Origin of the sequence: Paraglaciecola sp. MB-3u-78 (assembly GCF_002835935.1) — a bacterium.
Classification (GTDB): domain Bacteria; phylum Pseudomonadota; class Gammaproteobacteria; order Enterobacterales; family Alteromonadaceae; genus Paraglaciecola.
Map to the genome: position 1 here is coordinate 1 of NZ_PJCF01000011.1, position 103,142 is coordinate 103,142.

Genomic DNA, 103,142 nt, shown 5'->3' on the forward strand with positions numbered 1-103,142 from the left:
ACATAATTACGCTTATGTGGTGCACCACATAAGCGTAAACAATTTGATGGATTGGCTGCTCTGGCACAGTCACAGTTGCAGGAAAAAGCGGCCAGCGGAGATTGGTTTGTCTTTATAAACCGCAAGCGCACCCAGATGAAAGTGCTGTATTATCATCAGGGTGGGTATTGTTTGTGGAGTAAACGGTTAGAGCGAGGCACGTATCAGCAGGTGCCGGGCGGCTTAAAACTGCCCCTCAATGGCGCACAATTACAGTGTTTAATTGACGGTATTTATTGGCAAAAAGACAAACAAAATAAGCGACATAACTAACTGAATTTGTTATACTTAGAGTCATGAAAACGCCCCTGAAACCCACGCCTGACATGACTTCTCTGCACATTAAAAATGTGCAGTTAGCAGAGCGCGTGATAGTACTTGAGCAACAACTTGACTGGTTCAAACGTCAATTATTTGGACGTAAGTCTGAGAAACAACTAATTGATAACCCAGCGCAAAGCAACCTGTTTGTCAGCGAGCAAGCACCGGCTCAAACCCCGGAGTCTGGCACCGAAGTGGCTGCCCATCGCCGCAGCTCAAAGAAACAAACTCAGGAGCAGGATGTCAACGACACGGGCTTGCGTTTTGATGACAGCGTGCCACAACAGATCATTGAGGTGCCTGCACCCGAGCTCAGTGGTGAAGATGCTGAGCAGTATGACATCATTGACTACAACGATACCTGCCGTTTAGCCCAACAACCGGGCAGCTATACCGTATTGATTTATCGTCGCCCGGTCTTGCGTCATAAAAGCCAACAAACATTAGTCACCGTCCCTGCACCGGTGAATGTGCTCGAAGGCTGTTTTGCCGATGTCTCATTACTGGCCGGTCTAATGGTGGATAAAGCAGTCTACCACTTACCGTTATACCGCCAGCATCAGCGCATGCTTGATAGCGGTATAACGGTCAGTCGTGCCACCCTTATCAACTGGATCCAAAAAGGCATTGAGTTACTCAGGCCCATTTATCAAGCCATGCTCAGGCAAATGTTGCAATCCAGTGTGCTGGCCATGGACGAGGTGCCGATAAAAGCGGGCCGTAAACACAAAGGGAAAATGCAGCAAACCTACTTCTGGCCGATTTACGGCGAGCAGGATGAGGTCGCTTTTACCTGGTCAACCTCCCGAGGGACACAACATGCTATTAGCCAGTTGTCTGGTTTTAGCGGTACCTTGCTCACTGATGGGTATATCGCCTATGAAAAAGCGGTGGCACAGCTCAATAAACATGAGCACACAGTCACCCACGCGACCTGCTGGGCGCACAGTCGTCGTACCTTTGAAAAAGCGCTGCAGATGGAGCCCGATACTGCCCAGCATGCCATCAACAAGATAGCCAAGCTGTATAAAATCGAAAAACATATACGGGATAGCAAGCTGGATAAAGGACAAACGCTGGCCTATCGGCAACAGCATAGCGAGCCCATTGTGCATGCTTTTTTTATCTGGGTGTATGAGCAACGACAACGCCCCGAGTTATTGCCCAGTAATCCCCTGACAAAAGCCCTGGCTTATGTGTTTGAACGGCAAAGTCAATTGAGGGTGTTTCTGAGTAATCCGGATGTGCCTATTGATACCAATCATTTAGAAAGGGCACTGCGGGTTATTCCCATGGGTCGCAAAAATTATTTATTCTGCTGGAGTGAATTGGGCGCCGAGCAGCTTGGCATATTGCAAAGTCTGATGGTCACGTGCCGAATACAAGGTATCAACCCTTACACCTATCTGGTTGATGTACTGCAGCGCGTGGGTATGCATCCGGCTAAAAATGTTCTCGACCTGGTCCCCAGAGTCTGGAAAACAAAATTTGCCGACAACCCGCTGAAAAGTGATCTAAGCATACCCGCCTCTCGCTAGTGCCTATTTAGGCTAACCGCCACGACATTTTACCGTCTGGTCACCCATTTAGAAATACGCCTTATAATGATCGCTTACTTTATAGCGATAATTTGATTCGTTTTAGCGGCTTTTCGCTGGTAATAGCTTTTGACTATTTTGTTGTGGCGAATAGCAAAATTAGCCGCTTCGACAAAAGCCCATGCCAGATATTTATTGCCATTTTTGCTATTGCTTCCCCCTTTCTTTTTACCGTTGCTATAGCGCGCTCCACCGATACAACGGCAATAGGAGGCATAATTCCCTGGCTTGTTAAAGCGTTTAATATCACCTGTTTCTAGCATAATAGTCAGGGCCAGAATATTGCCAATACCATCAATGCTACTCAGTGATTTAAATTCAGCTCTTAGTTTTACTTGTACTAATAAAGCACTTTCAATCTGCTTAATTTCATTTTTAAGACAATTCATAACATTGAGGGTGGCTGTCACCGCTTGTGCTGTGTTTGCAGTATGATCTTGTGCTATTTGCTCGCAGGTAAGCTGTTTTATTTTGTTATTACTGAGCCTGTAGCTTAGATGACGCATGTATATGCCCTGAATAGACAACAAGTTTGCTGTTGATTGTTGTACCAGATTCATGCGTTTGCGCATCAGATCTCGCACTGCTCGTTCCTCTTTAGGGTAAATATACCCTTCAGGTAAAATATTAAGTCTAAGCATTTCAGCCAACCATTGTGCATCACTATTATCATCAGCATACTTTAACCCCGAGTACTGTTGGATAGCCGCCGTGTTGGCCAAGTGAACACAGAACTTGGCGCCTATTAAAGCATCCACAAGCCAATACCAGTTATAGGTCGACTCGATGACTAATCCTATTAACATCTCTTTGTATGGTTCAAGGAATCGCTGTATCAGCTCCCAATCATTAGGCAATTTTTTACAAACGAGTACTTTGCCGTTGTCATCTTTAATCGCAATAACACTATTATTTGAATGTAAGTCAATCCCGCCATATAGTTTCATCTCAATCTCCTCGTGTTTGTGTTTAAAAAGTGTTTTGGTCAACACATAATTTAAGCTCGACACGTAGGAGATTGCTATATGATTATCAGGTCTTGAATTTTGCATGTCGCCCTTTTTAAACGATGGTACTAAACACTACCATCTTTTAGTTGAGACACCGGATGCCAACCTTAGTCAGGGGATGCACCAGTTAAATGGTGTTTTTACGCAATCGATGGATCGTAATCATTGAGTGGGTCAATTGTTCAAAGTCGGTACAAAGCTATCGTGGTTAATAATGTTGCTTACTTACTTAGCGATGGCGTACCAATTTCGGAGCTAAGATAAGCCTAGTAGCTCGGATACTGGGATTAGGTGAATTTTACCTGTTACTTTTAATAATTTTGTACCTGAATAAACAACAACACCATGAGATAAGACCCCCTGATCGATTAGGGTTTGTAGTGGCTTGAACCACTTTTGGCTAAGCGTCATACCCGCCTTAACCTCAACCCCTACCGACACACCACATTCTGACGTAAGGATCAGATCTACCTCTAAGCCATCACGGCTTCTGTAGTGGTGCATTTCATAATCTATTGCTGATTGGCTCACAAGCTTCATTAGCTCCGATGCAATGAACGTTTCCAATACACTACCTAGCACCGTTCGATCCTCAAGGAGTTTCGCCTCTGTAATATTCCTCAAACTGCACAGTAACCCGGTATCGATGAATTGGATTTTTTCAGATGTCAAAAGCCGTTTGGTTTCATTGCTATGCCAAGCCGGAATTAGTTTAATTAGATAGGTGTATTCTAGCGTTGCTATATATTTATCTGTGGTCTTTGCGGTTGTCCCCGTAACCCTCCCCAAAGAAGACTTGTTTAATAGCTCAGATGTATTGATTGCAAGCGCGTGAAGTAACCTTGCCACCTCTTTTGGTTTGGTTACATTGTATACTTCTGTTATGTCTCTTTTTAAGATTGAGTCAATATACGACTTAAACCAAGCCTTCCTTCTGTGAGGCTGCCTTGATAAAACTTCAGGATAACCACCGGTAACAATCATTCTTGCTAAATCAACTTGCGAAAGTTCGCTTTCTTTGTACTTAAAGTTATTATCAAACAAATTGTCAAGAAACCCATTGTCTAACTCTGCAATTTCGTGAGCTTGCGGCAGCATAGCGCAACTTCGTAAATTTGATCTGGTTTAATGTTTGCAACTTATTCATTGAAGATGAAAATATGGCAATCGCTAAAAAAATAAATCAGATCGTTGAAGCATTTGAGCTGTGGCGAAAAAACCGGGTTAGTCGCCGTTCTGCAACCCCACAAGCACTGCGCCAACAAGCAGTTGATCTACTCGAACACTGCTCGTCCAGTAAAGTCACCGCGATGCTGCGGATCAGTGGCACACAATTGAAACAATGGCGTGAAGCCGTTGAACCAAGCCCAACATCCTCTGATTTTATTCGCTTACCTGGGCAAGGCGCGAGGGAGCCTGTTGCTAACGAGCATCTCAGTGTCGAGCTTCGGTTGTGTAATGGTGCAGCATTAACCCTTTCGGGTGATATTTCCCAAGCCTTCCTCGTCGCCATGATCCAGGAAGTTAGATCGTGATCCATTTAACGGCCCAAACGCCTATCCTGATCGCCACTGAGCCTGCTGACTTTCGCATGGGGATTGATGGTTTAGCGGCGCTTTGCCGTAGCAGGCTGACGCACGAGCCTCGTTGCGGGATCTTATTTGTGTTTATTAATCGCAATAAAACCATGATCCGCACGCTCGCCTATGATGGCACAGGATTTTGGTTGATGACCAAGCGTTTATCTAAGGGTAAATTTCAATGCTGGCCCACCGTTAATTCACCTGTTCATCCGTTTGAGGCCAGGCAGTTGCGTCAACTTCTAAGCCCCGTCAAGCCTGATCTTAAGCGATCATTTACGGCAACATAAATGAGCGTCATGAGCGGGTTGTATTTTCAATTAATGAGATCATACTGCCTGCCAATCTCCTATCCACACACAACAAACGGCTAAGCGAAACAGTGAGTAAACCTTTTACAGATATTGATGGTCAGGCGCTGGAAGCGCTGATAGCCCGCGTGACTGAGGCCAAGGAAAACACCCTGGCGTTAAGTGAGCAAGACAGCCAGTTGTTATTGGATGCGTTGCTGACGTTGGCGAGTATGCAGGACCGTTTAACGCATCATAACGTTACTATTCATAAGTTACGAAAATTGCTGGGAATAGAGAAATCATCTGAGAAACAATCGGATGTCACGCCAAAAAAGCAAAAGCCCGCCAAGCCTCAAAAGCCTGGTAACAAGCGCCAGACCAGCGCCTCTTCAGATAAGGGATTTACGCCGGTCAAACCCACCGTGGTTATTCACCCGTTAACCACCATCAGTAAAGGGGATAATTGCCCAGAATGCCTCACCGGTAAGGTATATAAAACCGAGCCAGGCAGTTTCTTGCGGATCACCGGCCACAGTCCGTTTACGCCCGAGCAGCATGTGATGGAGCGAGTTCGCTGCAATACATGTGGGGCTTATTTCACGGCGGAGCTGCCACCGGACGTACTGCAAGAGGGCCCGGGGACCCGAAAATACGGTTATTCCGCGTGCGCCTTGATGGCGATCTACAAGTACTTCGCGGGGTTACCTTTTTACCGCCAGAGCAGTATTCAAAAGCTGTTGGGCGTGAAGATCAGCGCATCAACGGTGTTTGACCAGATTGAGCTGGTGTGCAATGCCATTTATCCGGTCTTTCACCACCTTTTAAATCTGTCTGCGGATGCCGTGCATTACGCCATTGATGACACCACACACCGAATTCTGGATGCTAAGCCCATTGAGAAAAAAATACGTAACAGTGATAAAACGCAGCTACGCAGTGGTGTGTATACCTCGGGTGTTATCGCTACCACGAAGAACAATCAACACATCGTGTTATTCGAAACCAATATCGGCCATGCCGGTGAATTTATTGACAGCATCTTACAAAACCGCAGTCAATCCAGTGCACAGCCCATTATTATGAGTGACGCACTTGCCAGCAACCGCCCGACGGTGAGGGAAACCATGGGATCGTTATGTAACAGCCATGCAAGGCGGCAGTTTGTTGATGTGATCAACCATTTCCCGGAAGAAGTTGAACATATTTTAACGCGCTATGGCGAGATCTGGTCACACGAACATCACGTAGAAGAGCAACAACTGAGCGTAGCCAAACGGCTTGAATATCACCAAACGCATTCGTTGCCCGTCATGGCAGAAATTAAATTGTGGGGTGAAACCCATTTGGCAAACGAGACAGTAGAAGAAAACAGTGGCTTAGGCAAAGCGATAAAATACTTTATCAAACACTATGCAGGACTGAGCCTGTTTTGCAGCGTGCCCGGTGCAAAAATCGACAATAACGGCATCGAAGCGATGCTGAAAATTGTAGTGAGAGACAGAAAAAACGCGATGTTCCATAAAACATTACTGGGCGCGACAATCGGAGATGTCATCACCTCGATGATAGCAACCGGTATGGAAGCGGGCGTCAACGTTATGGATTACTTTACGCTACTGCAACGGGAGCAAGCACAAGCTAAGGCCCATCCCGAAAAATACTTACCCTGGAATTATCAGGAAAATAGCTAAGCACGATCCCAATAAACATCGGCTGACGTAGGCTTTTTGCCTAGGTCAAGCTATGCTCCCGTAAGCTCACCAAAAATCAAAGAAGTTTTACGATGCCATACTAGGTGCTCTGGGATATGACGAAGGGACAATTGATCCTAAAGGTCGTTGTTTCTATTTCACTAAAACAGGTATTTTAGGTCTAAGTGTCCCCATTGATGGTGAACCTGCGTGTCACGGTAATGGCAGTACTTTGGGGTTTGCAGTTGAAACCACAGAACTTGGTGATGCATGGCATGCAGCTGGTCTAGCAAACGGTGGTGTAGCTTGTGAAGATCCTCCTGGTGTGCGTGATGGCGGTGCGATGAAGTTATATTTAGCTTATCTTCGAGATCCTGCAGGCAACAAAATCTGTGCTATGAAGCGCATGACCTAGGTAGTTAATAAATATATTGTTGTGGCTGGTACTTCCCGCCACAACATTTCAAACACTCTTGGCAATGCTTTTAGTTGGAAAGCGCCTAGCTCCAAATATCAATAATCCCGCACCCAGATACATCGCTAGACCATATACGCCTGCTGCAATGGCATAATCGGGTCTGTCTAAAAAAGTGATGGCGATCAGCATGGCCATTGCGCTATTTTGAACGCCGACTTCAATGCCCAATGTCACAGTATCTCGTTTAACCAGTTTAAACATTAACCCTAGCAACAATCCAGTACCTATAGCCAATAGATTTAATGAGATAACAGCCTCTGACAGTAATACAAAGGACGTTAAAAACGCTGTTCGTTCTTGGTAGGTGATGGCCACTATCATAAATATTAAAAAACCAGTAGAAAGCCGCCTAAAAAACACCTCGCTGCGTATCGCAAAATTAGTAAAGTTGTGCCTAATTAAGATGCCGATAAGTACCGGTATTAAGGTAATAAAAATAAGACCTAAGGTGGTACTCAATAATGAAAATGACTCAACTGGGGTGTCGTTAAATTCCTCTATAGCAAAACGGATAATAAGTGGGGTGGTGACAACACAGATCAAGGTGGTGACTGCGGTTAGACTGACCGACAGTGCTAAGTTTGCTCTGGCTAACTGACTAAGAATATTCGAGCTAGTACCACCAGAGCAGGCAGCCAGTATCATTATGCCTACCGCTAAGTGTTCAGATAAATTAAAAAATATTGCGATGCCGTATGCCAGTAAGGGCAAGATTAATAGTTGCCCAAATAAACCTATCGCGACCGGCTTAGGCTCTTTACCAAGCTCTAAAAAGTCTCGTTTGGTTAAGCTTAAACCCATACCAAACATGATAAGCGCCAACACTAAAGGCAGAATAACTTGGGTTAAAATCGAATCGCTCATTGGGGAACTGTTCCTAATTAAAATTTAACGTTTTAAACTGCAGAGGTCACTTGGCGTCGCGCATCGTATTCACAGAGAAATAGAAAAGCAAAATCCCTCAGGCCTCACTGTATATTTTTTGCAGTAGATATACCTTTTAATTAACTCATTTTAGCTAACAGACTTAATGGCGCGATTCGGGCTATATATCTAAACAAAGCCCAAGGCCATTTGGGTACAAAACTGCTGGCCACTTCTTTTTCGATGTCTTTGACTATGGCTTTACAGCCTGTTTCTAAGTCCACAATAAAAGGTACCGTTTTTACCTTTGCATTGATTTCGGTACGAATAAAGCCCGGATGAATAGTAGTGACTTTAATCGGGGTGTTGAGTACATCGATTCGTATACCTTCGCTAAGGGAAGTTAACGCGGCTTTGGTGGCAGCATACACCGTCATGGCTCTGCGTGCCCCACGTACTGCACTGACCGAGGATATAGTGACTAAATGGCCTGCGTTTTGGGCGCGGAATATTTCCATGGCTGCTTCACACTGGGCCAAAGCTGAAACAAAATTGGTTACTGCAGTTTGTTTATTGGCTTGAAAATATCCAGTGCCAAGTGAGGCCCCTTTGCCCATTCCTGCATTGACTATAACGCGATCTAGACTGCCTAAATCTGCAGCAAAGGCTTTGACTACTTCAAATACCTGGTCGTGGTCGTTGACATCTAAGGAGCGAATAAACACTTTAATATCGGGGTTAATGATCAATAACTCTTGTTTAAGTGATTCTAGGTTTTCCATTCTGCGCGCGCACAAAGCTAAGTTACGCCCCATTTTGGCAAACTCAATAGCCATGCCTTTACCCAAACCCGAGCTAGCACCCGTAATTAAAATATTTTGTCGGATCATCTTGTTTATTCTCTTATTATTGTTTTTTAGCTGTTATTTGTAAGTCAGAAGGTGTTTACGATCGCCTTCGAATGCGCTGTGTTCGTTTAGTGACGATAAAATAGCACCTTTTCTGGTGCTGATTAATTTGGTGATACCGCAGTTTACTAGGGTCCAGATAAGTGCCATAAGGTTTTCTGCGGGTACTCCTAGTATGGCTTGAGATAATAACGCTATCGGTCCACCTGAACTGAATACTGCTACACGTTTTTCACCATCAAGCTCACTTATTAAGTGAGTCAACGCAGTTTGGATCCTGGCCTGATAATCGGGCCAGGACTCAATATAATCAGCATTGTGTTGGCTGCCAATCCAGCGGTTAAAGGCTTGGCCAATGACTTGCTCTAGTGCTTTATGAGGATTGTCTTGTTTCCTCATATAGGTTCTTACTCCTTGAGGAGTGGCAAGCTCAGGGTTGAATTGGGCGAGGATATCCTGATGGTCGTACTCGTTCCATCCTGCGTTTACTTGCAGTTCAATATCCTTTTGACCCATTGCAGATAAACAGCCATCTGCAGTTTGCTGGTGTCGCTGCATACTGCCCCGTAGGACTTTATCAAAACCGCCTACTCTAGCTCTAAAGCTCTCGCCTATGTGTCTAGCTTGTTGTTCGCCAAGCTCAGATAAACAATCATATTCAGCTTTGCCAAAGGATGCTTGGCCATGTCTAATTAAATAAATTGCGGTCATGTTAGCGCTCCTTTAGCGTTTGCCTTTGATGGCTTTACGGCATTGCCAAAGCAAATAATGCACAAAAAACCAAATGTGTTTATCAGTATTGCTCAAGGTATTAGGCTAGGTTTAAAGTTTTTCAATTGTTTTTTCATCATAGCCAAATAACGCATAGCCGGTAACCAACGTTTGATGCGAAAGGCGGTTCGTCCGTCTTTGTGGGTGATGGTCATAAACTTGAGGTTTTCACTGTCTTGGTAAATTGCTTCGGCTACTTGAGCCGCGGTGATATCGGAATAGGTATGCAGCATTTTACTCACGAGTTTTGCCACACCGGGTTGTTTACTGCGCAGTGATTCATCTAAGTTAGTAGAAAAGAAACCCGGACAAGCCACACTCACATGAATATTATCGTCAGTAAGCTCAAGGTGCATGGTTTCTGAAAAGCTAACCACTGCAGCTTTACTGGCGTTATAACTACCCATTAGTGGGGCAGGGGTGATCCCTGCTTGTGAAGCAATATTCACTATTTTGCCAGCACCTTGCTGTTTCATCAGAGGCACAAAAGCACGGCACATACGCACCATGCCAAATACATTAATATTGATGACCCATTGCCACTGCTCAATATCTTCAAATTCCAAAGCGCCGCCTGTGGCGACACCGGCATTGTTGACTAATACATCCACTTTCTGCCAACGAGATTGAAGTTGTTGTTTCAGTGTTTCAATGTCAGCTTCGTTGGTGATATCACAAGGCAAAAAGAAGGCTGCACCACCTGACTTAGTGATGCTATCAACCACTTTATGGCCGCGATCTGAGTTGAGATCGACAATACACACTTCAAAATTTTGTTTGGCATAATGTAATGCCAGCGCTTCACCTAAACCTGACGCGCCACCTGTTATTAATACTGTCTTCATTTATTGGTACTTCTTAAGTTCTAATCGGGCAACCATACCTTTATGTACTTCATCAGGTCCGTCGGCCAAACGTAATGCTCTAGCACCAGCAGCAAAACGGGCCAGTGGGAAGTCATCACACATACCTGCGCCACCATGAATTTGGGTAGCCATATCTACCACTTCTTCAAGCATTTTTGGCACCGCAACTTTAATCGCAGAAATATCCACCATGGCATTTTTAACGCCCACGTTATCAATTTTCCAAGCGGCTTGTAGGGTTAATAAACGGGCTTGTTCAATAGCAATACGTGCTTCGGCGACGCGTTCTCTGTTGCCACCTAACATCATTAAAGGTTTACCAAAAGCAGTACGTGACATGCCACGCTGCATCGCCAGTTCTAAGGCTTTTTCAGCGCAGCCAATAGCACGCATACAATGATGAATTCGACCTGGACCAAGACGACCTTGGGCAATGGCAAAACCTTTACCTAGGCCAACCAGTAGGTTTTCTTTAGGTACTCGTACATTAGTAAAGTGCATTTCGCCATGACCAGAAGGCGCGTCATAATCGCCGAATGCTTGCAACATACGTTTAATTTCAATGCCCGGTGTATCTAGCGGCACAACTACCATACTGTGCTGGCTGTGTTTGTCGTTTTCGGGATTGGATAAGGCCATAAAAATAGCAATTTTGGCATTGGGGTGACCTAAACCTGTAGACCACCATTTTTTGCCGTTAAGTACTAATTCATCGCCGTCTAATTCAACGGTTGCTTGCATATTGGTGGCATCAGATGAAGCCACATCGGGTTCGGTCATCCCAAATACTGAGCGTATTTCACCGGCTAATAGCGGTTTAAGCCACTTCTGTTGTTGGAATTCGTTACCGAAGTGATAAAGCACTTCCATATTGCCGGTATCAGGGGCGCTGCAGTTAAATATTTCCGAAGCAAATAATACTCGACCCATTTGTTCTGCTAGTGGTGCATATTCTAATGTGGTTAAGCCTTGGCCTAATTTTGCGTCGGGTAAAAATAGATTCCATAACCCCGCTTCTTGGGCTTTCTTTTTAAGAGGTTCAATTAACGGATGGGCTTGCCAATTTTTCCAATCACCACCGGGATTTAACGCGAGGGTTTCTGCATAAATTTGTTCTTCAACTGGATAAATGTGTTCATCCATAAAGGCTTTCACACGTTCGATATAACCTTGTGTTTTTTCGCTGTGGTTAAAATCCATAATAGTGACTCCAAAAGTAGGGGAAGTAGAACTTAGACTTAGGATAGTCCCTTTATTCAATTGAATGAAATGAAAAATACTATATGGTTACTATGAATAGTATTCACATAGTGGTGTGTGATGACAGACGTTTCAAAAGTCCAGCAACTTGATCTTAATTTACTCAAAGTGTTTGAAAGTATTTATCAAGAACAGAATATGTCCCGGGCAGCAGAGGTGCTGCATATTACGCCATCGGCGGTAAGCCATGCATTAAAAAGACTGCGAGAATATTTGGGCGATCCACTCTTTCAGCGCAGTAATAATCGCATGTTACCTACACCCGCCTGTCAGCGTATGGCTCCGCAGATAATTGATAATCTGACGCGTTTAAGACAAATACTGCAACATTGGGGGGAATTTCAACCCCTTAACAGTCAACATCATTTTCGTTTGGGTATTCACTACGCACTCGAACCTTCTATTTTGCCAAGGTTGGCTAAAAAGTTGGCTGAGTGCGCACCCAATGCTACCTTTGCCAGTGTCAAAGTAGACCGAGAAAACTTAACCCGAGAGTTAGGGGTAGGGCATATTGATATGGCGTTTGATGTAGCTCTACCCCTTAAACCACCGGTATTACACACAAAACTGATTGATGGAGAATTTTGTGTCTTAATGCGTAAAGGACATCCCCTTGAGCACAACTTAACTCAAAAAACCTACTTTGCAGCTAAACATATAGGTGTATCTCACCGCCCAAGTGGTGCGGCTGCCGAGGATATTTTGTTTCAACAACAAGGTTTATCCCGGCGTATCAGTATTCGCTGCCAAAACTACTATGCAGCAAAAGCGATGCTTATTGAGTCTGACTTTTTGTTAACTGTGCCCTATATATTGGGTAATGAGTTGATGGGAGGTATAGAGCAAGCCGATTGTTTATCTCAAGTTCCTATGCCTGTCCGTTTGACTAATATTGAGACACATCTGTACTGGCACAAAAACACTGAGCATGACGAGGCACTAAGTTGGTTTAGGCAAATTCTGATATCACTGATTTAGATTATTATGGGCTCTAGTCCCGTTAGCGTTATCATGACATTATATCTTTTTGTATGAAAATTAATTTGTTCAGGTTTGATGCTGTTCAATTTAAAGTGAAAGGAGGTTAGGTTGAGGTACGGTAAGTGTATTGCGCTAATAGTCAGTTGTCTTATTTGTACTTTTAGTACTTCATTATTGAGTGCTCCACTCTTATTTGACCAATCAGTTCCGACAGTGGACATCCAAAAAGAATTTAAAAATGGTAAGGCGAGTCTTGCCGGAGAGTGGGCATTAAGCTGGGGAGAATGGACACCGTTAGCCGATATAGCCTCGTCCAAAGCGAATTTCAAAATTGTGCAATTACCTAATTTTGTGAGTTCTTTGGTGGACAGTAAAACCTTAAATGAAAATAGATTTGGTACCTATATACTTAAACTGAATAATTTGAAGCGTACTTTCAATGAGCCAGCAATACGTATGCGTAACGTTAATGATGCTTGGCAGGCATGGTGGATTGATGACTCTGGGCAGACGCAATTTTTAGGTGAATCCGGAAAAATTTCAAAAAACTATGCAGCGCAACAAATGCGCTTTAAAACACAAATATTACAACTCCCTCAGAATGTTAATTCAGGCACCTTAGTGGTGTATCTTTCGGCGCAATTATATAAACGGGCAGGCATGTATGGCGCGTTCGATGTGCGGGAACTCGAATCGGCTAATAAAGCCCTGCTCTCTGACTTGGCCAGTCGCGTTGCGTTAATTGGGATTGGTTTACTTGTTGTATTTCAAAATATACTGTTTTATTTATTTCGCCCCAAAGAGCGTGTTTTATTATTATTGGCAGTGTTTGCGTTTTCTGTTTTGTTAAGAGCTGGGGTGTCGACCGATTATGTCTATTACCTTTTAGGGGATCCTGCCAATTTTGATATTTTGTTGAGACTGGAATATATCACCATAGTATGGCCGGCCGTGGCGGCTACTCACTTTTTTTCGTGTTTATACCCAGCTAAATTTTCTGCTCAAGTCATTAAGTTAGGTTACCTCATTTTGGGCATTGTTGTCTTGGTCACACTGCTCGTGCCCCTTAAACAAGTTGTTGATAATTTATTTTATTATCAGGGCTTTTTAGGCGTATTCAGTTTTTATGCTATGTGGTTGGTCATACATTCGATGATAGTGAAATCTTATCGCTCCACATTAATGATTGTCAGTGGTTTTGTTCTATTTGGAGGGGTGTTAAATGACGTAGTAGCCGCGTTGTCTAGCTCTTATAATCTTTATGTTACTGAATATACGCTGTTTTTATTTTTGTTGACACAAACCCAATACCATTCCTTAAGGTTTGTATCTGCACTAGATATGGCCGAACATTTAACCAATAACTTACAACAAGAAGTGACACAAAAGACCAATGAATTGTCTATTCGCAATCGTGAACTGGAAGATAAGGCTGATTATCTGAAAATTCAGCATGATCGGATAAAAGAGTTATCAGAAACTGACCACCTCACTGGTTTGTTCAATCGCCAAACCTTTGATGGCTATTTTGAGTTGCAATTTGCTCAAGCTATTCAGCAAACAGAAAATTTAGCTTTAATGATGTTAGATATAGATAACTTGTAACTACTCAGCACATAATCTAGTTTATTTTTAACGATCAAAAATTAAAAAATGATCGACTTGCTTGATCATTTCTAAGCGTTATTATACTGTTTTATTTCGATAATTACGTGGCTAAATGAAAGTAAGCGGCATTGATATTGAGTCGAATATCAATAACATTAAAGCACAAATTGAAGCGGACAATACATTGTCACCTTCAATGCGTACTGCTATGGATTTATTGCTTCTTATTGTCACGTTACTCTGTCAACGGCTTGGGCTTAACAGTAATAACAGCAGTATACCGCCCTCGTCCGATCAAAATAGAAAGAAAAATTCAAAAGGCAACAGTACTAAAAAATCAGGTGGACAAAAGGGGCATAAAGGCACAACGCTACCACTTGATGACAACCCTGACATCACACATAAATTAATCGTTGATAGCACACTTTTACCGCCCGGTAACTATACTGATATGGGTGAAGAGGTGCGGCAAGTGGTCGATATTGAGTTTAAGCGTGTCGTCACTGAATATCGCGCACAAATACTTGAGAATGAGTTAGGTCAACGCTTCGTTGCCCCATTTCCCCAAGACGTTAATAGCCGTATTCAATATGGTATTGGGTTAAAAGCTCATGCGGTTTACCTGTCCCAATATCAATTACTGCCTTATGAGCGCATTCGTGAGTATTTCACTGACCAGCTTAATATACCTTTGAGCAGCGGCAGTCTTTTCAACTTTATCAATACCGCTTTTACCAAACTGGAAGAGACGCAAGCATTAGATATTATCAAAGCGAACTTGAGAAAAGAAAAGACATTACATACCGATGAAACTGGCATCAATATCAACGGAAAAAGACAATGGCTACATAACGCTTCGTCTCTGGATTGGACGTATTTATCAGCCCATGAAAAACGAGGCCATGATGCCATGGATGAGATTGACATATTACCCCAGTTCAACGGTGTGATGTGCCATGACCATTGGAAACCTTATTATCGTTATGAGTGCCTACATTCATTATGCAATGCGCATCACCTGCGAGAATTAACTCGAGCGTATGAGCAAGATAATCAAGCTTGGGCTGAGGAAATACGGGTGTTTTTAGTTAAGCTCAATCAAGAGGTAGATAAGGCTGGCGGGTTACTCAGTGTTGAAAGACAAGACACCTTGCGACGTCACTATCAAGCGATTTTAAAGGCAGGAGAAAAAGAAAGTCCTGCGCCGATACCAGTGAAAGGTAAGCGAGGACGGCCTAAAAGAACTCAATCACGTAACCTACTTGAGCGATTACAAAACTATGAAAGCGATGTACTTAGATTCATGACGGATGAGGCAGTGCCATTCACTAATAATCAGGGCGAAAATGATTTGAGGATGGCAAAGGTTCAACAAAAGATATCGGGATGTTTTAGAAGTGCTAACGGAGCCAAAATGTTTTTTGGATTACGTAGCTATCTGTCGAGCTGCAAAAAACAAGGGATCAGTGGGTCCACGGCATTAACGTTATTATTAAATGGCATGCTGCCTAATATCTTTATACCCGCTGAGTAGTTACGATAACTTTAAGAAAATTAATGACAGTTATGGACATCAAGTCGGGGATGAGTGTTTAAAAGCAGTGGCAGAATATTTACGGCAAACTACTTTGCGTAAAGGTGATTTTGTCGCAAGGTATGGTGGTGAGGAAGTGGTTATTGTTTTAACTAATACTGATATCAAAGGCGCTGAAGAAATTAGTCAAAGAATATGTGATGGATTGAGTCAGATAAAATTAAGTGTTGAGCAAGGTGCGATTGTACTTACTGCAAGTTTTGGCGTAGCTGAGTTAACTTACAATCATGCTAGGAATACAACCCAGTTATTAAAACTGGCAGATGACGCACTTTATCAGGCAAAAGCCCAAGGTAAAAACCAAGTGGTTACGGCTAAAATACCTACATAGAAGGGGTATTCCTTAAAATATAAACAAAGTTATTACACTCAATAAATTCTAACGTTTATTATACTAGCTGACGGCTAGTTTAAGTCAGCCTAGTTAAAATCCAAAAGAGCCCATTGTCTTGCTTAGTATTGTTGTCCCTACATTAAACGAATCCAAAACCGGTTATCTGTCTAAGATACTTAATGCCTATAATGGGGTAGGGGGTATAGAGGTCATTTGTGTGGATGGCGGTAGTCAAGACGATACTATTTCGATAATCAAGCAGTCTAATGCCAAGTTAATCATTACAGATATTGGCTCCCGAGCGGGTCGATTAAATACAGGTATCAAACAAGCTAAATTCGATATGGTGCTGCTGCATCACCCACGTAGTCTAGTGGATGTTGAGGGTATTAAAGCCTTAACTAACCGAACCTCAGATATACGCTGGGGAGCTTTTACTCATCAGTTTTCAATCTCTCATCCTTTACTTAATTTCACTTCTTGGTATTCAAATCATATAAGGGGGAGACGGGGCATATATTATTTAGATCACTGTTTGTTTGCACAAAAACAACTGTTACTGGATGTGGGACTATTACCCGAGATAGACATTTTTGAAGATACTGAAATATGTTTAAGGCTAAAAAAACAGGCAAACCCTATTAGGTTACCTTTTATCAGCCAGACCTCTGCGGTGCGGTTTCAGTCTCATGGGGTCTATCGCCAAGCGTTAAAAAATCAGTATTTAAAGTGGTTATACTACTTTAAACGTTCTGACAAAGAGATGAATCGATTGTATGAAAAAGGCATTGAATTAAACACTGAGTATGCCAAAAAGCATAACCATAAATGATAAGTGTTTTTTCAGCTACCCTGACTTTATTTATCCGAGGCTGAGGTTAACCGCCTAACATTTCACGCAATTTTTTTTCAGCCAGTTCAGCCGGTGATAAAGATTCATCATCTTGACTTTTTTCGGGTACTTCATCGCCAAACAAGGCGGCTAATTCAGCCTTCGCTTTAGCCGATTTCTGGTTGTTGGCTGTTTTGAATACCTTGTTGTTAGGTTTGAAATAATCACAAAAATTAGCCTTTTCAGTGTCGCTTATATGCTCAGCCCTTTCTTCTTCACAGCGGTCTTTGACAAAGTACAAGCACATATTACAAACATGCTGATCTGCTTTGCAGTTGTCACACTCTTCACGGCGTGACATTGGCAGGATGACATTTATGAGATCCTCTCCACATTTCCAACAGATAAATTCATTAGACATAAAAATAGTGGCCTCTAAAATTGGTCAAACATGATGGTGTTACCATCGGGATCTTTCAACACACAATGTGTAGGGCCTGAGTCACCTTGAGTTGGGGTAGTCATCTTAATGTTATTATCTGTTAGATGTTTTTCAATAGATCTCACATCGGTTGGGTTAAAGGTGAGAATATTAGCCTCGAACATGCCTTCAAATAAACCTATTACGGTGGTTCCCTTTTCTAAAACAAGCCATTTATCTGCGATAGAGCCACACTCAGGGCGAGTTTTAAAACCTAAGGTTTCATAAAAGGCTTTTGACTTAGTTATATCTTTAACAGTAAGACTGACTGAAAACTGACCTAACTCCATTGAATGTCTCCATTGTATTTTTATGGGAATTTGCGATGGGTACGCAGCGCTAAAGCACTGACCAGAGAAAACAGCAGTCCAATCACAAACACAGTAGCAAACATCACCATAGACTGTGTGAAATTGTTACTCACCAAGTCTGCGTAATCGGCTAATTCCGCAAGCTGTTGCTCTATTACCATTGGCTCTAGAGCGCTTGAGATAATTTTTTGCTCGGAATATCGTATGTAAGAGGCGGTAAATGTTGGGTTGATGAACACTAAATAAAACCAGTTATATAATGCAAAAATGTGCGCGGCAATAAGACTGATCCCTAAGCCAACACCTAATGCGCCCATAAAACCTAAAGGGGCAGGAAAACGCTTTTGTTTATAGTCTTTTATTCCCATGATGACGGCTAACGAACTTATGAACATCACGCTATAACCAACAATTTCGCCCAGCGTGAAGTTGTCAGGGGTTGTGCCTAAAGCTAAATGGGATGCATAAAATCCAATAACTAACGCCAATCCATAGAGTGAGCCAAAGCGAATAATCGAATACATGTTGCTGCCTGTCATGTTTTTAGATACCTAACTGTATGTTATTTAAACGAAAGGTAAAGCTTTTGTCGGTTGTAAATTGGGTGACATTATATTTGTGAGTCGCAATAAGTCGCAATGAGTGGCGACGAAACTTCATCCGTGAAGTCCCTTGAAAGAGTAACGTCTTTAGTCGTGATTAACTGAACCGATACTATGAATGCTCAAATCGGCCCCTATAAATTCTTCTTCCTGGGTGAGTTTGATGTTTGTCACTTTACTCAAAATTCCATAAATAATTAGGCCACCTACTAAGGCAACCACTATGCCTGCAACCGTGCCTATTACGTGTGCGCTAAACGATACACCGCCCAATCCACCTAATGATTCAAGACCAAATATGCCAGCGCAATTCCCCCCCAGGCTCCACATACGCCGTGCAATGGCCATACGCCTAATACATCATCGATGGTTTTCGTTTGTTGCATAACGGTAAACAATTTCACAAAAATCCAGCCGGCTATTAGCCCTACAAATAATGAACCAATAGGATGCATGACATCTGAACCTGCACATACTGCAACTAAACCTGCCAAAGGCCCGTTATGAATAAAGCCTGGGTCATTTTTACCAAACCACAAGGCCGCTAAAATGCCGCCAACCATAGCCATTAGTGAATTCATTGCGACCAAACCGCTGATACCGTCCATGCTTTGTGCCGACATGACGTTAAAACCAAACCAACCAATACATAATATCCATGTGCCTAAGGCTAAAAATGGGATATTCGAAGGAGCAAAGGCGATAAGCTTATTGTCTTTTTCACGACCTTTACGTAATCCCAGAAAGTATACGCCCACTAATGCTAACCATCCGCCCATAACATGCACCACAACCGAGCCAGCAAAGTCATGGAAACTAGCGCCTGTGGTTTGTTGTAACCAGGCCTGAAAACCGTAGTTACCGTTCCAAACTATTCCTTCAAAAAAGGGATATACCACGGCAACAATCATGGCAGAGCCTATCAAAAATGTATAAAACTTGGCTCTTTCAGCAATGCCTCCAGATATGATGGCAGGGATAGCCGCGGCGAAGATCATTAGGAAAAAGAATTTCACTAAGTCATAACCGTTGTTGTCGGTAAGCTCCTGGGCACTACTGAAAAATTTGACGTCGTAGGCTATCCAATACCCAACAAAGAAATAGGCTATACAGGAAACCGCAAAGTCAGTAATAATTTTGACTAGCGCATTGACTTGGTTTTTGTGCCTAACGGTGCCGACTTCTAAAAATGCAAATCCTGCGTGCATGGCAAACACCATGATTGCACCTATAAGTAAAAATTAAGTATTGGAGCTATGCACCAGTGTTTCAACGGCGCTGTTAATTTCTTGCATGTGGGCTCTCAGTTTATAATTAGAATAATATGCTCAGGGAGTCTGTGAGTAAAAAATTTTGAGCTGTATTTGTTATACAGCGTCATCACCTTCTTCAGAGGTGCGGATACGTATGGCGCGTTCGACATCAAAGACGAAAATTTTACCATCCCCAATTTTGCCGGTATTGGCTTTGGCGGTGATGACTTCGATGCAACGTTCAACTTGATCATCAGTGAGTACAATTTCAAGCTTGATTTTGGGTAAAAAGTCTACTTTGTATTCCGCACCACGATAGGTTTCGGTATGACCTTTTTGACGTCCATACCCTTTTACTTCAGTCACAGTTAATCCTGAAATACCGGCTTCAGTTAATGCTTCTCGCACATCTTCAAGTTTAAAAGGTTTAATGATGGCTTCTATTTTTTTCAATTTTTCATGCTCCAAACTGTAGTTTTTTTCTTGATTTTACAGAAGCTTGAGGAACAGACGAGGAGAGTCTTTAGAACTAATTATGATAATTAAGTATCTTTATTTAACGTTTGGTTAACATTTGTTTGGCATTTAGTTGATGTGTTGAGCGGTCTACAATTCTAATAGATTTAAGTCTTCGCTTTGGCAACTGCTTCGCTACGATTTTTCACCAAGAGTTTACGATAGACTGTCACTAAGGTACGTGAAATAATTAACGTGTATTGATAATAATGTCAAATTATAAAGGGTAAATAAAAAGAGATGAGCATATTAAAACGCATCCAAATGATATTGGTTATTTGTTTAATCAGTGTCGGAATTGACCAAGGTACCAAATGGTATGCTTCTGAGTACCTACCCAAGTTTGAAATGACCAGTTATTGGAGTGATATGTTGCGTATTGGCTATGCTGAAAATACCGGTGCATTTTTAGGTTTAGGCAGCGGTATGTCGGACTCAGCCAAGTTCTGGATATTCGTTTGTGCGGTGGGAGTGATTTTATCAAGCTTGCTGATATATATCTTAAGAACCAAAACACAAACTGCATACGGATTATCGTCGTTAATGCTTATTTTTTCAGGTGGCATCAGTAATTTTTTCGATAGGGCAGTCAATAATGGTGCAGTGATCGATTTTTTAAATGTCGGTATTGGCTCTTTAAGAACAGGTATATTTAACGTTGCCGATATGGCAATTATGCTGGGCGTATTTTTATTATTGTTTGCTAAAGACAAAAAGGCTGGCAGCAAGGGGGCATAAACCTATGGCAAATAGCCCTAAATCAGGAGCCTATCAGTCACCACTAGAGAAATTATTTGCTCGCCAGCAGCCTAAAGTAAAAGCTAAGCGAGCCATGGCTAACTTACTCTTAACTTACGCAGAAAATGACAATAAACGTATTGCCCACCTCATTAATAAATGGATGAACGAGACCCATCCTTCCTCATAATAACCCACTTCAAGATAGTTAAAGAGCCCTAAGAAAAGGTTAATTGAAATGACAGTGAAACTGTTTTGAATTTAATTCAGAATCGTTTTTTTTCAATCTTCAAGACCCGATACAGACCCGAATTGAGTTTATACATAACCCATCTCATGGGCTTAAAAAGGGTAGGCACTATATTATAAATTATATGAATATTGCGACTTTAGTATAATAGAATGTAGATCAAAGATAGCGCATAGTGTTTTATGGATTGAAGTATTTGAACTGGGGAACATCCGCTTAACGAAGCGTCCATGCACAGAATCAACTTACTAATGTATAACATTAATAAATGCTATTTAGAGGAACAAATAAGTGTCTAACAGATTTATAATAAAAAACTTAGTGATTGCCATGGGAATGACCTGTGTCGCGCTCCCAGTGATTGCTGCAGAAGAACAAAGCAAGAAAGATGACGCAGAAACGATAGTAGTGGTGGGTTCACGCGCCGCCCCTCGTTCTGTTGCTGACTCTCCCGTGCCTATAGATGTGATTAGTGGTAGTGAATTGATGGCTAACGGGCCTTCTGACATGGCGACGCTTTTGCGAACGGTAACACCTTCATACAACGTGAATGCCCAAGCCATTTCTGATGGAGCAACCATTGTCAGACCAGCCAATCTACGTGGTCTTTCTCCTGATTCGACCTTAGTATTAGTCAATGGCAAACGTCGCCATAAAGGGTCTATTATCGCATTTTCAGGCGGTGGTATTGCCGATGGTGCTCAAAGCCCTGATGTTTCCACTATACCAGCGATTGCCTTGAAGCAAATTGAAGTGTTACGGGATGGTGCTTCGGCCCAGTATGGCTCAGATGCGGTTGCCGGTGTGATTAACTTCGTTCTTAAAGATAACGACTCTGGCGGTGTGATCGAGGCCAAAATGGGTCAGTTTTCTGAAGGTGATGGAGACCAGCTCACGATATCTGGGAATATCGGCCTGCAATTAACCGACGACGGTTTTATTAACTTTAGTTTCGAGTCTAACCAACAAGACCCAACGAGTAGAAGTACCCAACGTAGTGATGCACAAGCATTGATTGACGCCGGTAATACTGACGTTGCAAACCCTGCACAGGTCTGGGGCTCACCTGAAATTTCAGATGATCTGAAATTATTTGTCAACGCCGGTATTGATTTAGATGGTGATAGTGAAGCCTACTTGTTTGGTAACTGGTCAGAAAAAACAGTTGAAGGCGGCTTCTTTTTTCGTAACCCTAATACCCGAGGCGGCATATTCGCTGGCCCAACACTTGAAGATGGTTCCGCTTCTATTCTTACCGTTGACTTGACACCAGGTGCAACTGATAACTCGGCTTGCCCAGTGGTTGCTATTGTCGATAACGCGCCTGATGCTGCGGCACTTGCCTCTTTATCCGGTGCCAATTGTTACGCACATAACCTAAGATTTCCCGGTGGTTTCACTCCTTTCTTTGGCGGTGATGTCGTTGACTTATCCTTGTTTGTGGGAACACGTGGCGAATTTAGTGACGGTACACTCTATGACTTTAGCGCTGGTGTAGGTGAGCACTCAACAGAATTTCGTATAGGCAATACCATCAACTCGTCTTTAGGGCCAGAGACACCTACAGAGTTTACGCCAGGTGCCTATGCACAATTGGAAAAATCAATGAATGCTGATTTTTCTAAAGAGCTCCTTGGGGCAATGGGATTTGAGTCCATAGTCGCATCATATGGAGTAGAGTTCAGACAAGAGACCTTTACCATTACCGCAGGTGATGTGGCGTCGTTTAAACTGGGGCCTTATGTAGACCAAGGTTTTAGTATTGGCTCTAACGGTTTCCCTGGGTTTAAACCAGCTGATGCTGGCTCGTCATCACGCACCAGTAAAGCCGCGTATTTTGATACAGAGGCTCAAATTACTGAGGAATTTTTACTTCAGGGTGCATTCAGATATGAAGATTATAGCGATTTTGGCTCTAACTTTAGCTGGAAACTAGCAAGTATTTATGAACTATCTGATTCATTCAAAATTCGAGGGTCTGTTGGTACTGGCTTCCGGGCACCGACCATTGGACAAAGTAATGTGCGTAATGTGCAAACACAGTCTGTAAATGGTGTGTTGATTGATATTGCTACATTGCCTCCAACCAATGCCGTTTCGGTTAAATTTGGCGGAGTAGAATTAACCCCAGAAGAAGCGACGAGTTTTGCTTTTGGTGGTGTCTATCAAAACGGTGATTTCTTTCTTACTGTCGATTATTTCAACATCGAAGTGACCGATAGAATTACCCAAACGTCAGAAATAGAATTATCTGATGCTGACCGATCAGAATTAGCGGCTCTGGGTGTAACCGATGCTATAGGTTTGAACAGTGTTAAGTTCTTCACCAATGACTTTGATACAACGACACAAGGTGTGGATATAGTCGCTAACTATTCGAATGAAGCTTTGGGTGGAGATATAGGTTATGCCCTTGCCTATAACTGGACAGAAACAACAGTGGATACATTCGGCCCCAATGTTAATGAAACTAAACTTAATCGTTTAGAGCGTGGATTACCTGAGCATAAAGGGTCATTTACGGTTGATTATTCTGCTAATGATTGGACCTTAATGGCAAGAGCAAATTATTATGGCGAATGGTTCCAATTCTCTCCAGATATTACTGGCGATGCTGCGGTTCTTTTAGATGCTGAATTTGCTTATAACTTTGATGGTGGAACCGCTGTTGCTGTCGGTGTTAATAATTTGACTGATGATAATGGTCCAGTTGCTGAGGGAGCCCCTAGTGGTCGTTCGTATGCTTCAACTTCACCATACGGATTTAATGGTCGCTTTATGTATGCAAGAGTTTCACATCGTTTCTAAACTGAGTTAATCTAAGCTAGTAATTGAAGTAAAAACCAGTACTTAGGTATTGGTTTTTACTTTTTGTGACATCCAATATTCAGGTGTTGGTGTTTTTTTGAAAATAACCAAAAAGTGCTAGCCCATGATAAATAAAATAACCATTATCGGGGCGGGAGTGATTGGCGCAGCGACTGCGTTGACATTGCAACAACGAGGTCATGATGTATTGCTACTCGATCGAGAGCGGCCATGCGCAGGCGCCTCATTTGGTAATGCGGGTGCAATAGTCAATGGTTCTTGTGTACCGACAGCCACACCAGGCATTTTATTCGATGCCATCAAAATGCTCAGTCAATCCCATTCTCCTTTATCCATACGCCCCTCTTATTTACCTAAAATTTTGCCTTGGCTGATGCGTTTTATTTGGCAAAGTCGTACTTCTGCAGTCAACAACAATGCGCTAAATTTGCACGCCATATCACAACATGCTGTGCCAAGCTGGCGTAAATTAACTCAGGATACGAGCCTTAGTAAATTCTTCAATGGCAAGGGCTGGCTCAAAGTATATCAATCAGATCAGGCATTTGAAGGGACCCTGAGTTCAAGACAACTCTTGGATCAGGTGGGAACTAAATACCAATGCTTAAATGCGGCCGAAATTCATGATCTTGAACCCCATTTGGCGCAATCGTTTAAGCATGGGTTTTTCCAAGACGATAGTTTAAATGTGAATGATCCGCAGCTACTGGTGCAAGGCATGGTTGACTTATTGGTCAAGCGTGGCGGTCAATATCAACAACTTGATGTTGATTCAATACAGGAGCGTAATGGTGTTGTGCAACTTAAAGGTAAAAGTGGTGAATTACTCAGTCACAAAGTGGTGATTGCAACAGGTGCCTGGTCCCGAGGTTTGGCGAAACAGTTGGGGGATGATATTCCCCTAGAGTCTGAACGTGGCTATCACTTGATGTTACCTGAATCAAGCCATTCACTGATTAGTAGGCCGATTGTCAATGGCGAAAATGATTTTGTATTATCACCTATGAACAAGGGGATACGCATGACAAGTCAGGTGGAACTTGCAGGTTTGCATGCACCACCGAACTACAACAGAATTCGTAAACTCTTACCTTTGGCGAAACAGATGTTACCTCAGCTTGAAACCCATGAAGAATCGGTCTGGTTAGGTCATCGTCCGTCACTGCCCGACTCTTTACCTGTGCTGGGATACTCAAGTAAGAGCAAGCATGTTGTCTATGCCTTTGGTCATCAACACTTAGGTATGACATTAGCGGCAATTAGCGGTGATATTATTGCCGACTTACTCAGCAATAAAACCCCAAAAGTACCCATTTTTCCTTATCGTGCCAATAGGTTTGGCTGGCATGTATGAATTTATTTATGTGTTGCCGCTGGCAATTTTTTTCTGTGTGTAGCCATGTATATTTTGATAAAAATACTTGGTAAACGTTTAGGAGAGCGCAACTATCCTTTATGAATGTCATATTTCATCAGTACACTCAAATGCCTGAAATTTCACTTGATCATAGGATGATTCGAGTTTTACTTGTTATCGTTCGGAGAACATAAGATGTTTAAAAAAATAACGAGAAGACAAGTAATAAAAATAGTCTCTGGTGTTGCCTTACTGCCCTTTACAGCTTGTAGTACTCAGCTTAAACCAAGCAAAAATGTTGTTTTTGCCCATGGCGTGGCAAGTGGTGACCCAGACCAAAGCAGTGTAGTGATCTGGACGCGAGTAAGTGGTTTAACCACACCCGTTAAGGTGGATTGGTATGTTGCTACTGATGCGACTTTTAAGCATGTTGTTTCCCGCGGGATCTTCAATACAGACAGTGATCGAGATCATACCGTTAAAGTCATCGCGGAAGATTTAGAGCCTGGAGAGACTTATTTTTATAAATTTGCAGTGGAAGATTCTATTTCTGCTAATGGGCAAACCCAAACCCTTCCTGTTGGACATGTTGAACAATTAGTCCTAGCAGTCACTACTTGTTCTAATTATCCCTTTGGGTATTTTAATGCTTACGATGCGATTGCAAAAGACGCGTCCGTCGATTTGGTTGTGCATCTTGGTGACTATATCTATGAATACGGTGTTGATGGATTTGGTGGTGAAATGGGACAACGTATCGGACGAAATCACCAGCCGGCTCATGAAACCTTGTCTCTTGATGATTATAGAAAACGTCATGCCCAGTACAAAACCGATCAGGGATCACTCGCCATGCATGCTAGGCATCCATTGATTGTCATCTGGGATGATCACGAGACTGCTAATAATCCTTGGATGGGGGGCGCCAAAAACCATCAACTTAACGAGGGAAGCTGGGAAGCAAGGCGGCTTGCGTCTTTACAAGCCTACTACGAATGGTTGCCAGTGCGTGATCCTGTCAAAATTAGTGACCGGGCTAACTATTGGCGACATTATAAATTTGGCGATCTTGCCAGCCTAATTACACTTGAAAGTCGACATACAGGCCGCAGCAAACAAATTAGTTACAATGAAAGTTTGCCAGATATTCAAAGTAATAAACAAGCTCAAGAGTTTGCGAAAAATGTTATCAACGCAGCTGATCGCGAAATGTTATCCAAAGACATGCAGCACTTCTTAAAAGAGGAGCTGAATGAATCGGTAAGTGCGGGACGTCGCTGGCGCATTATCGGTAATCAATCTGTGATGGCTAAATCAATCGCACCGAATTTAGACGATCCCATACTCAATAATTTACGTAACAAACTCAATTTAGAAAAACAACAAAAGCTGGTTGAACGTACCCATCTTGGAAAATATTCACTACCCTCAGACCTCGATACTTGGTCAGGCTATCCAGCGGCCCGTGAACGATTTTATGACATTGCCAAAGACGCTAATGTGCAAGATTTACTGGTAATATCCGGTGACAGCCATAGTTACTGGCAGAATAAATTGTTCGATGAAAACGGACAATCGATGGGCGTCGAACTTGGCGCGACTGGCGTGACTTCACCTCGCTCGATTATGGAAAGCCTAGGAGGGGAAGTCATGCAGTGCTTCGACGAACTGAATACGGCTAATAACGAAGAGATTATTTGGAGTGATGGTAGACATCTTGGTTTTATTCGATTACAAGTCAATCACAAAGGTGCACGTGGGGAGTATGTGACTGTGTCAAATGTAGAATCACGTACTTATGAAACTCAGGTCCTGCGCACTGTCAATATCATTAATCAAGATGGTTTACTGAAATATGAATAATATAAAAACACCTAAAAATGACAACACTTGTGGCTGGAGTGAAATTATTGCCAGCAGAGTATCCTGCGCTCAAGTTGTCGGCGATATTAAAACTGACTGGCTAGTTGTTGGCGCTGGATATACAGGGTTATCTGCGGCTAGATCACTGGCTTTGTTGCATCCCAATAAACGTATTGTGCTCATTGATGGTCAAAAAGCAGGTGAAGGAGCCAGCGCCAGAAATTCTGGGTACTTGGTAGATTCCACCTTAAATGATGGCCATCTATCGGATACTGGATTATCCGCATACCAACAAAAATACCAATTGAATAAAGCAGGTTTAGAGGCAGCCAAGGCATTGGTGGAGCAACATAAAATACCATGTGATTGGAGCGAAGTAGGAAAAATACACGCTACGGCTACCGTTCAAAATGAACAAAAATTACAACAGTTTTCTGAAACACTTGGACAGTTAAACCTCGAGCATAACGTACTTTCTGGGGCCCAATTAAAGCAAAGGTTAGGAACCAGTTATTATCGACTAGCCATAGAAACAAAAGGCGCTGTGATGTTACAGCCTGCTAGTTTGGCAAGAGGGCTTATTGATATCCTGCCTGAAAATGTGACCTTATTTGAACACTCCCCAATGTTCGAATGGCAGGCAATCAACGTTAATGGCAACAAAGCATATAGAGTCAAATGCCCTAACGGCACTATCACTGCCAATGGATTAATATTTGCTGTAAACGGCTTTATGCCTGCAATAGGCTTACAAAAAAATCGAGTGTTCCCTTTAACATTAACCGCGAGTTTAACTCGGCCCTTAAGCGAGCAAGAATATCAATCTATTGGTAGTCCATCACAATGGGGCGTGTTGTCGGCCCAGGCCATGGGAGCGACGGTTCGCTTGACTCAAGATAAACGCCTTATGATTAGAAATACGGCGGAAGTATGGCGTCCTATGTCTATGTCGGCTGCGGATTTGGAGCAACGAAAGACCACACATATTGAAGGATTACGAAAAAGATTTCCGCAGCTTCCTGCCGATTTAATTGAAAATACCTGGTCGGGGATTACCTGTATCAGTAAAAATAACGCCAATGTGTTTAGCCAAGTTGATAAAAATGCATTTGCTGCAGGTTGTTACAATGGGGGCGGCATAGGGCTGAGTATCTTATATGGTCAACAAATTGCGTCTTATGCTTCAGGTGGTACTAACAACACCATCAATATGATTCAAAATCGTCCAAAGCCAGAAAGACTGCCACCCCAACCATTTTTAAACTGGGGGATTGCATTAAAGTTAAAAATGGACCGGTATTTCGCCATAGCAGAGCGATGAACAATAGTTTATACGGATTGGTATTAGTTCAAATTGTTGTATAACTTTGGAAACACTATTAAAAAAATTAATACAATTGACAATATTATGGACTTTTTGTTTGCAAGTTTTGTCTTGCAATCCGACTCACGCGACTTTTTTAGTGGCCTACCCAAACATTGATTTATTGATAACCAATGGAAAAGTATTGGATGGCTTAGGCAATACGGCAGTTGCCGTGGTCTGGGCCAACATATCATTGGGGTAATAACTACCAAATAGACTGAGCGTTTCTAGTTCTGTTAATTCATTTAGCTGTGCAAAATAAAAAAATTGCAGGAACTCTTATTACTACCCGCTTCATTTACTAGCACACGATTAGTAAAGTTAGTGGGTGTGTAATCATAAAACTGACTGATTATCTGCATTGTTTGTTCAAACTCAATGTAGGTTGGGACAGTGTGGAGTTGAAAAATCAAATCATTAACGGTCATAGTGTATCCAAAGATGTTTATGCACCGATTTCAAAAGAAAAGGTTAATTGGCAATCAATATGTTTGAGTATTTTATTGACGAACATCGGTGTGGCAACTGTCCTTGAGTGATTATCTGATGTGACAGCAATAAGAATGTCGCAGTCTTGTAAAGGTATTTGCTGGCGAACATAAAAGATATTCAAGTCGTCTAAATTATCTAAACCTTGGTTCAAACCAACAGAGCCAACAAAACAGTTTTTTTCGGGATGATGATCGTAAGTGACCCCATCGACTTCTCTGAGCAGTGTGATGGCTTGGAACTTATCTAGATTTAACAGGCGAAAAGTCACTTCGATTTTGATATTGATCACTCCTAAATACTGATGATACACAGCCGTAATGTGCAGAATAAACAGCCATTAATTATATTCTAACTGTTTAATAAATATCGAGTTAGATCCTGTTTTGTCCAAAGACAAATAAAACATAATTCAGATGTCTGGGGAAGATAGAATGTATTTCTGTGGATAATTGATGTGAAGTCATAATGAGGCTTTTAGTTTAAGCTAGTCAAGAGCCAGACCAAAGGAACCAATATGAGAATTGTGATTGGAAAATTCAGCAGTGAACCTTTTCATGCTTTATCAAAAAAAGAAGTCAGTTTGTTATTAAAAATAGTGCCTCAGGAATGGGCAGAACATGTATCCAGCGTGGTATTGAGTTCAAAGATATTTAAGAAAACTAAGCTCGTAAAACCAGTGGAATATACAGCCACAACTAAACAGCTAACGATCTATTCAAGGGGCTTAGTTCGAGACGATATCGCCACACAACTGCTATATGAATTAGCGTTGATTGGTGCACAGGCCAAGGAGACTCAATCTGAGCAAGCCTGCGACCTAAATACAGTGATTAAACCTTATATGGATAAATTCTTGAAGGCTAGGTTTTAGCTTCATCGAAGCTGGCCACGATGATATGTGAATAGTTATCGGGGATGCTACGCTAAACTGTCTGCAGACTTGAACTGGTTCAACCTAATTGATTCCCAGTATCCTCAGTCGCCTATTTATGACCCATCAATGATCAACCAAGTTAATTGATGGCTATCATGCTTGAATCCTAATTTTTGCAATTGAAGTGACTAAAATCCTCAAACCTAAAGGAGGGCGATATAGTTAATAAAGATTCGCGTACGAGGGATCGCACAACAAGCAAACTATAAAATCTAGCCTAGGTTCCATTATGGTCCTTAAAAAGGTTGAATTTTTTGGGGAATGGAAATAAATACAAAGACACCCTTAACCCTAGCCGTGGGAAATGTTTACAGGACTTGACTGAAAACGAGGGCGATGAGGTCAATGTCATTTATAACTTATTCCCCTAAAGTGCTAGAACTGCCTTTCAAAAGTGCGACATTACGCAATAGCAATGGCACCATTCCCAATACCGCGGTCATAATTCCGATGGCAGAATCGATAGCCTGACCGCTGCTAAATACAGTAACAACCAATAAAACTAATACCATGGTGAATATTGGAATTCTCAACAATGACCAAATACCGCTATTTGCATCAGACTGCCATTCGATGATTGATTCTTCCCGCTCAGCACTAAGGATAAAACGTTTGAAACTGTCATTGACTACGTGCCAGCCCGCATCTCTATATATATATCCACGACGCATCAAATGTTCCAGTACTTCGATATTAAGCGGATTGGCGTTGCCGCCCGAGGCTAGTTGATACAATAAGAAACGTTCGTTTTTGGTACACAATTCCCATTTCATTCTATAAAGTGCTCCAGCGTGCACTGCAAAAAAATCAATAATTTGATTGGGTTTCCAATGTTGATGTAAATTTGGTGCGCTAATTTTTGCATTGGGGTCTGTGAGTTTTATTTGTGCGTGATACTCGTTAAATGCTAATTCGATTTTGCGCAGTTCAGGCCAACCATTGGCTTCATTTTCAACCAGTTGCAATATGTCATCTACTTCTTTCGGCATAAATTTATTGGCCGGGGTCCAGTCATAAACCTTGGAGAATTTTGCAAACACTTTTGACCAACCCAGTTCTTCTGCAGCTAAAGCGACCGCGCTTTCTTCAAGGTGTGGATATTCGTCTTGTTTGATAAGCCGATAAATTGGCGCAGTATCAGAGACGATTACAATATTCAGGTGGGGTAAACCTAATATCGTTTTAGTGAACTCCAACGCAGATAATCGTCGTTCAGGCATAAATGCTAAGTCTTCATAACCTTCAATTACCAGAGTTTTAATATTGCCTTTATCTATTGATATTAACTTATCAACAAAAGAGACATTATCGGATTGTTTAACCAATAGATCTTCAATCGTAAAAATTTTGTTTTCGTAAATACTCACGCCTAGCTTGCACAGTTCTTTTGACACTTTACTTGCGGTGGAATGCAGTAATAATAAATGAATTGACTTAGATGCTTTTAACTCGCTACCAATATTAACCCATTTAGCATCTTGGCTAGCAATTTCAGTGGGGAAGGTTATCCTAAAGTCGTCACTTAGATGATCGCCAAAAAGACGTCTAACCAGTAATAATTCAATCAGTCTATGCATGATAATAAGCTGAATAATCAACATCAAAATGGTAAACAACGGATTACTTGCACTTGCGTTAAGCATAAACACATCGGGGAAATATTTTAGTGGTAGTGACTCATTTAATGAGGTTGAATTAATGGATGTGTTGTCTTTAGTCCTGGCAAGTTGACTCATTTCTGTTAACAACGAATCTGCAAAGGAAACATTGGAAAATAATGAATTAATCAATCCGTCCATGCCACTTCCTGACATTGAATGATTGTTTCTCACCCAGTTACCGTAGGCTGGATACAGCTTAGTCAACGATGCGTCGTTAACCCAGTTTTTGCGGACATATTTATCCACCTTATCAGGTGCCATTAAATGTAAATAGTCATCTAATTCATTTTGATATTGCTCATTTTTAGCTAACAAGTGTCGACTTTCCAACTGTGCCTGATGTTGCAAAAGGTAACCGTTAGCACTATTAACAATAAGACTTGCAGGGACTGCACCAGTAAAAAATATGATTGCCAATAAGTATCCAATATAGGGCTTTGTGTAACGTTCTTTGTATTTCATACTGTCATTTGGAGAGTCATTGGTCGGCTTGTATATTTGCCAAATGACACCCCCGATAAATGCGACCGCACCAATAGTGAAAAAGACCCAGTTAGATAGCTCATAGTTCCCGTTAATTAAGCCACTTGCAGTGCCAACCGCAACCAGTAATGACAACACAAAATAAACCGGTTTAAGGCTAGGAATGGCACCTCTTAAAACTGTTTTAGGGGGCGATTTATTTGATAAAGAATCTGGCGGCTCAGTTTTTAGAGCAAAGCCTGAATCCGAGGTATTCACGCTGGAGATTATCAATCTCAAAACAACACAACCAATTACCAACCAAATAGCAATTCTGATAGCTAAATCAGGCACAATCCCCATCATAAATAATGAAAACAAAATGGCGCCCGAAATTAATATTATCCAAGCTTTGTAATGCCGTGTGTGTTTCGGATTGAAATATAACAAGCTGGCCCAGAAAGGTTGACTGGTCACATATCGAAAATACATATATATAGGTGTAATTATCAATAAAAACAAAATGATCGCCAAGAAAACCAATAACATATTGTTGAGGGCCGCTTCGGTTTCATCAAAAAATATCGCAAGTGTTAGATTTGGATCACTGGTTTTTAAGTGACCAAATTTTGAATCAAGAACATCCGAATTTTTCAATAAACTACCTAACAAAAAGATATGTGATTTACCGCGATAAACGAGATCAAATTCCAAGACGTCTTTGACAACTTTTTGATTGGCTACAACATTGTGTAATTGTTTGTTGTTGTCGGTTTCTATATAAATATTTTCAATCAAGCTACGCTGTTCATCACTATGAAAAAGCACCGTTCCCTCATTATTGAAAATCAAATAACCAAAATTTCTTGGCATCACTCGATGAAAAAAAGTTCTTAGGCGAGTACCAAAACTCAATACCTTTTTATTTTCCTCGGTGATGTCAGAAAAAAGAGGGATCGCGAACTGGGTGTTTTTTCGACCATCTCTGACGTTATTGATCCTTTCAAATACAATACCTGTGTCACATCCCGCATCTTGATACTTCCACACATTACAGTCGATAGCATCCTGAAAATATTGTCGATAATTCAAATTCACATCTCGACCCACCAACAAACTTTCGTTTATCCAGGCTGTGGGATAATTTTCGGCAAAACGTCCTTTGTCATTGAGTACAAAGGTCCCTTCAATTAAATAGTCAAAGCGGTCGAGTTTATCGTCAATGATGTTGTTACTTGAGCTTTGTGAAAGCACTAGACCTGTTTCCACACAGCTATTAAATACTTTCTTCTCTCCTTCCGGCTCTCCCCGATCGAAAGGTATTGTTATGCATATTGGCGCTTTGCTATTGTCAGAAAAAATAGTAGCCAGGGATTCAGTGTCGACCTTATCTTCCAGTTTTTTTGAATAAAGTTTCATCTCTCGCGAGAGTGTGCTGATTTCACTAGCCAATTCTTGATTAATCTGTTTATGCAGCATTTTACCTTGGTGGACTTTTTCACTTATCAAAAAACCGTAAAAAAGGTGATGATTCAGCGCGATGCTGGAAATACCCACAACGACGATTAGGCCTAAACCGATTTGACTGACATCCCCACGACTAAATGCATATTTGGGCGAAACAAAACGTAATTTAATGACCGGCAATAAAGCGACTAACCCTAACAGTAGCAACACAAACCACAATGCAGTGTTGGGTGATACGCTTAGTTTGGCTAAACGCAATTCGTCAGCAGGAATCATTCCAATCAAAAATATTTGGTTGGAATTAGTAGCGTGAAAACTTAAATTTACGGGTTGAATAAATATTCGGTATGCAATGCCACCAATTGTAGTGTCAACGATTTCGCTCATTTCAGGAGGTTGCTTTGAACCCTCCTGTATTTCGTCTGAATGACTTTGCTGATTTTGCTGCGACACTAAATCAAAAAATTTACCCACATCTCGAATTTGTAGGTCTGCGGTTTCGACACCTTGTCTGTTTAACTGCTTTCGTGCAATGACATTACCATCTTGTTTGACAATTAATATCAGGGGAAATCGCTGGATATTGGCGGGTATAAAATCACTGGTTTGAATTTCAAGTCCGTTAGCTTGGACTTGATCGCATGTCTCTTTTATTTCCCCACTTTGATTTTTACAACCCGTAAATCCAAGGTAACTTTTACCACTCTCGTGAAAGTATAATTTTTTAGCGATACTTTTTACGTTTTCTGGTGAGTTAGGAAGGTCATTGAGAGCAGCCATCTTTTGCTTCGCATAGTCAGGTTGTTCTGCAACCTTTAAACTGCGCAAATTCAAGCTACGGTTGGCCAGCCCGACGCGTTCTTGCATTTTGTCAGCGGCCTTTTTTTTGTCTAGCGTATTTTCTGAGTCGCTGTTCGATGCCAATTTTACGCGATTATTACCCAGTTCGGCAATTTCAAAAATTTGGCCTATTGATATAGATATACTCCGACTGATTTCATTTAATTCGCGAAAATGGAGCCTGTTTTGATAATCTTCATTTTTTTGAATCTTGAAAAAATACATAGCGCTGGAGATGCCAATGGTCAGAAAAATAGTGACTGAAAATATAATTAGGCTGGATAAACGTCTTTTAACGGGTGACATTTCACACTCCATGTAATAACAATCTGTTTAATGGTATGACCTATCAGCGACAACATATAAACGTCTAATAAAGACATAACAGCTAGGCGCTAATTATAAAAAATGCACTGCAAGCGATTTCAATATTGGTAGAAGATAATACCTCAGCAACTTTCGATAGTTGGGGTACTCATTTGATTTGCGTTGATTGTTTTTTAACCATGTTAATATAGTCGCTATTTCTCGGAATATGCAAATTCAATTTGATTGCGGGCCCTGTTGTTGTTTAGATTTTACTTACAGGAGGAGCACCGCAAAATGAAATCAAAAAGTGTGGTTTAGTGACTTTTCTACAGACCCTATAAAAAGCATAGATGAAACTAGAGCCTTTAATACCATCCGCAATGGTATAAGCGTGGATCTAGGGGAGAGTCATTCAGATAAACCAGCAAACTTGATAAAGTGATTTAACCTTATTTGCATAAGTTTTTGAAGGTGAGTTTATAGATATTCTACAGCGGCTCTTATAGGATTTTTCAATGAGCCTGCCTCCACAGATATGGTGTAGCCAATACAAAACCGGCTTTCGCCGGTTTCAATTTAAAGCCTTTAAAGCGCGCAGCTAAATACCCCTATTTCTGTGCAAATGTAAGTCCCAAGGAACTTAAGGCATTAGTTCGTTGTTCAATTTTATGGGCCTCATCTTCCACCACTTCAGCTTGTTCAAGGTTTCGTCGTGAGGCGTCATTGATGTTAACAATATTTCGACTAATTTCCTGTGACACCATGCTTTGCTCTTCTGATGCAGCTGAAATTTGTATGGCTAGATCTGCTATAGATGACACGTCATTATAGACTTTAAGTATAATATCTCTGGATTGGGTGGTTTCAAGCACACATAAATCCGCCGACTCTTTTCCTTTTAACATCGTATTCGACCAGCTCAATAATGTTGATTGTATTTCGCTAACAGAACTTTGTATTTGTTGGGTTGCTGAATGAGTTCTAGTAGACAATGCCCTTACCTCGTCGGCTACTACAGAGAAACCTCTCCCTTGCTCTCCAGCACGGGCAGCTTCAATCGCGGCATTAAGGGCAAGTAGATTTGTTTGGTCAGCAATCCCTTGAATCTCTTGCATAACCACGCCAATTTGCTCTGCTTCTTTAGCTAATTCACCGGCAGCAGTAGCTGATTCAGAAACTTCGTCAGCTAACTTGGACACTTGTAACATTGTTTTAGACATTGCATCAGTCGCTAATTTGCAGTCTACATGTACCGATTCAACCTTAGTTGAGGTGTTAACCGTGTTGTTAGCAATCTCAGAAATAGTGGCTGTCATCTCTTCTATTGCAGCAGAGACTTGAAATAACTCATTCGCCTCCTGTTCTACCCCTTTCTTAGCAAGAACAGAGGATTTTTTTAACAAGGCAGCGCCCATAGAAAGTACGTTAGTGCTATCAATCACTCTTCCCAGTATGGTTTTAATTCGACCTTCACTCAATTTATTGGGGAAGTCTGCAATACTCACTAAACCTGAGCCACAAAACACATGGCGAGAAATACTGTCGTATTGTTTCTGCTGGTCAGCAAAGTAACGTGGTATTTGAATTAATTCAGAATTGAAAATTGCATAGGGCAGTGCCATAAACAATAACGAAAACCATGGGGAGTAAAAACACAAGATTACAGTAATAAGAGATGTCATGAGGAAAACTGAATTCTTTATTATAGGCTTAGCAAATACGCCATCACCTTTGAAGCTGCCGCTATTAATGTGTGTGTATATACGTTCAGCTTGTTTGCGATAATCGGCTGCCAAGACTGTGCGTACAGATTGATAACCAGTCAATGTGCCATCTTCATAAACAGGCGTTACAAAAGCATCTACCCAATAATACTTTCCGTCTTTACAACGATTTTTTACAGCACCTCGCCACGCTTGTTTATTCTTCAACTTTTCCCACATATCGGCGAACGCCTCTTTGGGCATATCAGGGTGTCTTACAACGTTGTGATTTTTACCTAACAATTCTTGTTGGGAATATCCTGCAACTCGGCAAAATACTTCATTAGCATAGGTAATAACACCACTTTTATCTGTAACAGAGACAAGCTCTTCATCAGATCCAAATAGGACTTCTTCATTTATTATGCTCTGGTTACCTCTCGTCATTATACTTTTCTCTTTATGTTCTCTGAATTAAGGTTTTTTTTGTTAAACGGTATTGTGCATTAAAAAGTAACGGCTTTAATTTTTAGCCTGACTCGCTTCTATTATTAATATTTGCAGTCACATGGTTAACATCAGTATCAAATTTTTTAACCTTTTAATGTCAACGACATACCCTTTACTTTTCAGCAAAAATCTAGTCCATAATCTCTAATAAGATATTAAACGTTGGGGGAATGTTGGCAATTAGTAAAAGTACGGAGTTTATCTATTAAATATGTAAAAAGGTCAGGGTGTTTTTAGGATTGAGTCATGTGAAAATACTGTGTAAAAGGGATACGGCTTAAAAATGAAGGTCGTTATTACACAAATAAGAAACCGACTTTCGCCGGTTTCTTATTTGTACTTTTAAAAGCTTGTAGCTAAAACTTAAGCCTTAGCCGGTCGCCCAGCTTGCTTTCGCAAGTTTTCAGTCAACAACTTCTTACGAATACGTGTACTTAAAGGTGTTACTTCAACCAATTCATCATTATCGATGAACTCAAGTGCCTGTTCCAACGACATAACAATGGGGGGAACTAAACTTTGTGCTTCGTCGGTTCCTGATGCACGTACGTTAGTTAGCTGCTTACCTTTAAGGGCGTTCACAGTCAGGTCATTTTCACGAGCATGAATACCAATTACCATGCCTTCGTAAACTTCAACACCATGGCCGATAAATAAACGTCCACGACTTTGTAGGTTAAACAATGCGTTAGTCAGTGCTTTACCCGTTGCGTTGGCAATCAATACGCCACTCTTACGCTTACCGATTACGCCGCCTTTATGGGGGCCATAATGATCAAAGGTGTGGTAAATCAAACCAGAGCCTGACGTCATAGTCATAAAGTCAGTTTGGAAACCAATCAAGCCACGGCTAGGGATCATAAAGTCCATACGAACTCGGCCTTTACCATCGGGTGACATATTGGTTAACTCACCTTTACGTGTGCCAATTTGTTCCATAATAGAACCTTGATGTTTTTCTTCCACATCTATGGTCACTGTTTCGAAAGGTTCGTGAGTCACACCATCCACTTGTTTTAAAATAACTTCAGGACGAGAAACGGCTAGTTCATAACCTTCACGACGCATGTTTTCAATCAATATACCCAAGTGAAGTTCACCACGACCTGATACACGGAACTTATCTGGATCTTGGGTTTCTTCCACTTTAAGTGCCACGTTGTGGATCAATTCGGTTTGCAAACGTTCATGGATATTACGTGATGTCACGTATTTACCTTCTTTACCACAGAATGGTGAATTATTGACCTGAAAAGTCATGGTCACCGTTGGCTCATCAACAGACAAAGGCGGTAATGCGTCAACTGCATTTGGATCGCATACAGTATCAGATATTTTAAGCTCACCTAAACCCGTAATAGCAACAATGTCACCCGCGTCACCAGAACTTACATCTAGGCGCTGTAACCCTAAATAGCCTTGAACTTGACCGATTCTACCGTTGCGGGTTTTGCCATCAGCACCAATAATAGTGACCTGTTGGTTAGGCTTAACCGAACCACGTGTAATACGACCTATCCCAATGACACCGACATAAGAGTTGTAATCAAGTTGAGACATTTGCATTTGTAATGGACCGTTAATATCGGCAACAGGTGGCTTAACATGTTTGATGATAGTTTCAAACAAAGGCGTCATGTTATCGCTAGGCACATCTAAATCGTTGGTAGCCCACCCATTTATGGCTGATGCGTATACCACTTGAAAATCTAATTGGTCGTCAGTGGCACCTAAGTTGTCGAACAAATCAAATACCTGATCTATTACCCAACTCGGACGAGCGCCAGGCTTATCAATTTTATTAATAACAACAATAGGCTTTAGACCTTGAGCGAAGGCTTTTTGTGTCACAAAACGAGTTTGTGGCATGGGGCCTTCTTGTGCATCAACCAATAACAATACTGAATCGGCCATAGACATCACACGCTCAACTTCACCACCGAAATCGGCGTGTCCTGGAGTGTCTACTATATTGATGCGGTATTCGTTCCATTTAATGGCGGTGTTTTTCGCAAGAATGGTAATACCACGCTCTTTTTCAATATCGTTTGAGTCCATCACACGTTCTTCGGCTACGCCGCGGCACTCTAGAGTGCCTGATTGTTGTAATAACTTATCAACTAGGGTGGTTTTGCCGTGATCAACGTGGGCTATAATAGCTATGTTCCTCAAATATTCGATTGAGGTGTTTGATGAACTCATTGTGTTTTCTCTGTTAGGGCCACATATTCGTCTTGAATGACTATTTACTTGTTAAAGTAATACGCAGCTAGATTGCTTAAATTTTGCGCGCGGATTATACAGTTTAAAAGAGTAAAGGGGACAAGTCTTTTGAACATTCATCGATATAAAATTTATACCGTCCACTCATAGTAACTTCACTGCAAGCTACGGGCTGCGAGCTAAGGGCTAGAAGCTAAAAGTTATCAAGGCTGTCCATATTAGTTGACTAGTGACTTGCCTCCTATTTTCAAAGCCAAAACGCATTTAATTACCACCGAGGAAAATGAGGCCACCGGGTGCCGCGCACAGAGGAAAAGAAACTCAATGCTTATTATCAGTTACTCTGTGTAGCGAAGCGCTCCTTGTTCTCTGAGGTTCAAAATCCTTAATGATTATATTTTAAATATTTGGACGTAAAACGGAAAAAACAGTTGATATACAACTGGACTAAAGACGTATTATTTTTGCAAAGCGCGAAGTTATCATGGCTGTTTATATTAGTTCATACATCAACTAATTAGCATATAAATCAAAGGCCATGAGCTTCTGATAACTTTAATGTAGCCAATAAAAAACCGGCTTTCGCCGGTTTCAATTTAATCTTTTAAAAGCTCGAAGCTCGAAGCTCGAAGCTCGAAAGTTTATCCTTTAGCAGGACGCCCAGCTTGCTTACGCAAGTTTTCAGTCAGTAGCTTCTTACGAATACGCGTACTGATAGGGGTTACTTCAACCAATTCATCGTTATCGATGAATTCAAGTGCTTGTTCCAACGACATAACAATCGGCGGAACTAAGCTTTGTGCTTCGTCGGTACCTGATGAACGTACGTTAGTTAACTGCTTACCTTTTAGGGCGTTAACCGTTAGGTCATTTTCACGAGCGTGAATACCAATAACCATGCCTTCGTATACTTCAAGACCGTGGCCGATAAATAAACGTCCGCGGCTTTGCAAGTTAAACAAGGCGTTAGTCAATGCTTTACCCGTTGCGTTGGCAATCAATACGCCACTCTTACGCTGACCGATTACGCCGCCTTTATGGGGTCCGTAATGATCAAATGTGTGGTACATCAAACCAGAACCTGACGTCATAGTCATAAAGTCAGTTTGGAAACCAATCAAGCCACGGCTAGGGATCATAAAGTCCATACGAATACGGCCTTTGCCATCTGGTGACATATTAGTTAATTCACCTTTACGTGTACCAATCTGTTCCATGATAGAACCTTGATGTTGTTCTTCAACATCTATGGTGACCGATTCGTAAGGTTCGTGAGTCACCCCATCTACTTGTTTCAAAATAACTTCTGGACGAGAAACGGCTAATTCATAACCTTCACGACGCATGTTTTCAATCAATATGCCTAAGTGAAGTTCACCACGACCAGATACGCGGAATTTATCCGGATCAGTCGGTATTTCTTCCACTTTAAGTGCCACGTTGTGGATCAACTCGTGCTGCAAACGTTCAAGGATATTTCGTGAAGTCACGAATTTACCTTCTTGACCAGCAAAAGGAGAATTATTGACCTGGAATGTCATGGTGACTGTAGGTTCATCAACAGAAAGAGGCGGTAAAGCTACCACTGCACTTGGGTCACAAACAGTATCGGAGATTTTAAGTTCGCCCAGACCTGTTATAGCAACAATATCACCTGCATCACCAGATTCCACTTCGAGGCGCTGTAGCCCTAAATAGCCTTGCACCTGACCAATTTTCGCGTTACGAGTTATGCCATCAGCACCAATAACAGTGACTGCTTGGTTAGTCTTAACCGAACCACTAGTAATACGCCCTATACCTATTACACCCACATAAGAGTTGTGATCCAATTGCGATATTTGCATTTGTAATGGGCCGTTAATGTCGGCAGCAGGTGGCTTAACGTGTTTGATGATAGTTTCAAACAAAGGTGTCATGGTATCGCTAGGGACATCTAAATCGTTGGTTGCCCAACCATTTATAGCTGATGCGTATACCACTTGAAAATCTAGTTGATCGTCAGTTGCGCCCAAGTTGTCGAACAAATCAAATACTTGATCTATAACCCAATCTGGACGAGCGCCTGCCTTATCAATTTTGTTGATAACAACGATTGGCTTTAAACCTTGAGCAAAGGCTTTTTGTGTCACAAAGCGGGTTTGTGGCATGGGGCCTTCTTGTGCATCTACCAATAATAATACTGAATCGGCCATAGACATCACACGCTCTACTTCACCACCGAAATCGGCGTGACCAGGAGTGTCTACTATATTGATGCGGTATTCTTTCCATTTAATGGCGGTGTTTTTCGCAAGAATAGTGATACCACGCTCTTTTTCGATGTCGTTTGAGTCCATCACACGTTCTTCGGCTTCGCCGCGGCTAGCTTCTAATGTGCCAGACTGTTGTAATAACTTATCTACTAAGGTGGTTTTACCGTGATCGACGTGGGCAATTATCGCTATGTTCCTCAAATTTTCAATCGAGGTGTTTGATGAACTCATTGTTTTGTCTCTGTTTAAGGGCCAGATATTGTGTCAAATATGATTATAAATTTTTAAAGTCATATTTTCTAAAGTAATACACGGCTAAATTTACTGAAATTTTATGGGCGCGGATTGTACAGTTTTATCCAACATTTAGCGAACTTCAAATGCATATTGCTATTAATAGAGAAAAACCCCTCAATTGAGTAACCTTGTATTAACATATTGCTAATAATTTGGATCATTAAAGTGCGATGGTGTCATGTTGGTGCGCTTCTGCTCTTTTTTGGTGCGTTTGGTGCTGTTTTTTTCGTTTACTGTATGCTAAAAAAACATAAACAAAAGGCATTCCAATTACTTAGGTATGTGGCATGATTATCGCTTTATATCGGCACGTCTTAGTATTTGGGTTATATGACACCCACTAATACATTTATACTTTTAATCTGGAGGACACCATGTCAGCACAAAAGGCCTTAGACCTAATTAAAGAAACCGAAGCTAAATTTGTTGATTTACGCTTTACCGATACTAAAGGTAAGGAACAGCACGTTTCTATCCCTACTCATCAAGTGAATGAAGACTTCTTCGAAGAAGGCAAAATGTTTGATGGTTCTTCTATTATAGGTTGGAAGGGTATTAACGAATCAGACATGATTTTGATGCCTGATGGCGAAACCGCTGTACTTGACCCATTTGCTGAAGAAACACAAATCAATATCCGTTGCGACATTTTAGAACCTATGACGATGCAAGGTTATGACCGTGATCCTCGTTCTGTTGCTCGTCGCGCAGAAGAGTATTTGAAGTCTACCGGTATCGGTGACACAGCGTTATTTGGCCCTGAGCCAGAATTCTTTTTGTTTGACGATGTACGTTTCCACACAGATATGGCTGGCTCTTTCTTTAAAATTGATTCTAGCGAAGCCAAGTGGAATTCAGGCTCTGAGTTTGAAGAAGGCAATATGGCTCACCGTCCTGGTGTTAAAGGCGGTTATTTTCCGGTTCCTCCAGTCGATTCAGCTCATGATACCCGTGCTGCTATGTGCATGGTTATGGAAGAAATGGGCTTAACAGTTGAAGCGCATCACCATGAGGTAGCGACTGCTGGTCAAAACGAAATTGCATGTCTTTTTAACACTTTAGTTAAAAAAGCGGATGAAGTGCAAATCTACAAGTATGTGGTACATAACGTTGCACATGCTTACGGACAAACGGCTACCTTTATGCCTAAGCCTATTGTTGGCGATAATGGTTCTGGTATGCATGTTCACCAATCAATTTCTAAAGATGGCAAAAACATCTTTGCTGGTGACAAGTATGCCGGTATGTCAGAAGAAGCCTTGTTCTACATTGGCGGCATCATTAAACATGCTCGTGCCATTAATGCGTTCACAAACGCATCTACTAACTCTTACAAACGTTTAGTACCTGGTTTTGAAGCGCCTGTTATGTTGGCATATTCTGCACGTAACCGCTCTGCTTCTATTCGTATTCCTTTTGTGACGACTGATAGAGCACGTCGTATTGAAGTGCGTTTTCCTGATCCTACTGGTAATCCTTACTTAGCATTTACTGCTATGTTGATGGCTGGCCTTGACGGGATCAAAAACAAAATTCACCCTGGTGATTCAATGGACAAAGACTTGTATGACTTGCCTCCTGAAGAAGCCGCCGCTATTCCACAAGTATGTAGTTCATTTGAGCAAGCTTTGGAAGCCCTTAACAATGACCGTGAGTTCTTAACAGTCGGTGGCGTTATGTCTGACGACTCGATAGATGCTTACATCGCCCTTAAGAGCGAAGAAGTACAATTATTGAACATGTCAACTCACCCAGTTGAGTTTGATATGTATTACAGCGTTTAACAACCGTGTTTTACAACCGTGTTTAAGTTAAATATCTAAGATAGTTATTAAAATAAATAACAAGCCCGCATTTGCGGGCTTTTTTTTACCTGTAATAAGGCTACACTGACTTAAAAGCTACGAGCTACGAGCTACGAGCTACGAGCTATGAGATAGGAGCTTCGGGTTTCTAGTTAGGATTTAATCTGGGAGGGGGTGATTGTGCGGATATTCTGTATTCTATGTTTATTATTATTGTGCATGAATGTCTCTGCACAGGTGGTCTATAAAACAGTAAAGGTTGATGGCAGTGTGGTGTACAGTGATGTTCCCAGCGATGGTGCTGAACCCATTAATTTATCATCTATTAATACTGTTGTTGTACCCGCTCTTAATAATGCTGCAAGCCAAACTACTCGTCGACTTAATCCAATAAAAAAACTTATTCCTGAAGTGCAGTATCTGGTGTTTATTCGTTCTCCCGCTGCTGAACAAACATTGCGTGATAATTCCGGTGCTGTAACCATTAACGCAGAAGTTGTACCCAAAAAAGCTGGAAAATTTCAATTAGTTTTTGATAATCAGATAGTTAAAACCCAATCAAAAAGTGAATTTTTATTAGAAAATGTAAACCGAGGCGCTCACACCATTCAAATTGATTTTCTCGACAACTCAGGCAAGATCCTTGCATCGTCTAAGCAGCAGACCTTTTATCTGCAAAAAGCTTCTGCTCTGATCAATGCTAACTAACGTAAATCGGTTTATTTTATAAAAAGTAGTATCTATATCAAAGCAGCTAAATAATACTTTGCACTATATAAGTGCATTAAATGTTGAATTTATGTCTGAATCTGTCACTACTGAAAATTTACTCGATAACTTATCGACTGCCGTGCTGGTGTTAGATAACCAATTGATTGTTCAATATGCCAATCATGCTGCACAAGATGTATTTGAACGTAGTTTGAATTTGTTAATTGGTTGTTCATTTAATCAGTTTATTGCATCTTCGAGTCTCGATTTTGAACGCTTTCAAAATTCCATGGAATTTGGTGACGTTTATTCTGACAGTGAAGTCACCTTCAAATTTACGGATGGTCGACACACCCAGGCTGATGTTTCTGTTACCAATATTTGGGAAAATCAAGACAAACGCTTATTAGTCGAAATCAGACTTGTGGAACAACAGAAAAAAATCAGTCAAGAAAATCGCCAATGGGCGCAACAGCAGGCTGCCCGAGAGTTGGTCCGTGGATTAGCCCATGAAATTAAAAATCCATTGGGCGGCATCAGAGGGGCAGCACAACTGCTAGCTAAGCAACTACCTAGTGATGAGTTAAAAGAATTTACTCAAGTTATTATCGAACAATCCGATAGGCTCACCAATTTAGTTGATCGTTTATTGGGACCCAACCTGCGGCCAAATTTTGATTGGCAGAATGTGCATCAAGTGCTCGAAAAAGTATCTACTTTGGTACAACTTGATCCCAGCCATAATATTGTTATAACAAGGGATTATGACCCGAGTATTCCCGATGTGTATTTGGATCAATATATGATGCAACAAGCTACATTAAATATAGTGCGCAATAGTGTACAAGTGTTGTCAGAACACCAAGAAATAGTAGGTGAAATAAAAATAGTGACTAGGATTGAACGCCAAGTGATCATTCATGGCGCTTGCTTCCCCCTATGCGTCAAAATTCAAATTATCGACAACGGCCCCGGCATACCTACCGAACTTAAAAACACCCTATTTTACCCCATGGTTACCAGTAAAAAAGAAGGGAGTGGGTTAGGTTTATCTATCTCCCAAACTCTGATCGGTCATCACCGTGGAAAGATTGAAGTGGATAGTTGGCCGGGCAGAACAGTATTTACTTTATATATACCCATTGATAAAAAGGATCCCCAGACATGAGTTCAGAACCCGTATGGATAGTCGATGACGACAGCTCGATTCGCTGGGTATTACAAAAAGCGTTACAGTCAGCGAATATTCCTTGTTTCAGTTTTGAAAACCCTCAAGACCTATTGTTGCAGTTAGAAACTGGGCAACCGCCTGAAGTGATAGTGTCGGATATTCGTATGCCACAAATGGATGGAATGGTGTTATTAAGAGAAGTGCATAAGCGTTTTGAAAATATCCCTGTGATCATCATGACCGCCCATTCTGATTTAGACAGTGCGGTGAATGCCTATCAAAGTGGGGCATTTGAATACCTACCCAAACCCTTTGACATCGATGAAGCTGTGAATTTAGTGCAGCGGGCGTTAACCCATGCGCGGGAGCAGTCTAGTAAACATCAACCTCCTGAAATAGTCAAAGCGACTGAAATCATTGGTGAAGCCCCTGCTATGCAAGAGGTGTTTAGAGCTGTGGGGCGTTTGTCTCGTTCGAGTATTAGTGTGTTGATTAATGGTCAATCAGGCACAGGTAAAGAGTTAGTGGCCCATGCATTACATCGTCATAGCCCTCGCTCAGATAATACTTTTATTGCCCTAAATATGGCGGCAATTCCGGCCGATCTGATTGAATCTGAATTGTTTGGTCACGAAAAAGGCGCATTTACTGGGGCCCAAGCAGCAAGGCAAGGGCGTTTCGAACAAGCTAATGGCGGCACCTTGTTTTTGGATGAAATAGGCGATATGCCCATAGACGTGCAAACTAGATTATTACGGGTGTTAGCAGACGGGCAATTTTACCGAGTGGGCGGTCATAATCCCGTCACAGTCGATGTGCGCATTATTGCTGCCACTCACCAAAATTTGGAACAACGTGTATCTGACGGTAAATTTCGGGAAGATTTGTATCATAGATTAAATGTCATACGTATTCATATCCCTACACTCAGTGAAAGGCGTGAAGATATTCCCATCTTGGCAGCGCACTTTTTGCAAAAAGCGGCGGCAGAACTAGCGGTTGAGGTTAAATCTCTTAGTAAAGAGACTAAAAAAGTACTATCCACCTTACCCTGGCCAGGCAATGTTCGTCAGCTTGAAAACATGTGTCGTTGGTTAACGGTGATGGCGAGCGGTCAAGAAGTGCTACCTCACGACTTACCGCCAGAAATTAACCAACAGCCGGTATCAACCGAAAAAACAGCTCAGGCTGGTGATTGGCAAACGCTTCTTGCTAGTTGGGCTGATACCCAGTTGCAATCTGGTCATAATAATATTTTAGATGATGCGATTATGAGTTTTGAACGTATTTTGTTAGAACGTGCTTTAAACTACACACATGGACACAAACAAGATGCAGCTAAGCGTTTGGGTTGGGGTAGGAATACACTGACTAGGAAATTGAAAGAGTTGGATATGTAAGTGTTATTAGGCTATGTGATTTCTGAGACTAATATATATACGCAATTCTAGAGGGGCAGGGCAATGTTTTAGTTTCTGCCTCTATTCAAACCATACAAGGTGATTCTCTCGACCTAATGGCGGGTATTTTTATGTGTGATCTCTCATCGGTTGAAATATCGACTTCCGTTTTCATCGTTTAATTTTACTCTATGAGAAAACTTCCTATACGCATAAATCTCTTATCCATTGAAATGGAAGTGAAGGAATCTCAGATTGGATGAAGTGGAAAGTAATAAGCCTTACGGGGAGCAATGAAAATACACAGTTGCTCTTTATGATTAGTTTTAACAACGCTGGCTTGATAGCTCAAAATTGCCAAATTAACCTACCCTAGCGGACGGCTTTGAGCCGACATTGGAAGTACCAATTACTTACGTCTGCTGATCCCGATAGCCCAAGAAATTTATTAGCCTTTAGTTTCTTCCATATATCTTTGAGTGTATTCAAATATCAGAAGATTTTTATAGTAATAGCTTGTATCTTTAATTTTAGAGATTTGAAGTTTAGAAGTTGCTAAGTCAAAATCATCAATAATCTTTTCAGCTAGTATTTCAAATCCTAAATATCTTAGCGAAACTAAAACATTCTCCAGCAAAGTTGATTTTTCAAAAACATGTGAAAAAGTTAATGTAGCTTCTTGAGATTTTAAGTCAGACATGTAGAGGTCGCTATATCGTTCAGAATAATCAATTCCATCCCTTGAGAAATAGAACAGCGCACCTAAACCTGCTGCGTATTCAATCGAAAGTGTTTCTTTTAACTCACACAACACAGAGAGCTTTCTTTTACTTTCACTGCTAATTTTTTCAAACTTATTTACTGTGGTGGAATCATTCCAACTTAAACTAACTTTCGACGATTCAAAAATTTGTCGATTCTGCATTACCCAATGTCGAAGCACCTCAATAAGTTGCTGCTCAGATATACCGAGTAAAGGTTTTTTCTCACCCACAATCGGTGCAAATTCATAATGTGACTTTATTCTTTCCAATGCAGAGTCTAACTTTCGTGGTGAAATATTAAATCTTTTCCTGGCTAGGATTTTTGTTTCTTTGAAATCGTCACTACTTTTAATATTGCTAAATTCAATGGCTATTAATTTTAGAGTGCTTCGGCTAATTGCATCATTCACACTACTCAGTTGGTATTCATCTAATATATCGTGAGTAAAATAAAATAATTTTTCTAAATTGTTATGCAACTCCTCAAATTCATTTCTTAAAACTTGGCAACTAATTAAACCACCTATGTCTACTAAATGTTTTTTCGACGCTTTGCTTATCGGATATCTAAATGTTTGCCCAGTCGGATCTATATTTGCGATGTCATTTATGTGTTTTTCAAAACTTGCTATTATATATTTATATCGTTCATCAAGTTCCAGAGCATTTTTTTTGAAGAAATCCCAAATTGCTTTAATATTATGAACATAAATAATATTAACTCTTCCTGATTGTGTGCATATTGAGTACTTATCATGTTCCAGCTTTTTATTAGCGATTTCTGCAACTTTAATTAACTCCTCAATTGCCCCTTTTAACCTTAGCTCAATGGAATGTCTCATGTTAAAACAAATAGGATAAATAATGTAATCAGGGCTGGTTTGAATTCCGTTATCTTCTATTACTTTATCTAACAAAGCTTTTGCAGCTAAAGAGAACCCTTCTGCATAATCAAAATAATTAACAAACCCATTGTTGCCGACACATGCATTTAACCTAGTAGGCTGACCACTCCGAAAAATTGTATTTAGCACTATGTCCCTCTAATTTTCACAAATAAATAGTTTAAAGCATTACTGAAATTTGCGTGTAACGTTATACTTACACCCAATAATAGTTTGGCTAAAACATTAACAGACAACTCATATTAAATAAAAGTTAATAAAAGGACAGGCTGGAAGCAATTCAGAAAACGAAACCTTACAAATAAGTAATTGAACGGCAGCTTTGGCACAAAGCACAAAGCGCAAATTCCTGATTCATAGGTATGTAATCGCTTTAGAAAATTTGCCCTACAAAAATTAGGGAAAGTGGATCTTGAATTACTCAAACTTTCAAGAAACGCTCTATAGATATTAGGGTTGAATTTTTGTGTGATACCTCCGAGTTTCATGCCCTGACGGGCACCTGCATCCATGCAGTTTTTGACTTGAAGGGATTCAAGTCAAAAACCATCAGGACGATGGCGCGAAGCGTGCTTTTGCTCTTTCTAACCCGCAAGCCAGACGATGTCAGAGCTGAAACAGTGGACGAAATCAGGACCAGTGAACGGCCGAAAAGGTGGCTCACACGACTATCAAAACCAGTTTTATCGAGTCACCGCTATGAATGCAAATGACACATTTGAGCTAGTCAGCTCTAGCTCATTAACCCAATAACAACACACTTGAGCTGCTCGCACCTTATAAAGAGCAGATAAAAGCAGTGGCCATTGAATCTACTTTTAACTGGTATTGGTTAGTTGATGGCCTTATGGATCATGACAAAAACAAGTATCTCAGAAAATGTCATAAGGTTGGGCCTTTTTATAGATTAATAAAGGATACTTCACTTGGCTCGTTCGTTTGTTAATAACGCCGCCATTCCACTGTTAAACGCTTGCATCCACTTTGTTGAAAACTGCCCTTTGGCGATACGGTTGATCTCGATGACCGCCTTTTTCTTAGGTCTTTGTAAATGACTCTCATGGGCTCGCGCATGGGTGATGGCGTCAAAGGTGTCTAGTATGGCCAATAACTTTGCTCCTTCGCAAATATCGTCTTCTTTGATCCCCAGAGGGTAACCGCTGCCGTCAATTCGTTCGTGGTGTTGCATCACGATTTTACGGGCTTCGTTCCATTGATTGAGATTTTCTAGTAAGCGAGCACTTTTATAAACATGAGTACGCATCAGGTTAAATTCGTAATCTTCGAGCTTTTCCTGCTTATGTAGGACTGCAGTTGGCATAAAGGCCATACCAAAATCATGCATATAACAAGCAACGGCAAGTTGCACTTCATCGATGGGTGAGCCTGCGATTTTATTGATGTAGCCGGCTAGCTTGGCAATCCTATCACCCCTGCCTTCCCAATACTTAGAGCGTTTTTCTATCGGTTTCATCAATTCACGAAAGAACATCAGATCTTCACGTTCATCGTTAGAAATAACTTTAGGAATGCCTGCTGTTGCTATGCTAAGGGGCGCAGTAACCGCGGGTATTTCGCCGATATTTTCTTCTTCATCACCTAGCTCAAGACTAGGATCTAATATGACGACTGCTTTGGCTAACAATTGTTCATGATCGGCGCTATTTTCAGGGGTAATATGTTTTATCGCCTCAACAAGTCGCTTAAACATCTCCTCATCATACTGAGCTTGCCCAGTTTGAATGCAGCTTTGCACGAATACTTTGACCTTATCCATGATCAATAACACCAAGTCACTCATATTACTGGTGTATTGAATTTGCCCTTTGCGCAAGTAATCAAGAAGGTCTTCGGCGTACTGCAAAAGAGGGATCAGTGGCGAAAAATTAACTAAACCCAAGTCCCCTTTAATGGTGTGAATTGAACGAAAAAGTGAACGTTGTAATTCGTTATCTTCTGGCTTTAACTCCAACTCAATTAAGGTTTGTTCACTGGCTTCATAAAGTTCGTTAATTTCTTCCAATAGGTCGGTGAGAATATCTTCATCGAGATCTTCATGTGTAAACATTTGCATAGAATGAATAGCCTTAATGATTGAAAGTATTGATAGCTTTATTAAGTATCGGCTAATTAATAATTTAATTCATATATTTGTGCGGCAACAAAAAACGCTAAAATTTACCTACTTGTAAATCAAGTAGTATAAGTGTTTTAGCTAGTGGCTAAAAATGCGTATACTCTGCAGCCACTTAATCGACGAGGATAGGTCTTGATAGCGCTTTTACGCATAGTTGCGATATTCTTTTATTTTTTGCTGATCAACCTAGTACTCATCTTGATTTGTTTGGTACGGCCTTTTCATCGGGATAACGTGCACGTTGCGGGTGCTTTGTATAGTTCTGTTTCTGCTTTATTGGGATTGAAAATTGAAATCCGGGTACCAGATAGCGTCAAGCAAGGTGGCCCGTACGTCTATATTGCTAATCACCAAAATAGTTATGATTTATTGACTATTTGCGGTGCGACCCAAAAAGGGACTGTCACTGTCGGTAAAAAAAGCCTTAAATGGATACCTGTGGTTGGTCAGATTTATTGGTTGACAGGTAACATTATGATCGACCGAAAAAACTCTGGTCGCGCCCATGATACTTTACAAGGGACAGTGCAAAAAATTCAAAAAAAGCGCCTATCTGTGTGGTTTTTCCCTGAGGGAACGCGCAGTTATGGTCGCGGATTGTTGCCCTTTAAAACAGGTGCGTTTCGCATTGCCAAAGCCACCAATGAACCCATAGTGACGATTACTGCCAGCCGATTATATGATAAAATAAAATTAAACAGATGGGACAATGGCACGTTATTAATCGAACTGTCAGAGCCGGAGTTTATGGATGAAAATAAATCTTTAAAACAAAATGCTGAATATTTCCATCAAAAAATGCAACAACAGATTAAAAAAGTAGACGCAGAAGTAGACAATAAAATCGGGTAACCCGGTTAGCTCAGAGGCAAATTTTATGAATTCAGAAGATACATCCGAACTAGCCGAATGGCATGAATTTAACCAAGAAACTATCGAAGCATTGATCGAAGACGGCAGTGATGCCAGTCAAGCACATACCATTGAGTATCACTTTGCTAGCGCTGACTTTGACGTATTAGAAAAAGCGGCCGTTGATGCCTTTAAAGCCGGTTTTGAAGTGGGTGATGCCGAAGAGTTAGAGTTGGAAGATGGTGAAGAAGTCTTTTGCTTTGATGCCGTGGTCGAACGTATGTTGGATGCAAATTTAATCAACCAAGATACTGACAAGCTGTTTGCAATTGCCATTAAACATAACGTAGATTACGACGGCTGGGGCACATTCTTTATTGAAAAGTAGTCATCATCCATCAGTTCAAAAAATAGACCAATGACACAAAAGTGTCATTGGTTTGCAAAAAAAACGCAGTAAAACCATCATCTAAGCGTCATTAAAAGTACATCTCAGATTCACATTACTCATTCATATTACTGCCCATAATAAATATTACATGGGAAAACACACTAATGAGTATCAAAACACTTTCCAAATTAGCTTTATCTGTATCCGTTGCACTGGGTACCTGCGCCTTGATGGCTCCTGCCCTAGCGGCAGAAGAGTCAGAAGAAAACATGGAGTCGATCACAGTTGTTGGCAGAAGTGTATCTTATGCCAACAACCAAACATCAGACGAAATGATGAAGCAGCAAACATCCATGACCAGCGTATTGGCTGCCATTGATAACTTGCCAGGGGTATTAATTAACGAAGGTGATACTTTTGGTGCTGACGATTGGTCCACCAGTATTTCTATTCGTGGTTTTCAAGTTGATTTATCTCAACAGCAAATTGGTATGACTGTAGATGGCATTGCCAATGGTAATTCCAATTATGGCGGCGGCGCTAAAGCCAATCGTTATATTGATACCGAAAACTTAGCTAGAGTCGACGTATCCCAAGGTACCGCAGATATTGCTTCTCGCTCACATGAAGCATTAGGTGGCACACTTGATTTTATTACCTTGATGCCTGGTGTAAACGAGCGTTTGGTTGTTAGCACTACGTTTGCCGAGTTTGATGGCAGAAAGTTTTTTGCACGTTATGAAACCGGCGAAATCGCTAAAGATACTTTTGCATGGTTCAGTATGTCTAACCAAGAAAGTAGTGACTGGATGGATCAAACTGCAGAAAATGTGCGTGACCACTTTGCTGCAAAAGTGATTAGCACTATCGGTAACGTTAATTTGACTGCTTATGCCTCTTACGATGATACCCATGAAGACAATTACCAACGTATATATGGCTTGTCGCAATTTGAGCAAAACTCTAGCTGGGATCAACTCACTAGCGAATGGACAGGTATCCCTTACCAAGATCAAGCTTATCGCCGTGGTTGGTCTACGTTAAGAGAAAACTTTTGTAACTATTCAGCCTCATGAAAATATATTTTGACGATCCCAGCGATCGTATTGACTGATCCCGCTAGGATGTCAGACTTGCCTTAATATCACTTTAGTTATTAACCAATGAAGATTGACGGCATTGAAATCGACAGTGTGATCGATTCAACAAAAAAGTTGCTTACAGAGGATAAATCAATTTCGCCGGCCTTAAGAGCGGCAATTGAATTGATCATGCTGGTTGTGTCTTTGCTTGCTAATCGATTAGGACTAAATAGCCAAAACAGCAGTAAACCACCCTCCACAGATTTTGATAGAAAGAAGAATTCAAGGACTAAATCTGACAATCCGGCCGGCGGCCAGAAAGGGCGGGAGGGTAAAACGCTGAGCCCGTTCGAAGAGCCCGATGTAGTCAAGGATATTCCCGTAAACAGGGCGCTATTGCCTCCTGGGAAGTATCGTGATGCTGGCGTCCAGTGTCGTCAAGTGGTTGACATAGAAATATCACGCATGGTCACCGAATACAGAGCGCAAATACTGCTCAACGAAACAGGCAAGAAATTCACAGCTGAGTTTCCACAAGGTGTTAACAGTGCTATCCAATATGGCGATGGCATTAAAGCGCACGCGGTTTACCTGTCACAATATCAATTGCTGCCTTATAAACGTATTGAAGAGTATTTTTCCGATCAACTCAATATTCCGATCAGTGCGGGAACCTTGTTTAACTTCAATCAAAAAGCGTCAGATTTAATTGAGCAAACAGGTGCCGCGGATCGGATCAAAGCCGCACTACGAGCATCACCCGTGCTGCATGTTGATGAAACAGGCGTCAACATTAACGGCAAGCGGCGTTGGTTACATTGTGCCTCATCACTTACCTGGACGTATTTCCATGCCCACGATAAACGTGGGAAAGAGGCCATGGATGCGGCCGAGATACTGCCATGCTTTACGGGCATTCTGTGCCATGACCACTGGAAACCTTACTACAAATATATCCTATGTGAACATTCTCTGTGCAATGCCCATCATTTGAGAGAATTGGAAAGAGCGTGGGAGCAAGACAAGCAGAAATGGGCCAATGAAATGCGTGCACTGCTGACCAAGCTTTGTCAGGACGTGAAGGATAATGACGGTAAGTTAACGCCAGAGTCTGCCCGCGTCGCCAGAGAACAGTACCGTGAAATACTCTTTGAGGGTGATAAGGAGTGTCCGCCACCAAATGAGGAGGACCGACCAGCAGGACAACGGGGTCGTTTAAAACGAACCAAAGCGCGCGCCTTGCTTGAACGGCTCAGAGAATTTGAAAATGATGCGCTTAGATTTATCGAAATAAAAGATGTCCCCTTTACTAACAATCAAGGGGAAAACGATATTCGAATGACAAAAGTACATCAAAAAATATCGGGATGTTTCAGAAGTCAAAACGGTGCGGATATGTTTTGTTTGCTTCGCAGTTACATATCCAGTTGTCGCAAGCAAGATGTTTCAGCAAGTGAGGCGTTGCGACTATTGTTCAAGGGCAGGCTTCCTGACATCTTTTCATCTGCGCGACCTGAATAGTTACAAACTTTTTTACTTATTTAAAGGCTGACTTTACTGTGGGTGAAGTAGCTTTTAGTACCAATGTTTATTATCACAATAACGAAGGTCGTGGAGATTGGGTGCCACAATATGTAGTTGATCTAGTTGATGATGGTGAAGGCAACGGTCATTCAGAATTGGTATCAGGAAATACTGTTTATGGTGGCGGTGTTTTAGGCCAAATTACCTTTGTAGATAGGGGAGGTGTATCGTTGCCTATTGGTGACAAAACTAGTTGTGCATCATTGACATTCCCCTATGGCGGAAGTCGCAACGATGATCCTAGTACCCCAGATGTCGATGAGTCTAGTAATCTAACTTATGATCCAAACTGTTTTGCAGATGGCGCTATTCCAGTCGGTTCATATCGCCATACTAATTATAAAAAATCACGTATTGGTATTAACGGTGATTTTATCTGGGATACGCGTATAGCCGATATGGATAATACGCTACGTGGTGGTTTCTGGTACGAAGATTACACGCGTGATGAAAATCGTAGTTGGCATAAAATCATTGATTCGGCGACTAGTTACCGTTTTGATGAAACCCCTTATTGGGTTCAGTACGATCGCGAATTCCCAGTAGAAACTACGATGTTTTACCTTGAAGACCAACTTGATTTAGGTTTTGCTAAAGCGCATTTTGGTATCAAGCAGTTTTTTGTTGATGTGTCGAAAAACGACAGATTTAATGCAACCAATGATCAGGGTGTATCTTCGGATTCAGACTTACTTTTCTCAGCAGGTTTTGTGGCACCTTTACCTGTAACTGGACTTGAGATGTTCGCTGGTTTTGCACAAAACTACGCTTCCATTAAAGATGCTGTATTAGAGCGTGATGATTCTGATTTAAGTTCGGTTAAGCCCGAAACTGCTGACAACTTTGACTTGGGCCTAAGGTATTCGTCTAAAGACTTGAGCGCTAGCTTGACTTATTACGTCACTAAATTTGAAGACAGGATCAACTTTGTGAGTAATGAAACTGTGACAGGTATCGACTTCTTAGAGTCGACTGCTGGTGGTTATATTAATGACGGCGGTATAGAATCGAAAGGTTTTGAAGCATCATTAAGTTACCAGTTGTCTGATAACTTTAGTGTGTATGGATCTTATACAAGTAATGATTCCGAATATACTGAATCAGAGTATACGGAAGTGGACATTATAGGTAATGGTGTCATTGGTGCGGCTGAACAAATGGGTGTGGTGAGTATCGATTGGGTACGTGGTAACCATTATGCAGGCCTGAGCACTAAATATGTTGGCGAACGTTGGATGAATCAAGCGAATACCGCAGCTGTAGAAGCTTATACAGTCAGTGATTTTTACTTGGGTACTACCATTGACGACTTAGGCAGCAGTGTTGAGTCGATTGAGATTAACTTCACTATCAACAACCTGTTTGATGAAAGTTACCTTGGTACTGTTGCCACCAATGCAGCATGGATTGGTGCTCCTCGTACGATGGCCCTAAATCTAAAAGCCGCGTTTTAAATAAAGTTTCCCTGTGTGTCACTTTAGGGCGAGCTTAGGCTCGTCTTTTTTTTTGCCTAGTTAGAGTGAGTTGAAATGAAATTATTCTTGTTTTTTGGTTTATGCTGTTTTGTTTTAACGAGCAAGGCTGCCGATAATTTAATCTTGGTCAGTATTGACGGATTGCGTTGGCAAGAAGTATTTCAGGGCTATCAGGATGATGTGCTTGATTTAGATACATTTAAGGAACAAAAAGCAGGCTTAGTCAAACAGTTTTCAGGAATAAGTGCTGAGAATAAACGTCAGAAGCTGATGCCTTTTTTATGGAATGTATTGGCTAAAAACGGGGTGTTAATCGGTAACCGTGACTCAGGCTCGAACATGGGGGTCACAAACGAATATTGGTTTTCGTATCCAGGTTACAATGAGTTGTTAACAGGTAAAGCTGATCCGAATATTGATTCAAATAAAGCCATCGAAAACCCCAATACCACTATATTGGAATGGCTAAATAAACAATCAGAATACCAAGGAAAAGTGGCTGCTTTTGGTAGTTGGGATGTGTTTCCCGCCATTATTAATCGGACACGCAGTGGTGTGCCTATTAATGCGGGTTTTGAATCTGCCGATTGGGCTGGTTTATCAGATAAAGCTAACTGGTTAAATGGGTTGCAAACACAAATTCCCAGTCCTTGGCATAATGTGCGTTTAGATGCCTTTACCTTGGGATTTACCAAAGAATATATCTTGGCACATCAGCCAAAAGTGATGTATGTGGCACTAGGTGAAACAGATGATTTTGCTCATCAAGGAAATTACCCTGAATACTTACGGGGTGCTAACCGAGCCGATAAATTTATTGCTCAGTTGTGGACATTGTTGCAATCTATAGAGCAGTACCAAGATAATACCAATCTGATTATTACGGTGGATCATGGTCGTGGTAATTCTGCAGAATCTTGGCAACACCATGCTAGCCCAAAGGCTGTGAAAGGTTATTTAAACGGATTAAAACAATATCAGGATGGCATACCGGGTGCAGATCAGATTTGGCTAGCCGCCATGGGGCCAGATGTGAAAGAATCAGTTGGAAGCCAGCAGACCCGAAGCTTCAACTTAGATCAAGTTGCGGCAACTGCCGTGCAATTGCTTGGGTTCGATTATCAGCAATTTGCAACGGACATTGGCCAACCCTTACCGATAGTCAAACAAAGGTAAATCATCATGAAATATATCGCGATCAGTATTTTCTTTTTGTTGATAACAATAAGCACAACAGTGGTGGCTAAGCAGGTATCTGCAGTGCCGATTAAAATTCTATTTGGCTCATGTTTACACCAAGATAAGCCGCAACCTATCTGGGCAGCGATGAACCAAGAGCAAGGTGATTTGTTTGTCTTGCTTGGTGATAATGTTTACGGCGATACCGAAGATATGGCTCAGTTGAAAGCCAAATACGCTAAGCAATGGTCAAACTCGGGTATGCAAACTATGTTGGCGAATACCCCTACTATTGGTATATGGGATGACCATGACTTTGGTGAAAACGACGCAGGCGCAGAATACCCGCAGAAAGTGGCCTCTCGGCAGATCATGCTTGATTATTTTAATGTGCCTAAAGATAGCCCAAGACGCATCAGAGCCGATGGTATTTATACCAGTCATATTTTAAATCAAGGCAATACAAAAGTGCAGATTATTTTGCCTGACTTGCGCTGGAATCGAAGCCCTCTTGAATCAGTGGGTAGGCTTAAATATATGCTCAGCAAAGCACCTAATGATTTAGGGCCTTATATACCAAGCCAAGATAAATCCACCACTATGCTGGGCGAAACCCAATGGCAGTGGTTAGAACAACAATTACAACAACCTGCAGACGTACGTGTTTTAGCGACAAGTATACAATTTTTATCTGAATTTACCGGGTGGGAATCATGGGCCAATTTACCCCATGAAAGACAACGATTTTTAGATCTGCTCGATAAATATCAAATAGACAACCTAGTGATCGTGAGCGGCGATACTCACTGGAGTGAACTCAGTCAAATAACCCGAAACAATGGTCAGTCGTTGTGGGAAATGACTACGTCGGGTCTAACCGAAGAATGGAAAAACGTCAGCCCCAATCAACATAGGGTAGGGGAGAGTTATGCCAAGGCAAACTATGGTGTGATTGAACTATCCGCTAAACAATTAACCATGAGCGTTAAAGATGTGTCTGGCAGCACCGTTATGTCACACAAAATTGAACTCTAAAATCTACCTGACAAACCCTTGCACACAAAGGTAGACTTAAAAGTCACTGCCCTTGTTTGGAATCGAATATGAGAACGTTTTGTCTAGGTTTTATCTTAATGTTATTGAATGTCGTCACTGCACAGGCCAAAGAGAACAATGCAGAAATGACTATTGCGGGTTCACAAGTGCGGCTTTTACAATCTAAAATTGTCAAACAAGAATACCAACTGCTGATTAAAACGCCCGCCGGTTATGGGCAATCAGATAAAACCTATCCCGTATATTGGCAGCGAGTATCGTACCAATAACAATAGAGTGTTAATGGGTAGTTCATATGGTGGTTTATTTACCTTGTACGCGCTGTTTAACGAACCTAATTTGTTTCGTGGTTATATCCCTACATCGTCAGCATCTGCCTGGGATACCAATCATCTTTATTCTTATGCTAAGTCTTTCACCCAGAAGAAACTGACACATCCCATCAGGCTGTACTCAGCCATAGGTGAATTCGATGACTTAATGCCTGCCTTTGATGATTTGTCGGCATTTTTTGTAAAGCAGAATTTCAAAGGGTTATCTTTTAAGTTTGAACGTATAGCAGGCTTAGGGCATGCCAGTTTCGACTCTGCTGTTAGGCCAGAAAAAATGATAATTGAAAAATTTTTTGGTGTTGAGAGCTTCTCACTAATTGAGAAATAGCAGGGTGAACGTGACTAGTCTTTAAAATAGACAAAAGCCCAGTGTTTTAGAGAAGCTAAATTATCTGGGCTTAAAACTACCTCCCAATAAATGAAAACCTCTGGTGTAATAGATCTAAGCCTGACGGGTAAAAATGTGCCATTTGGAACCAGTCGATGAAACGTTGTTCATAACTCACAATTGATACAGTCAGTGCCTATCAGTTAACACCTTCCTTGGCACTTAGATGATTTCTTAGGTTTGCTCAGTGCTTCTTTCAGCGGCTCTAGGTGTGATTCATAATTGCGCCATTGTTCAAGACCACTTTGATAAATGGGTTGGCGAACTTGCTCAGAGCTTGGAGTTCGAACCGCGCGTTTGTTGCTGTGAAAATCAAGACAAGCTTGCTCAAAAGGAAGGCAGCAATAGTCCAAAATGCGCCGAACCTGAGTCTCCAGATCTGCCACCACATCCTCGTACTGTACCCTCAAAATCTTACCGGGCAATGCTTTGTCCCAATGATCCATAATCTCAACATAACTGCGATAATAGTGTCCAATATCAGCAAGATCATAAGAAAACTGCTGGCCCTCGCCGAATAGCTGTTTAAAACCACTAAAACAACAGGACATAGGATCCCGTCTCGCATCAATGATTTTGGCGTTAGGCAGAATCAAATGGATAAGGGCAATATGTCGGAAATTGTTCGGCATCTTGTCGATAAAAAACATGGCTCCCTGGCGGTGATGTTGGGTTTCTTCAACATAAAGCTCGCCCATTTTAGTCAGGTCATCAGTCGATATCTTATTTAGGATGCCAGGGTAACGAGGGGTATCCTGCACCACTTTCCGTCCATTCAAGTGGTGCGCTAGACCAATGATATTGGCCAATTCCATGGTCCCGTCGACCTGTGAGTGTGAAGAGAGAATTTGTTCTAAAAGTGTTGAGCCCGCTCTCGGTAGCCCTACAATAAATATGGGGTCTTGGGCAGGACAACCTGCCTTTTCATTACGTTTGAAAAACGCCGCATCAAAGTTGTTTTTCTGGATATTAAACGACATATCCAGAGGTTTACTATCATACCGGTCCTGCTCGTTTTTTAACGTGTTGCCACTATGGTAAAAAGAGAATGCTTCGTCAAAAAGTTCGCTGTCTTCTAGGTCTTTACCGAGGGCAAAGCAAAAGTGAATTTTATCGTTTATCGCTGTTGTAGAACTTGCTTCTTGATCGCGCATTTGCTGACGTTCTGCGGATGAAAATCGATAAGTTTTGAGATTTGCCAGACTCCAGAACGCATCTCCAAAATCGGGTTTGATTTGATAACTCTTACGATACGCTTGAATAGCGTCATCAACACGGCCCATTGTTTTTAACGCATGGCCGAGTGTCAGATGGATTGAATAATTGTCTGGATTGTTAAGCAGAACACTCTCAAAGGTCTTGATAGCCGCTGCGAAATCCCCTGTAGCTTGTTGGGCATTGCCAAGGCCAATTTTTAAATTTGAATTGTTGGGCTCAGAATCTAGCAGGATTTTTGCTTGCGTCAGCGCCTTGTTATATTTTTGCCGCTTATGTAAAACATGCACATAATCCAGACGGGCCCTTTTATAGTTGGGTTCAAATTCAAGGCAGCTAGCTAATAAAAATTCAGCGTCGTCAAGAATTTGAAACTTGTTACCTAACTCAGCCAGCAAACGCATAGCTTCTGGGTGATGGGGATTATCTTTGAGAAAGTGACGACAAAGCCGTTCTGCACGGTGCAATTGTTTTTGATATATGAGGCTCGAAACCGAGACCAACGCCGGGGGCAAACTAGAGAGCCAATCAACATGCTTCTTAGCTTCCTGACGGTTCGAATAGTCAGGTTCATCAGCCAACACACGCCAACTTCCAAATAATGCCGGGTTCAAGGCGACGGCTTTTTCAAATGCCGTTATGGCTTTGGAGGTTTCTCCTAACGCTTTGTGTATAAAACCTTGCTCTTGATGAGCCCTGCCGTGATCGGGTACTTTTACCAAGACTTGGTTAAGATTATCCATGGCTTGGGTATGTTTTTGCTGTTTACGCTGGCAGACCGCAAGACAATAGATACCTTCAATATGCCCTGGATTTTGGGTAAGCATATTTTCAAGATTTTCAGATGCTTGGCTTAAGTGGCCTTTATTAATCAATAATTGACACTGTTTAATAACGTGTTCAGGTTGGGTGTTTTTTACTTGATCTGGCAAAATAATATCTCGGTAAATATCAGGATACAGTTGATATTGTATATAGAGCACCAAAAATAAAAAAGGGTCGACGTTATTAAACGCCGACCCTTTCATGCTTTAAAATGATTGAATATCACTTAATGCTAATAAGCAAAGTTCACTCTAACACCGACAGTGCGAGGTCGTGTTGGAGAAACTCTGAAAACATTATCGGCGGAACCCGCTGCGACCTGCCCGAGAGAATCGGTAGCATTGTCAATAAACAACGTTGCTCTCCAGTCATCTTTTGAAAAACTGGCTGACAGGTTGAGCTGATTATAAGACGGCAACTCGACACGACCAGCAGCGGCTAGGCTATTAAACCGTGAATCCACCCACTTGTATACGCCTTGGTAAACAGCAGAAAAAGTGCCAATCTTTTGGTAGAAACGTGCCCCAATCACTGCTTCGAGCTCTGGTGCGTAGGGAAGACTTGAGCCTACAGGTGCAATATTCACAAGTGTCTCTGGAATATCGGTCAATTCTGAGTCGATATAGCTAAATGAGCCGAACAGATCTAAGTTGTCTGCCGCAGTCCAATCAAGTTCAAATTCAACACCATTGATTTCGGCCGTTCCAACATTGTCAAAAAATGAGGTGTTGGCGATAGAGAAATCTAGGATACCTTGCTGAAGGTCGCTGAAGTCGACATTATATATCGCACCGTTAAAGCGCAAAGAATTATCGAGCAACGTTGATTTCCAGCCAAATTCAAGACTGACCACATCATCAGTATCAAAGGTGGCAGGAATGCCACCAATGCCAGCTGCACGGTTGAATCCGCCGCCTCGGAAACCTTCAGAGTAGGTTCCATAAAACATCACGTCGGCATTCATTTTCCAGCGAATATTTCCTTTGAAAATAGTGCCTGACAATGTAGCGGGGCTTAAACCCTCAAGTCTTGCATCCACATTTGATCCACCATTAGCTTCAGGGCCGGCGGCCCTTTGTCCGAATGACGATTGTCCCATCAAGCCTATATCAATCTCGTAGCGACGAGCACCAACGGTGACGGTAACATCGTCAGTCACATCGTAAGCCAATTCGCCAAATATCGATATCTCTTCACGATCGGATTGAAAATCATTGACGAATGTGACGCCAGGTGGGCGAGCACTGCCATCTGTATTAGTAAACGCGCCCGGTATGGGGAAGTTAGGTGAGAAACCCGCTTCAATAGACCCCGCATAGGTGAAGTCAGTTAAAAAGTTGAGTTGTTGATCATCATAGAACACACCACCAATTGCCCGAAAACGATCATCTGCATTAGTTGCGAAACGAATTTCGTGAACACTACGTTCCGTTGAAAATTGTTCTGATGTGGTCATCACAGGACTAAAACATTCATCATAAGCTGGATAGGTACAAATGTAGTAAGGAACGAAGGGGCCGACATTAACATAACCGGTATAGTCGCTCTGACCTTGAAACGTTCGGTCTGTGAACGATCCGTTGTAGATCACTTCAAGCCCGTTAAGCATCCCATTGACAGTCCATTGCGTGAGGTTCACGTTATCATCACCGTTAGTGGGTGAAAAGGTCGCAACATTCAAGTCATCGTCGTCACTGATAGTCGGGTCATATTCAAAAGCACCTTCAGTATCAAGCTGTTGGCTTGTATGCTGTAGTAACACATCCCAGTCGTCATTGATTTGCCATAATGCCTAAATCGTGGCGAAGTGGTGGCACTTCTTGGTGCCAATGGTTCTGGTAAAACTACTACGGTGCAACCGATTTGTGGATTGATTGAATGGGATCAAGGCGAGATTTCCATCGATAACGTCGATACCCGAACTTCGTCATCTTTCCAAAACAGATCGGGGCAGTATTAGGTGGCTGTAGAAATACTAACTGGTGTTTAACAGCCATACAACACTTCTCTTGGCTTAGATTTTAATACGGTTAACGATCTGCAGCTCATCATCAAAGATAGAGTTCAGATGGCAGAGCAGGGGTTTTTAGTGACCAGTCATGACTTGGGCTTTGTCGATAAAATTTATGACCGAGTGGTAGTACGCAGAGAAAAGGACAAGAATGAGCACGTTGCAGATGTGGGCGAATTTGATTGATTCGTCCCCTTTGAGCGCAGGCTGTGTGAAATCTATTAGAAGTTAGAACTTGATGAAATAATTCTACACAAAGCCTAATATTTTGAAGTGAAATTTTATCTTAAAAAACCCACATGCACAGCTAAATCGACAATTTAATAAATGTAATTACCCACCGGTCATTAAGAATTCGATTTTTCCATTAGTCTGAGGGAATTATATACGATGGGAGGGTTAGCTTTTCTAACCGTTTAAATACCAAGTACACGCTGAAAACTGGTATCTAACGGCGAAAATCGAGCACAGTCTCAGATAAGTCTGTTTGAATAAAAGCAGGTCTGCATCATAAACAAAAGCAATATTTAAACAGGTTGGCATAACAGTGGGAGGCGCTTGTTTTGAATTCTGAATCATCTGAAAACAGTTTAGTAATAGACGACATTTCGCCTATTTTAACTCCCTCAACGATATAAAAGGGATGTCAATATGGAAAGTATTAGGCATGATGTATCTTCATTTTATGAAAAATGACGTTTTATTTTACCCATACTCAAATAAATTTTTGCCGTACACTCGATTAATCTCGAAAGTAATTTGTAGCCTTCGATAAAATTCCGTCTAATTACACGAGAAAAAAACGATTGAAAAAATACAAATATCTAATCCTAGGAGCAGGTCCTAGTGGTTTGGCTGTCGCTCATCGCTTACTTCAGTCTGGTCTGTCAACCAGTGACATTCTCGTGATCGAGAAAAACGCAGAGACGGGTGGATTGTGTAAATCTCAAATAGTTGATGGCGCTCCGCTCGATACGGGTGGTGGTCATTTCTTGGATGTGAAATACGAGAGGGTTTTGGAATTCCTGTTCCGCTTTATGCCGAAAGAAGAATGGAATAAGTTCGATCGTATATCTAAAATCAGAATTCACGGTCAGGAAATTGATCATCCCCTCGAAGCTAACCTTTGGCAACTTCCCAAGGACACGCAAGTTGAATACCTTGAATCAATTGCAAAGGCAGGTTGTGTCAGCGACGAACCGATACCCGATTCTTTTTCAGATTGGATCGTATGGAAGCTAGGCAATAAGATAGCTGCCGAATATATGCTTCCTTATAACAAGAAAATCTGGTCCATGGATCTAGATAAGCTTGGAGTCTACTGGCTCCATAAACTTCCCAATGTATCTTTTCGAGAGGTTTTAGAGAGCTGTCTTTACGGAAAACCGCAAGGTCAATTACCCGCACACGGTACATTTCTCTATCCTAAAAATCACGGATATGGTGAGCTTTGGAGGCTTATGGGATCTGCGCTTGGGGATTCACTTTTACTCAGTACCGAAGTTATCAATATTGATTTGAGTACGGGTTTAGTAAATGGTCAGTGGCAAGCCGAGACCATAATAAACACTATCCCTTGGGCGCATTGGGAAAACTATTGCTCGTTACCCGAAAACATTACTACTGCTATCTCAAAGTTGAAAAATATTTCGATTGATGTGGAATACAATTCGAATACTCTGACCTCAGATGCCCATTGGATATACGAGCCTGACGAAAATAAGAGCTATCATCGGCAATTACTCAGATCAAATTTTGCAACTGGGGCAAGAGGCCATTGGACAGAAAGTAATTCCAGCCGTACCTCAGGTTCTAAGAGCGAAACACACTTTCACAATGAATATGCTTATCCTGTTAACACCAAAGATAAGCCCGAAGCCGTTGCAGTAATTCTAGAGTGGGCCCTTGAAAACAGAATTATTGGGCTCGGTCGCTGGGGTAAGTGGGAACATATGAACTCTGATATAGCTGTTTTAGAAGCCCTCCAGCTTGCAGACTCCCTCACTAGTTCGGAAGCCTCAATTTGAAAATATCACTTTGCCTTATCGTTTGGAATGAACTGCAAGGCTGTAAATCCGACCTCCCTAAAATACCTAAAGATTGCTTCGATGAGGTATTTGCTGTGGACGGCGGCAGTACCGACGGGACTGTTGAGTACCTAAAAAAAATGAACATACCAGTTTTCGAGCAGCCCAAACGGGGCCTGAATGCCGCGTATATTTATGCTAATCAAATCGCAGAAGGTGATGCTGTTGTCGTCTTTTTCCCAAAGGCGACACTTCCACCAGAGGATTTAGCGAAATTCAGACCACTGCTGGAACTAGGCAATGACCTTGTTGTGGCCAGCAGAATGATTGTTGGCGCAGTTAATGAAGAAGACGCGCGTTTGCTCAGACCTCGAAAATGGGCGGTCCTTTGGCTATCAGTATTTGCGGCAGTGGTTTGGTGTAGAGATGGATATCGTGTGCGAGATGTATTGCATGGTGTTAAGGGCTGGACTCGCTGCGCTTTTGAAAAGATGCAAATACTAGAGGACGGTTTGTCTATCGATATTGAGATGGTTGTTCGTTCATATAGGCTGAAACTACCAAGGGCCGAGTTTGCTACCAACGAGGGTGGGCGAGAATATGGAGAAACAAATTTTAAGGTCTGGCCGACAGGCAAAAAACTATTGAAATATTTAGTTTTTGAGCTCCAACGCCGTGGATAGATCAATTCTTGACTGATTTATTTGCTAGTGCCCTGCATGGACTAAAAACCCCTGTTTTCAAGATTGCAATGGCTGTGGCTGTGATTGGCTTGCTTTTTTATTTCAATCGCATAGATCTCTCACTGCTAACTTCACTACTGGACACCTGGCCTTGGCTTTTGGCTGCGTTTTTCTGCACATTGCCGCCATTCTTTGTGGTCAGTTTTAGATTTCAGCTGGTCCTGAATCGAATGGGTGTCAAGGCCTCCTATAAAGAGGCTTTTAGGTGGACGATGATTGGTTCTTTTTTTGATCTTGCGTTACCAAGCTCTAACGGAGGCGATGTCGTCAAAGCAGGATATGTTTTAAAAAAGGTCCAGTCAGGAACTAGGACTCGAGCTCTGATGGCCGTTATTTTTGACCGGACTCTGGGCATTATAGGACTGTTCCTTTTAGCATCTATGGCTGGTCTGGTTGGGTGGTCTTATCTTGCAGGACTGCCCTCGAGAGGTTATGTGATAGCAAGTGCATTTATACTGGGCATTGGCCCGATTTTGGCTTTTTGGATTTTAGGTTCGCGCTGGCTTTATGAGCGATTAGTTAATAATAACCGTTTATGTTCAAGCACATGGGGTAGACGTTTTTTAGAATTGATAAGCGCATTTCGCTCAATGCGGGAGAATCCTGCTACACTCGTTATTGCATTAACGCTGTCGATTCTCAACCACTCTTTTTGGTGTGTTTCACTGTTATGCATATCTTATGCGGTTGGAAATTCCATCGATCTGGCAATGGGCTTTACAATGTTCCCGATTGCTATTTTTGGGGGGGTGTTTGGAGTTGCAGGTGGTTTTGGTGTGGGTACGGCAGCATTTGACTTGGTTTATTCAAAACTGCTTATGGTTAATAATGGCGCTCTGGTAGGACTGATATTTCACCTAATCGGTGCAATATCACGTTTCTTGGGCCTACCTTTCTATCTCGCTTCTAATAGAAATAACTAATCGACTTTGTTGTATATAGAGCAACATGAGGTAGTTGAATTCTGTAGGCGCATAACATTTATAAAAGATATCATTCTAGTATTGCCCCGAAATTTTACAATTAGTCTGTATTATGAGGTGTGAATTCAAATTTGCTTGCCTACTCTGATACAACGAAGAGAATTAGTATCAAATGAAAAAAAATTCTAATGTTGTCATTACACTATTATTAATTGCTATATCGTCAGTCTTAATATTATTTAAGCAAGAATATTTTTTAATCTCAGGTAACATTATTTTTCAAGGCTTGTACAACGAGAAAATACTTCAACTATTTGCTTTAATAGCTGTTCTCTTGGTAACTCCTCTTGCCGTAATATTTTGTAATTCCCGCAGAAAATCAGTCGATCTGTTCGATAGAATAGGAAACGATAACAGTGTGCCCTCGGACTATTTTTCTGGAATATATTCCTCATATGTAATAATAAAGAGTGCTTTTTACGCAGCAGTTTTTGCTTTATTGATAATGATTATAAGCAATAGCTTATCTAACGAGCGCTGGGCTTATGATGGATCTGAAGTCGAACAAGTATATTATTTTTTAATATTGGTAATTATTTTTTTCCTATCATACCTATCGACCCGTTCGGTCTTTAAAAGTGCGTTTTTTCCTTCTTTGATTTTCTTTATTTACGCAAATCAAGTGGTTGGAAGTGGTGGTGGTCTTGTTAGCTCTTTTTCCGTAAGCCCAGATTCCTACCATTCGGGGGAGTACTATATCCCCGCTCGACTTGTGGCCGAGAGTATTTGGGGATTATTTGACGAATATAACCCGTCTCGCGGATTAACAAATTATTATCCCGCGCTAGCTGCAATACTGATAGATGATCCGATGAATTTTGAGCGTCTGGCGTTCTATGAACTTACCGTTGTTAGATTTACATTGCTAACTATTTCATTCTTCTTACTGGTAGGGATCAATTTCTATGCTAGAACGCTGATTATAATTTTTATTGGCAGTTTTTTAGTGGGAGGCATATTGTCGGCTGTAGCTCTGATGGTTCCTGCAACGTGGTTTATCTGCCAAAATATCAATTTTTTCAAACCAATCAAAACCATGACCATCTTGGTTGGAACATCGTTGTTTTTAACGTTCCACTCTGCTGGAGAAGGGGTTCTATGGAATATTGTAGTCCTGCTAGTTTTCGCTCCTAAAATATTCGAGAACCGTAGCATAATTTCTAAATATTCAATCCCTACCTATGCGATGCTTGGGCTGAGTGTGATATTTTATTTTACTATGATTATGGTTTTTTCGCCGAAATTGATCAGTTATGTAACTGGAAATGGCTCAATCAATATCGCTGCCCATTCCATATATAATTTGCTCGACTTTACAAAAAAAATTGCTTTGACCAAGTATGGTTTTCTGTACCTAGCAGCAATTCTTTCTTTAATTATGGTTTACGCTGTTAAACAAGGACATAGAAAAGAAGCAGATTTTGCACTTATCGCACTGAGCTTGGTTATTTTGGGTATTCTAAGGTTTATGGGCCGCGATGATCCAGGTTCGCTTTCTCGGCCTTTCGCTGCAACGTTGCTGATTAGCACCACAATATTAGTTCTAGTGCTTCATTTAGGTCGGTCATCTCGAGGATTATTACGGATAGGCTTACTCACTTTGTGCACAATTATATTCGTAAGTTTTTCTTTTTCCAGCCAGATGACACTCACCAAAGCCTTAGCTTTTTTCTCAAGTGAGCCATTAATTTTTAATAAGGCATTGCCGGATAATATTGCTGCTAGCCTGAAAAGCGTAGATACCTTTTATGAGAAGTACGCAGATAACTGCAGCTCTTTAGTAGATTTAACTGGTAATAACAGTATTCTCGCCCTATCCAAACGACTTTCCTTTATACCAACAACGAGTTCGTATAACGCGGTTAGTCCGTCTGAACAAAAAGCAATTATTGAAACCATCCAAAAATATGAAGCTTTGGGAGGAGTTTGTATACGCATTATGCATCAGAATATTGATCATGACGGCGGAGGACTGCTATTGCGAGCGCCTTTATTGGGCCGTTATATAATGAGTCTAGATTTGATCGATGTTGACGAAGATCTTCTCACTACGGGTGTTTGGGTAAGAACCGCGAGGAAGGAAAATGGAAAATATTTAAGAGAGTCCAATACATATGAAGAACAAAGAGCTCTTGTCGATTATTTCGATATGTTCTCAAATCTTCAATGGCTCCCTCATTCATGGGGCATGAGCCGCAAATCCACACCAAGTGTTGAGCTTCTAGGCGCGCAATCTATTACTGTTTCAAATCGTTTAAAGGGATCTCTTACTTTGGCCTTATTTATGCGGGAGCAATATCTAGTAGAGCCTGAAGATTGCGTTCTGACTATGAAAACCAGTGACGGGAGAGAGACTCACTTATCTTTTCGAAGTGATCGTTCTGGTACATATGCTGTGCCGCTATACGTAAAAAGTCATTGGTATCTATGGGATGTAGAAACGATAAGTTGGGGTTGTACTGACCTGACCTTTGTAGGTCATCAAGTTGTAACTTATTAATTTTATCGCTCCCTCCGGAGGCGAAGGTCGCGCATTCGAATCGCTCCGGGTGCACCATTTTTTAGGGACTTTTCGGCGAGAAATCACTGAATTTTATTTTATGCGACCACAACTGGTAAAGCGCAACCAAGACATACCCAAGGTAATAAAGTACGCAATCACAACCTAATCAACAAGCATAAAGTGATGGGTATATTCCACTATTTGGTTTTAAGAAATAAGAAATTCAGGCCTATTGTTGATTGGTGGGTCTATTTCAACCAAGAAAGTGAGAAGTATGTACAACATTGCTATGTGTAGTCTGAAATACTTTTTTCAAATTTGTGCATTATCCTATAAATAGCCACATATAGGCCCCAAAAATCAGTAGTTTTACGTATATACCCTTCTGATAATTAACTCAATAATACTCTTAATCTGTTTCTGTTAAACCTTTCTGAAGGGACGTTTGGTTTTCGGATAGCAGTAATAACATGGAAGGTATTATTTTGAGTTTTTATGTTGCACTTCAACCAAACTTTGATAACGACAAAAAACAATGTGTTGTTGTGACGCTAGAAACTGCTATGCCCAACTCCATCAAGGCTAATGCAGACGCGCTACATTCTTTACCTGCTGACACTCAAGCTTCTATGCAAGCTACAGATCTATCTTTTGCCAAACTCATCGGCAGTAACTTGGATGCCGCCTACTTTACCGAATTTGAGCAGACGCTATGTTAAGAAAGATAACTTTGGGGGTGAGAGGCAAAACCTCACTAGGGTTAGGTTTTCTTATTTTTACATCCCTGTTTATTGCCAGCGAGTTTAGTTACTGGAAATCCCGGGTATATGCGGAACAAAATATCATTTCGCTCAAACAGATATCCCTAGAGCGCTTAAGTTATCAAATCACCACAATATTAATTTCTGAGCGTGAAAGTCTGTTAGCTCTACGTGATGTTCCGCCAGTGACAGCTATGATCCGAAGCCGCAATGCTGGTGGCATTGATCCGTTGAGAGGGGGCACGTTGGGACAATGGAAGAAACGTCTAGAAGATATCTTCCTGTCGTATACTTTGAATAGTCAATCTTATGCTCAGCTAAAATTTATTGATGTCAATGGTAATGAACTCGTTCGAGTTGATTCCTTAACGGGGAAAGCAGCAGTTGCGGATGATCTTCAAAATCAAAAAGACAACCTATATGTATCTGAAACGCTGAAACTGCCAGCCGGTAAGTTGTATTATTCGGACGTGAGTCTGAACCGTGAAAACGGGGTGATTCAGCAACCACTTACGCCAATACTGAGGATCGCAACCCCCGTTTATTTACAAGAAAATGATCAAGTTCAAGGTTTGATTGTGGTTAATATCTATGTTGAAGACCTGTTCAAAAATATTTTTGCAGAATCATCAGGTGTGAAACGTTTTGTCAGCGACGCGCAGGGGCAATACCTTAAGCATTCTGATACCAGCAAACTTTTCGGTAAAGCATTAGGCACAGACTATAATCTGTCTCAGGATGATCCCCAGCTCATTGACCTCTCAAAGCAGCATGATAGCGTGATGCACTATGATGCCGAGCATGATGAAGTGGCTGGGTTCCAGAAGATATTTTTCAGCCCAAACGATCATAATCGTTACTGGTTACTGGGTATCAACATTCCGCAAGCTATCGCTTTTGCACCTCTTATTGCCGAGCGCAATGACTCCTTATTAGCGGGGGTATTTTTGGGGCTATTGGCTTTATTGGGTACCCTGTGGATGACCACCCAAAACATTGTAACACCCGTGGTGCGACTAGCAGAAATAGCTAAAAAAATGCAGCAGGGGGATATGGTCATTCGTGCGGATCCTGAATCAGTAAAAGACGAGTTTCGTCTTCTGTATGAAATATTTAATGATTTTGCGGCTAATCAGCAGCTTATTAAAGCAGACCTCGAAGCTGACATATTACTAAAAACCCAAAGATATGCATTGGTTATCGATAGCCTGATTGACAGCCTGATCACCCTTAATAAAACAGGTACGATTGAATCATTCAATCCTGCTTCCGAACACATTTTTGGTTATTTGAAGGGGGAGGTCATCGGGCAGAATATTAATCTGCTAATACCTGGGTCATACCTTAGTGAGGATAATAATTATCTTTTAAAACATATCTACACTTATGAAAAGCAAACAATCGGTATCGGTCGCGAGATGATCGGCAGGCGTAAAGACGGTTCTACCTTTGTCATGGAGTTGGCAGTCAGTGAATTGAATGTAGGTGAAGAGCTGCATTTTACAGGTATTGTGCGCGATATTTCAGACCGCAAAATAGCTGAACAGAATGTACTCGACGAAAAAGCCCGGCTGTTAGCTGTTATTGACAATGTGGTTGATGGCATCATTACCATTAATGAAAAAGGTTTCATTGAAACATTTAACCCTGCTGCAGCAAGGATTTTCGGTTATAGCCCCGATGAGGCGATAGGGCAGAAGCTTAAGAGTCTTATACCCGCGCCTAACCACGCTGCATACGATGACTATCTGTCTAACTATGTCAGTAACGACGAGAATAAGGTAAGAGGTCAGGTTCTTGAGAGTGTTGGCGTGCACAAAGATAGCAGCACCTTTGCCATAGAAATGGCCGTTAGTACCTTGCTTATCGGCGAGCAACGCCATTTCGCTGCTATTGTCAGAGATATCACTAAACGTCAAACAGACGCGCAGAATGTGCTCGACGAAAAAGCGCGGCTGTTAGCTGTTATTGACAATGTGGTTGATGGCATCATTACAATTAATGAAAAAGGTTTCATTGAAACATTTAACCCTGCTGCAGCAAGGATTTTCGGTTATAGCCCCGATGAGGCGATAGGGCAGAGTGTCAAGCTGCTGATGCCAGAGTCTGACCACCGTGAGTACGACGATTATCTATTGAATCATGTCAGTATCGACGCGCAAAGGGTCAAAGGTGTGGGTCTTGAAATCATTGGTCTGCGCAAGGATGGAACTACCTTTCCGATGGAAATGGCCCTCAGTACACTGCTGATCGGCGACCAAAGCCACTTCGCTGGTATCGTCAGAGATATCACTGAGCGCAAACGCGTGGAGCAGATGCAAAAAGAGTTTATCTCTACGGTTAGTCACGAATTGCGCACACCATTAACATCGATTCGTGGTTCTCTGGGTCTTATATTAGGCGGTGTTGTGGGTGAATTACCTGAAAAGGTGCATGACTTGCTCGCCATCGCCAACAACAACAGTGAGCGATTAATAACTCTAATCAATGACATTCTGGATGTTGAAAAGATTACTGCTGGGATGATGGATTTTGATTATACCGTCACAAACCTGATCCCCGTGATTAAAAAAGCGCTTGAATCGAACAAAGGTTATGGTGACCAGCTAAACGTCAAATTTATATTTGAACAGGGTGAAAATGAGAGGGTAATCGTTCGTATCGATGAAAAGCGCATCGATCAGGTGATGTCCAATCTGCTTTCCAATGCTGCCAAAAACTCACCCACTGGCGATCATGTTGATATTATGGTGACAACATCAAAAGGACAAGCCCACATTGCTGTGCACGATCATGGCAAGGGCATACCAGAAAAATTCAAATCCAGAATATTCAGTAAATTTGCTCAAGCTGATAGCTCCGACACGCGGCAGAAGGGTGGTACAGGGCTAGGATTAAGTATTACTAAGGGTATTGTTGAGCAACATGGCGGGAGTGTTCACTTTGACAGTTCACCCGATAAAGGCACCACTTTTTATGTTGATTTAGCTTTGTACGAGGAAACACATAAGGTAGATATAGACTCTGATAAAGGCCATTCAGATCGGCCGCTACTTCTGGTTGTTGAGGATGAGCCGGACGTTTCTAAATTACTGGTCATGCTGCTGGAGAATGGTGGCTACGAATGCCATCAGGCATTTGACTATCAAGACGCAGTAAAAAAAATACAGAGCCATCACTATGACGCTGTCACCTTAGACCTGATGATCCCCGGAGGAAGCGGCATTAATCTGCTGCGCCAAATGCGCGCCGACAAAGCCACTCGAATGCTCCCTGTTATTGTGGTGTCTGCCAAGGCAAATCAAGGCAAGCTTGAAATTAAAGGTGAAGTGCTTAAGAAGGTGGATTGGATTGAGAAACCAATCAATGAAGAGCTGTTGTTGAAAACGGTGCAAAGCAGTTTAGCCCCTGAACACGACAAGGTGAGCATTCTACACGTGGAGGATGACCTAGATATTGCGATGATTATTAATACCCAATTAAGCCCTGAATACCAAGTTCAACATGCGACAACGCTGACACAAGCAAGACATTTACTTAGAGATGAATACTTTGATCTGGTGATACTCGATATCGGCTTGCCGGATGGCTCTGGCGAAGACTTATTACCCTTACTAAACAGTCCACAGCACCAGACCCCGGTGATTATATTTACGGCTCAGGATATTAGTGAGGATCTTGCTGCACAGGTAGAAGGCGCAGTGGTCAAGACGAAGACAGCACCTGAGACACTCATGCAACATATCAAATCGGTGATAAACAAAGAGACTATACACAGGGTGGATAAATAAGATGCAGCCATTAAAACGCATCCTATACGCTGAAGACGAACCCGACATCCAACAATTGGTGTCACTCGCTCTAGAAGTTGTGGGCGGCTTTACATTGAAATCATGCAATTCTGGCCTAGAAGCAATAGCCGAGGTTGAGGCATTTGCTCCACAATTACTACTACTTGATGTGATGATGCCCGATATGGATGGGCCGAAGGCATTACTTAAAATTCGTGAAATAGAAGCATACCGAACAACGCCGGCAATCTTTATGACCGCTAAAGTACAGCCCAATGAAATTCAGGGTTATCTTGATATGGGGGCGGTCGACGTGATCGCCAAACCCTTTGATCCGATGGCACTGGCCTCGCAGATAAGTGAAATATGGACAAGGATACAAAATTGATATGATTACCCAGAAACCGCCACCCGATATTCAGGCGACATTGACTGCATTACAGCAGACGTTTGCTACAAAGATCCCAAAAAAAGTCCAAGAAATACGTCAAAGCTGGGAAAAACTTAAGTCTGCACCTGACGATCAGGCAATGTTTGAGACTTTTTATCGCCAAGTCCACACGTTGGCAGGTACCGGTGCAACTTACGGGTTTGAAGCCATTTCCGGCTTTGCCAATATGATTACCTTACGCTTGCCAAAAACTGAGGTCATTACTTCCTTGCTGGTGGATGAAATAGAGTTTTTTCTAGAGAAACTGGGTAATGCAATCAGTGGCGAGTCTACTGCAATGACGATTAATATGGCGCCAATACAACGTCAGAATATGTCCTTTGTTTCAGACAACGCTGCGGATATGTTAATTTATATAGTGGATGATGATGTTGACTTGCTCAGTAGCATCAGCATACAAATTCAGCGTTTTGGCTATCGGATTGCTGCTTTTTCTGACCTGCTTTCATTTGATAAGGCGCTGGAGCGGGAGGTTCCAGACGTGGTAATAATGGATGTGATTTTTGATGGTGATTCAAAGCTGGGAACCGCACACATCGCACATATCAATGCAATACGAAAGCATCCGCTTAAGACTATTTTTATGAGTACCAGCGGTGACATTACAACGCGTCTTGATGCGGTACGTGCCAATGGTCTGGCCTTTTTCCCCAAGCCGATTGTGGCGGCGGCCATGGTTGATGCTATTGAAACATTCACTCATCAGATTACTGAAGACATTTATCGAGTTATAATTGTTGATGATTCACCAGAGCAATCTGCATCAATAGCACTGATTTTGCAACAAGCTGGGATGCAAACAATTGAGGTCAATCAGCCATTGAAACTGTTGGATGTACTTGCTTCATTCCAGCCTGATCTCGTTATGATGGACCTGTATATGCCAGACTGTAATGGTATGGAATTGAGTCAGATTATTAGGCAGATGAATAGTTATGTCGATCTTCCTATTGTATTTTTATCCACTGAGTCAGACTTGAAGAAAAAGTTGGGTGTTATGGGGCACGGCGGCGATGATTTTCTAACTAAACCAGTTTTGCCTTGGCACCTGGCCTCTGCGATCACAAACCGAATTAAGCGTGGACGAATGATTAGCAAGCTTGCAGATACTGACGGACTTACAGGTTTACTCAATCATATAAAGATTAAGGATAAGGTCGAATCTGAACTGGCCCGAGCCTGGCGTGAAAATACATCGCTTTCTATTGCCATGCTGGATCTGGATAACTTCAAACATGTGAATGACAATTATGGACATCCTGTGGGTGACAAAGTACTGAAGAGTCTGACCAATTTCTTTAAACAGAACTTACGTCAGTATGATGTTATTGGCCGTTACGGCGGTGAAGAATTTTTGGTGGTGCTGCCGAGTACTGACTTATTAACTGCAAAAACAATTATGGATAAACTAAGGACCGGTTTTGGTAAAATTAACCACTTACGTGATGAAGACGATTTCACCTGTAATTTCAGTTGTGGTATTGCCTCATTCCCTGATTTTGACTCTGCGAATACCCTGATTGAAGCAGCAGATAAAGCACTATATGCAGCAAAAAATGCAGGCCGTAATCAAGTCGTAATTAACACCCCACAAATTAACCAATAACAACAAAACCTAGACCTATCAAGCCACCCATAATAGGTTTTGAATACCAACTTCTAATTAGAATCTAAGTCCTGATAGTCTGCCAAACGTTTAATCGTGTGGCGGCAGAACTTAAGATTTTTGTGGTTTATAGATTATCACTCGAGTATAGCCTTCTACCCATTGGTAACGATCAATCTGCAGCGCAAAAATAACTATGCTGGGCTCTGATAATAGTTGTTTCAGGGTTGCATTGCGTTGCAACAACAAGCGCTGCGCTGATTGAGCTGACTCACCTGTTAGTTCGTGGGCCTTGCCAAATCCACTCATGGCCAAACCAGCGATATGATCGTCATTCTTGCCTGTGCGATTATCCCAAAGACAGGTGACATTGGGGTTAGCACGCATATTTTTTACTTTTTGGGTGTTTTCGAGCGATGCCAGGTAGATTTCATCCAAATCTGTTGAGATGGCATAAGCCATTAGATGTAACGCTAGCTCTTCATCACCGAGGGTGGCTAATACGCACTGGGCTTGCTGCTTTAATAGAGAGGCTACGGTATTTTTCATCAGATATTATCCATTGATAGGCCTGACAACTGAAACTGAATTGTCAGTCAGCCCATATAATTGTTTTAGTTAATCACAACATAAAGGCGCCAATAAGTCTGTTGCGCCCAGTGGTCGTAGACCCGTTCAGCTTTTGATGTCAGCACAGCCTAACGTGACTATCGGGCGGGATATATCAAAGTGAGTATGTTGCTAGGCAGCAATATTTACATCAAGCCCTAGGAAAAAATCTACACTGTCGCTCGTGTAGTGTAAGTTACAAAATAGAGCCTGTTTATTTAGCAGGCTAACGTCTTAGGGCTGCGAGTCACTATCGACTAACTCCAGTTTACCATCGACTAGTCTACTTCGGAAGTGTACCGCAAACCCTGAAACAGTAATAATGGATGTTGGCGAATATAAATTATTCTCTAAAGAAACACCTTGAATGTTTAAGTTCTACGAATGGCATTCCAGCCTAGAGCTTTCTGGTGACAGAAAGGTAAGCAGACTAGCAGCAAACTGATCTCCAGGCTCCCACATTGCGTAAATGCTTGTATTAAAGTACGTAAATTATCGTATCAACAATTCTAAAATATAAGGTGTTTTTATGTTCATCACTCGCAGTAGACATCCATTTCAGGACCGGCACTAACTAGATGTTAGCCTTTAAAGATTGACCCTATATTTCTAATAAAGTATGTTGCCATTTAAGCTTTTTATGCACAGACTTTCTCTGTATTTACATTTTGATTGAAATAAATAATTGAATCAAAAAACAATATTGTTCAGAAATAACTTGGGAGTCGAATGACAGAAGTTGATTTAGTCAAAATATTTAACCTCCAGCCTTCTGGAATTGCTGAGCTTACCCCTTTGGAAGGGAACTATATTTTCTTTAATGAACAGGAGCGTATCCTCAGAAGGCTATCCGTCAGTGAAATTCAATCTGTTTCGATATTTGATCTTTTTTGTGTGGATGAGAGTCAAAAACTGAGGACGATTTTTGAAAAATGTGTGACATCATCTACAGTTCAGGAATATTTTTTTAAATATAAGAGTGACAAAAACACATTTCAAATGAGGTTGGTTAAAAGCGATAATGGAAATATTATTAGTTCACTCACGGATATTTCCAATCTTCATCACTTGGAAGGACAGCAGTTAATATATAAGGAAAATATTAAATGTTTGAGCGATGCTGTTTCAGGAGCAAATATTGGTTGCTGGGACTATTATCCTCAAGAAGATCGCATTATTGCGAATGAAACATGGGTAACTCAAAAAAAATACAAAGATGAAGACTTCAGATTAAATACTGAATTATTCTCAGATGTGATTGATGGACTCACAAATTGGGCTTCTATTGTTCATCCTGATGATTTGGAAGCCACAAGTAAACTTATTGAAAAACACTTAAATAAAGAGACAGAGGTTTACGATGCCAAGTTTCGAGTGAAGTGTGGGGATAATCAGTGGAGATGGATTCACGATATAGGTAGAGTTTTTCTGCGTGATAAAGATGGTTTAGCTATTCGAATGAATGGGGTTCATATTGATATCACTGAACGTAAACAAGCCGAATTACGTGAGAAATCTCGCACTCATGTGTTAGAGCTAATTACGAAAGGGAAGCCGTTGCCAATTATTCTGGATGCCATTGTGAAGGTTGTTGAGCAAGATAACCCAGCCATGTTATGTAGTGTTTTATTACTAGACGATACAGGAAAACATCTATTAAGCGGCACAGCATCCAGTCTTCCCGATTTTTATAACGAAGCGATTCATGGCATAGAGATTGGCGAAGGGGTTAGCTCCTGCGGAACCGCCGCCTTTATTAATCAGCGTGTAATTGTTGATGATATTCAGACACATGCTTACTGGGTGACCTATAAAGAACTAGCAAAAGAGGCAGGGTTAGGCGCATGTTGGTCGGAACCAATACGCTCCACAAAAGGTAAAGTGCTCGGCACTTTCGCTATCTATCATCGCAACATTAATCATCCAACAGAAGCTGATCTTGCCATAATTGAACAAACCGCAAATATGGCAAGTATCGCCATTGAAAAAAAACAAACCGAAGAAAAGCTAAAACGCGCGGCCAGCGTGTTCACCCATACCCATGAGGGGATCATAATAACCGATGGCTCTGGCAGTATCACTGAAGTCAACGTCGCAATCAGTCATTAGCCGTTGCATTTACGGATTTAGATGGCTTCAAAGCCGTCAATGACCGCCACGGCCATAATGTAGGAGATGAACTACTCATTGAAGTGGCACATCGCATGAAAGAAACATTACGTGAAGGTGATACGCTGGCACGTATTGGCGGCGATGAATTTATTGCGGTTATGGTTGATTTGGAAAACATTGAAGATAGTGAGCCTGTATTAAAACGACTACTAAAGGCCGCTTCCGATCCTGTTTACTTGGGTGATGCCGTAATGCAAGTTTCAGCTAGTATAGGTGTAAGTTTTTATCCACAAGACCATGTAGGTGCAGACCTACTCATACGTCACGCCGACCAAGCCATGTATATTGCTAAGCAATCAGGTAAAAACCGTTATCATTTTTTTGATACTGCACAAGATAATGCGAGCAAGACTCTTGGGCAAAGTATAGGTGATATTAGTTCAGCGTTGGATAAATGTGAGTTTGTTCTTCACTATCAACCTAAGGTCAATATGCACACTAGTGAAGTGATAGGCGTAGAAGCTTTAATTCGCTGGCAGCATCCTGTTCGTGGTTTAGTCCCACCTTCAGAGTTCTTATACGCTATAGAAGGCCATGCCATTGGTTTGGGAATGGGTGAATGGGTCATAGACAATACACTGACCCAAATAAGCCAGTGGCGAAACATGGGATTACATCTTTCTGTCAGTGTCAATATTAATGCCTATCAATTACAACAACCCGACTTCGTCACTCGCTTAACGGCATTGTTGGCAGCCCATCCTAAAGTGGACCCAAGCTGTTTAGAATTGGAAGTACTGGAAACCAGTGAGTTAAGTAACATCAGCCGAGTGTCTGCCACGATGAATGCTTGCCATGACTTAGGTGTGCGCTTTGCCTTAGATGACTTTGGCACGGGATATTCATCACTCAACCATCTCAGACGCCTGCCTGCTCAAATGATTAAAATCGACAAGAGTTTCGTGGGTGACATGCTAGAAGATACCGACGATTTAGCGATTGTTGAGAGCGTCATAGGGTTAGCTCAGGCATTCCGGCGTGACGTGATTGCTGAGGGAGTAGAAACTATCGCCCATGGATTAGCACTGTTGCAACTGGGGTGTGAGTTAGCACAGGGTTATAGTATTGCTAGACCCATGCCTGCTGCGGATATTCCTGAATGGATTGATACTTGGAAAGCGGATGATTCTTGGCAAGCTTATAAAGGATAACTGACTTGACCACTGAGCCTCACCAGAAGCGACCTTGTAGAGTAGTCGGGTATGTCCGCTTATGGCACAGGCTGTGTAAAAACTAATTTTTCGCTGTTGACAATACGTTGCTGTATCAATGAAAAAAAAGATTAACCGCAAATCACCATCAATATTCATTGTAGAGAAGGTTTTTAAGTCAAAGTTAAAGACGAAAATCCATAGATTGGAGTTTTCACACAGCCTGGGCACATTTGCGACGCATAGCTAATGACACATGCGATAGCTCAACTTGACCCATCAACCATCACTGACCGCCACATCCACAGTCTCCAAAATTTGTTGCTAGTGTCCCAAACGCAGCCTAAAAACCACCAATATGTCCCCGCAGTTGCAACCTACAACAAAATTTCGCTGGCCGAGTACGTCTGTGATGGGCAGTAGTGAAAATCACGCAGCGGCTCGCGGGGCACAAAAGAGCAGCACAGAGTGTTTTCGGAAGCAAATGGGTGAGACCCAAAATCTATAAGTCGGTGGGTGTGAGGTAACTCGATAATTTGTAACAGAAAAATGGTGGCCCTTCCCTGGCTCGAAGAGGGGGCCTGACGATTATGAGGCAAGGAGAGAATCTAAAATTTACCCTTCGAGCTCAAGAAAAGTAACGCTTTTTTCCGGCGCATAAACCTCTTGAGTGCATAACCGAAACTATACCGAACTTTTTGGGTTGTTGACGTTGTCGTCACCATGTAAGCCCAAGAAAACTCACAGTTTAACCTGACCGAACTCCGAACTTTTTCCGAATTGAAATTTCAAAGGTGTGCGTTTCGGTGGGTGGGGTAGGGGCAAACTGAAAAACTGAAATTCTGCGAACCTGCAACCAGACCGTGGTGTTCTAATGTTTTAGTAAAAGGTGAGGACATAATTCTAGCTCTCAAAAGAGAGTAATAGATCAAGAACGGAGATCTACGTCAAGCTTTTTTTCATGATTCATTAAACAATGTTAATGGTTAATTTAAGTGCGGAACGACAGATAATAATAAAATAAAAAGGCTACGATTGTAGCCTTTTGAAGATTGTAGATATAAACACGAATGTGTTTTGTCACATATTTTACTTACTGTTTTTTGGTTTTTCGAGATACTACAAGTCCGGCTAAACCAAGGACCATGATTAGATAAGTGGCAGGCTCTGGTACGTCTTCAACATTGATATCATCAACACCACCAAAGCGAATGTTGTCGATAGCAAAACCGGCTGGCTCAGAACCAACTAAATCCAAAAACACACCGGCAATGGATGCAGTATTATCATCCGTTACTAAACCTAAAAACTCGATACCAGTAACAGTGTTTGCTACGGATCCAATCAGACTACCATCTCTTGCAAATGCCGTGATAGCGGTAGACGCAACTGTATCAAAAAAGCCACCATCGAAACCTACACCAAATTGATCAATACTGAACAATATTGCGATACCGCCATTAAATAAAGGCGTTCCACTTAATATTGGTGATGAGGGGTTTGAGGCGTCATTTGAAATGAAGGTGTCCGGCGCTGCACCATCCAGAGATAATGGGCCTGTTGGTGAGCCTACAATACAAGCCGTAGCTGCCGCACCTGGGCAATCAACAGTTGGGGTTGCACTTAGACTTTGGCCCATAAACCAACCGTCGAAACTTACATCTGGATCACTAATGTCACCTCCGTAATCTGTTGGAGTGTAAAATGGGTTGATTGTTCCTAATACAAATTCTTTAAAAGTGATTTGGCCAGCACCAGCGTTAAAATCTGAGTCATCAACTTTAATAATACCTGCTGAGGCTACCTCAATAAGTGATCTAGAATCGATTTTCAGATGAAATATCTATGAGTCCAATTGTGTAAAAAAACCTGACAATGCGCTATAACTTGAAAGTTCTGACTGTCAGGTTCGCTCAAACCAGCCCATTCCAGAATTTCAGGTTTTCAGTTTTCCGCCACCCCACCTAAAGTGAAAACCGTCAGACACCACCAACTGGCCTGGAGGGTACCTACTACGGAAAAATCCACCGAGAGGGTACTGTCAAGTTAACAAGCTGACTCAGAAACATGCGATAATCTGGGCATGCAAAATACCAATATTTATGCCGGATATCGCTATCCACCCCAAATAATCAGTCACGCTGTGTGGCTTTATTACAGATTTACACTTAGCTTTCGTGACATCGAAGAATTGCTGGCAGCAAGAGGCATTACCGTCAGTGAGAAAACCATCAGAAATTGGTGCCATAAATTCGGTTAAAGCTATTGCGGGCTGCTGGAAAAGAACCGTGGACGATTGGGTGATATCTGGTAACTAGATGAAGTATTTATCAAGATCAACGGCGTCCTGCATTATCTTTGGCTGGCTGTCGATCAGGATGGCGATGAAATTGATATTCTGGTTCAGAAACGTAAAGACAAGAAAGCAATGAGACGATTCTTCAGAAAATTACTCAAAGGGCAACAAGCCGAGCCAATCAGGATCGTCACCGTTAAATTTCGTAGTTATTCAGCAGCAATAAAAGAACTGATACCTGATGTGGGGCATTCTACAAATCAATACGAAAATAATAAATGCGAATCATCCCATCAATTTAGTCGACAACAGGAAAGGCAGATGAGGAAATTTAAATCACAAGGTCAGGCTCAACGATTTCTCTCCTGTCATGGAGTGGTTAATAATCTGTTTAGGCTTAGTCAATCAAGTTGGTCGACAAACATATCGATAACACGTATTGGATTGTCTTCGGTAACAAAGTCATCTATTGCTTCTGGGAAGCGTGTCGATTGGTGTCTTGATTGGCCTTTAATATGATGAGACATATCAGCTTTTCTCTAGTTTGGCTTACCCCCTTATTATACTAAACTCGGTCTCGAAGTTGGATCGCTGACTACGATTCATTGATCATAAGTATCTTGTACTTAGACCAAAAGGTGATCAATAGTTTTTACACAGTCTGTGCCAATTGCGGTCATACATAATCCATATTTTCCGATTTTTGTACGGCAAGTTTGCCACCATAGCGGACATTGTAGCCGCTATGCGGTTAATGCCTAAAAGGGCTAATATTACTTGACCACTACAGTTCTAGGCATTGTCTAACTACCCTCCTATATCATTGGCCATCTCTTGCTGGAGTATATTTGATCAGCCTACAAGCCGCTGGCCGCTTTCTCTATTCAATCAAGCTATGCACTTATTGGTTGGATCTAAGACTATTGAGATCAGTGATTTTTTGGCTTTAGACCAAATAGACTGAAAAATACTAAATAAAAGTCCAATTGCCCCTTTTTGCAGCCTCTATTTATACCACTGTGTATGCAAAATATTAATATCCTTTTCTCTGTTAAAGCTTTGTGTCATGCCACCCAATATAGGTGATTGCACAATATGAGGATGAGGAAATGGCTAAACAAAAACATCAAGAATTTGGCTTTGGAACACAAATTCGCAAATCACCATACTTCGATGCAACCTTACGTTGGGAAGCCAAAGGGGTCTTGGTGTATAACCACATATATATACCCCGAGATTTCGGTGATCCAACGCAAAACCTCTGGAATTTGGTCAACACGGCAATACTTTGTGATGTTGCAACGACGTTCTATTTCACCTATGTTCAAAAATAAGGTCAGAATCATGGAAAAGCTAAAGTCTCAATCAACTGAGCTTGTACTTAAGGTCTCATGTGCTGCCACAGGAGGTATCGTAGCGGCTGCAGCATCTTTTTTATGGACTAACGGTTGTTATATATCTGAATTGAACCAGTATGATGATGAAAGTAATGGGCGTTTTTTTATGCGTCTGGTCTGCCGAATCGAATCAAAAGATTTTGATATTAGTTTGATTAAAGAAGGTTTTACATATATCGCCAAACAGTTCGATATGGCTTGGGAGCTTTATGACTCTTCAATTCCTAAACGTGTTTTAATCATGGTCAGTAAATCAGATCATTGCCTTGCTAATTTGCTCTATCGTTTTCATAAAGGAGAATTACCAATAGAAATTACGGCAGTAGTTTCGAACCACAAGGATCTTCGGCATATGGTTGAGCGAGAAGGCATTCGTTTTGTTCATTTACCTATCATCAAAGAAAATAAAAGAGAGCAAGAATTGGCCTTGCTTGATGTAGTCAAAGAAACAGATACAGAACTGGTTGTTCTTGCTCGATATATGCAAATTTTATCAGATAGTTTATGTAAAGAGTTATCAGGAAACGCTATTAATATTCACCATTCCTTCCTACCTGGTTTTAAAGGTGCCAGGCCTTATCATCAAGCCTATGAGCGTGGTGTGAAACTCATTGGTGCAACAGCGCATTATGTTACTTCAGATTTGGATGAAGGGCCGATTATTGAGCAAGCGGTTCAACCGGTTGATCATACTTATGGTGCTGAACAATTAGTTTCCATTGGTCGAGATACCGAAACAATTGCATTAGCCCGTGCCGTAAAATTGCATTGCGAAAATCGTGTGTTTTTGTATGGCAATAAAACCCTCGTTTTTAAATAAACACACTCAGGATTATGCTGTGGCAAAAATAATTGATAGTAAAAAAATCTCAATAAATTACTGAAGCGTTACCTGTTGAAGTGCAGAGTTTTAGTGATACCTATACTACCCTTACCCTCTTTTACTCATACTACCAACAAAGCGTGTGACTTAAGTCATCGACGGTATGGGTGGCGGGCATTTAGTACCCCATTCACTTAGACCATCTAAGCTCATGGGGCTGAGTTCCTTTGCCGCCTAGCTGCAACTCCAATGGCTTTGAGTATATACCCAAGTGACCTCAAGATGCAGAGTTCAGCGGGAGTTCAAATCGTCAAATACAAGGCAAAGGTATTGAGGCATAGCATTCCTATGTCCAATACAAATAATGCAGTAGTTGGGGATTTGAAACCCGCCCGAAGGGAGCTTAGGCCGAAACTCAGTGCTGCGTTACAACATTTGAAAAGGGGACGGCCATTCCCTACATGTTGTGCCTTACCTTGGGGGCGTTGCCAAATAGCCATGGTTAAAGCATCACAAAAAAGTTCTTCTTGCATTCTTGAACCCATTACCCAGCCCTCTACCTTCGGTAAATGTGAACTACCCACCAACGTCGCTTCGCGTCGATCACTGGGTTTTCTCGACAAACTTCCATAAAGAGAGAGTGTTTCATGGCTGCTCCGCACTGCTTGGGTCTTGAGTAACCATCCGGTCATTTGTTCTGCGCTTCAGCTCTCACCGTTTTAACTTTATAAGCTAACCATCATCAGTATCATCTTGTTGGCCTTTGCAGCTTGCAAGCGACGCTAATTTGACTTTCTCTGCGCTTGTTTATAGCGATAGCCACGCTCACTTTTATTACATTTCAGTTTGTGGCATTGGCTGACTAATAACGACCCTCCTATATCATTGGCCATCTCTTGCGGGAGTATCTTAGATCAGCCTACAAGCCGCTGGCCGCTTTCTCTATTCAATCAAGCTATGCACTTATTGGTTGGATCGAAGACTATTTAGATCGGTGATTTTTTGGCTTTAGACCGAATAGACTGAAAAACGCTAAATAAAAGTCCAATTGCCCATTTTTGCAGCATCTATTTATACCACTGTGTATGCAAAATCCTAATATCCTTTTCTCTGTTAAAGCGCTGTGTCATGACACCCAATATAGATGAGGGCACAAATTATGAGGATTAGGAAATGGCTAAACAAGAACATCAGGAATTTGGCTTTGGAACACAAATTCGCAAATCACCATACTTCGATGCAACCTTACGCTGGGGTGCCAAAGGGTTCTCGGTGTATAACCACATGTATATCCCCCGGGATTTCGGTGATCCAATACAAAATTTCTGGAATTTGGTCAACACGGCAATTCTTTGTGATGTTGCCGTTGAGCGTCAGGTAGAGATCACCGGTCCGGACGCCGCAAAATTTGTTCAGATGCTTACTCCGCGAGACCTTTCAAAGTTTGCTATAGGCCAGTGTAAATATGTACTGATGACAAATGCTGAGGGTGGTGTTTTGAACGATCCTATACTGCTTCGTCTAGAGGAAAACCGTTTTTGGATCTCTCTGGCTGACAGCGATATTTTGCTTTGGGCGCAGGGCGTCGCTATTAACTGCTCCTTAGATGTCACTATCCACGAACCGGATGTTTCACCACTGCAGTTGCAAGGTCCTCAGTCCGGCAAAATTATGCAAGCGCTATTCGGCGAAAGTATCACCGACCTTAAGTATTACTGGCTGCGGGAATATGATCTTGACGGTATTCCACTGATCGTTTCCCGAACCGGGTGGTCAAGCGAAATCGGCTATGAATTATATTTGCTCGATGGCTCCAAGGGTGATGAGCTGTGGGAGAAGATAATGGCTGCAGGTGCTCCGTTCGGTCTTCAGCCGGGTCACACGTCGACAATTAGACGTATTGAGGGCGGTATGATGTCCTATCAAGCCGATATGGACATCAATACCAACCCCTATGAATTGGGTATGGAACGCTTGGTCGAATTAGATATCGAGGCCGACTTCATCGGGAAGTCTGCCCTCAAACGTATCCGTGAAGAAGGTGTATCACGCAAGCAAGTTGGTTTGGTGATCGATGGCCCTGCACTGACAGGTCCTAACTCCAGGTTCTGGGCTCTGGAAAAAGATGGCGAACAAGTAGGTAAGGTCACTTCTGCCGTGTTTTCTCCGCGTTTGGAGCTAAATATTGCGTTGGCAATGGTTGGCACAGACCAAGCGGCGCTTGGCACCCGTTTCGAGGTCGAGACGCCTAGCGGTAAAACAACAGCCACCGTTGTCGAAAAGCCGTTCTTTGATCCACTTAAGAAAATCGCGGTGACTTAATATCAGTAAACAAAAAAGCATAATGAGTGAGTTGCCAGCGCAGGCTCGTCTTTATGTTCAGGCTTTAGCCTAAGCATTTCGTAAAGCGAACATGAGTATCGCGTTTTAAGTACCGAAGGTTGCAATAGCCAAAGAGTAAAATGGCTACCACTGGGTCTGCGGTCACTTATTAATCGTTAAAACCACGGGTTAGAACACCCACCAATATATAGGATAGTTTTATGGGGCTGCTCTCTTTTCTTCACAAACCTTCCGCTGCCAGCACAGAGGATCAGACATCCTGCTTGCTGGATAACTTTCTAAGCGGCTATTCGATTGAGGTGATACCGCGGATAGCCGACAAGGTGGAGAGGTTCCGCGACATTCTACCGACAGGCACCCGCGTCTATATAGCCCATATCGAGGGAACGCCGATTGAGGATATGGTTCGTACGGCGCGCCGTCTGGCTGATGAGGGCTTCCCGGTCATGCCCCATTTTCCCGCTCGCCTGCTCAAGGATAGGGCCGAGCTAGCCCAGTGGATAGCACTATATCAAGGGGAGGCGGGGGTTGAGCAAGGACTGCTCTTAGGCGGTGGCGTTAATACCCCAACTGGCGAATACGAAAATTGTATGCAGATGATCGAGACGGGACTCTTCGACGGATTTAAGAATTTGCATTTCGCGGGCCATCCAGAAAGAAACCGAGATATTGACCCAGATGGTTCCGACAAAATGGTGACGCAATCCCTGAAGTGGAAACAGGCTTTTACCGAGCGCACTGATGCCAGTGTCGCGATCACCACCCAGTTCTGTTTCGAGGCTGCCCCAGTAATCGCTTGGGCTGACCGGCTAGCGGGCGAGGGTATTAATCTGCCAATCCATATCGGCGTGGCCGGACCGGCTAAGCTCAATACCCTGATAAAATACTCTTTGTCTTGTGGCGTAGGCCCCAGCATGCGGGTGCTGCAACGCAGGGCAAAGGATGTAACCAAACTGCTTCTGCCCTATGAACCCACCGAATTATTGACCGAGCTTGCCGCCCATAAGGAGCGCCATCCGAACTTTGGCATCAAGCAAGTGCATTTCTTCCCCCTGGGCGGGATCAAAGCCAATGCGAACTGGGTCACCGAAAATGGAGGGGCCGCGGGGCTGCCCGCCTCCACCGAGTAAGGTTAGGCAGTAACACGCAGTAACGGAATCCCCTGTGTTCGGGGCGTTTTTACGCTGCTGAGCGAGCTTGCCACTTTGCGGCGCTGCTTTACATAGTGAATAACCCACCGGCATCAATTCTTGTCGATCATTGGCTTGTATCGACAAACTTTCGATAAAATCAAACACACGGGATCACTCCCGGCCTAGCGGTAGTGCTAGTGAGGGACGATCCGGCATCTCAGGTCTATGTTCGCTCGAAGGGCAAGCAAACTGTCGAGGTCGGTATGAACTCCTACGAGCACAAGTTACCTGCACACACCACTGAGGCCAAACTACTGGCTCTGATCAATCAGCTCAATACAGACTCGGCGGTGCATGGGATCCTCGTTCAGCTTCCTTTGCCGGAGCATCTCGACGAAGCGGTAGTGATCAATGCGATTGACTCGGCCAAGGACGTAGACGGGTTTCATATTTCTAATGCTGGTCTGCTTGCGACGGGGCAGCAGGCTATGTTGCCCTGCACCCCTTTTGGATGTCTGATGATGCTCCGCGAGCATTACGGTAGCCTTTCGGGCCTCAATGCTGTGGTGATTGGGCGTTCAAATATCGTCGGCAAACCTATGGCGCAGTTGTTGCTCAAAGATAGCTGCACAGTGACCGTAGTCCATTCTCGTACGCGAAATATACCGGAGATCGTGAGCGGTGCAGATATCGTTGTCGCAGCGCTAGGACAGCCTCTTTTCGTCAAGGGCGAATGGATAAAGCCTGGCGCAACGGTGATCGATGTGGGTATCAATCGCATTGAACAGGGCGACGGCATTACAAGGCTTGTCGGCGATGTTGATTATGAGGCTGCCAAAAAAATCGCCGGAGCGATCACGCCGGTTCCTGGTGGCGTCGGTCCGATGACCATTGCCTGTCTACTGGCCAATACGGTGACGGCATGTTGTCGTGCCCATTCCCTTCCCGAGTCCAGTTTCCTGTCCGCCTAGCAGGCCGAAAAAAATCGTGGGCGAAGTCAATGGGATATGGAAATATCGCCTGCATTGGTTTTTGGTTTTTGGATGTCGGATGTCGGATGTCGGGTGGCGCTAGGGTGCCTGCAAAAGCAAGTTGGCCATGCTATTTTTCCTTAGCGAACATCATTCGAGTGGTTCAATGTAGCTGGCCTGATTTAAAAACGAGCTTTTCGATGGTCATACCCGCTAAAATCTAAGTTAGCTGACGTATCAGAGATTTATTCACAGGACTGCTGTGTGCGGATCTTAGCAACTTTTGTATCGCTGCATCGCCTGCGGCCTAACTTCATAAAATTTAAACAAAAAAGTTTAAAAGAATTGAACATGATCGCTACGGATTTTTTTTATTTTCTAATAGTTTTAACAAGCTAAGAGGCGTTGATTTAACATCTCTGGTGACAACATAAGTAATATAACGGTCAATACCTATCTCTTTATTGAGTAAATCATCCATCAGATTTTGAAAATCATTGAGGCTAGCTGTAATTACTTTCATCACATAGTCTGAACCACCGCCAGTTGCGCTACATTCTACTATTTCATCGACTCTTTGAATGCAATTTTCAAACCGCTGAAAATCTGTTCTATTATGAGTTTTAAGTGAAACTGTAACAATAACTTTTACAAGATCGATAATTTTATCGATAGCAATTTCACCTCGATAACCCTTTATATATCCGGCCTTTTTGAGTTTTTCTAGTCGAATCCAGCATGGTGTTGATGACAGGTTGACCAGCTCTGAAAGTCTAGTTTTACTTATTTGACCGAACTGCTGCACGGCACTCAAAATGCGAACATCTACTGCATCTAACATGAATTTTTTCATATTTCCATATTTTCATTAGTACGGGCTGCAAATAAACTCACGTAACGTAAGCAATATTAGGGTTTATAGTGTTTGTTCACAAATCCAGGTTTATTTTGTGGCATCCTCATGTGGCTACTGAATTCGATCTTCAGCCCACTACCGTTCGTGTGGATGAGACAGGTTCATTGTCTGGCTGACAGGCGTGAACCATGAACGGTGCCATCCCTTCTATCATCAACAGCATCTCAGACTATCAATGCAGCTTACAGATGCATCTGTGATTAAATTGATGGTAGTGACGCCAGCTTTCGTGGTCGAAAATAAGCACAATAAACCTCTTTTTTCAAAAAATCTACTGTACGGCAAAGGCGATAGTAGTCGAGGGCTTTGAATAGTCAATAGAAAAAGACAAGGTTTAACTGTTGCTAATCAGGGGTCATTAATCGTGGGGTATTTTAATTGAATATCAAAGCAAAAAAGACCCTGCTATAGAGCAAGGACTTTTGAACTCTCATCAAAGAAGCGTCCATCTATATCGCGGTAAATTTACTGCCTTCAGGTCCCTATCAGCTGGTGTGCTGTCAGGAAGTTGAAAGGAGCCATTTAAGCCCCTGTATTAAGCCGCTTTTTTGTAACGTCTGCGGGTGATGAAACCCATCAGGCCAAAACCCGCCAATAACATAGGGTAGGTAGCTGGTTCCGGCACCTGCACTGGTGGTGAGCAGCCCTCTCCACCGATAACTGCACTGTCCCCTATGGACACAAACGAGGCGGTTGAATACACTCCGGCACAGCTTTGCTGAGACGCACTTTTCACTTTCGCATTGGCACCCACCATGATGTGCTGATCGGTCATCATCGTGCCCACAATATCAGCGCCATCGCCGATGCTGATGTAACCCCCGGTGTTCCAGATCACCTGGGCTTTGGCGTTGGCGTCCAAGTTAATCATTTTAACTGTGGAGACGCCACCGAAGGCAAAAATATCACCGATGTTGAAGACCCAGATCTGGTCAACTTTTTTGAACTGAGCATCTAACAGCAGTGTTGTCGCGGCGGTCGTGGACCAGCTGGGTGCGGTGTACACGCCCGCGAAGAAGGTCCTGTCTGTGTTCATCGTCGCCGACAAAGTCTCAGTTGGGACTAAGAGATTGAGTTTCTTTTTTATATTAACCAGCTCAGTTGTGGCACTGGCTATATTGTCATCAATCTTCGACTTTACATCTTCAAGAAAATTATCATCTGCCGCCTCGGCGGCTTTATTGTAGTTACTCGTAGGGTCCGCCTTGTACTTTTGGTCTGCTTCAAGTAATAACTTATCCAATCTAAGTTCCTCGGCCCCAACCTGCCATGAGCCGGCTAGATTAGCGTCAATAGCAAATGCGGATGCCCCGCCCGCTGCAAAGTCGCCGCCTACCCCAGCACCGGCGCTCATGGTGCCGACCCCACCCGCCGCAACTACGCTGCCTGTGACGGTGGCGCCCGCCGATACGGTGGCTGCTATTTTTGATTGCACATCACCAGATGCCTGACCGCTTGCGCCGAGCGTCATCACACCACCGGAACGAAGATCACCAAAGACAGAGAAGCTGTCACCTACATCTGCATAGGTTTTGCTTAATATGCTGCCGTATACAATGGCATTGGCGCCTCCGGACGTATAAGTGTTGGATAGTGATGCGTATTTTTCCAACTCTAAACCGATTTCCACCAGTCCTGCCGTAGCAGGTGTACAAATTACTGCGGCCAGTAATGGCATCGCAAACATAGATAATTTCATAAAGCTTCCTTGGAGATAATAAAATTACTGCCCTACAGGGACGCGGATTAATCGGTCAATTACGGGAGCATTAATTGCCCCGTAATTTATAAAATTATAAATTCCGTTGGCTGGACCAGTCTTAGGGGACGAATTTTCAAATGCAAAAAATTGCGCCAATAATTATTTATACATACAAATCAATATCTTAAATGTGTATTTTGTTTAAGGTCAAGGGCGTAAAAAAGTCGGCCACATCATTTTGGATAAAAAGCCGCTTTAAAGGGCTTGCCGGTGCCATTGACGTTAATTTTCTTTGTTTTGCTGATAAAAGTGCAAAAAAAACTGACTCATACATTTGGATGAAAAAAGGCTTTAAGGGCCTTCATGCTGCAATTAAAATTAAATTTGCGGTATTTTGTTAACATAAATGTGTAAAAAAATAGACACTTTAGCTTTGGCAATATACACGTTTGGGCGATACGGCTATAAATTGAGTATAGGTAAAATAAAACGTCATCTTTCCTAAAATCAAAATACATGATGCCTCATGTTTTCCATATTGAGTTAAGTCCTCGGTTGATAAACTCGGTGTTTAAGTTTAAGTATTGGGTGAAACGTTGCTGCGTTTTGTGGGCTTATTAAAGAACATTTAAATGGATTAAAAAATCTGTGAGGTGATACTTAGGTATGGGAAGTTATAACCGTGTTTTGTAAGTCATTTATAACCTCAATTGCTGGGGTTATAAATCAAAACATACACTGATGCTACTGCCCTTTCAAAATTTAAAACTCCAAATTGTAGATTTTGTTGCTTTATCAAAAGATGCTATAGATATACATCTTGGTATGAGTATTTTTATTTTCGCAGTCTTAGTTTGGGGAAAAAGAAAAATGACTGTTAAGTGCCTGCTTCCAGTTTTCATTGCAGCACTGGGGATGGAGGTAATGGATTTATATGATGACTATAATTCGGTAGGATATTTTCGTTGGTCCAACTGCTTACATGATTTAATTAATACCTCATTGTGGCCATGTATTATTGTTGTATTAGTCAAGTTAATTAATCTAGGCAGTAATAAAACTGATTGATATCAATAATATACGTGTCTTGTTACCTTTCATTATCGTGCAGCCCTTAGGAGTATAGGTAAAATGAGTATAGGTAAAATAAAACGTCATTTTTCCTAAAATCAAAATACATGATGCCTCATGTTTTCCATATTGACATCTATTTTATATTCTTAAGGGAGTGAAAGTCGGCTATTTTCGTCAATTAATCAACTGTTTTCACGTAATTAAGAATTCAAGACAAGCGGCTCCAACTGTTGTGCAAACCAGCTCTGAATATTGCTTATGATGATGAACGGCTTTTATTCAAACAGACTTATCTGAGGCGGTGCTCGATTTTCGCCATTAGATACCTGCTTTCAGAGCAGACTTGGCATTTAAACGTTTAGAAAAGCTAATCCTTCCACCGTCTGCAGATCGCTCATTACCGACCTTTCCAGAATTTCAGATTTTCAGTTTTCTGCCACCCACCCAGAATGAAAACCGTCCGACATCTGCAACAGGCTGCAGAGGGTAACTACTGCCGAAAACTCACCGACAGTGCTCCAGAGTGGCCGAGTGTGGCAAAATTTCCGCGGCCGGATGCCTCGGTCATGCCCAAAAATAATTTTGCAGAGTGGTCCACTGTGGGCAAATTTAAGCTTTGTCACATGCAAACTTTATCTCTAGATATGGTTTCAAACTTATTTGATTGTTACATACCACCAGATATTCTTTCTGCTCTAACTTAATAGCCCATCATATTCATCATAAATCCACTTATTAGAACAAGTCAAAGTAAAAGTAAAACAAGTTTTTAGTGGGCCTCCAACGCCAGCTATGAGCGATCTATAGACATACGACTGGAAGAAAAGCGACTGTCTCCAGATCGTTCAATATAGGACCATTCCAGATTTCCAGATTTTCAGATTTTCAACTTCGATCTCCCGCAAAAAAAAAATTTGAAAATTGCGACCCCATCCTCCCCTGAGTGAGCGATTGCAGCCAAATTTGGCCACTTTTGCATGTGGTGCATGTGGTGCATGTGGTGCAAGGGGGGAGGGGTGAGCCAACCTTCAGTTGATGATGTCGGCATTTTTTAGGGGTACTATCATAATTTAACGGGATGAGTGAGCGCATCCGTCCAAACGCGGACAAATCTCGGCCACAAGTAAAGTCTGATTTATTGGTGATTGCATATTAACATCCAACCCGATCACCTAATAACATTGATGCCGATCACCTAATAACATCCATCCCGATCACTCAATAACATCGAAGCCGATCACTTTTTGGTTAAAATGTTATTCAGTGACCGGCTTAATGTTATTGCCCAACTTTTACTCTTTTTTGTCTGTCCAGTAGGTGTTTTTAACCGTTATTCTTTTCATTTTTGATGGTGAGAATAACTATGCCAATGGCACCTATTTCAATGCGTAAGTTAAAAGAGATTTTAAGACTCAAATACGGCTGTTTGCTCAGCCATCGAAAAATAGCCAAAAGCTTATCTGTTTCAGCGTCAATCGTGTCTATTTATGCCATTCGTGCCACCTCTCTTGGGATCACTAGTTGGCCGCTTGATGAAAAATGGAATGATGAGACGCTTCAACGAGCATTCTTCAAAACCAAACCTAAGAGCAAGGGCTACATCATCCCTAATTGGTCTGTCGTCCAGCAAGAGCTGAGGCCGAAAACGATGACATTGCAGTTATTGTGGGAAGAATATGGTGAGCGGTATCCAGAAGGTTTTTACAGCTACAACCACTTCTGTCGTCTATATAAAACATGGCTAACATGTCAAAAACCGTCCATGCGTCAAAACCATAAAGCAGGTGAAAAACTGTTTGTTGATTATTGTGGACCCACTATGAATATTGTGGACTCAACAACGGGTGAATGCCGCACAGCACAGGTTTTTGTGGCAGTCATGGGCGCATCTAACTACACCTTTGCAGAGGCTACGTTTAGCCAAAAACTCGAAGACTGGGTGATGAGTCATGCACGATGCTTTGAATTTCTGGGTGGCGTACCTGAATTGGTCATCCCAGATAACTTAAAAAGTGCCGTGACAAAAGCGTGTCGTTACGAGCCGGATCTGAACCCAACCTACCAACAACTCGCCGCCCATTACGATACCGTTATCGTGCCTGCCAGACCTTATAAACCCAAGGATAAATCGAAAGCTGAGGTGGGTGTTCAAATCGTTGAACGTTGGATAATGGCGCGACTTCGCAAGGAAAGCTTTTTTAGCTTGCGACAGTTAAATCTAAAAATACAGACACTTTTAACCGATTTGAATCAAAGGCAAATGAAAAAGCATCCAGGCTCAAGGCTATCCCAATTTGAAGCGATAGATAAACCCGCACTGAAACCTTTGCCGTCACAACCTTATCGCTACACCTTAGTGAAACAGGTCAAAGTGCATATTGATTATCACATCGAGATTGAAAAACATTACTACTCGGTGCCACACGCCTTGATCAAGAAAAAGCTAGAAGCACATGCTACGGGGCAACTGGTCACACTTTATCATCAAGGGGTACAAGTGGCCGTTCATCCAAGATCATACCGCGTGGGAGGTCACAGCACCCTGGATATCCATATGCCCATCGCCCATCAAAAACAGCAGCAATGGACCCCCGAACGATTTGAAAGTTGGGCCAGAAAATTCGGAAAATCAACCGAGCAATTTGTCATTCAACTCATGCAAACCAAAAAACACCCCGAGCAAAGTTACCGTGCCTGTATGGGCATATTGAGTTTAGGAAAAAAGTTCACAGACAAACGACTTGAAGCCGCCTGCTACCGAGCGTTAGCAACAGGTGTTACGCGAGTAAACCAAGTGAAAGCTATCTTAGAGAAAGGGTTAGATAGCCAACCTCTACCGGAAAAACAGCTGGATCTTTTAAGTGAGATAGACCATCAAAATATCCGTGGCAATCATTATTACCACTAATAAAACCTAAGGAAACAACATGCAATCAGTGACGCAACAAATCAATACTCAATTAGTCATGCTAAAGCTAAGCGGCATACGTGATGCGTTATCACAACAAAGTGAACAACCCAATCTATACGTCGAACAAAGCTTCGAAGAGCGGTTATGTTTATTGCTTGACCATGAAATAACCCAGCGAGATCAACGTAAAATTGACCGACTGACCCGCCAAGCCAAATTTAGAGTGAACGGGACATTAGCACAGTTGGATTATGGTGCGTCGAGGCAGTTAAACAAAACGCAGATCCGCTCATTAGCGCAAGGTGAATGGCTTCGTCTTCACCAAAACATACTGATCACAGGAGCAACAGGTTGCGGTAAAACCTACCTTGCTTGTGCGTTGGGCCATAACCACTGCCAGCAGGGAGAAAACGTTTACTACTTTAGGCTCAAAGAATTGCTTGAAAAGATGTTTATGGCACAAGCGGATGGCAGTTATCGAAAGTTTATTAACAAACTCACATCAGCGAACTTACTGATCTTAGACGATTGGGGATTAGAGCCATTAACGGGGCAACAACGCAGTGATTTACTTGAGTTAATAGATGCGAGGTATGACACAAAATCGACACTGATTGCGAGTCAATTACCGATAGAAAATTGGTACGATATGATCGGGGAATCCACGCATGCAGATGCGATCCTAGATCGGCTTGTTCACGGGGCAATTAAGTTAGAATTAAAAGGCGAATCCATGCGAAAAAAACTAAATTCCTTGACTGAAGCCGATCACACAAGTTAGATTTTACTGAGTTCTACTGGAAGACAAAAAAGTGATCGTCTTCAATGTTATTGACCGATCGGTTTCATGTTATTACGCAGTGATTGGGTTTTTGCAGGATAGTTAGCGAAAGGATGTCGGTAAAGAGGTAGGTTGCGGCAGTATCGAACAGGTTACAGGTCACGGTAAAACGATATCAACTCTTTGCGTATCAATCAAGGAAATACCCAAAGAAGTCAGCACTGCAGCGGTAAAAAGATACAAGCCCCAAGCCACTTCTATCTGCCAGACGCCGACGCCTTTTGAGATAACAATATATATTGCCAGAATAAAGACCTCCGACATGGCGAGCTTGCCCAGCGTTGTTATCACCGGTTGTGCAGCTTCTGTAAGCAGGTTGAAGTGAATGAGAGCCATGCCTAAGCACTTCAGCAACGGCGCAACCAATACGAAGAATGTCACAGCCAAGGCCAGCAAGACATCCGTTTCCCATAGTGCTTGGATACCCGATATCACGGTCAGTGTATCAGGCTCGAACAGTCTCTTTCCTCCCAGCCATAAAGGCATTTGCCACTGTGGCAACAGGCCGGTCGTGAGCAGCGGTGAGAACCATGCGATTGGAAAAGCGAACACAAGCGATAAGTTCAAGTATTTAATGAAATGATGGTTAGTCATGGTTTGTTTTATTATAGATTGATAGATTAGGTAGATTGAAAGATAGATAGGTAGATTGAATGGAAGAGGAAGAGCCCATGTAAATGTGCTGCCCTTCCCTCTCGGGTGCCAACTGAAAATGCGGCAAACAGCGCTTCAAACATACCTCGATTTTATGTCTTGAATTAAAGTTTTATGCTGGATGTCTATGTTGGCTGTTGTTGTAGCCTGCTTTTTGCTTGTTAAATACTAAGGCATGATTCACCTGAATGGCAGGCACAAAAAACCCGCACTTGGCGGGCTTGATGTAACTGCGGTAATTTCTGCCTTGGCCAACCTAGATCAGCGAACCCAAATCAGTAATTAAGATTGTTTCTTAAATCGACGTGATCCTAAACCCATTAAACCTAATGCAAAAATAGCGAGGACAGAAGGCTCTGGCACCGAGACAGCAGTTCCGAACAATTCTATCTCGTCGATTGCCACACCGCCGCTTATACCGGTCGTGGGGACTATGATGCGAAATCCAGTCGCGAGAACCGGGCCGTCAAAGCTATACACTTTACGAATGGCTGAGGAAGAAACCGAAACAGCGCCGTCAAGTGTTGTCCAAAGGCTGTCGATCGTGTTCTCGTCTGGGCTGATAGAAGTCGTCACCTGAATAATGTAGTCGCCATCACTGCGATCTATATAATGCGGTTTGTTGTCTCGGCCGAATGCAAAGCCGTCAAGATAGAATGATCCGTTAAGATTTATGCCTGCGAAGGCTCCTGAAGTTCCGGTAGCTCCGTTACCAATCCAACTGTTTGAATTGCCGTAAATCCCGTCATTCAAGGCACCAATAGTGTGGATCAGGTGAACTCCTGCATCAGCAAGCGCGTCCAGAGCGAATGCGGTCCCGCTTGTAGCTAAATTGGTAGGAACGTTGAGGCCGGTTGGGCCAGTACTATCCAACGTAATGATTGTCGCGTTCGAAGTGAGACTAGTCGCGGCAAGTACCAAACCTAGTAAAGCGGTATTTAAAAATTTATTTTTCATTTGATTTTCCTTTTAATCTCTTCACAAAACAATTGGAAGGTAGCTGCAAAAAGTGATACTTCATCGTGTACTGGAATACTAAGCATGAAGTGGGCCATAATTATTATAGTCAACAATTTCAATTGCTTGAGAATATTCGTCACTTCAAGTTATATGGGTGTGTAAAAAAGTCAGACACAAAAAACCTTGTTTTACGTGGAATTGATTACACAAGATTAATAAATTCGCATAGATTTGGCCATTAAACCGTAACCCTTGACTAACATGCTGCTTTGAACGTAGAAAAAGCAATAAAAATTGAGTTTGAAATCACTTATGGCCGTCTTTAGAGTAAGCCAAATAGCTGTGTTGTTACTTAGTACCTAGTGGTGCTAGTTTTTATACACTGAATGCAGCCACTGAATGTCAGTTATGTATTCAGGGATCCACTGCCAGCTTGTCCATTTTGCCTCTTGAGTTACCCTTACCTGCGGCTATCCCAGCAGATGTCAGCAAATTTTACACTTGGCTAAACTGATTTTGGGCTGAGGTTTTTCATCCATGACGGCCCTCTTTCTCCCATGCTGGTAAATGGTACAAAGGACATGGCCTTCGACGGTTTGTCGCTGGTTACCTCGGCAACACTCAGAATTTCAGTTTTCCAGTTTTCCGCCACCCCGCCCAAAATGAAACCCTCCGAGGTCTCCACCACTGACAGTGACCGGTTTGCAGTTGTCCAAAATCCAGTACAAACCCCACTCTGAGAGCTCCGCTGTTGTGCGCTGAGGCAAACGTTCGCTGGCCGAGTACGTCGGTGATGGGCAGTAGTGAAAATCACGCAGCGGCTGACTGACTGCAAAATTGGTGAAAAGGTGGTTTTTTAGACGAGTTTCAGTGAGACCCAAAATCTATAAGTCGGCGGGTGTGAGGTAACTCGATGATTTGTATAAGAAAAATGGTGGCCCTTCCCTGACTCGAACAGGGGACCTGACGATTATGAGGCAAGGAGAGAGTTAAAAATTTACCCTTCAACCCCAAGAAAAGTAACGCTTTTTTCCGGCGCATAAACCTCTTGAGTGCTTAACCGAAACTATACCGAACTTTTTGGGTTGTTGATGTTGTCGTCACAATGTAAGTCCAAGAAAACTAACAGTTTAACTTGACCGAACTCCGAACTTTTTCCGAACTGAACTTTTATCCTGCCATGGCATCGTCAATAATTTGTTTCGACTTAGTCGCCATTTAATGAAAGCCAGTAATTACAAAATGTTCCGTGAACGATCGTTTGATGAATGGGATAGGGTGAGTTGTGTTCAAAATCCGACATAAGATGTTTAAAACTAGTTTTTATCGTCTAAATTCGATAAGTTGACAATACCTCCGCTTTGAACAATGGGTTGAGTCCGGTTATCACACCCTTGGTAAATATAGCGCACAAATATGATGCGCATCGGAATATTCAATGTAGACGGTTTGCATTCATAAAACATGGTTTTTTAAAAAGCCATCGACTCAACTTTTCAATAACAAGTAGGGCAATGTCCTATTTACAATCTGTATGGTTGCTTTAGTCTATTTCATTCAAAGACCTTTCCGCTTTTTTTAACCAATAATACATCTTGTCACCATCTCTTGGTGTGCCTTTGCCTTCGTTATACATAAGAACCAGAGACATTTGTGCGGTCAAAACTCCAAGCTCAGCTGCTTGCTTACATAATGGAAAGGCTGCCCTATAATCTTCTTCCGCAAATTTAGACCCACAAGCATCAGAAAGATCCTGTTTACTCATTTTACGAGGACCTACATCACTTTCACTCATAGTATTCAGAGAGATTTGCGCATCTTCATGACCCTGCTCAGCAGCTTTGGTGAGCCAGAAAATGGCCTGTTTGTCATCTTTAGGCGAGCCTATACCCTTGCTATACATGCTGCCTAGGTAATATTGACCCGTCATATCCCCCTGCTCGGCAGCTTTGGTGAACCAATAAATGGACTGTTTATCATCTTTAGGAATGTCTTGGCCACTGAAAAACATACCACCCAAAGCTAATTGTGCGTTCGCCACCCCTTGCTCGGCAGCTTTGGTGAGCCAATACTCTGCCTGTTTATCATCTTTAGAAACGCCTTGGACACCGATATACATCATACCCAGCTCATATTGAGCTTTACCATATCCCTCATCAGCCGCTCGCTTACACAAAGGCAATGCCGATTCAAAATCCCTCTCAACTGATAATGAATAACAGGCATCAGCAAATAGCTGACTATCATCCGTACATCCGGAAGTGACCGATATAAAAATACCAGCAACTGACAGGCACTTTACGAAATGAGTGATTAATGATTTTGGGCGGTTAGTTTTGTTGGTGTCGTCCATTACAATATAGCTTCCTAATTTAATATGACTGATTAAGCAGTGGTTCTTCAATGCAGTATCTGGAACAAAAAACGATGTGTTATTGAATTATATTTAAACTTAAATTTTTATAAGTTACCAAATATATTTTAAATACATAATAATAAACGCCCATACAAATTTTGCACTATCAACTTTCATTTCAGTGAATGATTTCCTGTCGGGTTTGATTAACTTTATAATTATAGTTCGCTCAGTATAGCCATACATGAGCTTATCTAGATATAAGCAAGTATGGCTATATGATGTCACAAATTGGAATTATCAGAATGGCGGCATTATTTAAAATTAGCCTATATAAGTCAGATGTAGTTCGATTTGAAAGTATTTCGGTTTCATACAATTTTACGTCTTCGCACAATTTTGCATTGGAACCCGTCGCCTCGACGCGTCAATTGCGTCGAATGTTTCACTAAAACGTTTAGGGGATTTTTCTGTCACCAAAAGCAAAAAAAAAAAAGGCACCGAACCCGGATTTGGTACCTTCACAAAAAAACTCATCGTAAGTGCTCCAGAGTGTCCGACGGTGACAAAATTTCCGCCGTCGGATGCCTCTATCATGCCCACAAATAATTTTTGCAGAGTGGTCCACTGTGGGCAAATTTACGTTTGTGATCTCAATGGGGCGGGAGGGGATGCGGAATCCTGCGAAACTGAATTCTGTGCAGGTAACTCATACGTGATACACCTTTCCTGATGAGCCTATTATTAACTGAAGGGTTTACTTACCACAGAGCCAGCTAGGAACAGAATGTAGTTAATGTAAGCTTTGTGGAACTGCAACGGATGAAAGAAAGCGGTCAGTCGAACATTGATTAATAGTGGTTCATTGTGATGCCAAATTGGCTCGTCAGGGGCGTCACCTCTAATTCAAATTTGAGCAAATTGAATTCATTCATCGAAAAAATACTTTTTAACATATTGATTTCATGTGAAAATCAGGATTGTTAGTCAATTTGGATATCTGGGTGTAACTGATATATCTACAAAATTTGCTGTTAGGTTTTGCCCAATCCCGAAGCAATTTACTTTTTTATAGGGCAGGGAATAAAATATGGAAGTTTTTTTTATAATTTGGTTAGCTTTGGCTGTTTTGGTTGGCGTTTTTGCTGATTCACATGGTCGGTCTGGGATCGGCTTTTTCTTTCTTTCAATACTAATGACACCTGTATTTAGTTTTATCGTAGCTTTGGTTGTAGCTATTGCGTGGCCTATAACGAAAGTAACTGAAGCTAAAGCATTAAAAAGTGGTGAAATGAAAAAATGCCCCAGCTGTGCCGAGCTAGTAAAGATGGAAGCCAATATTTGTAAACATTGCTCCTGCAAACTGGAAACTACTACAAACAGTAATTTAGCCTCAATAATCGAGGAAGCACACTTTAATGACACTATAGATATAGCTATAGATAAATTTTGGGCTTTTACTAATGAGACTTTTTTTAATAATAGACTTGCTAATGGTCAATTTGGGCTTCCCATAACCGTTTTCTTAGGTGTCTTTATTCCAATTTTATCTTTGTTCCTACTATCACAAGCCCAAACTGGACTTTTTCCGCTGCTTGGCCTACTCGTTAATATTCCTTGCAGTATTGGGATGTGGCGCTCAGCCGACCAGTTCGAAGGCAATAGAGCTTGGGCTTTACTTATCAAGGTATTTACGGTTGTTTTTATGATACCAATGGGCTTATTTTTGTTAGTTTGCATATTTGATTAACTGTGTATTGAGCAACTAACTGAAAATACATCACATGAAGAGTTTATTTCCTAATACGGGTATATAAAGTTAAGAGCATACTGTTGCCTCAAATTGAAACTCTTTGACCGACTGCTTTATAGAAGTACAGCCTACATAAGCCAGATGTAGTTCGATTTGAAAGTCTCTCGGTTTAATGCAGATTTACGTCTTCACACCATTTTGCATTGGAACCCGTCGCTTCGATGCCAAATAAGCCACTCGACGAGTAACAGATCCGTTCGCAGCCTTTGTTCTACATGAAAAAGCGACGATGCGTCAATTGCGTCGAATGTTTCACTAAAACTTTTAGGGGATTTTTCCGCCACCAAAAGCAAAAAAAAAAAAAAGGCACCGAACCCAGCGCGAAGCCGGATTTTGTACCTTCACAAAAAAAAACTGACCGTCAGTGCTCCAGAGTGGCCGACGATGACAAAATTCCCGCCGCCGGATGCCTCGATTATGGCCCAGACAAATTTCCCCAGAGGTGGTCACAGAGGAGAAATTTGGTAATTCGGTGAAGTGGGTGGGGGGAGGGGGTAGCGGAAAACTGAAAAGCTGAAGTTCTGACTAGGTAACGTATGCTTTGTGGTACAGCTACAGATGAAAGAAAGCGGTCAGTCGCACATTGATTTATTTTGGTACATTTTTATACCAAGTTTGATCTTCAGAGCTTCACCTCTGAGTCAAGAACGTACCATTTGCGATCGTTCATTAACGCTGCCAGAACGCGCAGCTTTTTAATTGGTGTTTATGTGGTCGCGTAGCGTTAAGCCACAAAAAGAGCACAGGAAAAGCTATCGTCGTTGCTGGCCTTATTAACTGCACACTGCTTCTTTAATACACTTAACTCTTCGGTCGCTCAATATGGGCCCCTTGAGTATTAATATGTGAGCATTAACATGCTTTCTAAATGAAGCGTATTCACCAACGACTTCGTGAGGTATCAGTACAGCATCGATTACATCAAAGTTTTCATCGTATATTACTGCGGCCAATTCATCGAAGTCTTTCTCATCATATTTTCGGATGGCACTTAGCTGGCGTGACTTATTATCTGGAGTAATTCGGCGGCCTTTAATCTGCACTCTGACATTATTTTTATCTATGCCGTCATAGCCTGCTTTTGAATTAGCTTGTAAATCAAGATTAAGAGCCTTTGCCACAAGC

Annotated in this window: 78 protein-coding genes and 8 pseudogenes; 54 read left to right on the plus strand and 32 right to left on the minus strand. The window is 41.9% G+C overall.

Going from position 1 to position 103,142, the window contains the following annotated elements:
* Nucleotides 1-45: 45 nt before the first annotated feature.
* Nucleotides 46-312: pseudogene (gene tnpB, locus CXF95_RS22325) on the plus strand (IS66 family insertion sequence element accessory protein TnpB); the annotation flags it as partial.
* 23 nt (nucleotides 313-335) lie between these two features.
* Nucleotides 336-1,898 (plus strand): IS66 family transposase, encoded by a 1,563-nt coding sequence (locus CXF95_RS22330; RefSeq protein ID WP_101200772.1) that lies wholly within the window; start codon nucleotides 336-338, stop codon nucleotides 1,896-1,898.
* 74 nt (nucleotides 1,899-1,972) lie between these two features.
* On the opposite strand, the gene CXF95_RS22335 is transcribed toward CXF95_RS22330, so the two are convergent.
* Both CXF95_RS22335 and CXF95_RS22340 read right to left on the minus strand, forming a co-directional pair.
* Nucleotides 1,973-2,905 carry an IS110 family transposase gene (locus CXF95_RS22335; protein WP_232787982.1) on the minus strand — a complete coding sequence of 311 codons (933 nt, stop codon included), beginning with the start codon at nucleotides 2,903-2,905 and terminating at the stop codon, nucleotides 1,973-1,975.
* Between the two features lie 318 nt (nucleotides 2,906-3,223).
* Nucleotides 3,224-4,066 carry an ATP-binding protein gene (locus tag CXF95_RS22340; RefSeq protein WP_101200773.1) on the minus strand — a complete coding sequence of 281 codons (843 nt, stop codon included), beginning with the start codon at nucleotides 4,064-4,066 and terminating at the stop codon, nucleotides 3,224-3,226.
* Between the two features lie 62 nt (nucleotides 4,067-4,128).
* On the opposite strand from CXF95_RS22340, the gene CXF95_RS22345 reads away from it, so the two are divergent.
* The 4 genes and pseudogenes from CXF95_RS22345 to CXF95_RS22360 form a co-directional block, all read left to right on the plus strand.
* Nucleotides 4,129-4,503: a hypothetical protein gene (locus CXF95_RS22345; RefSeq protein WP_101200367.1), complete on the plus strand. Its 375-nt coding sequence runs from the start codon at nucleotides 4,129-4,131 to the stop codon at nucleotides 4,501-4,503.
* Nucleotides 4,500-4,838, plus strand: coding sequence for an IS66 family insertion sequence element accessory protein TnpB (tnpB, locus tag CXF95_RS22350; RefSeq protein ID WP_101199143.1), 339 nt, complete (start codon nucleotides 4,500-4,502; stop codon nucleotides 4,836-4,838). The genes CXF95_RS22345 and tnpB (CXF95_RS22350) overlap by 4 nt, the downstream gene beginning before the upstream one ends.
* Nucleotides 4,839-4,930: 92 nt before the next feature.
* A complete protein-coding gene (locus CXF95_RS22355; RefSeq protein ID WP_101199142.1) occupies nucleotides 4,931-6,532 on the plus strand; it encodes a transposase in 1,602 nt (533 codons plus the stop codon).
* A 70-nt stretch (nucleotides 6,533-6,602) separates the two neighbouring features.
* Nucleotides 6,603-6,947, plus strand: a pseudogene (locus CXF95_RS22360) (VOC family protein); the annotation flags it as partial.
* Nucleotides 6,948-6,995: 48 nt separating this feature from the next.
* Here CXF95_RS22360 and CXF95_RS22365 read toward each other — a convergent pair.
* The 5 genes from CXF95_RS22365 to CXF95_RS22385 all read right to left on the minus strand — a co-directional run bounded on the left by CXF95_RS22365 (nucleotide 6,996) and on the right by CXF95_RS22385 (nucleotide 11,619).
* A complete protein-coding gene (locus tag CXF95_RS22365; RefSeq protein WP_101200774.1) occupies nucleotides 6,996-7,874 on the minus strand; it encodes a bile acid:sodium symporter family protein in 879 nt (292 codons plus the stop codon).
* 140 nt (nucleotides 7,875-8,014) lie between these two features.
* A complete protein-coding gene (locus CXF95_RS22370) occupies nucleotides 8,015-8,764 on the minus strand; it encodes an SDR family oxidoreductase (protein ID WP_101200775.1) in 750 nt (249 codons plus the stop codon).
* Nucleotides 8,765-8,797: 33 nt separating this feature from the next.
* Nucleotides 8,798-9,493: a histidine phosphatase family protein gene (locus tag CXF95_RS22375; protein WP_101200776.1), complete on the minus strand. Its 696-nt coding sequence runs from the start codon at nucleotides 9,491-9,493 to the stop codon at nucleotides 8,798-8,800.
* A 92-nt stretch (nucleotides 9,494-9,585) separates the two neighbouring features.
* Entirely contained in the window at nucleotides 9,586-10,398 is an 813-nt protein-coding gene (locus CXF95_RS22380) for an SDR family oxidoreductase (protein ID WP_101200777.1), read from the minus strand.
* Nucleotides 10,399-11,619, minus strand: coding sequence for an acyl-CoA dehydrogenase family protein (locus CXF95_RS22385; protein ID WP_101200778.1), 1,221 nt, complete (start codon nucleotides 11,617-11,619; stop codon nucleotides 10,399-10,401).
* A 120-nt stretch (nucleotides 11,620-11,739) separates the two neighbouring features.
* Here CXF95_RS22385 and CXF95_RS22390 point away from each other — a divergent pair, with 120 nt between their 5' ends.
* From CXF95_RS22390 to CXF95_RS22410, 5 genes are all read left to right on the plus strand, one after another.
* A complete protein-coding gene (locus CXF95_RS22390) occupies nucleotides 11,740-12,657 on the plus strand; it encodes a LysR family transcriptional regulator (protein WP_101200779.1) in 918 nt (305 codons plus the stop codon).
* A gap of 111 nt (nucleotides 12,658-12,768) precedes the next feature.
* Nucleotides 12,769-14,265: a 7TM diverse intracellular signaling domain-containing protein gene (locus CXF95_RS22395; protein ID WP_232787983.1), complete on the plus strand. Its 1,497-nt coding sequence runs from the start codon at nucleotides 12,769-12,771 to the stop codon at nucleotides 14,263-14,265.
* 115 nt (nucleotides 14,266-14,380) lie between these two features.
* Nucleotides 14,381-15,802 (plus strand): IS66 family transposase, encoded by a 1,422-nt coding sequence (locus CXF95_RS22400; RefSeq protein ID WP_101197251.1) that lies wholly within the window; start codon nucleotides 14,381-14,383, stop codon nucleotides 15,800-15,802.
* Nucleotides 15,765-16,193, plus strand: coding sequence for a GGDEF domain-containing protein (locus CXF95_RS22405; RefSeq protein ID WP_232787984.1), 429 nt, complete (start codon nucleotides 15,765-15,767; stop codon nucleotides 16,191-16,193). The genes CXF95_RS22400 and CXF95_RS22405 overlap by 38 nt, the downstream gene beginning before the upstream one ends.
* A gap of 118 nt (nucleotides 16,194-16,311) precedes the next feature.
* Nucleotides 16,312-17,028 carry a glycosyltransferase gene (locus tag CXF95_RS22410; RefSeq protein WP_101200780.1) on the plus strand — a complete coding sequence of 239 codons (717 nt, stop codon included), beginning with the start codon at nucleotides 16,312-16,314 and terminating at the stop codon, nucleotides 17,026-17,028.
* A gap of 46 nt (nucleotides 17,029-17,074) precedes the next feature.
* Here CXF95_RS22410 and CXF95_RS22415 read toward each other — a convergent pair whose 3' ends face one another.
* From CXF95_RS22415 to CXF95_RS22435, 5 genes and pseudogenes are all read right to left on the minus strand, one after another.
* On the minus strand, nucleotides 17,075-17,449 hold the full coding sequence (locus tag CXF95_RS22415; protein ID WP_232787985.1) for a hypothetical protein: 375 nt from the start codon (nucleotides 17,447-17,449) through the stop codon (nucleotides 17,075-17,077).
* Nucleotides 17,450-17,463: 14 nt separating this feature from the next.
* A complete protein-coding gene (locus tag CXF95_RS22420) occupies nucleotides 17,464-17,799 on the minus strand; it encodes a VOC family protein (protein WP_101200781.1) in 336 nt (111 codons plus the stop codon).
* Between the two features lie 20 nt (nucleotides 17,800-17,819).
* On the minus strand, nucleotides 17,820-18,359 hold the full coding sequence (locus CXF95_RS22425; RefSeq protein WP_232787986.1) for a DUF4199 domain-containing protein: 540 nt from the start codon (nucleotides 18,357-18,359) through the stop codon (nucleotides 17,820-17,822).
* Between the two features lie 150 nt (nucleotides 18,360-18,509).
* Nucleotides 18,510-19,717, minus strand: a pseudogene (locus CXF95_RS22430) (ammonium transporter).
* Between the two features lie 72 nt (nucleotides 19,718-19,789).
* Nucleotides 19,790-20,128 (minus strand): P-II family nitrogen regulator, encoded by a 339-nt coding sequence (locus CXF95_RS22435; protein WP_101200832.1) that lies wholly within the window; start codon nucleotides 20,126-20,128, stop codon nucleotides 19,790-19,792.
* 303 nt (nucleotides 20,129-20,431) lie between these two features.
* Here CXF95_RS22435 and lspA point away from each other — a divergent pair, with 303 nt between their 5' ends.
* From lspA to CXF95_RS22465, 6 genes are all read left to right on the plus strand, one after another.
* A complete protein-coding gene (lspA, locus tag CXF95_RS22440) occupies nucleotides 20,432-20,929 on the plus strand; it encodes a signal peptidase II (protein WP_101200782.1) in 498 nt (165 codons plus the stop codon).
* Between the two features lie 4 nt (nucleotides 20,930-20,933).
* Nucleotides 20,934-21,119, plus strand: coding sequence for a hypothetical protein (locus CXF95_RS22445; RefSeq protein ID WP_101200783.1), 186 nt, complete (start codon nucleotides 20,934-20,936; stop codon nucleotides 21,117-21,119).
* Nucleotides 21,120-21,470: 351 nt separating this feature from the next.
* Nucleotides 21,471-23,987, plus strand: coding sequence for a TonB-dependent siderophore receptor (locus tag CXF95_RS22450; protein ID WP_101200784.1), 2,517 nt, complete (start codon nucleotides 21,471-21,473; stop codon nucleotides 23,985-23,987).
* Between the two features lie 124 nt (nucleotides 23,988-24,111).
* Entirely contained in the window at nucleotides 24,112-25,362 is a 1,251-nt protein-coding gene (locus CXF95_RS22455; RefSeq protein WP_101200785.1) for an FAD-binding oxidoreductase, read from the plus strand.
* Nucleotides 25,363-25,560: 198 nt separating this feature from the next.
* The gene (locus CXF95_RS22460) at nucleotides 25,561-27,228 is read left to right on the plus strand and encodes an alkaline phosphatase (protein WP_101200786.1); all 1,668 of its coding nucleotides are present in this window, start codon (nucleotides 25,561-25,563) and stop codon (nucleotides 27,226-27,228) included.
* The gene (locus CXF95_RS22465) at nucleotides 27,221-28,549 is read left to right on the plus strand and encodes an FAD-binding oxidoreductase (protein ID WP_101200787.1); all 1,329 of its coding nucleotides are present in this window, start codon (nucleotides 27,221-27,223) and stop codon (nucleotides 28,547-28,549) included. Before CXF95_RS22460 ends, CXF95_RS22465 begins: the two co-directional genes overlap by 8 nt.
* A 147-nt stretch (nucleotides 28,550-28,696) precedes the next feature.
* On the opposite strand, the pseudogene CXF95_RS31580 reads toward CXF95_RS22465, so the two are convergent.
* Nucleotides 28,697-29,022: pseudogene (locus CXF95_RS31580) on the minus strand (HopJ type III effector protein).
* Between the two features lie 17 nt (nucleotides 29,023-29,039).
* Nucleotides 29,040-29,375 carry a hypothetical protein gene (locus CXF95_RS22475; protein WP_232787987.1) on the minus strand — a complete coding sequence of 112 codons (336 nt, stop codon included), beginning with the start codon at nucleotides 29,373-29,375 and terminating at the stop codon, nucleotides 29,040-29,042.
* 225 nt (nucleotides 29,376-29,600) lie between these two features.
* Between CXF95_RS22475 and CXF95_RS22480 the strand changes: the two genes are divergently transcribed.
* Nucleotides 29,601-29,957 (plus strand): hypothetical protein, encoded by a 357-nt coding sequence (locus CXF95_RS22480; protein WP_101200788.1) that lies wholly within the window; start codon nucleotides 29,601-29,603, stop codon nucleotides 29,955-29,957.
* 422 nt (nucleotides 29,958-30,379) lie between these two features.
* On the opposite strand, the gene CXF95_RS22485 is transcribed toward CXF95_RS22480, so the two are convergent.
* The 4 genes from CXF95_RS22485 to typA (CXF95_RS22500) all read right to left on the minus strand — a co-directional run bounded on the left by CXF95_RS22485 (nucleotide 30,380) and on the right by typA (CXF95_RS22500) (nucleotide 41,681).
* A complete protein-coding gene (locus CXF95_RS22485) occupies nucleotides 30,380-34,756 on the minus strand; it encodes a hypothetical protein (protein ID WP_101200789.1) in 4,377 nt (1,458 codons plus the stop codon).
* Nucleotides 34,757-35,367: 611 nt separating this feature from the next.
* Entirely contained in the window at nucleotides 35,368-36,909 is a 1,542-nt protein-coding gene (locus CXF95_RS22490) for a methyl-accepting chemotaxis protein (protein ID WP_101200790.1), read from the minus strand.
* A gap of 426 nt (nucleotides 36,910-37,335) precedes the next feature.
* Nucleotides 37,336-39,174 (minus strand): translational GTPase TypA, encoded by a 1,839-nt coding sequence (gene typA, locus CXF95_RS22495; RefSeq protein ID WP_101200791.1) that lies wholly within the window; start codon nucleotides 39,172-39,174, stop codon nucleotides 37,336-37,338.
* A gap of 662 nt (nucleotides 39,175-39,836) precedes the next feature.
* Complete coding sequence (typA, locus tag CXF95_RS22500) at nucleotides 39,837-41,681, minus strand: translational GTPase TypA (RefSeq protein WP_101200792.1); 1,845 nt, start codon at nucleotides 41,679-41,681, stop codon at nucleotides 39,837-39,839.
* A gap of 440 nt (nucleotides 41,682-42,121) precedes the next feature.
* Between typA (CXF95_RS22500) and glnA the strand changes: the two genes are divergently transcribed.
* The 4 genes from glnA (at nucleotide 42,122) to glnG (ending at nucleotide 46,834) form a co-directional block, all read left to right on the plus strand.
* Nucleotides 42,122-43,531, plus strand: coding sequence for a glutamate--ammonia ligase (gene glnA, locus CXF95_RS22505; RefSeq protein ID WP_101200793.1), 1,410 nt, complete (start codon nucleotides 42,122-42,124; stop codon nucleotides 43,529-43,531).
* Nucleotides 43,532-43,732: 201 nt separating this feature from the next.
* Nucleotides 43,733-44,260: a DUF4124 domain-containing protein gene (locus tag CXF95_RS22510; RefSeq protein ID WP_232787988.1), complete on the plus strand. Its 528-nt coding sequence runs from the start codon at nucleotides 43,733-43,735 to the stop codon at nucleotides 44,258-44,260.
* A 91-nt stretch (nucleotides 44,261-44,351) separates the two neighbouring features.
* Nucleotides 44,352-45,431, plus strand: coding sequence for a nitrogen regulation protein NR(II) (gene glnL, locus CXF95_RS22515; RefSeq protein ID WP_101200795.1), 1,080 nt, complete (start codon nucleotides 44,352-44,354; stop codon nucleotides 45,429-45,431).
* Nucleotides 45,428-46,834: a nitrogen regulation protein NR(I) gene (gene glnG / locus CXF95_RS22520; RefSeq protein ID WP_101200796.1), complete on the plus strand. Its 1,407-nt coding sequence runs from the start codon at nucleotides 45,428-45,430 to the stop codon at nucleotides 46,832-46,834. Before glnL ends, glnG begins: the two co-directional genes overlap by 4 nt.
* Nucleotides 46,835-47,282: 448 nt before the next feature.
* On the opposite strand, the gene CXF95_RS22525 is transcribed toward glnG, so the two are convergent.
* Together CXF95_RS22525 and CXF95_RS22535 are read right to left on the minus strand one after the other, a co-directional pair.
* A complete protein-coding gene (locus CXF95_RS22525; RefSeq protein ID WP_101200797.1) occupies nucleotides 47,283-48,632 on the minus strand; it encodes a hypothetical protein in 1,350 nt (449 codons plus the stop codon).
* A gap of 793 nt (nucleotides 48,633-49,425) precedes the next feature.
* Nucleotides 49,426-50,577, minus strand: a complete 1,152-nt coding sequence (locus CXF95_RS22535; RefSeq protein ID WP_101200798.1) for an HD domain-containing phosphohydrolase — start codon at nucleotides 50,575-50,577, stop codon at nucleotides 49,426-49,428.
* A gap of 195 nt (nucleotides 50,578-50,772) precedes the next feature.
* Between CXF95_RS22535 and CXF95_RS22540 the strand changes: the two genes are divergently transcribed.
* The 9 genes and pseudogenes from CXF95_RS22540 to CXF95_RS30855 all read left to right on the plus strand — a co-directional run bounded on the left by CXF95_RS22540 (nucleotide 50,773) and on the right by CXF95_RS30855 (nucleotide 58,919).
* Entirely contained in the window at nucleotides 50,773-51,492 is a 720-nt protein-coding gene (locus CXF95_RS22540) for a 1-acylglycerol-3-phosphate O-acyltransferase (protein ID WP_101200799.1), read from the plus strand.
* Between the two features lie 25 nt (nucleotides 51,493-51,517).
* Nucleotides 51,518-51,880: a ribonuclease E inhibitor RraB gene (gene rraB, locus CXF95_RS22545; RefSeq protein WP_101200800.1), complete on the plus strand. Its 363-nt coding sequence runs from the start codon at nucleotides 51,518-51,520 to the stop codon at nucleotides 51,878-51,880.
* A gap of 173 nt (nucleotides 51,881-52,053) precedes the next feature.
* Nucleotides 52,054-52,947: pseudogene (locus CXF95_RS22550) on the plus strand (TonB-dependent receptor plug domain-containing protein); the annotation flags it as partial.
* Between the two features lie 99 nt (nucleotides 52,948-53,046).
* Nucleotides 53,047-54,486: an IS66 family transposase gene (locus CXF95_RS22555; protein ID WP_101197042.1), complete on the plus strand. Its 1,440-nt coding sequence runs from the start codon at nucleotides 53,047-53,049 to the stop codon at nucleotides 54,484-54,486.
* A gap of 38 nt (nucleotides 54,487-54,524) precedes the next feature.
* The gene (locus CXF95_RS22560) at nucleotides 54,525-56,003 is read left to right on the plus strand and encodes a TonB-dependent receptor domain-containing protein (RefSeq protein WP_369809341.1); all 1,479 of its coding nucleotides are present in this window, start codon (nucleotides 54,525-54,527) and stop codon (nucleotides 56,001-56,003) included.
* Nucleotides 56,004-56,078: 75 nt separating this feature from the next.
* Complete coding sequence (locus CXF95_RS22565) at nucleotides 56,079-57,200, plus strand: alkaline phosphatase family protein (RefSeq protein ID WP_101200801.1); 1,122 nt, start codon at nucleotides 56,079-56,081, stop codon at nucleotides 57,198-57,200.
* A 6-nt stretch (nucleotides 57,201-57,206) separates the two neighbouring features.
* On the plus strand, nucleotides 57,207-58,238 hold the full coding sequence (locus tag CXF95_RS22570) for an alkaline phosphatase D family protein (RefSeq protein WP_101200802.1): 1,032 nt from the start codon (nucleotides 57,207-57,209) through the stop codon (nucleotides 58,236-58,238).
* Nucleotides 58,239-58,306: 68 nt separating this feature from the next.
* Nucleotides 58,307-58,528, plus strand: a complete 222-nt coding sequence (locus CXF95_RS30850; protein ID WP_232787989.1) for a hypothetical protein — start codon at nucleotides 58,307-58,309, stop codon at nucleotides 58,526-58,528.
* Nucleotides 58,529-58,541: 13 nt separating this feature from the next.
* The gene (locus CXF95_RS30855; RefSeq protein ID WP_232787990.1) at nucleotides 58,542-58,919 is read left to right on the plus strand and encodes a hypothetical protein; all 378 of its coding nucleotides are present in this window, start codon (nucleotides 58,542-58,544) and stop codon (nucleotides 58,917-58,919) included.
* Between the two features lie 203 nt (nucleotides 58,920-59,122).
* Here CXF95_RS30855 and CXF95_RS22580 read toward each other — a convergent pair whose 3' ends face one another.
* Together CXF95_RS22580 and CXF95_RS22585 are read right to left on the minus strand one after the other, a co-directional pair.
* Nucleotides 59,123-61,126: a tetratricopeptide repeat-containing sulfotransferase family protein gene (locus CXF95_RS22580; RefSeq protein WP_101200834.1), complete on the minus strand. Its 2,004-nt coding sequence runs from the start codon at nucleotides 61,124-61,126 to the stop codon at nucleotides 59,123-59,125.
* Nucleotides 61,127-61,251: 125 nt separating this feature from the next.
* The gene (locus CXF95_RS22585) at nucleotides 61,252-62,781 is read right to left on the minus strand and encodes a TonB-dependent receptor (protein ID WP_157828220.1); all 1,530 of its coding nucleotides are present in this window, start codon (nucleotides 62,779-62,781) and stop codon (nucleotides 61,252-61,254) included.
* A 42-nt stretch (nucleotides 62,782-62,823) separates the two neighbouring features.
* Between CXF95_RS22585 and CXF95_RS22590 the strand changes: the two are divergent.
* The 10 genes and pseudogenes from CXF95_RS22590 to CXF95_RS22630 all read left to right on the plus strand — a co-directional run.
* Nucleotides 62,824-62,979: pseudogene (locus tag CXF95_RS22590) on the plus strand (ATP-binding cassette domain-containing protein); the annotation flags it as partial.
* A gap of 108 nt (nucleotides 62,980-63,087) precedes the next feature.
* Nucleotides 63,088-63,216: a hypothetical protein gene (locus CXF95_RS31185; protein ID WP_255418947.1), complete on the plus strand. Its 129-nt coding sequence runs from the start codon at nucleotides 63,088-63,090 to the stop codon at nucleotides 63,214-63,216.
* A 620-nt stretch (nucleotides 63,217-63,836) separates the two neighbouring features.
* Nucleotides 63,837-65,057, plus strand: coding sequence for an NAD(P)-binding protein (locus tag CXF95_RS22595; RefSeq protein WP_101200805.1), 1,221 nt, complete (start codon nucleotides 63,837-63,839; stop codon nucleotides 65,055-65,057).
* Nucleotides 65,054-65,740, plus strand: coding sequence for a glycosyltransferase (locus CXF95_RS22600; RefSeq protein WP_101200806.1), 687 nt, complete (start codon nucleotides 65,054-65,056; stop codon nucleotides 65,738-65,740). Before CXF95_RS22595 ends, CXF95_RS22600 begins: the two co-directional genes overlap by 4 nt.
* Nucleotides 65,741-65,748: 8 nt before the next feature.
* A complete protein-coding gene (locus CXF95_RS22605; RefSeq protein WP_101200807.1) occupies nucleotides 65,749-66,723 on the plus strand; it encodes a lysylphosphatidylglycerol synthase transmembrane domain-containing protein in 975 nt (324 codons plus the stop codon).
* Nucleotides 66,724-66,895: 172 nt separating this feature from the next.
* A complete protein-coding gene (locus CXF95_RS22610) occupies nucleotides 66,896-69,283 on the plus strand; it encodes a hypothetical protein (protein WP_101200808.1) in 2,388 nt (795 codons plus the stop codon).
* A gap of 473 nt (nucleotides 69,284-69,756) precedes the next feature.
* Entirely contained in the window at nucleotides 69,757-70,005 is a 249-nt protein-coding gene (locus CXF95_RS22615; protein WP_101200809.1) for a hypothetical protein, read from the plus strand.
* Nucleotides 69,999-73,838, plus strand: a complete 3,840-nt coding sequence (locus tag CXF95_RS22620) for a PAS domain S-box protein (RefSeq protein WP_101200810.1) — start codon at nucleotides 69,999-70,001, stop codon at nucleotides 73,836-73,838. The genes CXF95_RS22615 and CXF95_RS22620 overlap by 7 nt, the downstream gene beginning before the upstream one ends.
* A 1-nt stretch (nucleotide 73,839) precedes the next feature.
* Nucleotides 73,840-74,226 carry a response regulator gene (locus CXF95_RS22625; protein ID WP_101200811.1) on the plus strand — a complete coding sequence of 129 codons (387 nt, stop codon included), beginning with the start codon at nucleotides 73,840-73,842 and terminating at the stop codon, nucleotides 74,224-74,226.
* A 1-nt stretch (nucleotide 74,227) separates the two neighbouring features.
* Nucleotides 74,228-75,895, plus strand: a complete 1,668-nt coding sequence (locus tag CXF95_RS22630) for a diguanylate cyclase (RefSeq protein ID WP_101200812.1) — start codon at nucleotides 74,228-74,230, stop codon at nucleotides 75,893-75,895.
* 111 nt (nucleotides 75,896-76,006) lie between these two features.
* On the opposite strand, the gene CXF95_RS22635 is transcribed toward CXF95_RS22630, so the two are convergent.
* Complete coding sequence (locus tag CXF95_RS22635; protein ID WP_101200813.1) at nucleotides 76,007-76,444, minus strand: pyridoxamine 5'-phosphate oxidase family protein; 438 nt, start codon at nucleotides 76,442-76,444, stop codon at nucleotides 76,007-76,009.
* A 789-nt stretch (nucleotides 76,445-77,233) separates the two neighbouring features.
* Between CXF95_RS22635 and CXF95_RS22640 the strand changes: the two are divergent.
* Nucleotides 77,234-79,827: pseudogene (locus CXF95_RS22640) on the plus strand (EAL domain-containing protein).
* Nucleotides 79,828-80,920: 1,093 nt separating this feature from the next.
* On the opposite strand, the gene CXF95_RS22645 reads toward CXF95_RS22640, so the two are convergent.
* Nucleotides 80,921-81,466, minus strand: coding sequence for a PEP-CTERM sorting domain-containing protein (locus tag CXF95_RS22645; RefSeq protein ID WP_232787991.1), 546 nt, complete (start codon nucleotides 81,464-81,466; stop codon nucleotides 80,921-80,923).
* A gap of 444 nt (nucleotides 81,467-81,910) precedes the next feature.
* On the opposite strand from CXF95_RS22645, the gene CXF95_RS30860 reads away from it, so the two are divergent.
* The gene (locus CXF95_RS30860) at nucleotides 81,911-82,087 is read left to right on the plus strand and encodes a transposase (RefSeq protein WP_232787992.1); all 177 of its coding nucleotides are present in this window, start codon (nucleotides 81,911-81,913) and stop codon (nucleotides 82,085-82,087) included.
* Between the two features lie 66 nt (nucleotides 82,088-82,153).
* Nucleotides 82,154-82,507 (plus strand): annotated as a pseudogene (locus tag CXF95_RS30865) (transposase); the annotation flags it as partial.
* A gap of 17 nt (nucleotides 82,508-82,524) precedes the next feature.
* On the opposite strand, the gene CXF95_RS31190 reads toward CXF95_RS30865, so the two are convergent.
* Nucleotides 82,525-82,650: a hypothetical protein gene (locus CXF95_RS31190; RefSeq protein ID WP_255418949.1), complete on the minus strand. Its 126-nt coding sequence runs from the start codon at nucleotides 82,648-82,650 to the stop codon at nucleotides 82,525-82,527.
* A gap of 582 nt (nucleotides 82,651-83,232) precedes the next feature.
* Between CXF95_RS31190 and CXF95_RS22655 the strand changes: the two genes are divergently transcribed.
* Together CXF95_RS22655 and purU are read left to right on the plus strand one after the other, a co-directional pair.
* Complete coding sequence (locus CXF95_RS22655; protein ID WP_198556679.1) at nucleotides 83,233-83,457, plus strand: hypothetical protein; 225 nt, start codon at nucleotides 83,233-83,235, stop codon at nucleotides 83,455-83,457.
* A 10-nt stretch (nucleotides 83,458-83,467) separates the two neighbouring features.
* Nucleotides 83,468-84,340 (plus strand): formyltetrahydrofolate deformylase, encoded by an 873-nt coding sequence (purU, locus tag CXF95_RS22660; RefSeq protein ID WP_101200815.1) that lies wholly within the window; start codon nucleotides 83,468-83,470, stop codon nucleotides 84,338-84,340.
* A 305-nt stretch (nucleotides 84,341-84,645) separates the two neighbouring features.
* Here the strand turns inward: purU and CXF95_RS22665 are convergent, their stop codons facing one another.
* Nucleotides 84,646-85,035, minus strand: coding sequence for a hypothetical protein (locus tag CXF95_RS22665; RefSeq protein ID WP_101200816.1), 390 nt, complete (start codon nucleotides 85,033-85,035; stop codon nucleotides 84,646-84,648).
* A gap of 481 nt (nucleotides 85,036-85,516) precedes the next feature.
* Between CXF95_RS22665 and CXF95_RS22670 the strand changes: the two genes are divergently transcribed.
* From CXF95_RS22670 to CXF95_RS29700, 4 genes are all read left to right on the plus strand, one after another.
* The gene (locus tag CXF95_RS22670; protein ID WP_101200817.1) at nucleotides 85,517-86,665 is read left to right on the plus strand and encodes a glycine cleavage T C-terminal barrel domain-containing protein; all 1,149 of its coding nucleotides are present in this window, start codon (nucleotides 85,517-85,519) and stop codon (nucleotides 86,663-86,665) included.
* 221 nt (nucleotides 86,666-86,886) lie between these two features.
* On the plus strand, nucleotides 86,887-87,816 hold the full coding sequence (locus CXF95_RS22675) for a 5,10-methylenetetrahydrofolate reductase (protein WP_101200818.1): 930 nt from the start codon (nucleotides 86,887-86,889) through the stop codon (nucleotides 87,814-87,816).
* A gap of 173 nt (nucleotides 87,817-87,989) precedes the next feature.
* On the plus strand, nucleotides 87,990-88,790 hold the full coding sequence (folD, locus tag CXF95_RS22680; RefSeq protein WP_101200819.1) for a bifunctional methylenetetrahydrofolate dehydrogenase/methenyltetrahydrofolate cyclohydrolase FolD: 801 nt from the start codon (nucleotides 87,990-87,992) through the stop codon (nucleotides 88,788-88,790).
* 29 nt (nucleotides 88,791-88,819) lie between these two features.
* Nucleotides 88,820-89,014: a hypothetical protein gene (locus CXF95_RS29700; RefSeq protein WP_157828221.1), complete on the plus strand. Its 195-nt coding sequence runs from the start codon at nucleotides 88,820-88,822 to the stop codon at nucleotides 89,012-89,014.
* Nucleotides 89,015-89,148: 134 nt separating this feature from the next.
* Here the strand turns inward: CXF95_RS29700 and CXF95_RS22685 are convergent, their stop codons facing one another.
* Nucleotides 89,149-89,631 carry an Lrp/AsnC family transcriptional regulator gene (locus CXF95_RS22685; RefSeq protein WP_198556681.1) on the minus strand — a complete coding sequence of 161 codons (483 nt, stop codon included), beginning with the start codon at nucleotides 89,629-89,631 and terminating at the stop codon, nucleotides 89,149-89,151.
* A gap of 610 nt (nucleotides 89,632-90,241) precedes the next feature.
* A complete protein-coding gene (locus CXF95_RS22690) occupies nucleotides 90,242-91,405 on the minus strand; it encodes an ice-binding family protein (protein ID WP_101200821.1) in 1,164 nt (387 codons plus the stop codon).
* Between the two features lie 744 nt (nucleotides 91,406-92,149).
* Between CXF95_RS22690 and CXF95_RS22700 the strand changes: the two genes are divergently transcribed.
* The 3 genes from CXF95_RS22700 to istB all read left to right on the plus strand — a co-directional run bounded on the left by CXF95_RS22700 (nucleotide 92,150) and on the right by istB (nucleotide 96,174).
* The gene (locus CXF95_RS22700; protein ID WP_101200823.1) at nucleotides 92,150-92,476 is read left to right on the plus strand and encodes a hypothetical protein; all 327 of its coding nucleotides are present in this window, start codon (nucleotides 92,150-92,152) and stop codon (nucleotides 92,474-92,476) included.
* 1,369 nt (nucleotides 92,477-93,845) lie between these two features.
* Nucleotides 93,846-95,390, plus strand: coding sequence for an IS21 family transposase (gene istA, locus CXF95_RS22710; protein WP_101198246.1), 1,545 nt, complete (start codon nucleotides 93,846-93,848; stop codon nucleotides 95,388-95,390).
* Nucleotides 95,391-95,409: 19 nt separating this feature from the next.
* Nucleotides 95,410-96,174, plus strand: a complete 765-nt coding sequence (istB, locus tag CXF95_RS22715) for an IS21-like element helper ATPase IstB (protein ID WP_101198245.1) — start codon at nucleotides 95,410-95,412, stop codon at nucleotides 96,172-96,174.
* Nucleotides 96,175-96,333: 159 nt separating this feature from the next.
* Here the strand turns inward: istB and CXF95_RS22720 are convergent, their stop codons facing one another.
* From CXF95_RS22720 to CXF95_RS22740, 3 genes are all read right to left on the minus strand, one after another.
* Complete coding sequence (locus CXF95_RS22720) at nucleotides 96,334-96,828, minus strand: paraquat-inducible protein A (protein WP_101200825.1); 495 nt, start codon at nucleotides 96,826-96,828, stop codon at nucleotides 96,334-96,336.
* Nucleotides 96,829-97,170: 342 nt separating this feature from the next.
* A complete protein-coding gene (locus tag CXF95_RS30870; protein WP_101200826.1) occupies nucleotides 97,171-97,845 on the minus strand; it encodes a PEP-CTERM sorting domain-containing protein in 675 nt (224 codons plus the stop codon).
* A 1,546-nt stretch (nucleotides 97,846-99,391) separates the two neighbouring features.
* Nucleotides 99,392-100,201: a tetratricopeptide repeat protein gene (locus CXF95_RS22740; protein ID WP_101200828.1), complete on the minus strand. Its 810-nt coding sequence runs from the start codon at nucleotides 100,199-100,201 to the stop codon at nucleotides 99,392-99,394.
* A 1,093-nt stretch (nucleotides 100,202-101,294) separates the two neighbouring features.
* Between CXF95_RS22740 and CXF95_RS22745 the strand changes: the two genes are divergently transcribed.
* Nucleotides 101,295-101,954: a hypothetical protein gene (locus tag CXF95_RS22745; protein ID WP_101200829.1), complete on the plus strand. Its 660-nt coding sequence runs from the start codon at nucleotides 101,295-101,297 to the stop codon at nucleotides 101,952-101,954.
* An 836-nt stretch (nucleotides 101,955-102,790) separates the two neighbouring features.
* Here CXF95_RS22745 and CXF95_RS22750 read toward each other — a convergent pair.
* Nucleotides 102,791-103,142: hypothetical protein (locus tag CXF95_RS22750; RefSeq protein ID WP_101200835.1), on the minus strand; the 352-nt coding region annotated here is incomplete at its 5' end.

What these genes read in the sequence shown, in the direction of transcription:
- CXF95_RS22610 (WP_101200808.1), top strand. Translation starts at nt 66,896, where the DNA reads ATGAAAAAAAATTCTAATGTTGTCATTACACTATTATTAATTGCTATA.
- CXF95_RS22685 (WP_198556681.1), bottom strand. Translation starts at nt 89,631, where the DNA reads ATGTTAGATGCAGTAGATGTTCGCATTTTGAGTGCCGTGCAGCAGTTC.
- CXF95_RS22655 (WP_198556679.1), top strand. Translation starts at nt 83,233, where the DNA reads ATGGCTAAACAAAAACATCAAGAATTTGGCTTTGGAACACAAATTCGC.
- CXF95_RS22390 (WP_101200779.1), top strand. Translation starts at nt 11,740, where the DNA reads ATGACAGACGTTTCAAAAGTCCAGCAACTTGATCTTAATTTACTCAAA.
- CXF95_RS22375 (WP_101200776.1), bottom strand. Translation starts at nt 9,493, where the DNA reads ATGACCGCAATTTATTTAATTAGACATGGCCAAGCATCCTTTGGCAAA.
- istB (WP_101198245.1), top strand. Translation starts at nt 95,410, where the DNA reads ATGCAATCAGTGACGCAACAAATCAATACTCAATTAGTCATGCTAAAG.
- lspA (WP_101200782.1), top strand. Translation starts at nt 20,432, where the DNA reads ATGAGCATATTAAAACGCATCCAAATGATATTGGTTATTTGTTTAATC.
- CXF95_RS22675 (WP_101200818.1), top strand. Translation starts at nt 86,887, where the DNA reads ATGGGGCTGCTCTCTTTTCTTCACAAACCTTCCGCTGCCAGCACAGAG.
- typA (WP_101200791.1), bottom strand. Translation starts at nt 39,174, where the DNA reads ATGAGTTCATCAAACACCTCAATCGAATATTTGAGGAACATAGCTATT.
- CXF95_RS22635 (WP_101200813.1), bottom strand. Translation starts at nt 76,444, where the DNA reads ATGAAAAATACCGTAGCCTCTCTATTAAAGCAGCAAGCCCAGTGCGTA.
- CXF95_RS22565 (WP_101200801.1), top strand. Translation starts at nt 56,079, where the DNA reads ATGAAATTATTCTTGTTTTTTGGTTTATGCTGTTTTGTTTTAACGAGC.
- rraB (WP_101200800.1), top strand. Translation starts at nt 51,518, where the DNA reads ATGAATTCAGAAGATACATCCGAACTAGCCGAATGGCATGAATTTAAC.
- CXF95_RS22400 (WP_101197251.1), top strand. Translation starts at nt 14,381, where the DNA reads ATGAAAGTAAGCGGCATTGATATTGAGTCGAATATCAATAACATTAAA.
- glnA (WP_101200793.1), top strand. Translation starts at nt 42,122, where the DNA reads ATGTCAGCACAAAAGGCCTTAGACCTAATTAAAGAAACCGAAGCTAAA.
- CXF95_RS22365 (WP_101200774.1), bottom strand. Translation starts at nt 7,874, where the DNA reads ATGAGCGATTCGATTTTAACCCAAGTTATTCTGCCTTTAGTGTTGGCG.
- glnL (WP_101200795.1), top strand. Translation starts at nt 44,352, where the DNA reads ATGTCTGAATCTGTCACTACTGAAAATTTACTCGATAACTTATCGACT.
- CXF95_RS22645 (WP_232787991.1), bottom strand. Translation starts at nt 81,466, where the DNA reads ATGGGCCAAAGTCTAAGTGCAACCCCAACTGTTGATTGCCCAGGTGCG.
- CXF95_RS30850 (WP_232787989.1), top strand. Translation starts at nt 58,307, where the DNA reads ATGAGAACGTTTTGTCTAGGTTTTATCTTAATGTTATTGAATGTCGTC.
- CXF95_RS30860 (WP_232787992.1), top strand. Translation starts at nt 81,911, where the DNA reads ATGCAAAATACCAATATTTATGCCGGATATCGCTATCCACCCCAAATA.
- CXF95_RS22555 (WP_101197042.1), top strand. Translation starts at nt 53,047, where the DNA reads ATGAAGATTGACGGCATTGAAATCGACAGTGTGATCGATTCAACAAAA.
- CXF95_RS30870 (WP_101200826.1), bottom strand. Translation starts at nt 97,845, where the DNA reads ATGAAAAATAAATTTTTAAATACCGCTTTACTAGGTTTGGTACTTGCC.
- CXF95_RS22460 (WP_101200786.1), top strand. Translation starts at nt 25,561, where the DNA reads ATGTTTAAAAAAATAACGAGAAGACAAGTAATAAAAATAGTCTCTGGT.
- CXF95_RS22490 (WP_101200790.1), bottom strand. Translation starts at nt 36,909, where the DNA reads ATGACGAGAGGTAACCAGAGCATAATAAATGAAGAAGTCCTATTTGGA.
- CXF95_RS22345 (WP_101200367.1), top strand. Translation starts at nt 4,129, where the DNA reads ATGGCAATCGCTAAAAAAATAAATCAGATCGTTGAAGCATTTGAGCTG.
- CXF95_RS31185 (WP_255418947.1), top strand. Translation starts at nt 63,088, where the DNA reads ATGGCAGAGCAGGGGTTTTTAGTGACCAGTCATGACTTGGGCTTTGTC.
- CXF95_RS22570 (WP_101200802.1), top strand. Translation starts at nt 57,207, where the DNA reads ATGAAATATATCGCGATCAGTATTTTCTTTTTGTTGATAACAATAAGC.
- CXF95_RS22625 (WP_101200811.1), top strand. Translation starts at nt 73,840, where the DNA reads ATGCAGCCATTAAAACGCATCCTATACGCTGAAGACGAACCCGACATC.
- CXF95_RS22620 (WP_101200810.1), top strand. Translation starts at nt 69,999, where the DNA reads ATGTTAAGAAAGATAACTTTGGGGGTGAGAGGCAAAACCTCACTAGGG.
- CXF95_RS29700 (WP_157828221.1), top strand. Translation starts at nt 88,820, where the DNA reads ATGGGATATGGAAATATCGCCTGCATTGGTTTTTGGTTTTTGGATGTC.
- CXF95_RS22615 (WP_101200809.1), top strand. Translation starts at nt 69,757, where the DNA reads ATGGAAGGTATTATTTTGAGTTTTTATGTTGCACTTCAACCAAACTTT.
- CXF95_RS22535 (WP_101200798.1), bottom strand. Translation starts at nt 50,577, where the DNA reads ATGCAAATGTTTACACATGAAGATCTCGATGAAGATATTCTCACCGAC.
- CXF95_RS22465 (WP_101200787.1), top strand. Translation starts at nt 27,221, where the DNA reads ATGAATAATATAAAAACACCTAAAAATGACAACACTTGTGGCTGGAGT.
- CXF95_RS22690 (WP_101200821.1), bottom strand. Translation starts at nt 91,405, where the DNA reads ATGAAATTATCTATGTTTGCGATGCCATTACTGGCCGCAGTAATTTGT.
- CXF95_RS22745 (WP_101200829.1), top strand. Translation starts at nt 101,295, where the DNA reads ATGGAAGTTTTTTTTATAATTTGGTTAGCTTTGGCTGTTTTGGTTGGC.
- CXF95_RS22385 (WP_101200778.1), bottom strand. Translation starts at nt 11,619, where the DNA reads ATGGATTTTAACCACAGCGAAAAAACACAAGGTTATATCGAACGTGTG.
- CXF95_RS22700 (WP_101200823.1), top strand. Translation starts at nt 92,150, where the DNA reads ATGCTACTGCCCTTTCAAAATTTAAAACTCCAAATTGTAGATTTTGTT.
- CXF95_RS22335 (WP_232787982.1), bottom strand. Translation starts at nt 2,905, where the DNA reads ATGAAACTATATGGCGGGATTGACTTACATTCAAATAATAGTGTTATT.
- CXF95_RS22415 (WP_232787985.1), bottom strand. Translation starts at nt 17,449, where the DNA reads ATGTCTAATGAATTTATCTGTTGGAAATGTGGAGAGGATCTCATAAAT.
- CXF95_RS22630 (WP_101200812.1), top strand. Translation starts at nt 74,228, where the DNA reads ATGATTACCCAGAAACCGCCACCCGATATTCAGGCGACATTGACTGCA.
- CXF95_RS30855 (WP_232787990.1), top strand. Translation starts at nt 58,542, where the DNA reads ATGGGTAGTTCATATGGTGGTTTATTTACCTTGTACGCGCTGTTTAAC.
- CXF95_RS22480 (WP_101200788.1), top strand. Translation starts at nt 29,601, where the DNA reads ATGAGAATTGTGATTGGAAAATTCAGCAGTGAACCTTTTCATGCTTTA.
- CXF95_RS22370 (WP_101200775.1), bottom strand. Translation starts at nt 8,764, where the DNA reads ATGATCCGACAAAATATTTTAATTACGGGTGCTAGCTCGGGTTTGGGT.
- CXF95_RS22340 (WP_101200773.1), bottom strand. Translation starts at nt 4,066, where the DNA reads ATGCTGCCGCAAGCTCACGAAATTGCAGAGTTAGACAATGGGTTTCTT.
- CXF95_RS22455 (WP_101200785.1), top strand. Translation starts at nt 24,112, where the DNA reads ATGATAAATAAAATAACCATTATCGGGGCGGGAGTGATTGGCGCAGCG.
- CXF95_RS22405 (WP_232787984.1), top strand. Translation starts at nt 15,765, where the DNA reads ATGGCATGCTGCCTAATATCTTTATACCCGCTGAGTAGTTACGATAAC.
- glnG (WP_101200796.1), top strand. Translation starts at nt 45,428, where the DNA reads ATGAGTTCAGAACCCGTATGGATAGTCGATGACGACAGCTCGATTCGC.
- CXF95_RS22665 (WP_101200816.1), bottom strand. Translation starts at nt 85,035, where the DNA reads ATGACCGGATGGTTACTCAAGACCCAAGCAGTGCGGAGCAGCCATGAA.
- istA (WP_101198246.1), top strand. Translation starts at nt 93,846, where the DNA reads ATGCCAATGGCACCTATTTCAATGCGTAAGTTAAAAGAGATTTTAAGA.
- CXF95_RS22720 (WP_101200825.1), bottom strand. Translation starts at nt 96,828, where the DNA reads ATGACTAACCATCATTTCATTAAATACTTGAACTTATCGCTTGTGTTC.
- CXF95_RS22380 (WP_101200777.1), bottom strand. Translation starts at nt 10,398, where the DNA reads ATGAAGACAGTATTAATAACAGGTGGCGCGTCAGGTTTAGGTGAAGCG.
- CXF95_RS22330 (WP_101200772.1), top strand. Translation starts at nt 336, where the DNA reads ATGAAAACGCCCCTGAAACCCACGCCTGACATGACTTCTCTGCACATT.
- CXF95_RS22420 (WP_101200781.1), bottom strand. Translation starts at nt 17,799, where the DNA reads ATGGAGTTAGGTCAGTTTTCAGTCAGTCTTACTGTTAAAGATATAACT.
- purU (WP_101200815.1), top strand. Translation starts at nt 83,468, where the DNA reads ATGGAAAAGCTAAAGTCTCAATCAACTGAGCTTGTACTTAAGGTCTCA.
- CXF95_RS22670 (WP_101200817.1), top strand. Translation starts at nt 85,517, where the DNA reads ATGGCTAAACAAGAACATCAGGAATTTGGCTTTGGAACACAAATTCGC.
- CXF95_RS22485 (WP_101200789.1), bottom strand. Translation starts at nt 34,756, where the DNA reads ATGTCACCCGTTAAAAGACGTTTATCCAGCCTAATTATATTTTCAGTC.
- typA (WP_101200792.1), bottom strand. Translation starts at nt 41,681, where the DNA reads ATGAGTTCATCAAACACCTCGATTGAAAATTTGAGGAACATAGCGATA.
- CXF95_RS22740 (WP_101200828.1), bottom strand. Translation starts at nt 100,201, where the DNA reads ATGGACGACACCAACAAAACTAACCGCCCAAAATCATTAATCACTCAT.
- CXF95_RS22445 (WP_101200783.1), top strand. Translation starts at nt 20,934, where the DNA reads ATGGCAAATAGCCCTAAATCAGGAGCCTATCAGTCACCACTAGAGAAA.
- CXF95_RS22425 (WP_232787986.1), bottom strand. Translation starts at nt 18,359, where the DNA reads ATGACAGGCAGCAACATGTATTCGATTATTCGCTTTGGCTCACTCTAT.
- CXF95_RS31190 (WP_255418949.1), bottom strand. Translation starts at nt 82,650, where the DNA reads ATGTCTCATCATATTAAAGGCCAATCAAGACACCAATCGACACGCTTC.